Source organism: Pseudomonas sp. NPDC089408 (assembly GCF_044749445.1).
Taxonomy (GTDB): domain Bacteria; phylum Pseudomonadota; class Gammaproteobacteria; order Pseudomonadales; family Pseudomonadaceae; genus Aquipseudomonas.
Window position 1 is genome coordinate 169600 of the sequence record NZ_JBIVHY010000006.1, and the last position, 115343, is coordinate 284942.

General features: G+C 62.3%; 92 protein-coding genes and 3 pseudogenes (2 of these 95 only partly in view). 51 read left to right on the plus strand and 44 right to left on the minus strand.

The annotated features are described in order from the left end of the window. Window positions 1-629, plus strand: the 3' portion of a protein-coding gene (hisF, locus tag ACIP02_RS12410) for an imidazole glycerol phosphate synthase subunit HisF (protein ID WP_346643162.1). The gene continues 142 nt to the left of window position 1, outside the view; the window shows 629 of its 771 coding nt (coding positions 143-771); its start codon lies off the left edge, out of view; it ends in the stop codon at window positions 627-629. A 137-nt stretch (window positions 630-766) separates the two neighbouring features. Here hisF and choV read toward each other — a convergent pair whose 3' ends face one another. The 3 genes from choV to ACIP02_RS12425 all read right to left on the minus strand — a co-directional run bounded on the left by choV (window position 767) and on the right by ACIP02_RS12425 (window position 3819). Continuing rightward, window positions 767-1945, minus strand: a complete 1179-nt coding sequence (gene choV / locus ACIP02_RS12415; protein WP_400616823.1) for a choline ABC transporter ATP-binding protein — start codon at window positions 1943-1945, stop codon at window positions 767-769. Then, complete coding sequence (gene choW / locus ACIP02_RS12420; protein WP_400617106.1) at window positions 1942-2790, minus strand: choline ABC transporter permease subunit; 849 nt, start codon at window positions 2788-2790, stop codon at window positions 1942-1944. Before choW ends, choV begins: the two co-directional genes overlap by 4 nt. Window positions 2791-2871: 81 nt before the next feature. Further along, window positions 2872-3819, minus strand: coding sequence for a choline ABC transporter substrate-binding protein (locus ACIP02_RS12425; protein ID WP_201202156.1), 948 nt, complete (start codon window positions 3817-3819; stop codon window positions 2872-2874). A 462-nt stretch (window positions 3820-4281) separates the two neighbouring features. Here ACIP02_RS12425 and ACIP02_RS12430 point away from each other — a divergent pair, with 462 nt between their 5' ends. Both ACIP02_RS12430 and ACIP02_RS12435 read left to right on the plus strand, forming a co-directional pair. Further along, complete coding sequence (locus tag ACIP02_RS12430) at window positions 4282-5658, plus strand: L-serine ammonia-lyase (RefSeq protein ID WP_400616827.1); 1377 nt, start codon at window positions 4282-4284, stop codon at window positions 5656-5658. Between the two features lie 528 nt (window positions 5659-6186). Then, window positions 6187-7293, plus strand: coding sequence for a GlxA family transcriptional regulator (locus ACIP02_RS12435; protein ID WP_085625951.1), 1107 nt, complete (start codon window positions 6187-6189; stop codon window positions 7291-7293). Window positions 7294-7413: 120 nt separating this feature from the next. On the opposite strand, the gene ACIP02_RS12440 is transcribed toward ACIP02_RS12435, so the two are convergent. Beyond that, window positions 7414-7671: a hypothetical protein gene (locus ACIP02_RS12440; protein ID WP_021782639.1), complete on the minus strand. Its 258-nt coding sequence runs from the start codon at window positions 7669-7671 to the stop codon at window positions 7414-7416. Window positions 7672-8027: 356 nt separating this feature from the next. Between ACIP02_RS12440 and ACIP02_RS12445 the strand changes: the two genes are divergently transcribed. Further along, a complete protein-coding gene (locus ACIP02_RS12445; RefSeq protein ID WP_400616830.1) occupies window positions 8028-9638 on the plus strand; it encodes a zinc-dependent metalloprotease family protein in 1611 nt (536 codons plus the stop codon). 59 nt (window positions 9639-9697) lie between these two features. Here the strand turns inward: ACIP02_RS12445 and ACIP02_RS12450 are convergent, their stop codons facing one another. From ACIP02_RS12450 to choX, 4 genes are all read right to left on the minus strand, one after another. After that, window positions 9698-10162, minus strand: a complete 465-nt coding sequence (locus ACIP02_RS12450; protein ID WP_400616833.1) for a thioesterase family protein — start codon at window positions 10160-10162, stop codon at window positions 9698-9700. Between the two features lie 10 nt (window positions 10163-10172). After that, entirely contained in the window at window positions 10173-11138 is a 966-nt protein-coding gene (locus tag ACIP02_RS12455) for an L-carnitine dehydrogenase (protein WP_400616835.1), read from the minus strand. Between the two features lie 186 nt (window positions 11139-11324). Further along, the gene (locus tag ACIP02_RS12460) at window positions 11325-12209 is read right to left on the minus strand and encodes a 3-keto-5-aminohexanoate cleavage protein (protein ID WP_060499148.1); all 885 of its coding nucleotides are present in this window, start codon (window positions 12207-12209) and stop codon (window positions 11325-11327) included. 199 nt (window positions 12210-12408) lie between these two features. After that, window positions 12409-13353 (minus strand): choline ABC transporter substrate-binding protein, encoded by a 945-nt coding sequence (gene choX / locus ACIP02_RS12465; protein ID WP_400616837.1) that lies wholly within the window; start codon window positions 13351-13353, stop codon window positions 12409-12411. A gap of 146 nt (window positions 13354-13499) precedes the next feature. Here choX and ACIP02_RS12470 point away from each other — a divergent pair, with 146 nt between their 5' ends. Then, window positions 13500-14444 carry a GlxA family transcriptional regulator gene (locus ACIP02_RS12470; RefSeq protein ID WP_400616840.1) on the plus strand — a complete coding sequence of 315 codons (945 nt, stop codon included), beginning with the start codon at window positions 13500-13502 and terminating at the stop codon, window positions 14442-14444. Window positions 14445-14561: 117 nt separating this feature from the next. Here ACIP02_RS12470 and ACIP02_RS12475 read toward each other — a convergent pair whose 3' ends face one another. After that, window positions 14562-14963, minus strand: a complete 402-nt coding sequence (locus tag ACIP02_RS12475; RefSeq protein WP_400616842.1) for a lysozyme inhibitor LprI family protein — start codon at window positions 14961-14963, stop codon at window positions 14562-14564. A gap of 285 nt (window positions 14964-15248) precedes the next feature. Here ACIP02_RS12475 and ACIP02_RS12480 point away from each other — a divergent pair, with 285 nt between their 5' ends. The 7 genes from ACIP02_RS12480 to ACIP02_RS12510 all read left to right on the plus strand — a co-directional run bounded on the left by ACIP02_RS12480 (window position 15249) and on the right by ACIP02_RS12510 (window position 24777). Beyond that, window positions 15249-16226 (plus strand): dipeptidase, encoded by a 978-nt coding sequence (locus tag ACIP02_RS12480; protein WP_033703163.1) that lies wholly within the window; start codon window positions 15249-15251, stop codon window positions 16224-16226. Window positions 16227-16303: 77 nt separating this feature from the next. Continuing rightward, window positions 16304-16834 (plus strand): DUF5943 domain-containing protein, encoded by a 531-nt coding sequence (locus ACIP02_RS12485; RefSeq protein WP_201202126.1) that lies wholly within the window; start codon window positions 16304-16306, stop codon window positions 16832-16834. Between the two features lie 15 nt (window positions 16835-16849). Then, on the plus strand, window positions 16850-18910 hold the full coding sequence (dgcA, locus tag ACIP02_RS12490) for a dimethylglycine demethylation protein DgcA (protein ID WP_400616845.1): 2061 nt from the start codon (window positions 16850-16852) through the stop codon (window positions 18908-18910). A 206-nt stretch (window positions 18911-19116) separates the two neighbouring features. Then, window positions 19117-21069 (plus strand): dimethylglycine demethylation protein DgcB, encoded by a 1953-nt coding sequence (gene dgcB / locus ACIP02_RS12495; RefSeq protein WP_400616848.1) that lies wholly within the window; start codon window positions 19117-19119, stop codon window positions 21067-21069. Further along, window positions 21069-22301 carry an electron transfer flavoprotein subunit alpha/FixB family protein gene (locus ACIP02_RS12500; protein ID WP_400616850.1) on the plus strand — a complete coding sequence of 411 codons (1233 nt, stop codon included), beginning with the start codon at window positions 21069-21071 and terminating at the stop codon, window positions 22299-22301. The genes dgcB and ACIP02_RS12500 overlap by 1 nt, the downstream gene beginning before the upstream one ends. Before the next feature lie 10 nt (window positions 22302-22311). Further along, window positions 22312-23082, plus strand: coding sequence for an electron transfer flavoprotein subunit beta (locus tag ACIP02_RS12505; RefSeq protein WP_400616852.1), 771 nt, complete (start codon window positions 22312-22314; stop codon window positions 23080-23082). Window positions 23083-23940: 858 nt separating this feature from the next. Further along, entirely contained in the window at window positions 23941-24777 is an 837-nt protein-coding gene (locus tag ACIP02_RS12510) for an RHS repeat-associated core domain-containing protein (RefSeq protein WP_400616854.1), read from the plus strand. A gap of 81 nt (window positions 24778-24858) precedes the next feature. Here the strand turns inward: ACIP02_RS12510 and gbcA are convergent, their stop codons facing one another. Further along, window positions 24859-26151, minus strand: a complete 1293-nt coding sequence (gbcA, locus tag ACIP02_RS12515; RefSeq protein WP_400616856.1) for a glycine-betaine demethylase subunit GbcA — start codon at window positions 26149-26151, stop codon at window positions 24859-24861. Window positions 26152-26446: 295 nt separating this feature from the next. On the opposite strand from gbcA, the gene gbcB reads away from it, so the two are divergent. Together gbcB and ACIP02_RS12525 are read left to right on the plus strand one after the other, a co-directional pair. Then, complete coding sequence (gene gbcB, locus ACIP02_RS12520; protein ID WP_400616858.1) at window positions 26447-27547, plus strand: glycine-betaine demethylase subunit GbcB; 1101 nt, start codon at window positions 26447-26449, stop codon at window positions 27545-27547. A 214-nt stretch (window positions 27548-27761) separates the two neighbouring features. Beyond that, the gene (locus tag ACIP02_RS12525; protein WP_400616860.1) at window positions 27762-28403 is read left to right on the plus strand and encodes an RHS repeat-associated core domain-containing protein; all 642 of its coding nucleotides are present in this window, start codon (window positions 27762-27764) and stop codon (window positions 28401-28403) included. A 19-nt stretch (window positions 28404-28422) separates the two neighbouring features. Here the strand turns inward: ACIP02_RS12525 and ACIP02_RS12530 are convergent, their stop codons facing one another. Beyond that, window positions 28423-30048 carry a methyl-accepting chemotaxis protein gene (locus tag ACIP02_RS12530; protein ID WP_400616862.1) on the minus strand — a complete coding sequence of 542 codons (1626 nt, stop codon included), beginning with the start codon at window positions 30046-30048 and terminating at the stop codon, window positions 28423-28425. Between the two features lie 278 nt (window positions 30049-30326). Here ACIP02_RS12530 and ACIP02_RS12535 point away from each other — a divergent pair, with 278 nt between their 5' ends. The 4 genes and pseudogenes from ACIP02_RS12535 (at window position 30327) to ACIP02_RS12550 (ending at window position 32974) form a co-directional block, all read left to right on the plus strand. Then, window positions 30327-30557 (plus strand): hypothetical protein, encoded by a 231-nt coding sequence (locus tag ACIP02_RS12535; protein WP_012270115.1) that lies wholly within the window; start codon window positions 30327-30329, stop codon window positions 30555-30557. Then, on the plus strand, window positions 30554-30856 hold the full coding sequence (locus ACIP02_RS12540; RefSeq protein ID WP_400616866.1) for a cell division protein ZapA: 303 nt from the start codon (window positions 30554-30556) through the stop codon (window positions 30854-30856). Before ACIP02_RS12535 ends, ACIP02_RS12540 begins: the two co-directional genes overlap by 4 nt. A gap of 225 nt (window positions 30857-31081) precedes the next feature. Beyond that, window positions 31082-32110, plus strand: a pseudogene (locus ACIP02_RS12545) (cache domain-containing protein); the annotation flags it as partial. Window positions 32111-32245: 135 nt separating this feature from the next. Beyond that, window positions 32246-32974 carry a methyl-accepting chemotaxis protein gene (locus ACIP02_RS12550; RefSeq protein WP_400617108.1) on the plus strand — a complete coding sequence of 243 codons (729 nt, stop codon included), beginning with the start codon at window positions 32246-32248 and terminating at the stop codon, window positions 32972-32974. Window positions 32975-33112: 138 nt separating this feature from the next. Here ACIP02_RS12550 and ACIP02_RS12555 read toward each other — a convergent pair whose 3' ends face one another. Then, window positions 33113-34153 carry a low specificity L-threonine aldolase gene (locus ACIP02_RS12555; protein WP_400616869.1) on the minus strand — a complete coding sequence of 347 codons (1041 nt, stop codon included), beginning with the start codon at window positions 34151-34153 and terminating at the stop codon, window positions 33113-33115. Window positions 34154-34484: 331 nt separating this feature from the next. On the opposite strand from ACIP02_RS12555, the gene ACIP02_RS12560 reads away from it, so the two are divergent. The 7 genes from ACIP02_RS12560 (at window position 34485) to fdhA (ending at window position 43571) form a co-directional block, all read left to right on the plus strand. Continuing rightward, entirely contained in the window at window positions 34485-35738 is a 1254-nt protein-coding gene (locus ACIP02_RS12560; protein ID WP_016484535.1) for a serine hydroxymethyltransferase, read from the plus strand. 15 nt (window positions 35739-35753) lie between these two features. Further along, on the plus strand, window positions 35754-37004 hold the full coding sequence (locus tag ACIP02_RS12565; protein ID WP_016484536.1) for a sarcosine oxidase subunit beta family protein: 1251 nt from the start codon (window positions 35754-35756) through the stop codon (window positions 37002-37004). A gap of 14 nt (window positions 37005-37018) precedes the next feature. Further along, window positions 37019-37354: a sarcosine oxidase subunit delta gene (locus tag ACIP02_RS12570; protein ID WP_400616873.1), complete on the plus strand. Its 336-nt coding sequence runs from the start codon at window positions 37019-37021 to the stop codon at window positions 37352-37354. Then, the gene (locus ACIP02_RS12575) at window positions 37351-40365 is read left to right on the plus strand and encodes a sarcosine oxidase subunit alpha (protein ID WP_400616875.1); all 3015 of its coding nucleotides are present in this window, start codon (window positions 37351-37353) and stop codon (window positions 40363-40365) included. The genes ACIP02_RS12570 and ACIP02_RS12575 overlap by 4 nt, the downstream gene beginning before the upstream one ends. 197 nt (window positions 40366-40562) lie before the next feature. Next, window positions 40563-41195 carry a sarcosine oxidase subunit gamma gene (locus ACIP02_RS12580; protein ID WP_400616877.1) on the plus strand — a complete coding sequence of 211 codons (633 nt, stop codon included), beginning with the start codon at window positions 40563-40565 and terminating at the stop codon, window positions 41193-41195. Between the two features lie 12 nt (window positions 41196-41207). Continuing rightward, the gene (gene purU / locus ACIP02_RS12585) at window positions 41208-42065 is read left to right on the plus strand and encodes a formyltetrahydrofolate deformylase (protein ID WP_019096474.1); all 858 of its coding nucleotides are present in this window, start codon (window positions 41208-41210) and stop codon (window positions 42063-42065) included. Between the two features lie 306 nt (window positions 42066-42371). After that, a complete protein-coding gene (fdhA, locus tag ACIP02_RS12590) occupies window positions 42372-43571 on the plus strand; it encodes a formaldehyde dehydrogenase, glutathione-independent (protein ID WP_023532721.1) in 1200 nt (399 codons plus the stop codon). Window positions 43572-43869: 298 nt separating this feature from the next. Here fdhA and ACIP02_RS12595 read toward each other — a convergent pair whose 3' ends face one another. From ACIP02_RS12595 to ACIP02_RS12605, 3 genes are all read right to left on the minus strand, one after another. Continuing rightward, window positions 43870-44139 carry a DUF3077 domain-containing protein gene (locus ACIP02_RS12595; RefSeq protein WP_400616880.1) on the minus strand — a complete coding sequence of 90 codons (270 nt, stop codon included), beginning with the start codon at window positions 44137-44139 and terminating at the stop codon, window positions 43870-43872. Between the two features lie 156 nt (window positions 44140-44295). Then, window positions 44296-44463, minus strand: a complete 168-nt coding sequence (locus ACIP02_RS12600) for a hypothetical protein (RefSeq protein ID WP_400616882.1) — start codon at window positions 44461-44463, stop codon at window positions 44296-44298. A gap of 318 nt (window positions 44464-44781) precedes the next feature. Beyond that, entirely contained in the window at window positions 44782-45750 is a 969-nt protein-coding gene (locus ACIP02_RS12605) for an RHS repeat-associated core domain-containing protein (RefSeq protein WP_400616884.1), read from the minus strand. 163 nt (window positions 45751-45913) lie between these two features. On the opposite strand from ACIP02_RS12605, the gene ACIP02_RS12610 reads away from it, so the two are divergent. After that, window positions 45914-46495 carry a DUF2780 domain-containing protein gene (locus tag ACIP02_RS12610; protein WP_400616886.1) on the plus strand — a complete coding sequence of 194 codons (582 nt, stop codon included), beginning with the start codon at window positions 45914-45916 and terminating at the stop codon, window positions 46493-46495. Window positions 46496-46728: 233 nt separating this feature from the next. Here the strand turns inward: ACIP02_RS12610 and ACIP02_RS12615 are convergent, their stop codons facing one another. Both ACIP02_RS12615 and ACIP02_RS12620 read right to left on the minus strand, forming a co-directional pair. Next, on the minus strand, window positions 46729-48078 hold the full coding sequence (locus ACIP02_RS12615; RefSeq protein ID WP_400616889.1) for an APC family permease: 1350 nt from the start codon (window positions 48076-48078) through the stop codon (window positions 46729-46731). A 236-nt stretch (window positions 48079-48314) separates the two neighbouring features. Next, entirely contained in the window at window positions 48315-49202 is an 888-nt protein-coding gene (locus ACIP02_RS12620) for an acyltransferase (protein WP_400616891.1), read from the minus strand. A 182-nt stretch (window positions 49203-49384) separates the two neighbouring features. Between ACIP02_RS12620 and ACIP02_RS12625 the strand changes: the two genes are divergently transcribed. The 4 genes and pseudogenes from ACIP02_RS12625 (at window position 49385) to creD (ending at window position 53649) form a co-directional block, all read left to right on the plus strand. Continuing rightward, window positions 49385-49885, plus strand: a complete 501-nt coding sequence (locus ACIP02_RS12625) for an ATP-dependent zinc protease (protein WP_400616893.1) — start codon at window positions 49385-49387, stop codon at window positions 49883-49885. 113 nt (window positions 49886-49998) lie between these two features. Next, window positions 49999-50679: a two-component system response regulator CreB gene (creB, locus tag ACIP02_RS12630; protein WP_400616895.1), complete on the plus strand. Its 681-nt coding sequence runs from the start codon at window positions 49999-50001 to the stop codon at window positions 50677-50679. Next, window positions 50679-52112, plus strand: a complete 1434-nt coding sequence (gene creC / locus ACIP02_RS12635) for a two-component system sensor histidine kinase CreC (protein WP_400616897.1) — start codon at window positions 50679-50681, stop codon at window positions 52110-52112. The genes creB and creC overlap by 1 nt, the downstream gene beginning before the upstream one ends. A gap of 207 nt (window positions 52113-52319) precedes the next feature. Beyond that, window positions 52320-53649: pseudogene (creD, locus tag ACIP02_RS12640) on the plus strand (cell envelope integrity protein CreD). 180 nt (window positions 53650-53829) lie between these two features. Here the strand turns inward: creD and ACIP02_RS12645 are convergent. The 5 genes from ACIP02_RS12645 to aceE all read right to left on the minus strand — a co-directional run bounded on the left by ACIP02_RS12645 (window position 53830) and on the right by aceE (window position 62582). Beyond that, window positions 53830-54453 (minus strand): glutathione S-transferase, encoded by a 624-nt coding sequence (locus ACIP02_RS12645; RefSeq protein ID WP_400616899.1) that lies wholly within the window; start codon window positions 54451-54453, stop codon window positions 53830-53832. A 3-nt stretch (window positions 54454-54456) separates the two neighbouring features. Then, on the minus strand, window positions 54457-55125 hold the full coding sequence (gene msrA, locus ACIP02_RS12650) for a peptide-methionine (S)-S-oxide reductase MsrA (protein WP_400616901.1): 669 nt from the start codon (window positions 55123-55125) through the stop codon (window positions 54457-54459). Between the two features lie 106 nt (window positions 55126-55231). Further along, a complete protein-coding gene (locus ACIP02_RS12655; protein ID WP_400616903.1) occupies window positions 55232-57922 on the minus strand; it encodes a putative bifunctional diguanylate cyclase/phosphodiesterase in 2691 nt (896 codons plus the stop codon). A 360-nt stretch (window positions 57923-58282) separates the two neighbouring features. Further along, the gene (gene aceF, locus ACIP02_RS12660; protein WP_400616905.1) at window positions 58283-59923 is read right to left on the minus strand and encodes a dihydrolipoyllysine-residue acetyltransferase; all 1641 of its coding nucleotides are present in this window, start codon (window positions 59921-59923) and stop codon (window positions 58283-58285) included. Window positions 59924-59936: 13 nt separating this feature from the next. After that, complete coding sequence (aceE, locus tag ACIP02_RS12665; protein WP_152957944.1) at window positions 59937-62582, minus strand: pyruvate dehydrogenase (acetyl-transferring), homodimeric type; 2646 nt, start codon at window positions 62580-62582, stop codon at window positions 59937-59939. A gap of 383 nt (window positions 62583-62965) precedes the next feature. Here aceE and glnE point away from each other — a divergent pair, with 383 nt between their 5' ends. From glnE to ACIP02_RS12705, 8 genes are all read left to right on the plus strand, one after another. After that, window positions 62966-65899: a bifunctional [glutamate--ammonia ligase]-adenylyl-L-tyrosine phosphorylase/[glutamate--ammonia-ligase] adenylyltransferase gene (gene glnE / locus ACIP02_RS12670; protein ID WP_400616907.1), complete on the plus strand. Its 2934-nt coding sequence runs from the start codon at window positions 62966-62968 to the stop codon at window positions 65897-65899. Between the two features lie 223 nt (window positions 65900-66122). After that, window positions 66123-67172, plus strand: a complete 1050-nt coding sequence (gene waaF, locus ACIP02_RS12675) for a lipopolysaccharide heptosyltransferase II (protein ID WP_400616909.1) — start codon at window positions 66123-66125, stop codon at window positions 67170-67172. Next, entirely contained in the window at window positions 67173-68231 is a 1059-nt protein-coding gene (gene waaC, locus ACIP02_RS12680; protein WP_400616911.1) for a lipopolysaccharide heptosyltransferase I, read from the plus strand. It begins immediately after the preceding gene. Then, window positions 68231-69355 (plus strand): glycosyltransferase family 4 protein, encoded by a 1125-nt coding sequence (locus ACIP02_RS12685; protein ID WP_400616913.1) that lies wholly within the window; start codon window positions 68231-68233, stop codon window positions 69353-69355. The genes waaC and ACIP02_RS12685 overlap by 1 nt, the downstream gene beginning before the upstream one ends. Then, window positions 69352-70158: a lipopolysaccharide core heptose(I) kinase RfaP gene (rfaP, locus tag ACIP02_RS12690; protein ID WP_400616915.1), complete on the plus strand. Its 807-nt coding sequence runs from the start codon at window positions 69352-69354 to the stop codon at window positions 70156-70158. Before ACIP02_RS12685 ends, rfaP begins: the two co-directional genes overlap by 4 nt. Further along, window positions 70158-70892, plus strand: coding sequence for a lipopolysaccharide kinase InaA family protein (locus tag ACIP02_RS12695; protein WP_400616917.1), 735 nt, complete (start codon window positions 70158-70160; stop codon window positions 70890-70892). The genes rfaP and ACIP02_RS12695 overlap by 1 nt, the downstream gene beginning before the upstream one ends. Continuing rightward, window positions 70889-71641, plus strand: coding sequence for a lipopolysaccharide kinase InaA family protein (locus ACIP02_RS12700; protein ID WP_400616919.1), 753 nt, complete (start codon window positions 70889-70891; stop codon window positions 71639-71641). The genes ACIP02_RS12695 and ACIP02_RS12700 overlap by 4 nt, the downstream gene beginning before the upstream one ends. After that, entirely contained in the window at window positions 71641-73083 is a 1443-nt protein-coding gene (locus ACIP02_RS12705; RefSeq protein ID WP_400616921.1) for a lipopolysaccharide kinase InaA family protein, read from the plus strand. Before ACIP02_RS12700 ends, ACIP02_RS12705 begins: the two co-directional genes overlap by 1 nt. Here ACIP02_RS12705 and ACIP02_RS12710 read toward each other — a convergent pair. The 8 genes from ACIP02_RS12710 to ACIP02_RS12745 form a co-directional block, all read right to left on the minus strand. Further along, window positions 73044-76070 carry a dermonecrotic toxin domain-containing protein gene (locus ACIP02_RS12710; RefSeq protein WP_400616923.1) on the minus strand — a complete coding sequence of 1009 codons (3027 nt, stop codon included), beginning with the start codon at window positions 76068-76070 and terminating at the stop codon, window positions 73044-73046. The two genes, ACIP02_RS12705 and ACIP02_RS12710, sit on opposite strands and share 40 nt — an antisense overlap. Before the next feature lie 69 nt (window positions 76071-76139). Further along, entirely contained in the window at window positions 76140-76316 is a 177-nt protein-coding gene (locus ACIP02_RS12715; RefSeq protein ID WP_400616926.1) for a hypothetical protein, read from the minus strand. Then, window positions 76313-77425: a PepSY-associated TM helix domain-containing protein gene (locus tag ACIP02_RS12720; RefSeq protein ID WP_400616928.1), complete on the minus strand. Its 1113-nt coding sequence runs from the start codon at window positions 77423-77425 to the stop codon at window positions 76313-76315. Before ACIP02_RS12720 ends, ACIP02_RS12715 begins: the two co-directional genes overlap by 4 nt. Window positions 77426-77578: 153 nt before the next feature. Next, entirely contained in the window at window positions 77579-79984 is a 2406-nt protein-coding gene (locus ACIP02_RS12725; RefSeq protein ID WP_400616930.1) for a TonB-dependent siderophore receptor, read from the minus strand. A gap of 202 nt (window positions 79985-80186) precedes the next feature. After that, on the minus strand, window positions 80187-81143 hold the full coding sequence (locus ACIP02_RS12730) for a FecR domain-containing protein (RefSeq protein WP_400616932.1): 957 nt from the start codon (window positions 81141-81143) through the stop codon (window positions 80187-80189). Further along, window positions 81140-81658: an RNA polymerase sigma factor gene (locus ACIP02_RS12735; protein WP_400616934.1), complete on the minus strand. Its 519-nt coding sequence runs from the start codon at window positions 81656-81658 to the stop codon at window positions 81140-81142. The genes ACIP02_RS12730 and ACIP02_RS12735 overlap by 4 nt, the downstream gene beginning before the upstream one ends. 134 nt (window positions 81659-81792) lie before the next feature. Continuing rightward, window positions 81793-82503: a PolC-type DNA polymerase III gene (locus ACIP02_RS12740; protein ID WP_400616936.1), complete on the minus strand. Its 711-nt coding sequence runs from the start codon at window positions 82501-82503 to the stop codon at window positions 81793-81795. Continuing rightward, window positions 82500-84437 (minus strand): putative nucleotidyltransferase substrate binding domain-containing protein, encoded by a 1938-nt coding sequence (locus tag ACIP02_RS12745; protein WP_400616939.1) that lies wholly within the window; start codon window positions 84435-84437, stop codon window positions 82500-82502. Before ACIP02_RS12745 ends, ACIP02_RS12740 begins: the two co-directional genes overlap by 4 nt. A gap of 116 nt (window positions 84438-84553) precedes the next feature. On the opposite strand from ACIP02_RS12745, the pseudogene ACIP02_RS12750 reads away from it, so the two are divergent. Continuing rightward, window positions 84554-85094, plus strand: a pseudogene (locus ACIP02_RS12750) (response regulator). Between the two features lie 129 nt (window positions 85095-85223). Here the strand turns inward: ACIP02_RS12750 and ACIP02_RS12755 are convergent. Further along, complete coding sequence (locus ACIP02_RS12755) at window positions 85224-87401, minus strand: malate synthase G (protein ID WP_201203950.1); 2178 nt, start codon at window positions 87399-87401, stop codon at window positions 85224-85226. A gap of 449 nt (window positions 87402-87850) precedes the next feature. On the opposite strand from ACIP02_RS12755, the gene ACIP02_RS12760 reads away from it, so the two are divergent. Next, a complete protein-coding gene (locus ACIP02_RS12760) occupies window positions 87851-88369 on the plus strand; it encodes a glycine cleavage system protein R (RefSeq protein ID WP_400616941.1) in 519 nt (172 codons plus the stop codon). A gap of 350 nt (window positions 88370-88719) precedes the next feature. Here the strand turns inward: ACIP02_RS12760 and rarD are convergent, their stop codons facing one another. The 5 genes from rarD to ACIP02_RS12785 form a co-directional block, all read right to left on the minus strand. Continuing rightward, window positions 88720-89607, minus strand: a complete 888-nt coding sequence (gene rarD / locus ACIP02_RS12765; RefSeq protein WP_400616943.1) for an EamA family transporter RarD — start codon at window positions 89605-89607, stop codon at window positions 88720-88722. A 170-nt stretch (window positions 89608-89777) separates the two neighbouring features. After that, a complete protein-coding gene (locus ACIP02_RS12770) occupies window positions 89778-92267 on the minus strand; it encodes a hypothetical protein (protein WP_400616945.1) in 2490 nt (829 codons plus the stop codon). A 334-nt stretch (window positions 92268-92601) separates the two neighbouring features. Continuing rightward, a complete protein-coding gene (locus tag ACIP02_RS12775; protein ID WP_400616947.1) occupies window positions 92602-93576 on the minus strand; it encodes a serine/threonine protein kinase in 975 nt (324 codons plus the stop codon). 163 nt (window positions 93577-93739) lie between these two features. Beyond that, on the minus strand, window positions 93740-94504 hold the full coding sequence (locus ACIP02_RS12780; protein ID WP_400616949.1) for a TOBE domain-containing protein: 765 nt from the start codon (window positions 94502-94504) through the stop codon (window positions 93740-93742). Window positions 94505-94674: 170 nt separating this feature from the next. Continuing rightward, a complete protein-coding gene (locus ACIP02_RS12785) occupies window positions 94675-95406 on the minus strand; it encodes a ComF family protein (RefSeq protein ID WP_400616952.1) in 732 nt (243 codons plus the stop codon). Window positions 95407-95496: 90 nt separating this feature from the next. Here ACIP02_RS12785 and bioB point away from each other — a divergent pair, with 90 nt between their 5' ends. The 9 genes from bioB (at window position 95497) to ACIP02_RS12830 (ending at window position 106031) form a co-directional block, all read left to right on the plus strand. Continuing rightward, on the plus strand, window positions 95497-96555 hold the full coding sequence (gene bioB / locus ACIP02_RS12790; RefSeq protein WP_016497669.1) for a biotin synthase BioB: 1059 nt from the start codon (window positions 95497-95499) through the stop codon (window positions 96553-96555). Between the two features lies 1 nt (window position 96556). Beyond that, entirely contained in the window at window positions 96557-97729 is a 1173-nt protein-coding gene (gene bioF / locus ACIP02_RS12795; protein ID WP_400616955.1) for an 8-amino-7-oxononanoate synthase, read from the plus strand. Continuing rightward, the gene (locus tag ACIP02_RS12800; RefSeq protein WP_400616957.1) at window positions 97722-98453 is read left to right on the plus strand and encodes an alpha/beta fold hydrolase; all 732 of its coding nucleotides are present in this window, start codon (window positions 97722-97724) and stop codon (window positions 98451-98453) included. Before bioF ends, ACIP02_RS12800 begins: the two co-directional genes overlap by 8 nt. Beyond that, complete coding sequence (gene bioC, locus ACIP02_RS12805; RefSeq protein ID WP_400616960.1) at window positions 98446-99264, plus strand: malonyl-ACP O-methyltransferase BioC; 819 nt, start codon at window positions 98446-98448, stop codon at window positions 99262-99264. The genes ACIP02_RS12800 and bioC overlap by 8 nt, the downstream gene beginning before the upstream one ends. Window positions 99265-99274: 10 nt before the next feature. Further along, a complete protein-coding gene (gene bioD, locus ACIP02_RS12810; protein WP_400616963.1) occupies window positions 99275-99955 on the plus strand; it encodes a dethiobiotin synthase in 681 nt (226 codons plus the stop codon). A gap of 210 nt (window positions 99956-100165) precedes the next feature. Then, a complete protein-coding gene (locus ACIP02_RS12815; RefSeq protein ID WP_400616965.1) occupies window positions 100166-100462 on the plus strand; it encodes a pyrroloquinoline quinone biosynthesis protein PqqE in 297 nt (98 codons plus the stop codon). Window positions 100463-100748: 286 nt separating this feature from the next. Further along, window positions 100749-102554, plus strand: coding sequence for a phenylacyl-CoA dehydrogenase (locus ACIP02_RS12820; RefSeq protein WP_400616968.1), 1806 nt, complete (start codon window positions 100749-100751; stop codon window positions 102552-102554). A 290-nt stretch (window positions 102555-102844) separates the two neighbouring features. Further along, window positions 102845-104128: a diguanylate cyclase gene (locus ACIP02_RS12825; protein WP_400616971.1), complete on the plus strand. Its 1284-nt coding sequence runs from the start codon at window positions 102845-102847 to the stop codon at window positions 104126-104128. Window positions 104129-104252: 124 nt separating this feature from the next. Further along, complete coding sequence (locus ACIP02_RS12830) at window positions 104253-106031, plus strand: acyl-CoA dehydrogenase C-terminal domain-containing protein (protein ID WP_400616974.1); 1779 nt, start codon at window positions 104253-104255, stop codon at window positions 106029-106031. Window positions 106032-106393: 362 nt separating this feature from the next. Here ACIP02_RS12830 and ACIP02_RS12835 read toward each other — a convergent pair whose 3' ends face one another. Continuing rightward, window positions 106394-107317 carry a LysR family transcriptional regulator gene (locus ACIP02_RS12835; protein WP_201206354.1) on the minus strand — a complete coding sequence of 308 codons (924 nt, stop codon included), beginning with the start codon at window positions 107315-107317 and terminating at the stop codon, window positions 106394-106396. A gap of 211 nt (window positions 107318-107528) precedes the next feature. Here ACIP02_RS12835 and ACIP02_RS12840 point away from each other — a divergent pair, with 211 nt between their 5' ends. Both ACIP02_RS12840 and ACIP02_RS12845 read left to right on the plus strand, forming a co-directional pair. Next, window positions 107529-108809: an aspartate aminotransferase family protein gene (locus tag ACIP02_RS12840; protein ID WP_400616977.1), complete on the plus strand. Its 1281-nt coding sequence runs from the start codon at window positions 107529-107531 to the stop codon at window positions 108807-108809. 148 nt (window positions 108810-108957) lie between these two features. After that, the gene (locus tag ACIP02_RS12845; protein ID WP_009681539.1) at window positions 108958-109116 is read left to right on the plus strand and encodes a YqaE/Pmp3 family membrane protein; all 159 of its coding nucleotides are present in this window, start codon (window positions 108958-108960) and stop codon (window positions 109114-109116) included. A 115-nt stretch (window positions 109117-109231) separates the two neighbouring features. Here the strand turns inward: ACIP02_RS12845 and ACIP02_RS12850 are convergent, their stop codons facing one another. The 7 genes from ACIP02_RS12850 to pqqF all read right to left on the minus strand — a co-directional run. Next, window positions 109232-111055 carry a prolyl oligopeptidase family serine peptidase gene (locus ACIP02_RS12850; RefSeq protein WP_400616982.1) on the minus strand — a complete coding sequence of 608 codons (1824 nt, stop codon included), beginning with the start codon at window positions 111053-111055 and terminating at the stop codon, window positions 109232-109234. Next, on the minus strand, window positions 111021-112181 hold the full coding sequence (gene pqqE / locus ACIP02_RS12855) for a pyrroloquinoline quinone biosynthesis protein PqqE (RefSeq protein WP_400616985.1): 1161 nt from the start codon (window positions 112179-112181) through the stop codon (window positions 111021-111023). Before pqqE ends, ACIP02_RS12850 begins: the two co-directional genes overlap by 35 nt. Then, window positions 112153-112428 carry a pyrroloquinoline quinone biosynthesis peptide chaperone PqqD gene (pqqD, locus tag ACIP02_RS12860; protein WP_400616988.1) on the minus strand — a complete coding sequence of 92 codons (276 nt, stop codon included), beginning with the start codon at window positions 112426-112428 and terminating at the stop codon, window positions 112153-112155. The genes pqqE and pqqD overlap by 29 nt, the downstream gene beginning before the upstream one ends. After that, entirely contained in the window at window positions 112425-113180 is a 756-nt protein-coding gene (gene pqqC, locus ACIP02_RS12865) for a pyrroloquinoline-quinone synthase PqqC (protein WP_201206345.1), read from the minus strand. The genes pqqD and pqqC overlap by 4 nt, the downstream gene beginning before the upstream one ends. A 142-nt stretch (window positions 113181-113322) precedes the next feature. Then, window positions 113323-114234, minus strand: a complete 912-nt coding sequence (pqqB, locus tag ACIP02_RS12870; RefSeq protein ID WP_400616992.1) for a pyrroloquinoline quinone biosynthesis protein PqqB — start codon at window positions 114232-114234, stop codon at window positions 113323-113325. Window positions 114235-114317: 83 nt separating this feature from the next. Further along, window positions 114318-114389, minus strand: a complete 72-nt coding sequence (gene pqqA, locus ACIP02_RS12875; RefSeq protein ID WP_003243383.1) for a pyrroloquinoline quinone precursor peptide PqqA — start codon at window positions 114387-114389, stop codon at window positions 114318-114320. A gap of 158 nt (window positions 114390-114547) precedes the next feature. Then, window positions 114548-115343 carry the final stretch of a pyrroloquinoline quinone biosynthesis protein PqqF gene (pqqF, locus tag ACIP02_RS12880; RefSeq protein ID WP_400616995.1) on the minus strand. Its footprint extends 1505 nt past the window's final position, so only the last 796 of its 2301 coding nucleotides appear in the window; its start codon lies beyond the right edge, outside the window; the stop codon is at window positions 114548-114550.

The window sequence follows — 115343 nt, forward strand, 5'->3', positions numbered from 1 at the left end:
TCACCTTCCTCGACATCACCGCCAGCGTCGATGGCCGCGACACCACCCTGCATACCGTCGAGCGCATGGCCAGCCAGGTGTTCATCCCGCTGACCGTGGGCGGTGGTGTGCGCACCGTGCAGGACATCCGCAACCTGCTCAATGCCGGTGCCGACAAGGTCTCGATCAACACGGCGGCGGTGTTCAACCCGGAGTTCGTGGGTGAGGCGGCGGACCGTTTCGGTTCGCAGTGCATCGTTGTTGCCATCGACGCCAAGAAGGTGTCTGGCCCGGGTGAAGAACCGCGCTGGGAAATTTTCACCCACGGTGGGCGCAAGCCGACCGGGCTGGATGCCGTGCAGTGGGCGAAGAAGATGGAAGGCCTGGGGGCTGGCGAGATCCTGCTGACCAGCATGGACCAGGACGGCATGAAGAACGGCTTCGACCTGGGGGTTACCCGCGCCATCAGTGATGCGCTGGGGATTCCGGTGATTGCCTCGGGGGGTGTGGGTAACCTGCAGCACCTGGCTGACGGCATTCTGGAAGGGCATGCCAGCGCGGTGCTGGCGGCCAGTATTTTCCACTTTGGCGAGTACACGGTGCCGGAGGCCAAGGCTTACATGGCTTCGCGCGGGATTGTTGTTCGCTGAAATATTGATTGGGGCTGCTTTGCAGCCCTTCGCGGGTAAACCCGCTCCTACAGGGATACGCGTTTACCAGGTGGTTACGCGTTCCCCTGTAGGAGCGGCCTTGTGTCGCGATGGGCCGCAACGCGGCCCCAATTCCATCACCCGTGGTTCTTGCCAAGCAACGCGTGATACAGCTCGGTATCCCCCAGAATCCCGACCATTTTGTCGTTCTCCTGCAGCACCAGCTTGTTGCCGGTCTGGTAACGAATCTGCAGCGCCTCACGCATGCCGATATCCGCATGCACCAGCGTAGGCCTGCGCCCCAGCCCTTCCACCGATTGCCCCGGCACCCAGTTCTGCATCTCCAGCCCGTTCTGCCCCTGGCGTGCGCGCTTGATCGAGTTGCCTTCGCCAAGGTCCAGCCACGAATCGCCGCCCGGGTCCAGGCACACCGAACCATTGACCCGCTTGCAGTTGTCCAGGCTTCGCATCAGGCTGCGGCCGCACAGCACGTTCAGTGGATTGGTGTGGGCGACGAAGGTACGAACGTATTCGTCGGCCGGGTTCAGCACGATTTCTTCCGGCTTGCTGTACTGGATGATCCGCCCGTCCTTCATGATCGCGATGCGGCTACCCAGCTTCAACGCCTCGTCCAGGTCGTGGCTGACGAACACGATGGTCTTGCTCAGCTTGGCTTGCAGGCCCAGCAGTTCATCCTGCAAGCCCTGGCGGATCAGCGGGTCGAGGGCCGAGAACGGTTCGTCCATCAGCAGGATGTCGGCATCCATCGCCAGCGCCCGGGCCAGGCCCACGCGCTGCTGCATGCCGCCCGACAGCTCGTCCGGTTTCTTGTTGCGCCACTGGGTCAGGCCCACCAGCTCAAGTTTTTCGTCGACCAGCTTGCGCCGTTCCTTTTCCGGGCGGCCCTGCATTTCAAGGCCAAAGCTGATGTTCTCGCGCACCGTCAGCCAGGGCATCAGGGCGAACTTCTGGAACACCATGGCAATGCGCTTGGTGCGCATCATCTTCAGCTCGGCCGGGGTGCAGTGGGCAATGTCGATGTGCTTGCCTTCGTGCTCGACAAACAGCTTGCCGCGGCTGACGGTGTTGAGGCCGTTGATGCAGCGCAGCAGGCTCGACTTGCCCGACCCGGACAAGCCCATCAGCACGCAGATCTCGCCCTTCTGGATGTCCAGGTTGGCTTTTTCGACGCCGACCACCAGGCCGGTCTGCTTGAGGATCTGCTCGCGGGTCTGGCCCTTGTCCAGCAGCGCCAGTGCCTCGCGCGGTTTGTTGGAGAAGATGACGTCGACGTCTTCGAAACGAATGATGCTCATGCTTCACCCCTTACCGGCAGCTCCGGTTGCTTGCAGATACGGTCGAGCATGATTGCCAGCAGCACGATCGCCAGGCCCGCTTCGAAGCCCAGGGAAATATCGGCGGTATTCAGTGCGTTGACCACAGGTTTGCCCAGGCCGTCAGCGCCGACCAGGGCGGCAATCACCACCATCGACAACGACAGCATGATGCACTGGGTGACGCCAGCGGCGATGCTGGGCATCGCGTGCGGCAGTTCGATACGGGTCAGCAGCTGGCGCCGCGAGCAGCCAAACGCCTTGCCGGCGTCCAGCAGCTCTTGCGGCACGTCGCAGATACCCAGGTAGGTAAGGCGAATCGGCGCGGCAATGGCGAATACCACGGTCGAGATCAGCCCCGGCACCACGCCCAGGCCGAACAGGGTCAGGGTAGGGATCAGGTAGACGAAGGTGGGTACCGTCTGCATCAGGTCGAGTACCGGACGCATGGCGGTGTAGAACATCGGCTTGTGCGCGGCGACGATGCCCAGCGGCACGCCGATGGCCACGCAGACCACGGTGGCGAAGGTCACCTGGGCGAGGGTTTCCATGGTTTCTTGCCAGTACCCCAGGTTGAGGATCAGCAGGAACGACAGGGCGACGAAGGCGGTCAGCGCCCACTTGCGCTGGATGAAATGCGCCAGGGCGGCGAACAGGGCGATGAGTACGAATGGGTTGAAGAACGTCAGGGCGCTGGTGACGCCGTGGATCATGAACTCCAGGCCTTGCGCGATGGCGTCGAAGTACTCAGCGCCGTTCTGGGTCAGCCATTCGACGAACGACGCGATGTACTGGCCCAAGGGTATTTTCTGATCGATAAGCATGATAGCGAGCTTCCACCTGCATAGATTGAAATCAACCCGGGGCAGGCACGGTCCTGCCCCGAGGTAGCGCTATTGCGTATTTCGTTATTGCGTGAGCTTGGCCTTGGCCGCCTCCAGGCCGGGTTTGCCATCCACGGTGGTAACGCCAGCCAGCCAGGCGTCCAGCTTGCCTGGGTTGTCCTTGAGCCATTTCTTGGCAGCGGCCTCTGGTTTCATCTTGTCGTCCAGGACATAGCCCATCATGGTGCTTTCATCCTTGAGCTCGAACGACAGGTTCTTCAACAGCTGGCCAACGTTGCTGCACTCCTGCACATAGCCCTTGCGGGTGTTGGTCAACACGGTCGCCTTGCCGAAGTCGGGGCCGAAGAAATCGTCCCCGCCGGTCAGGTACTGCATCTTGAAGCGGGTGTTCATCGGGTGCGGTTCCCAACCGAGGAACACCAGCGCTTCACCACGCTTCTGTGCACGGTCGACCTGCGACAGCATGCCGGCTTCGCTGGACTGGACGATCTTGAAACCGGCGTCCTTCAGGCCGAAGGCGTTCTTGTCGATCATGCTCTGGATGGTGCGGTTGCCATCGTTGCCGGGCTCGATGCCGTAGATCTTGCCGTCCAGTTCCTTTTTGAACTTGGGGATGTCGCTGAAATCCTTCAGGCCCTTGTCATACAGCGCCTGGGGCACGGCCAGGGTGTACTTGGCGTTTTCCAGGTTGGCGCGCACGGTCTCCACCGTGCCTGCGTCGCGGTACTGCTTGATGTCGTTCTCCATGGTCGGCATCCAGTTGCCGAGAAACACGTCCAGGTCCTTGCCGGTGGCCAGCGACTTGTAGGTCACCGGTACCGAGATCATGGTGGTGTGGGTCTTGTAACCCAGGGCTTCGAGCACAACGCTGGTGGTCGCCGTGGTGACCGTGATGTCGGTCCAGCCGACATCCGAGAAGCGTACCGTCTGGCATTGCTCGGGTTCGGCGGCCTGGGCCAGTAGCGGCGCAGACAACAACGCAGCCAACAACAGCGAGGGTGAACCTTTCATGGATGGACTCCTGTGATTTTGTCTTCGGGTTCGCGTGGGTCGCCGGGCGTTCTGAGGGTCCGGTCGACCAGGCCTGCAGAGGGCAGGTTGCGTGGCCGTGCTTTACGAGTCGCTTTCGATAATCCTCCAGCGCCGGGCAATCGCCTACTGGTGGGGTCGTATCCAGTACGGAACGGGTCGTATCCAGTACGGGCGATGTCGCTTATGGATTTTTCCACCCCCTCGGCCGCATTTTTGCGTCACCAGGCCGCTGTAAAACGGCGTGGCGGGCGCGCTCCCTGCGTAGCTCCCTGAGCAAAATAGTGCGGCGCTGCTGGACAAAATGGCGTCGGTTGCAGACGGCGAGGGGGCCGGTAAAAGCCCGATGATGCAGGCAATTCAAGGCGGCCCTGCTTGAGCCTAGCAGTTACCCCGCCGTGCGCATGACGCGCACAGACAAGCCCAGCAAGAGGTGAATCGACAATGGCCATCAGCGTGTTCGACCTGTTCAAGATCGGTGTCGGGCCTTCCAGCTCCCACACCGTCGGCCCCATGCGGGCTGGCGCCCTGTTCGTCCAGGGGCTGCGTGAGCGCGGCGAGCTGGAGCAGGTAAGGCGGATCGAGGTGCGCCTGTATGGCTCGCTGTCGGCCACCGGTATCGGTCACGGCACCGACAACGCCACCATCATGGGCCTGATGGGCGACTGGCCGGACGCCATCGACCCGACCCAGATCGTGCCGCGCATCGCCGACCTGCGCGAAACCAATACCCTGAAGCTGGACGGGCGTCTGCCCATTGAGTTCGTCTGGGCCCGCGACATGCTGTTGCTGGACGAGAACCTGCCGTACCACCCTAACGCCATGACCCTGATTGCCGAAGGCGAGCAGGGCGAGTTGCACCGCGACACCTACTACTCGGTGGGTGGCGGTTTCGTGGTCGATGCCGCACAGGCCGCCAGTGGCGTACTGGACGCCGACCAGACGGTGTTGCCGTATGACTTCAACAGCGCCGCCGAACTGCTGCAGCTGTGCAAGCAAAACGACCTCAGCGTGTCGCAATTGATGATGGCCAACGAGAAGGTCTGGCGCAGCGAGGCAGAGATTCACGCCGGCCTGCGCAAGCTCTGGGAGGCCATGCAGGACTGCGTCAACAACGGCCTGAAATACGAGGGCACGTTGCCCGGTGGGCTGAACGTGCGCCGCCGCGCCGCCAAGCTGCACCGCAGCCTGCAGGAAATCGGCAAGCCCAACGTGATTGGCTCGACCATGAGCGCCATGGAGTGGGTCAACCTGTTCGCCCTGGCGGTCAACGAAGAAAACGCCGCTGGCGGGCGCATGGTCACCGCGCCTACCAATGGCGCGGCGGGCATCATCCCGGCAGTGCTGCACTACTACATGCGGTTCAGCGATGCGGTGGACGAGTCGAGCGTGACCGACTTCTTCCTGGGCGCTGCGGCGGTTGGCATTCTGTGCAAAAAGAACGCGTCCATTTCCGGTGCTGAAGTGGGCTGCCAGGGTGAGGTCGGTTCGGCCTGTGCCATGGCCGCTGCCGGCCTTGCGCAAGTGCTGGGGGCAACGCCGCCGCAGCTGGAGAATGCGGCGGAAATTGCCCTGGAGCACAACCTTGGCCTGACCTGCGACCCGGTTGGCGGGTTGGTGCAGGTACCGTGCATCGAGCGCAACGCGATTGCCGCGGTCAAGGCCATCAACGCGGTGCAGATGGCCCTGCGTGGTGATGGCGAGCACTTTATTTCCCTCGACCAGGTGATCCGTACCATGCGTGACACCGGCGCCGACATGCACGACAAGTACAAAGAGACCTCGCGCGGTGGTCTGGCGGTCAGCGCCATTGAATGCTGATAGGCCTACATAAGCCCTGCGCGGATTTGTAGGAGCGGCCTTGTGTCGCGATCGGGCCGCAAAGCGGCCCCAGCATTTTTTGCATGACAGCAGAAATCCTGGGGCCGCTTCGCGGCCCGATCGCGACACAAGGCCGCTCCTACATGGACCCAGCCCCACTTCCATGCTCCTTTATGGTGCAACGCGACGCATACCGATCGTCGGGTGTCGTTATCAGTGTTGGCGTTGTCGGTGACACTCAAGAGTGTCGTTTCTGGGCAACTTACACTGCGCGTGTCACCAAATTGCTCAGCAGTTACACGCACGGCGCCTAGTACGCCGTTTTGCGAAACCTGGCCAACCCGATCAAAGCACCTGATTTGCCAAACAAAGGCGTCGTTTTCAGGTTTTTTTGGATAGCCGTTCAATTTCAGGCACGGCGTTTGCGTTGAGATTGGCCACCAAGCCCCGGCACACGAAATCGGGGTAATAACAAGAAATCAGTGCCCGCCTGAGGCACACCCTGCATTTGTGTGAGGAGAAATCGCGATGACGTCGTACACCTCCGGGAATCCAACCCAGAACCGCACAGCACCCCAGTCCATCGGGTTTCTTCTTCTGGACAATTTCACCCTTATTTCCCTGGCTTCGGCCGTCGAGCCGCTGCGCATGGCCAACCAGCTGTCCGGCCGCGAGCTGTACCGCTGGCACACGCTGACCGTCGATGGCGGCCAGGTGTGGGCCAGCGATGGCTTGCAGATCACCCCCGACGCGGCGATGCACAGCGCGCCACCGATCGACACCGTGATCGTCTGCGGTGGCGTTGGCATCCAGCGCACCGTTACCCGCGAACATGTTACCTGGCTGCAGGCCCAGGCCCGTCAGTCGCGCCGCCTGGGTGCCGTGTGCACCGGCAGCTGGGCGCTGGCTTGTGCCGGCTTGCTCGATGGGTTTGATTGCAGCGTGCACTGGGAATGCCTGGCGGCCATGCAGGAAGCCTACCCGCGGGTAAATATGAGCACCCGCCTGTTCACCCTCGACCGCAACCGCTTCACCAGCTCCGGTGGCACGGCGCCGTTGGACATGATGCTGCACCTGATCAGCCGCGACCATGGCCGCGAACTGTCGGCGGCGATCTCCGAGATGTTCGTCTACGAACGTATCCGCAACGAACAAGACCACCAGCGCGTGCCGCTCAAGCACATGCTCGGCACCAACCAGCCGAAGCTGCAGGAAATCGTCGCGCTGATGGAGGCCAACCTCGAAGAGCCAATCGACCTCGACGAACTGGCGGTGTACGTGTCGGTGTCGCGACGCCAGCTCGAGCGCCTGTTCCAGAAGTACCTGCATTGCTCGCCGTCGCGCTACTACCTGAAGCTGCGCCTGATCCGTGCGCGGCAGCTGCTGAAGCAGACGCCGATGTCGATCATCGAAGTGGCCTCGGTGTGCGGTTTTGTGTCGACCCCGCACTTCTCCAAGTGCTACCGCGAGTACTTCGGCATTCCGCCGCGTGACGAGCGCGTGGGTTCCAACACTGCGCAGCAGGTGGCGATGATGCCGATCCCGCAGGCCATGACTCTGTCGCCGCACAGCGGGCCGATGGCGGCCCTGAGCCAGGCGCGCAACGAGTCGACCTTTGCCAGCGTAAGGCTCTGAAACAGCGCTGGCCTCATCGCGGGTAAACCCGCTTCCACAGGTATCGCACCGCTTTTGAGACCGGTGCAGTACCTGTGGGAGCGGGTTTACCCGCGAAGAGGCCAGTACAGGAAAAATGAATCAGGCGCGCTTGTTGAACTGCGCCAACGCTGGCAGCAACTGCTTGTCGATCGCCTGGCGCACCGCCGGCAGAATCGTCGCGCTACCGGTATACATCTGCTCCACCATACCCTTCAGCGCCCGCGCATTAGGCTCGTTCAGCCCACGCACCACCGCTTCGCAAGCCTGCTCGGCGCTGGCCCCGGCGGGAATGTCGAACCCGCGCGCGCGCAGGTGGCCTGCCAGATCGTCCTGGTCAATCAAATCCGCATGCATCATGGCTGTTGTCCCTTTGATCGCTAAGAGAGTGCTGCTTTGATTTACGACCGATTCTGTGACGCCCGCGACATACCCGCAACAACAGAATGCCGGCATGGCTGCTTTGGCTAAGAACAGGTCGTTTCCGGCTAAATCCACCTGCCGCGAAGTGCGCACACTCAAGCCATCTACCGCAACGGAGGGTTTGGTCACCCTCGTTCGTGCACAGTGGATGTTGCTCGCTCTTGGCCCCGGATGCTCACGGCTTTCCGGGGTTTTTTTCTGCGTCAAGATCAGCCTACCTAGCATTTCTGCCAGTTGAAGCTGTGCTTCCGCTGCTTTTAACTGAGATCGACTTTCCACAATGGAATGCGATCATGAAAGCAGCAGCTTTGAAGTGTTTAACGACAGTCTTACCGGTGCTTTTTGTCTCAGCGTGTAGTGTTTCGTCTACACTACCCCCGCTTGCGCAAGCGCAATCTACGACGCTTTTTGAACTCGGCGCGATACAAGAGCGAACGTCGTTGAAGGCACTCAAACAGGCACCTGGGGTCTCCCCTCTACTGGCTACTATGCTAGACGATCCGGCGACGCAGAGCATTCAGGAAGTGGATGTCAGGGCCTCGACGGTTTCGGCCGACGCTAAGTCGTTGGTTGTTCAGTTGGGCGAACACAAGACCATCCAGTATCAGATGAGAAATGCTGATTCACCTGCTCCGGGAATGATCGGTTGGGTGGGCGATGTTGCGACGGACCGCAGACAGCGTTTCAATAGTTCATCAGAAATGGATTTTGACCCGTTCAACTGGGTTTCCCTTGTACGCGAGGGCGACAAAGTGGTGGGCGACCTACACGTGGATGGCCAGCTCTATCGCTTGGATTACATCGGCAATGGACGACACGTGCTCATCAAGGTTGATGAATCGAAGCTGCCGCCGGAGGCCGAGCCTTTGGCGGGGCTTGATTCAGGAAAGAGAGACCCTACCCTAGGCAAGCGGCCCCAATCGGCGCACAGTATCATCCGGGTATTGCTGGTATCTTCCATACAGACCAGGGCAAGAAATCCTAACTACCGGATGGGTTTAGCGCAGGCACTGCAAGATGCCAACCTCTATATGCGCAATAGTCGTGTGGCAATTACCTATGAGCTGGCGGGTTTCTATGACGCTGATTATGACGAAACCGGCAGAACTTACAAACAGCAATTAGATGATATGCGCCTGGCGAAACCATTTGGCGTTGACCTTCTCAAGGTTCGGGAAGCATTGCGTGCAGATTTGGTGTCCCTGTACTCTTCCGGTAGCGAGTACTGCGGCTTGGCATGGATTAATGCTTCTAAAATTCAAGGGCATTCGGTGATTTCATGTTTAGGCGCGCTGGCTCATGAAATGGGGCACAATTTAGGTGGTAAGCATAATTGGCATGAGGGGGATGCCGTCGGAAATCCACCTTATGCTTATGGCTATCGATATATTTCGGGAAGCCCGAGATTTAGCACGCAGATGTCGTACAGCTGTAGTCCCGCTTGTCCACAGATACCCTATCACTCAAATCCGGATGTCACCTATCAAAATATTCCTGTTGGGACTGCAGAACACCACAACGTTGCGCGCCGTTTCAATGAGCGCAGGGAGACGGTTGAAAACTTCTATCCACCAGCTCTGAACATGAAGCTGATAGGCAGTATCAAGTATTGTGAGCTGGCCCACGGCTTAGGAAGTAAAACCAATATTGCAACTGAGTGTAATTACTTTGCGAACAAGAAAGTGGTGACTATTCAGATCTTCAATGTTCCAGAGGGTACGCGCCTTCTATTCACTGAAGGCGATAATAAATGGCGAAGCTATCTAGCTAAAGCATTCATACCTGAACTACTGGTCACGCCGCTTCTAGGGCGCCCAGGTGACTATCCGAACATGGACATAGAAGAAGGCAGCGAGCCCATGACTGGTATGCTCACAACAATTTCGAGCTCTACGGCCCGCTAGCAATGTCTGAATGGCTTGCGCACAACTTGAAATTCATCAGGTCGTGCGCAAGTCCATACTCATCCCAAGCGTCGTATGCCGTGGCCAAGCTTCTCAGGTAGAGTCGCGGCTCTCTGCTTCATCTCATCAAGCAACTGGATGCTGCGCTCACTGAACGGCGCCGATTTCGGCCCCGCCAGGTCCACATGCAGCAGCATCTGCTCACTGGCCGCCAACACCTGGTCGAACCCCGCGCGGTGCAGGCTGTGGTAGACATGCAGGCGCTTGCGGTCGAAGCCGATGATCTGCGTCTGCACCCACACCTCGGTGCCCAGCTTCACTTCATGCAGGTAGTTGATGTGTGCCTCCAGGGTGAACAGCGAATGGCCACTCTGCCCACGGCTATCGGCATCCAGGCCTATCTGCTCCATCAGCGCATCGGTGGCGTAGCTGAAGATCAGCAGGTAGAAGGCATCGCGCAAATGCCCGTTGTAGTCGACCCAGTCCTCCTGGACCGGGGTGCGGTAGGTGATCAGTGCGGGCATCGCGTGCTCCTCAGTCGCCGAAAGCCATACCGTGGCTGGCCTTGCTGGTTTTCACTGCTTCCAGCACTGCAAGCAGGGTGTCATCTCGATAGCGCTCCAGTGCGGCGATGCTGCGATCACCCAGTTGCTCGGAAGTCCCTTCGACCACATCGTCGATCAGCTTGTCGGTCAGCGCTGGTGCCGGCAGGTGCGTCCACGGCAGCTGCAGCGCCGGGCCGAACTGGGCCATGAAATGGCGCATGCCAGCATCGCCACCGGCCAGGGTGTAGGTCAGGAACGTGCCCATGAACGACCAGCGCAGGCCGGCGCCAAAGCGGATCGCATCGTCGATCTCGCCGGTGCTGGCCACGCCGTCGTTGACCAGGTGCAGGGCCTCGCGCCACAGCGCTTCTAGCAGGCGGTCGGCGATGAAGCCGGGGACCTCCTTGCGCACATGCAGCGGGCGCATGCCTAAAGCTGTATAGATGATCTTGGCGGCTTCGATGGCCTCGGGGGCAGTGCGGTTGCCGCCGACGATCTCTACCAATGGCAGCAGGTAGACCGGGTTGAACGGGTGGCCGACCACGCAGCGCTCAGGGTGCGTGGATGACTCGTAGAATTCGCTGGGCAGCAGCCCCGAAGTGCTGGATCCGATTATTGCATTGGGCTTGGCGGCAGCACTGATCTTGGCGTGCAGGTCGAGCTTCAGGTCCAACCGCTCTGGCGCGCTTTCCTGGATGAAATCGGCGTCGCGTACGCATTCGTCGATGGTGGCCACGAATGTCAGCCGGTCTTGTGCTGCGCCAGGTGCCAGCCCTTGCTTCTCCAGGGCCGGCCAGGCGTTGGCGATACGTTTGCGCAGGGCTTGTTCGGCGCCGGGTGCCGGATCCCAGGCGACCACGTCCAGGCCATGGGCCAGGGCGCGGGCAACCCAGCCGCTGCCGATCACGCCGCTACCGAGGGCGGCGAAAGTCTTGATCTCGGTGATGAAAGGCATAGCGAGTCCTCAGGATGAACAGAATTATTGGGACGAGCGCCAATCCTTGTGGGAGCGGCGGTGCGGCGGTCCGACTTGTCCCGTGAAGCAAGCGGCGCGGTGGTGCATGGCACCGGCTGTGCCGGTGTTCGCGGGGCAAGCCCGCTCCCACAAGGATCTGTGGCGCAGCTGCAATTGTTGAAAGGTTCAGCGGCGTTTGAGGTTCATCTTTTCCCGGCCTTCAGCCGGGGTCAGTACACGGGCGCCCAAGCGCGAAATGATCTCCACTGCGCGCTCGACCAACTGACCGTTGCTGGCCAGCACGCCACGGTCCAGGTACAGGTTGTCTTCCAGGCCCACCCGCACATTGCCGCCCAGCAGCACCGCCTGTGCTGCCATCGGCATCTGCATGCGACCGATGCCGAAGCCGGCCCAGGTGACGTTTGCCGGCAGGTTGTCGACCATCGCCTTCATGGTGGTGGTGTCGGCGGGCGCGCCCCACGGGATGCCCAGGCACAGCTGGAACAGCGGGTCGTCGAGCAGGCCTTCCTTCATCATCTGCTTGGCGAACCAAAGGTGGCCGGTGTCGAAGATTTCCAGCTCGGCTTTCACCCCCAGCTCGGTGATGCGCTTGGCACCTGCGCGCAATTGCGCAGGGGTGGAGACGTAGATCGAGTTGCCGTCGCCGAAGTTGAGCGTGCCGCAGTCCAGGGTGCAGATCTCCGGCAGCAGTGCTTCGACGTGGGCCAGGCGCTCTAGCGGGCCGATCAGGTCGGTGCCCGGGCCGAACTCCAGCGGCGTTTCACCCGGTCCGATTTCCAGATCGCCGCCCATGCCGGCGGTGAGGTTGACGATGATGTCCACGTCGGCTTCGCGGATGCGCTCCATGACTTCGCGGTACAACGCCACGTCGCGGCTGAAGCGGCCGGTTTGCGGGTCGCGGACGTGGCAATGGACCACGGTGGCGCCGGCCTTGGCGGCTTCTACGGCGGCTTCGGCGATCTGCTTTGGGGTAACCGGGACCAGGTGGCTTTTCGAGGCGGTGTCGCCGGCGCCGGTGAGGGCGCAGGTGATGATGACGTCGTGGTTCATGGCGGGTTCCTTGTTTAGAGTTTGGCGCTGTTTTTTGTAGGAGCGGCCTTGCGTCGCGAAAGGGCTGCGCAGCAGCCCCAGGATGTATGCGGCGCTGCTGAAACCCGGGGGCCGCTTTGCGGCCCTTTCGCGACACAAGGCCGCTCCTACACCGACCGGGTAAACCTGTCAGTGGGCGTATGCGGGCAAAGGAGCCGGCTCAGTTGGCAGTGAGCTTGAGGTTGTCCGCAGCCGGCTTGCCATCGAAGGTAGTCACACCCTCCAGCCAGCGGGCCTTGTCCTCGGGGTGGTCTTTGAGCCACTGGCGGGCCGACTCCAGCGCGTCCTTGTGGTCGAGCAGCGGCTGCATCATGCGGCTCTCGTCCTCGGCGCTGAAGTTCAGGTTGGCCAGCAGGTGGTGGGCGTTGGGGCAGCGTTCGGCGTAGTCCGGGGCGGTCACTGTCCACACCGTGGCACGGCCTTCGTCCGGGCCCAGGGCATCCTGGCTGTCGCCCAGGTAGGCCATGTCGATGTTCACGTTCATTGGGTGGGGCGCCCAACCGAAGAACACCACGGCCTCCTTGCGCCGCACCGCGCGGTCGACCGCGGCGAGCATGCCGGCCTCGCTGGACTCGACCAGCTGGAACTTGCCCAGGCCGAACTGGTTCTTGGCGATCATCGCCTTGATCTGGGTGTTGGCGCCGGAGCCCGGCTCGATGCCGTAGATTTTCCCGCCCAGCTCTTTTTCGAACTTGTGGATGTCGCCAAAAGTCTTCAGGCCCTTGTCAGCCAGGTACTTCGGCACTGCCAGGGTGGCGCGGGCATCTTCCAGGCTGGGCTTGTCGAGCACCTTGACCTGTTTGGCGTCGACGAACGGGGTGATGGTCTGGGTCATGATCGGGTTCCAATAACCCAGGAACATGTCCAGGCGTTTGTCGCGGATGCCGGCGAAGATGATCTGCTGCGAAGCGCTGGTCTGTTTGGTCTGGTAACCCAGGCCGTCGAGCAGCACCTGGGCCATGGCGCTGGTGGCGATGACGTCGGTCCAGTTGACCACGCCCAGGCGGACGTTCTTGCAGGCCGCGGGCTCGGCGGCAAAAAGCGGGGAAGTGGCGAGGCTGCTCAGGGCAAGGGTCAACAGGCTGCGGCGGATCAAGCTGTGCATGGTGGCTCTCCATCGGCAGTGCATATTGTTATGGGTTTCGATCTCTCTGGACCGTGTGAACACGCTACGCTGCTGGCAGGGTGAAAAATCGCACCCTGGCGACCAACACTTGCACGGAGGCGACCACCTTTGCCGTGGAGCATGCAATGCCGCAAATCATTCATTTCCTGTTGTTGCCCGGCTTCTCGGCCATGGGCTTCATCAGCGCCCTGGAGCCGCTGCGGGTAGCCAACCGCTTCAAAGGGCCGTCGTACCGCTGGCAGGTGCTGAGCCTGGATGGCGGCGCGGTAGAGGCCAGCAACGGCATGTCGGTGAACGCCGATGCAGCGCTGGCGGGGGGCGAGCCGGGTGGCATCCTGCTGATTGTGGCCGGCTTTGAGCCGCTGGCCTGCTATGGGCCGGCGCTGCAACAGGCGCTACGCCGGCTGGACCATGACGGGGTGATTCTGGGCGGTATCGACACCGGCGCAGTGGTGCTGGCCGAGGCCGGCCTGCTCGATGGCCATCGCGCCACCGTGCACTGGGAGGCGCTGGAAGCGTTCAAGGAGAACTACCCGAGCCTGCAGGCGACCCAGGAACTGTTCGAGATCGACCGGCGGCGCATTACCTGCGCGGGCGGCACGGCGTCAATCGACCTGATGCTCGACCTGATTGCCCAGGCCCACGGCAGTGAACTGGCGGTGCAGGTGTCGGAGCAGTTCGTGCTCGGGCGTATCCGCCAGCGACAGGACCACCAGCGCATGCAGATCGCCAGCCGTTACGGCATCAGCAACAAGAAGTTGGTGAAGGTGATTGGCGAAATGGAGCGCAACACCGAGCAGCCGCTCAATACCCAGGTACTGGCCGAAGCGGTGCAGGTGACCCGGCGGCAGCTGGAGCGGCTGTTTCGTGTGCACCTGGACGACACGCCCAGTGGCTTCTATTTGCGACTGCGGCTGGATAAAGCCAGGCAGTTGTTGCGCCAGACCGACATGAGTGTGCTGGAGGTGGGGGTGGCATGCGGGTTCGAGTCGGCTTCGTACTTTACCCGCTGTTATCGGGCGCGGTACCAGCGTTGCCCGCGGGAGGACCGCTTGGCCAGGGCCGTATGATTTCCGCCTGTTCTGGCCTCTTCGCGGGTAAACCCGCTCCTACAAGGAAATCACCGCTTGTGGGTCATGTGCATTACGTGTAGGAGCGGGTTTACCCGCGAAGAGGCCAGCACAGGTTTACTGCTGACCAATGGACTGCAAATACTCCGAGCGGTCATCACTACGCTGCGCCACACAGGTGTCCCAAGCCGCCTGGAACGCCTTGCTGCCGGGCTTCTCGGCATAGGTCTCAACCTTGCAATCCGCATCGCGCAACTGCGCCCACAGCTTCTCGGCCGCCTCCATGCGCCCGACCAGCGCAGTAGCCTGGCTGCCTTCATCGGCATACTGGTCGCGAATGCGCTGGATCAGGTCGTCATACGCCGCTTTCAGCTCGCGCTCGGCGGTTTGCTTGTTGAACGCCGCACAGGCGAACGTCTGCTGATCGGTCTCGACGTTGTCGCACGGGGTGCTTTCTTCCTCGCCGGCCTGGGCGCCCGATACGACAGCCAGCAGTAACAGCCATGCCAATGATTTCATCCCTTTTCTCCTCAACAGGCTGACGAATCGCTGGGATTCTCGCTCAGACGAAGGCGCGGCGGTAGCTACCTGTCCAAATGTTCATGAAGTGCCCGCAAACGGCGTTATCGAGACTGTCTCTCATCGCCAGACAGCGCAGCAGAGGGGCTGTTGTCGCGCATTGACGCTTTCGGCAAACCCCCTGTCGTTTTTGCATCGGGGCGTCGCAAGGCACAGGCATATGCTGGCCCCAAAGCGCCGGCAGAAGATTCGGCGCGGCCCAAATCAACAAAAGGGGACAGCCTGATGAGCCCAGCCGAACTTCACGCCGACAGCATCGTCATCGATGGCTTGATCATTGCCAAGTGGAACCGCGAGCTGTTCGAAGACATGCGCAAAGGCGGGCTGACTGCGGCCAACTGCACGGTGTCGGTCTGGGAAGGCTTCAAGGCGACCGTCGACCAGATTGCCGCCAGCCAGAAGCTGATCCGCGACAACGGCGACCTGGTGATGCCGGTGCGCACCACCGCCGACATCCGCAAGGCCAAGGAACTGGGCAAGACCGGCATCCTCTTCGGCTTCCAGAACGCCCATGCGTTCGAAGACCAGATCGCCTACGTCGACGTGTTCAAGCAGCTGGGCGTGGGCATCGTGCAGATGTGCTACAACACCCAGAACCTGGTGGGCACCGGTTGCTACGAGCGTGACGGTGGTCTGTCGGGCTTTGGCCGCGAGATCGTGGCGGAAATGAACCGCGTCGGCATCATGTGCGACCTGTCCCACGTCGGCTCCAAGACTTCCGAAGAAGTCATCCTCGAATCGAAAAAGCCGGTGTGCTACTCGCACTGCCTACCCTCGGGCCTGAAAGAGCACCCGCGCAACAAGTCGGACGAAGAGCTGAAATTCATCGCCGACCACGGCGGTTTCGTCGGCGTGACCATGTTTGCGCCGTTCCTGGCCAAGGGCATCGATTCGACCATCGACGACTACGCCGAAGCCATCGAATACACCATGAACATCGTCGGTGAAGACGCCATCGGTATCGGTACCGACTTCACCCAGGGCCACGGCCAGGACTTCTTCGAGTACCTGACCCACGACAAGGGTTATGCCCGCCGCCTGACCAACTTCGGGAAGATCATCAACCCACTGGGCATCCGCACCGTGGGCGAATTCCCCAACCTCACCGAAACCTTGCTCAAGCGCGGCCACTCCGAGCGCGTGGTGCGCAAGATCATGGGTGAGAACTGGGTGAACGTCCTCAAGGACGTCTGGGGCGAGTAAGCCGCTCTCCAAAGCCTGAAGCCCCTGCCAGCAACGCCGGGGCATCCCAAAAAAAAATTTTATGGAGTTGAGTTTCCATGGCCAAGATCGCCCCGCAATTGCCAATCGAAGTCGATACCGAAACCGGCGTATGGACCAGCGACGCGCTGCCGATGCTGTATGTGCCGCGCCATTTCTTCGTCAACAACCACATCGGCATCGAGGAAGTGCTGGGCGCTGACGCCTACGCCGAGATTCTCTACAAGGCCGGCTACAAGTCCGCCTGGCACTGGTGTGAAAAAGAAGCCGAGTGCCATGGCCTGGAAGGTGTGGCGGTGTTCGAGCACTACATGAAGCGCCTGAGCCAGCGTGGCTGGGGCCTGTTCGAAATCCAGGACATCGACCTGGACAAGGGCACCTGCAGCGTCAAGCTCAAGCACTCTGCGTTCGTGTACGTCTATGGCAAGTGCGGCCGCAAGGTCGACTACATGTTCACCGGCTGGTTCGCCGGCGCCATGGACCAGATTCTCGCCGCCCGCGGCAGCAAGATCCGCACCGTGGCCGAACAGGTCTACGGCGGGTCGGAAGAAGGCCACGAAGATGGCCTGTTCGTTACAAAGCCGTTGTAAGCCGGAGATAGCGTCATGGCATTCGAAGCAATGTTCCAGCCGATCCAGATCGGCAAACTGACCATCCGCAACCGTGTGCTCAGCACCGCGCACGCCGAGGTCTACGCCACTGACGGCGGCATGACGACCGACCGCTACGTGAAGTACTACGAAGAAAAGGCCAAGGGCGGCATCGGCCTGGCGATCTGCGGCGGCTCGTCGGTGGTGGCCATCGACAGCCCGCAGGAGTGGTGGGCGTCGGTCAACCTGTCGACCGACCGCATCATCCCGCACTTCCAGAACCTGGCCGACGCCATGCACAAGCATGGCGCCAAGATCATGATCCAGATTACCCACATGGGCCGTCGCTCGCGCTGGGACGGCTTCAACTGGCCGACCCTGATGTCGCCGTCGGGTATCCGCGAACCGGTGCACCGCGCCACCTGCAAGACCATCGAGGTAGAAGAGATCTGGCGGGTGATCGGCAACTACGCGCAGGCTGCGCGGCGTGCCAAAGAGGGCGGCCTGGACGGGGTGGAACTGTCGGCAGTGCACCAGCACATGATCGACCAGTTCTGGAGCCCACGGGTGAACAAGCGTACCGACGAATGGGGCGGCAGCTTCGAAGGCCGCATGAAGTTCGGCCTGGAAGTATTGAAAGCCGTGCGGGCCGAAGTCGGGGACGACTTCTGCGTGGGCATGCGTATCTGCGGTGACGAGTTCCACCCCGATGGCCTCAGCCACGAGGACATGAAGCAGATCGCCGCCTACTACGATGCCACCGGCATGCTCGACTTCCTCGGCGTGGTCGGCTCGGGTTGCGACACCCACAACACCCTGGCCAACGTCATCCCCAACATGAGCTACCCGCCGGAGCCATTCCTGCACCTGGCGGCCGGCATCAAGGAAGTGGTCAAGGTCCCGGTGCTGCACGCGCAGAACATCAAAGACCCGAACCAGGCCACGCGCATTCTGGAAGGCGGCTACGTGGACATGGTCGGCATGACCCGTGCGCACATGGCCGACCCGCACCTGATCGCCAAGATCAAGATGGGCCAGATCGACCAGATCAAGCAGTGCGTCGGTGCCAACTACTGCATCGACCGCCAGTACCAGGGCCTGGATGTGCTGTGCATCCAGAACGCCGCGACCTCCCGTGAATACATGGGCGTGCCGCACATCATCGAAAAGACCACGGGCGTCAAACGCAAGGTGGTAGTGGTAGGCGCCGGCCCCGCCGGCATGGAAGCGGCGCGCGTGGCTGCGGAACGCGGCCACGACGTGACCCTGTTCGAGAAGAAGGACCAGATTGGTGGGCAGATCACCATCGCCGCCAAGGCGCCGCAGCGCGACCAGATTGCCGGTATCACCCGTTGGTACCAGCTGGAGCTGGCGCGCCTGAAGGTCGACCTGCGCCTGGGCACTGCCGCTGACGTGGCAACCATCCAGGACCTGCGCCCGGACGTGATCGTGCTGGCGGTGGGTGGCCATTCGTTCCTTGAGCAGAACGAGCACTGGGGCGCCGCCGAAGGGCTGGTGGTCAGCAGCTGGGACGTGCTCGACGGCAAGGTTGCGCCGGGCAAGAACGTACTGGTGTACGACACCATCTGCGAATTCACCGGCATGTCGGTGGCTGACTTCATCGCCGACAAGGGCAGCCAGGTCGAGATCGTCACCGACGACATCAAGCCGGGCGTGGCCATGGGCGGTACCACCTTCCCTACCTACTACCGCAGCATGTACCCGAAAGAAGTGATCATGACCGGCGACATGATGCTGGAAAAGGTCTACCGCGAAGGCGACAAGCTGGTGGCGGTGCTGGAGAACGAATACACCGGCGCCAAGGAAGAGCGCGTGGTCGACCAGGTGGTGGTGGAGAACGGCGTGCGCCCTGACGAGCAGCTGTACTACGCGCTGAAGGAAGGTTCGCGCAACAAAGGCCAGATCGACGTGGAGGCGCTGTTCGCCATCAAGCCACAGCCGATCCTCAGCCAGCCGGGCGAAGGCTACCTGCTGTACCGCATTGGCGACTGCGTGGCCCAGCGCAACGTGCATGCGGCGATCTACGACGCCTTGCGCCTGTGCAAGGACTTCTGATCGCACCGCCTCTCTAGGGGCGGGACTGGCCCCCCTGTAGGAGCGGCCTTGTGTCGCGAAAGGGCTGCGAAGCGGCCCCAGCAATTCATCAGCGCTGAGAATGCTGGGGCCGCTTCGCGACCCTTTCGCGACACAAGGCCGCTCCTACAGGGGTCCGCGCCGCCCTTGAGAGTGGCGCAAGAATCCAGCTGTTGTGGGAGCCTCCCATGTTGAACACCCTTTTACCCATCCTGCTGTTCGCTGCGCTTGGCCTGGCAGTGCTCGGCGCCCTGCGCCGGGTGCGCATGTGGCGTCGCGGCCGGGCCGCCAAGGTCAACCTGATCGGCGGCCTGCTGGCCATGCCGCGCCGTTACCTGGTAGACCTGCACCATGTGGTCGAGCGTGACAAGTACATGTCCAAGACCCACGTGGCCACGGCGGGCGGCTTCGTGCTGTCGGCTGCCCTGGCAATTTTGGTGCACGGCTTCGGCCTGCAGAGCAAGATTCTTGGCTACGCGCTGCTGGTGGCCACGGTGATCATGTTTACCGGCGCCATCTTCGTCTTCAAGCGCCGCCTCAACCCGCCTGCGCGCCTGTCCAAGGGCCCGTGGATGCGCCTGCCGAAGAGCCTGCTGGCATTTGCCGTGAGCTTCTTCATCGCCACCTTGCCGGTCGCCGGCATCCTGCCGGCCAATACCGGCGGCTGGGTGATGGTCGCGGTGCTTGGCCTCGGCGTGCTGTGGGGCGTGTCGGAGCTGTTCTTTGGCATGACCTGGGGCGGCCCGATGAAACACGCCTTTGCCGGTGCCTTGCACCTGGCCTGGCACCGCCGCGCCGAGCGCTTCGGCGGCGGCCGCTCCACCGGCCTAAAGCCGCTGGACCTGGAAGACCCGAACGCGCCGCTGGGCGTGGAAAAACCGGTCGACTTCACCTGGAACCAGCTGCTCGGTTTCGACGCCTGCGTGCAGTGCGGTAAATGTGAAGCGATGTGCCCGGCGTTTGCCGCCGGCCAGCCACTGAACCCGAAAAAACTCATCCAGGACATGGTCATCGGCCTGGCCGGTGGCACCGACGCCCAGTTCGCCGGCAGCCCGTACCCTGGCAAGCCGATCGGCGAGCACGGCGGTAGCCCACACCAGCCGATCGTCAATGGCCTGGTCGACGCCGAGACGCTGTGGTCGTGCACCACCTGCCGTGCCTGCGTCGAGGAGTGCCCAATGATGATCGAGCACGTCGATGCCATCGTCGACATGCGCCGCCACCTCACCCTGGAAAAGGGCGCGACCCCGAACAAGGGCGCCGAGGTGCTGGACAACCTGATCGCCACCGACAACCCGGGCGGCTTTGCCCCTGGCGGGCGCATGAACTGGGCCGCCGACCTCAACCTGCAACTGCTGTCGGAGGTGAAAACCACCGAGGTGCTGTTCTGGGTGGGCGACGGTGCCTTCGACATGCGCAACCAGCGTACCTTGCGCTCGTTCGTCAAAGTGCTCAAGGCTTCGGGCGTTGACTTTGCCGTGCTCGGCCTGGAAGAACGCGACAGCGGCGACGTGGCGCGCAGGCTGGGTGATGAAGCGACCTTCCAGCAACTGGCCAAGCGCAATATCCAGACCCTGGCCAAGTACAAGTTCCAGCGCATCGTCACCTGCGACCCGCACAGCTTCCATGTGCTGAAGAACGAATACGGCGCATTGGGTGGCGACTACCAGGTGCAGCACCACAGCACCTACATCGCCGAGTTGATTGCGGCCAAGAAGTTGAACCTGGGCCAGCACAAGGGCGGCAGCGTCACCTACCACGACCCGTGCTACCTGGGCCGTTACAACGGCGAGTACGAAGCCCCGCGTGAAGTGCTCAAGGCACTGGGTATCGAAGTACGCGAGATGCAGCGTTCGGGCTTCCGTTCCCGTTGCTGCGGCGGAGGTGGGGGTGCGCCGATCACCGACATCCCGGGCAAACAGCGTATCCCCGACATGCGCATGGACGACATTCGCGAGACCGAGGCCGAGCTGGTGGCCGTGGGTTGCCCACAGTGCACCGCCATGCTCGAAGGTGTGGTCGAACCGCGCCCACAGATCAAGGACCTGGCCGAGCTGGTGGCTGACGTGCTGATCGAAGAGGACACGCCTGCCGTCCCAAAGCCGCAAACGGCTAAACGTGAACCTGCGGAGGTGCACTGATGAGCGACATTATCCGCCGCGACCCACGCGCCGAGTGGATCGCCCGCAACCGCCTGCACCCGCTGCATGCGGCCATGCAGACGCAACAGACCAACTGGATGGGGCCCAACGGCCTCATCCGCAAGAACCCCCATGCGATTGCCGCAGGCTTTATCGGCCCCGCCGGCATCAAGCGCATCGACCGCAGCGGCGCCCAGCAGGGCACCGGTGTCGGCGGGCGGCGCACGGCGGTGGCCGAGGTCAAGCTGCCGCTGCACCAGGTACCGGCACCTGCGTTCTACATTGCCGTGGTACCGGACATGGTCGGCGGCCGCCTGAGCAGCCACGACCGCGACTTGCTCGGCCTGGCCCACAGCCTGGCAGGCAGCGACGGTGCGGTGCTGGCGGTAGTGTTTGGCGAACACAAGGAAAGCAACTTTTCCACAGCCGGTGTCGACCGCCTGCTGGTCATCGAAGGCGAGGCCTTCGAAGGTTATGCACCGGAGCAACTGGTGCAGGGCTTGCGCGCTGTGGATAACCAATTCACCCCGCGCCACTGGCTGCTGCCCGACAGCCGCACCGGTGGCGGCGAACTGGGCCGGCGCCTGGGCGCAGCACTGGGCGAGCGCCCGGCGACGCGGGTGTGGCAGGTCAAGGATGGCCAGTGCATCGGCCGCGCCGGTGCCGGCCAGCAAGACCTGCAACGCGCCGTGCCACGCTTGATCCTGGCGGCGGCCGAGTGCGCCGAGCCGGTCAATGAAACCCGTCATGAAGCGCTGCCGGTGGAGTTGTCCACAAGCGTGGCGCGCAGCCTGACGCGTATCGAAGACCTTGGCTCGGTGGCGGTCGACCCGGCCACCATCGCCATGGCCGAGGCCGAATTCATTGTCTCGGGCGGTAACGGGGTCAAGGACTGGGATCTTTACCACCAGGCCACTGCGGCCCTCGGCGCCACCGAAGGCGCCTCGCGGGTAGCGGTGGACGATGGCTTCATGCCGCGTAACCGCCAGGTCGGTGCCACCGGGACCTGGGTCACTGCACGGGTCTACGTGGCTGTGGGTATCTCGGGGGCGATCCAGCACCTGCAGGGCATTGGCGCCTGCGACAAGGTGGTGGCGATCAACATGGACCCGGGCTGCGACATGATCAAACGGGCTGACCTGTCGGTGATTGGCGACAGTTCGGCGATTCTCAAGGCACTGATCGAGGCTGTGGACAACTACCGCAGCGGCGGCCAGCGCGACGCGGCATAAGGGCACGAGCATGAGTACGAAAGTGATCAGCCTGGTTTCCATCGGTGCCCACCCAAGCTCCGGCCGCGCCCGCCGCGCCGAGCAGGATGCCCGCGCGGTGGAGCTGGGTTTGCAGCTGGCTGGGGATAACTTGCAGGTGGTGCATGCCGGCGACCCGGGTGAAGAAGCGCTGCGTGCCTACCTGGGCATGGGCCTGGACCACCTGGACGTGCTGGAGCAGCCGGCCGGTGCCGATGTGCTGGGCGTGCTTGGGGATTACCTGCGCGATGCCGGGGCGCAACTGGTACTGACTGGCAGCCAGGCCGAGACCGGTGAGGGGTCGGGCATGTTGCCGTTCCTGCTGGCGGAAAAGCTTGGCTGGCCGTTGATTGTCGGATTGGCCGAAGTGGAGTCGATCGAAAACGGCACGGCGCAGGTGCTGCAGGCTTTGCCGCGTGGCCAGCGGCGTCGGCTGAAGGTGCGCCTGCCATTGCTGGCGACTGTGGATAACGCAGCGCCCAAGCCACGACAAAGCGCCTTCGGGCCAGCGCGCCGCGGGGTATTGGCGGCACGTAACGTGGCGATTGTCGATGACGAGCTGCTGGCCGAGGCCGAGCTGCAACCGGCGCGACCGCGGCCCAAACGCTTGAAGGTGATCAAGGCCAAGAGCGGTGCTGACCGGATGAAGGCCGCAACGGCCAAGGCCAGCGGCGGTGGCGGCAAGGTACTGAAGGACGTTTCCCCACAGGAAGGCGCCGAGGCCATCCTCAAGCTGCTGGTGGAAGAGGGCGTGCTGCGCTAAGGGCTCAAGCGATCCCGTGTAGGAGCGGCCTTGTGTCGCGATGGGCTGCAAAGCAGCCCCGGCAATCTTGAGTTGTGCTCGAGATCCTGGGCCTGCTGCGAAGCCCATCGCGACACAAGGCCGCTCCTACAGAGAGCAACTATTGCCGAACTACATTGAACGCCCAATAGCCCAGTAACTTGTTCACAGGCTCGACAACACGCGTTCCCCCGTCGCCAAACCCTTACTCACCACCGCATAGCTGTGCATAAGTCATTCCTGGTAATGGCCGTAGGGTGGCCTTTACCCAATCCCAACGGCAAACCTCACGAAACTGGCAGAAATATCAGGTGCACCAAGTTTTGCCCACGGAATCTGTTCGCCAAGGTGTGGATAATGTGTTGGCGCATGGCTGCAGCCCTTATAGGTCGTGCTCTTCAAGATATTGATCAAAAAACGATCAGGCATTCTCCCAGCTTTCGCCTGCTTGCGCGTCAGCGTCCTCCTGATTTTGCCCACAATCGCTGTTAGCCGGTCTGTGGATAATCTGTTCGGTAGCGTCTGTAAGCCCCGGTATTTAAGGCTTTGATAGAATTGTTCAAAAAATGATCAAGCCCAGATGAATTCCTCCATAATCACGTTAATCAGGACCTTAAGGCGCTTATCCACAGCTCGATTGCAGAGAAATCATCGGTTGCCCACAAACTCTGTTGGTGTCTCTGTGGACAAGATGTATGAACATCGCTGTAGCCCAAGAGGTATGGGGCCTTGACTGGATTGGTTGAATAGTGACCAGTTGGCGGCCTGTTATTTTTGTCAGTACGCAAACGCAACGTCCCTCATTACCCTGTCCACACGCTCCGTGAATTGTGGATAACCATGACGACATTCCTGCTAAGTATCGACCGCCAGCACTCTGTATTGGGTAGAGGGTGTCACGAGGCGCGCGCTTTTTCGCCGTACGGTGCCTTGAGCACCGCTCCAATACCAGGACTGGCTTTCTGCGGTCAGCATCCGGATCCACTGACAGGCTGTTATCCGCTGGGTAATGGTCGCCGCTTCTACAGCCCGAGCCTGAGGCGGTTCATTGGCCCTGACTCGCTAAGCCCGTTCGGCAAGGGAGGTATCCATGCATACGCCTATTGTGGTGGCGATCCCGTGAATCGCCATGACCCGAGCGGTGCGTTCTGGGGCGTCGTGCTCAGAATCGTTGGCGTGGCGTCCAGCGGTGCTACGTTGTTCGGCTCGTTGGCACGTACTGCCAGGAATGTTGTGGGGCGCAGGGCAGCTTTCCGGGCCACGAGTACCCATGCAGGAGTGGGCGTGCACGTGCCCTCCGTGCGCCATCAGGAGCTGCCTCATGCATCCAGAGTCTCCAATCAGCATTTTTTCATAACCGGGAGCGCTGGGGTGGCTGGGCAGTTGGTTGCTGCAACCTCTGGTGTGACGCCTGCCTTCCAGACAGCAACGGATGTATTGGGCGTTTTGAATTCAGTCACCAACCTGAGCGGGGGTTCGATAGGTAACTTTGCTGCAGCACGTGAGGTGGGGAGTTACTTGTGGGCAAACCCACGTGAAATTCCCGTGGTCGCCCTGGAGACTTTCATGGATGTGACGATGGTGGACGAGATGCTCGCTAACGTTGGCCGGGGGTTTACAGCAGTAGCGGAAAGGATAAGGTCAGCGCGCCCGACACCGCACAGCGTCACCGTGTAGCGTCAGGCCCTGATGTCCAAACGTCGGCCGACGCGCTCCAACTCGCAGGCAAGTGGAGCGCGGCAGGCTAACGCTAAATACTCACTGCGCCTTCACTTCTTTCAGGTAAGGAGCAGGCTCTGCGCCCAGATTGGCCAATACGCGGTCGCTGTACCAGTCAATGAAGTTCACCACGCCAAACTCGTAAGTCTTCGAGTAGGGCCCAGGCTGGTACGCCGTGGAGTTGATGCCACGCTGGTTTTCTTCCGCCAGACGGCGGTCCTGGTCGTTGGTGGCGTCCCACACCTTGCGCATGCGCTCTGGGTCGTAATCCACGCCTTCCACGGCATCCTTGTGCACCAGCCATTTGGTGGTAACCATGGTTTCCTGCGCGCTGATCGGCCACACGGTGAACACGATCATGTGGTCGCCCATGCAGTGGTTCCACGAGTGCGGCAGGTGCAGGATGCGCATCGAGCCCAGGTCCGGGTTCTTGATGCGGCCCATCAGCTTCTGGCAGGCCTGCTTGCCGTCCATGGTCATCGACACCGTGCCCTTGAGCAGCGGCATGCGCACGATGCGGTTACGCAGGCCGTGGCTTTTGTGCAGGTAAGGGATCTTCTCGGCTTCCCAGGCGGCAGCAGAGCTGGCCACGTGGTCCTTGAATTCCTGGCTGGCACGCGGGTCGTTGGTGTCGTCCCATTCCAGCAGGGTTTGCAGCAGTTCCGGGTGCGAACCGGAGCAGTGGTAGCACTCGCGGTTGTTTTCCAGCACCAGTTTCCAGTTGGCCTTTTCCATCAAGGTGGTGTGCACCGCCACCTTGGTGTTCTCCATGTCGTACGGTTCCATGTAGTGCTCAAGGGTGGCCAGGAACTCGTCGATGGCGGGCGGGTTTTCCGCCAGGCTGATGAAAATGTAACCACCGGCAACCTTCACGTGCACCGGCTTGAGGCCGTACTCCTTCATGTCGAAGTCGGCGCCCATTTCGGTGCCGGCGAACAGCAGGCGGCCGTCCAGTTCATAGGTCCACTGGTGGTAGTGGCAGACCAGCTTGGCCACCTTGCCTTTGTCGCTGACGCACAGGCGCGAACCGCGGTGGCGGCAGACGTTATGGAAGGCATGCACTTTACCTTCGGCGCCACGCACCACCAGGATCGGGTTCTTGCCGATCTGCAAAGTGATGTAGTTGCCTTTCGCCGGAATTTCGCAAGTCATGCCGGCGATCAACCATTCTTTCTGGAAGATCTCCTGCATGTCGATCTGGAACAGACGCTCGTCGGTGTAGAAAGGCTGGGGCAGCGAGTAGGTGCGCTCGCGGGTCTGCAGCATCTCGGCGGTAGCCTTGCGTGCAGGTTCCAGTGGATCGCCCAGGCTCAGGGTTGCGGTGACGTCCATCGTGTATTCCTCGGGGCCGTGTGCGGCCGGCAAAAGGTGGCTAATCGTTGTTGTGGTGCCGCAAGGCTGCGTGTCAGAAAGCAGCTAGTTGTTTTGCCGTGGAGTGTGCGTCCGAAGGCGCCGTGAACCGTATCCATGGACGACATGGCCGATTTGAATAACGACGCGCCAGCCCTTGTCGTGCGGGGCTGGTCGCGATAAGCACGCCGATGTCGCTGGCAGGAATGTACGTCGCCCTCAGCTTGCGCATTATCCAAGCCATAAAAAGGGCCATAGTCGGCCGCTGGAGATGAACATGTCCGATACCTTCCTCAATCCGGTCACTACCCAGACCTGGGCCAACGGCCGCCACATCGTGCGCTGCGTCAAGGTCATCCAGGAGACCTGGGACGTGCGCACCTTCTGCTTCATGGCCGACCAGCCGATCATGTTCTTCTTCAAACCAGGGCAGTTCGTTACCCTGGAGCTGGAGATCGAAGGCAAGCCGGTGATGCGCTCCTACACCATCTCCAGTTCGCCGTCGGTGCCGTACAGCTTCTCGATCACCGTCAAGCGCGTGCCGGGCGGCCTGGTGTCGAACTTCCTGCACGACACCATGCACGAAGGCGCCGAGTTGCCGGTGCACGGCCCGGTGGGGCTGTTCAATGCCATCGACTTCCCGGCTGGCAAGACGCTGTACCTGTCAGGCGGCGTCGGCATTACCCCGGTGATGTCGATGGCGCGCTGGTTCTACGACACCAACGCCAATGTCGACATGGTCTTCGTGCACAGCGCCCGTTCGCCGAAGGACATCATCTACCACCGCGAGCTGGAACAGATGGCTTCGCGCATCCCCAACTTCAGCCTGCACATCATTTGCGAGAAGCATGGCCTGGGCGAACCGTGGGCGGGTTACCGCGGTTACCTGAACCAGCGGCTGATGGAGCTGATTGCGCCGGACTACATGGAGCGCACGGTGTTCTGCTGCGGCCCGACGCCGTACATGACCGCGGTCAAGCGCATGCTTGAGGCGGTCGGCTTCGACATGAAGAACTACCACGAGGAGTCGTTCGGGGCCACACCGCCAGAGGCCAAGGCCGACGCGGTGGAGCACGCCGAGCAGGCCGCCGATGCGCCGGAGCTGGATGTTTCCGATCTCAATCTGGTGGAGTTCATTGGCAGCGAAAAGAGCATCCGCATCGCCCCGGGCGAGACCGTGCATGCGGCGGCTGCCAAGGTGGGCCTGATGATCCCGAAAGCCTGTGGCATGGGTATTTGCGGCACGTGCAAGGTGCTGAAGCTGGGCGGCGAAGTGGAGATGGAGCACAACGGCGGCATTACCGAAGAGGACGAAGCCGAGGGCTACATCCTGTCGTGCTGCAGCGTGCCGAAAGGGGATGTGCGGATCGATTACTGATCCGAAATTGCAGGGGGCTGCTGCGCAGCCCATCGCGACACAAGGCCGCTCCTACAGGGGAACGCGTACCCATGGGTAAACGCATATCCCTGTAGGAGCGGCCTTGTGTCGCGATGGGCCGCAAAGCGGACCCGGCTATAAGAACTAGTAAATCTATCAGTTCCAGAGTATCCGGCGATGAAGTAGCTTTACTTCAGAAACTCTGGAGGCTTGTATGATTCAACCCATTTCAGCTTCTGTGAGCCTATGCCGTTCAGTACAGTACGACCCTTACGGTATTCAGCCTGGTCGATCTGCCTCATTACTCGCATTCAATGGAGAGTTCCAGGATCGTCTAACTGGCAGTTATCTGCTCGGCAACGGTAGAAGATCCTACAGTCCAGCTTTGAGGCGTTTCTTGTCAGCGGATCCCCAGAGCCCGTTTTCCAAGGGCGGTATCAATGCTTATTCCTACTGCCTGGGCGATCCGGTCAACAGGCAAGATCCAAGTGGCGCGTTCAGCATATTCTCGGTACTTAAACGAGCTATATGGTTAGGCTCAAGGCTCAAAGCTGTCTGGTCGGAACCTGACAAGCTAAAGGTTTTGGCTGAAGCCGCGAAATGGACGGCCGGTGTCGGAGGCGTCATGGCTTCTTATGGAATACCTGGTGGAAAACAATTGGTTGCAGCCGCAAGCGTTGTAAAGGTAGGGCTAAAAGGATTTTCGGTTGGTAAATCCCTGAAGAAGCAGGTTCAACATCGCGCTGCACCCTTCTTGATGGATCTAGCTGATGCTGAGTTTTCGCCTTTCGTTGGTCCTATCGCCAGCGAGCATTCAAGATCTTCGGAAAGCAGTAAACTGATCAGGGCCGCATAGCGGCCCCCTATTTTTCAGGTCAGGTACGGAAGCGCGCCACCAACCCATTCAAATCAACTGCAAGGCGAGACAGTTCGGCACTCGCCGCACTGGTCTGATGCGCCCCGGTAGCACTCTGCACCGACAAATCGTTGATATTCACCAGGTTGCGGTCCACCTCCCGCGCCACCTGCGCCTGCTCTTCCGCCGCGCTGGCGATCACCAGGTTGCGCTCGTTGATCTGCGCCACCGCCCCGGCAATGGTATCCAGCGCCATCCCCGCACCCCGTGCGATGTTCAGCGTCGATTCGGCACGCTCGGTGCTGGTGCGCATCGACTCCACGGCCTCTTCGGTACCGCCCTGAATGCTGCCGATCATGCGCTCGATCTCGCTGGTCGACTGCTGGGTACGGTGGGCCAACGCGCGTACTTCATCGGCCACCACGGCAAAACCACGGCCCGCTTCACCGGCGCGTGCCGCTTCGATTGCTGCGTTCAGTGCCAGCAGGTTGGTCTGGTCAGCCAGGCCACGGATTACATCCAGCACCTTGCCGATATCACGCGACTGCTCGGCCAGGTGAGTAATCAGCTTGGCGGTAGCCTGCACATCACCGCTCATGCGCTCGATGGCACCAACGGTCTCCATCACCAGGTCACGGCCGTCGCCGGTCGAGCGGCTGGCTTCACTGGACGCTTCGGACGTGCTCACGGCATTGCGTGCCACTTCTTCCACGGCGCTGGTCATTTCCGTCACGGCGGTGGCGGCCTGTTCGATTTCGTTGTTCTGCTGTTGCAGGCCACGGGCGCTTTCGTCGGTAACGGCATTCAACTCTTCCGCCGCTGAGGCCAACTGGGTGGCAGAGCCGGCAATCTGTTGCAAGGTGTCGCGCAGCTTGTCCTGCATACGCGCCATGGCGCGCAACAGGCGGGCAGCTTCATCGGTGCCTTCGGCGCGGATGATGTGAGTCAGGTCACCGTCAGCGACCTGCTCGGCGCTTTTGAGCGCGTCCTCGATCGGCTTGACGATGCTGCGGGTCAGCAGGAACGCGCAGAGGAAGGTCAGCACGGTAGCCGCGATCAGCAGGCCGATCACCAGGGCGAAGGCGGCGGCGTACTGGTTGGCGGCTTTTTCGTTGGTGGCGCGGGTCTGGTCGGTGTTGATGCGTACCAGGGTTTCCATGACCTTGTTGACTTGCTCGGAGTTGGCCAGCAGGTCGCGGTTGAGCAGGTCGCGCAGTTCATCGATGCGGTCGGCCTGGCTCAGGCTGCGCATGCGCGATTCCAGCTGGCGGTACTGGTTGAGTAACTGGCCGTACTGGTCGAACGCGGCCTGCTCGTCGGCGGCGCCGATCATCGGCAGGTAGGCCTGGCGGGCGCGGTCGATCTGGGCGTTGCGCTGGTCCAGCAGGTTCAGGGTGTCGCGCTGGGTTTCCGCTTCGCGGTTAAGCAGCAGGCGGTAGGAGAGGGTGCGCATGCGCAGGTTCAGCGCGGTGAGTTCGTCGAGGATCTTGATACTGGGCACGCTGACCTGCTCGATGACCACGCCGGCCTGGCGGATGTTGCCCATCTGTATGAGCGAAAAGATGCCGAGGCCGAGCATCAGCAGGCCGATCAGCGCGAAGCCCAGTAGGGCCCGCGGGGCGATATTCATGTTGCGTAAAGACATGGAGGAAGGGATCCAGGCAAGGAAAGAAAGCGTGCGCAAAGTGCGACGAAATGGGACTTGCCGGGCTATCGGTCGTGACTGATCAGTCTTGAGCGCAAACGGTGAGAATTGTGAGGTAGCTATCCTTTTCCTGACCGGCGGTTGACCCAGGTCGGAACAAGGTGGCGGTTACCCTGTCAATCTGCGGGTTCGACACTTCGTGAATCCGATATTTAATGGCGATAGGGCGCAGTTTTCTTTATCGTGTGCGCCCCTCGCAACAACCTGAGATAGACCCCATGCTGGAAGCTTCCCTGAATCAAATCGAGCAACTGGTCAGCGACCTGATGCAAAAAAACGCTCAACTTACCGAACAGAACACCGCCCTCGGTCAGGAACTGGCCCAGGCCAAAGAAGAGAACGAAACCCTGCAGCTGTCGCTGATGGAGCAGGAAGAGAAGAACGGCGCTACCGCAGCACGCATCCAGGCCCTGGTTGAGCGTGCCAGCGCGGGCGTTGTCGGCGCATGAGACTGCCAGAGCAGCCGATCAATGTCGTGTCGATTCTCGGCATCGACTATTCGATCAAGGCGCCCGAAGGCCAGGAAGAAACCTTGGCCCAGGCGGTACGCATGCTCAACACTGCCCTGAACGAAACCAAGCGTCAGTACCCGACCCTGATCGGTGACAAACTGCTGGTGCTGGCTGCCCTCAACCTTTGCTCAAGGCAGGTTGAACTGCAGAAAGAACACCAGCAGACGCTGGCGCGCACCCAGGCGCAGATCGACGCTACCGTGGATGCCATCGTTCGGACCATTGCCGAGCAATAAGACTTGCACCACCCTTTGTGGGAGCGGGTTTACCCGCGAATGCGTCAGTACCTTCGACATCGCATTCGCGGGTAAACCCGCTCCCACAGGGTGCAACTGATTGCTTTACATCACTGGATTAACTGGATACGCAAGTGTATACACTTCTCGCAAAACAATAATGTTGCGGGGGAGTAGGGCATGGGTATCTGGCGCAAGAGCATCCAGTGGCAAATGATCATCAGCATGGGTGCGGCCTTGCTGGCGAGCATCCTGGTTGTGGTCATCATCTTCACCGTGGCGCTCAATCGCCTCACCGAGCGCTATCTGGTCGACACCGCCCTGCCAGCCAGCATCGAAGCCATCCGCAACGACATCGAGCGCATGCTTGGCCAGCCCATAACGGCTGCTGCCGACATTGCCGGCAACACCTTGCTGCGCGACTGGCTAGCCGCGGGTGAAGACCCTGCCCAAGCCCCACAATTTCTTGAATACCTGACCGCCGCCAAGCAGCGTAACCACGCCTTTACTGCGCTGTTCGCAGCGACCGAGACCGGCCATTACTACAATGAAAACGGCTTGGACCGCACCCTTAGCCGCAGCAACCCCAAGGACAACTGGTTCTACGGCTACGTCGACAGCGGCGCCGAGCGCCTGATCAATATCGACATCGACGGTGCTACCGGTGAGCTGGCGCTGTTCATCGACTACCGCGTCGAGAAGGAAGGCAAGCTGGTCGGTGTGGCCGGCATGGGGCTGCGCATGACCGAGCTGTCCAGCCTGATCCACGACTTCAGCTTCGGCGAGCACGGCAAGGTGTTCCTGGTGCGTAACGATGGCCTGATCCAGGTGCACCCGGATTCGGCCTTCAGCGGCAAGCGCCAGCTCGGCGAACAGCTCGGTGCGGCTGCAGCCAAGGCCGTGATGAGCGGTGGCGAAGGCTTGCGTAACGGCCGTTTCAGCCGTGATGGCGAAACCTACCTGGCGCTTGGCCTGCCGTTGCGCGACCTCAACTGGACCTTGGTGGCCGAGGTGCCAGAGGCGGAAATATACGCGCAGATGCGCCAGACCGTGGGGCTGACCAGCCTGATTGGTGGCGCCGTGGCTTTGCTGTCTTTGCTGCTGGTGGTGCTGCTGGCGCGTGGCCTGGTGCGGCCGATCCGCCGCGTTACCGCTGCATTGGTGCAGATTGGCAGCGGTGCTGGCGACCTCAGCCATCGCCTGGATGATTCGCGCCAGGATGAACTGGGCGACCTGGCCCGTGGTTTCAACCGCTTCCTCGACAGCCAGCGCCGACTGATTGGCGAGGTACTGCAAACCTCCGAGCGGCTGCACCTGGCCGTGGAGCAGGTGACCCAGGTGGTGGACAACACCGCTGAGCGCTCCGGGCGCCAGCAGGAGATGACCGAAATGGTCGCCACCGCCGTGCACGAGATGGGCCTGACCGTGCAGGACATTGCTCGCAATGCCGGCGATGCAGCGCAGGCTTCGCAGTTGGCGCGGGATGAGGCGCTGCAGGCGCGCGAGGTGGTGCAACGGTCGATTCGGGGTATCGAGGGTATGTCGGGCGATATCGGCAAGGCCGCTGATGCGGTTAGCCAGTTGGCAGATGAAGTCGCCTCGATCGATGAAGTATTGGCGGTAATCCGTAGTATTTCCGAACAGACCAACCTATTGGCGCTGAACGCTGCCATCGAGGCTGCGCGCGCGGGCGAGATGGGCCGTGGGTTTGCTGTGGTGGCCGATGAAGTGCGGACCTTGGCCCGACGCACGCAGATGTCCACTGATGAAGTGCAGCAGATGATCCAGCGCCTGAAGCAAGGTGCGGGTTCGGCGGTGAGTTCGATGCAGGCGGGGCAGCAGGCGACCGGCAGTGGCGTGGAGTCGAGCCAGCGCACCGGGGCGTCTTTGGGGGCGATTACAGACCAGGTGGAACACATCAGCGACATGAACCATCAGGTGGCCACGGCGACCGAAGAGCAGTCGGCGGTGACGGAGGAGATCAATCGTACGGTGCAGGGGATTTCCGATCTGGCGCGGGAGACGGCGGCCGAGGTGCAAGGGTGCCGGGAAGAGTGCCAGGCGTTGCGTGGCTTCGCCGATGATCTGGCGCGGCAGATGGGTGGGTTCAAGCTCTAGATTGCCGGGGCCGCTTTGCGGCCCTTTCGCGACGCAAGGCCGCTCCTACAAGGGACCGCATTCCCATGCCGGCACCGCGGTCCCTTGTAGGAGCGGCCTTGCGTCGCGAAAGGAGGGCAAAGCCCTCCCAGCAATCTGTCAGGCAGTGATGATGCTGCGAATATCCGCCGCCAACTCACGCACCCGCTCTTCCTCAGTATCCCACGAGCACATGAACCGCGCCCCACCACTGCCAATAAAGGTATAGAAGCGCCAGCCCTTACTACGCAGCGCTTCAATGGCCTGCTCAGGCATCTGCAGGAACACCCCGTTGGCTTCCACCGGGAACATCAGCTGTACCTCTGGCAAATCACTCACCAACGACGCCAGCAACTGCGCGCAATGGTTGGCGTGGTTGCCGTGGCGCAACCAGGCGCCGTCTTCCAGCAGCCCGACCCAGGGCGCCGACAGGAAGCGCATCTTCGACGCCAGTTGCCCGGCCTGCTTGCAGCGGTAGTCGAAGTCTTCAGCCAGCTGCCGGTTGAAGAACAGGATCGCCTCACCCACCGCCATACCGTTCTTGGTGCCGCCAAAGCACAGTACATCGACACCGGCCTTCCAGGTCAGCTCGGCCGGGCTGCACCCGAGGAATGCGCAGGCGTTGGTAAAGCGCGCGCCGTCCATGTGCAGGTTCAGGCCCAGCTCTTTGCAGGTGGCGCTGATCGCCTTGAGCTCGTCGGGGCGGTATACGGTGCCCACTTCGGTGGCCTGGGTGAGGGTCACTACCCGTGGCTTGGGGTAGTGGATGTCCTGGCGCTTGAGCGCCACTTCGCGGATCGACTCGGGCGTCAGCTTGCCGTTGACGCTGGGCGCGGTCAGCAGCTTGGAGCCATTGGAGAAGAACTCAGGCGCGCCGCATTCGTCGGTTTCGACGTGGGCGGTCTCGGAGCAGATCACGCTGTGGTAACTCTGGCACAGCGAGGCCAGGGCCAGGGAGTTGGCGGCGGTGCCGTTGAAGGCGAAGAACACCTCGCAGTCGGTTTCGAACAGGTTGCGGAAATACTCCGAGGCACGCTCGGTCCACTGGTCGTCGCCGTAGGCGCGGTCGTGGCCATGGTTGGCCTTTTCCATCGCCGCCCAGGCTTCGGGGCAGATACCGGAATAGTTGTCGCTGGCGAATTGTTGGCTCTTGTCTGTCATGACACTACTGTCCTGTGAACGACGCAGAACAGCACTCTAAACCATCGATTCGGCGGTTGCCTATACAACCGCTGCATAAGCTGGTTTCAGGGTTGTCTGGGCCGGCCTCTTCGCGGGTGAACCCGCTCCTACAATGGACCTGCGCACGCCGAGCAGTGTAGGAGCGGGTTCACCCGCGAAAGGGCCTGAACAAGCGACATTAAAACGAATGTCGTAAACGCGCCATTGCAAGGCGTGCGCAGGCATCTGACCCGCCCCGCCCAGTCATAACATCGCCACAAAGGGCCACAGTGCCCCACGACAAAAAACGATCGCTGCCGGGAGATACACGATGTTCAGCAAGCAAGACCAAATCCAGGGTTACGACGATGCACTGCTGGCGGCGATGAATGCCGAAGAACAGCGCCAGGAAGACCACATCGAGCTGATCGCCTCGGAAAACTACACCTCCAAGCGCGTGATGCAGGCCCAAGGCAGCGGCCTGACCAACAAATACGCTGAAGGCTACCCAGGCAAGCGCTACTACGGCGGCTGCGAGCACGTCGACAAGGTAGAAGCCCTGGCCATCGAACGTGCCAAGCAGCTGTTCGGTGCCGACTACGCCAACGTCCAGCCGCACTCCGGTTCGTCGGCCAACGGCGCTGTCTACCTGGCCCTGCTGCAGGCCGGTGACACCATTCTCGGCATGAGCCTGGCCCACGGCGGCCACCTCACCCACGGCGCCAAGGTGTCGTCCTCGGGCAAGCTGTACAACGCTGTGCAGTACGGCATCAACACCGACACCGGCCTGATCGACTATGACGAAGTCGAGCGCCTTGCAGTCGAGCACAAGCCGAAAATGATCGTTGCCGGCTTCTCGGCCTACTCCAAGACCCTCGACTTCCCACGCTTCCGCGCCATCGCCGACAAGGTCGGTGCGCTGCTGTTCGTCGACATGGCCCACGTTGCCGGCCTGGTTGCCGCTGGCCTGTACCCTAACCCGATCCCGTTCGCCGACGTGGTCACCACCACCACCCACAAGACCCTGCGCGGTCCACGTGGTGGCCTGATCCTGGCCAAGTCCAACGAAGAGATCGAGAAAAAGCTCAACGCTGCGGTATTCCCGGGTGCCCAGGGCGGCCCGCTGATGCATGTAATCGCCGCCAAGGCCGTGTGCTTCAAGGAAGCGCTGGAGCCTGGCTTCAAGGCTTACCAGCAACAAGTGATCGAAAACGCCCAGGCCATGGCCCAGGTGTTCATCGACCGCGGCTACGACGTGGTTTCCGGTGGTACCGACAACCACCTGTTCCTGGTCAGCCTGATCCGCCAGGGCCTGACCGGCAAAGATGCCGACGCCGCCCTGGGCCGCGCGCACATTACCGTCAACAAGAACGCTGTGCCGAACGACCCGCAGTCGCCGTTCGTCACCTCGGGCCTGCGCATCGGCACCCCGGCCGTTACCACCCGTGGCTTCAAGGTTGCGCAATGCGTAGCCCTGGCCGGCTGGATCTGCGACATCCTCGACAACCTCGGTGACGCAGACGTCGAAGCCGATGTGGCGAAGAACGTCGCGGCCCTGTGCGCTGATTTCCCTGTTTACCGCTGAGTGGAGTAAACGACCATGCAACGCTACTCGGGCTTCGGCCTTTTCAAGCACTCCCTCAGCCACCACGAAAACTGGCAGCGCATGTGGCGCACGCCGACCCCTAAAAAGGTCTACGACGTGGTCATCGTCGGCGGTGGCGGCCATGGCCTGGCCACGGCCTACTATTTGGCCAAAGAGCACGGCATCACCAACGTCGCGGTCATCGAGAAGGGTTACCTGGGCGGCGGCAACACCGCCCGTAACACTACTATCGTGCGTTCCAACTACCTGTGGGACGAGTCGGCGCAGCTGTACGAACACGCTATGAAACTGTGGGAAGGGCTGTCCCAGGACATCAACTACAACGTGATGTTCTCCCAGCGCGGTGTGTACAACCTGTGCCACACCCTGCAGGACATCCGTGACTCCGAGCGTCGCGTCTCCGCCAACCGCCTCAATGGCGTCGATGGCGAGTTGCTGAACACCGCCCAGGTCGCGGCCGAAATCCCGTACCTGGACTGCTCGAAGAACACCCGTTACCCGATCCTCGGCGCGACCGTTCAGCGCCGTGGTGGCGTGGCCCGTCACGACGCCGTGGCCTGGGGCTATGCCCGTGCCGCCGACGCCTTGGGCGTGGACCTGATCCAGCAGACCGAAGTGATCGGTTTCCGCAAGGAAAACGGTGCGGTCATCGGGGTGGAAACCAACAAAGGCTTCATCGGCGCCAAGCGCGTCGGCGTGGTCACCGCCGGTAACTCCGGGCACATGGCCAAACTGGCCGGCTTCCGCCTGCCGCTGGAATCGCACCCGCTGCAAGCCCTGGTATCCGAGCCGATCAAGCCGATTATCGACAGCGTGATCATGTCCAACGCCGTACACGGCTACATCAGCCAGTCCGACAAGGGCGACCTGGTGATCGGTGCCGGTATCGACGGCTGGGTCGGCTACGGCCAGCGCGGTTCGTACCCGGTGATCGAGCACACCCTGCAAGCCATCGTCGAGATGTTCCCCAACCTCTCGCGCGTACGCATGAACCGCCAATGGGGCGGCATTGTGGACACCTCGCCGGACGCTTGCCCAATCATCACCAAGACCCCGGTCAAGAACATGTTCTTCAACTGCGGTTGGGGTACTGGCGGCTTCAAGGCAACCCCGGGTTCGGGCAACGTCTTCGCCGCGAGCCTGGCCAAGGGCGAAATGCACCCACTGGCCGCGCCGTTCTCCATGGACCGTTTCTACAACGGCGCACTGATCGACGAACACGGCGCCGCCGCCGTCGCCCACTAACCGGAGACACCGTCATGTTGCATATTTTCTGTCCCCACTGCGGCGAGCTGCGCTCCGAAGAAGAGTTCCACGCCTCTGGCCAGGCGCACATCGCCCGCCCGCTGGACCCTGCCGCTTGCTCCGACGAGGAGTGGGGTACCTACATGTTCTACCGTGACAACCCGCGCGGCATTCACCATGAACTGTGGGACCACGTAGCCGGTTGCCGCCAGTACTTCAACGTCACCCGCAACACCGTGACCTACGAGATTCTGGAAACCTACAAGATTGGCCAGAAGCCGCAAGTGACCGCTGATGGCAAAGCTGCGACCGCAGCGTCCGCCGTCAAAGGCCAAGGGGAAAAAGTATGAGCCAGACCTATCGCCTCGCCAGCGGCGGCCGCATCGACCGCAGCAAGGTCCTGAACTTCACCTTCAACGGCAAGACCTACCAGGGTTATGCCGGTGACAGCCTGGCCGCCGCGTTGCTGGCCAACGGCGTCGACATCGTAGGCCGCAGCTTCAAGTACTCGCGCCCACGCGGCATCATCGCCGCCGGTACCGAAGAGCCGAACGCCATCCTGCAGATCGGCTCCAGCGAAGCCACCCAGATCCCCAACGTGCGTGCCACCCAGCAGGCGCTGTACGCCGGTCTTGTAGCCACCAGCACCAACGGCTGGCCGAACGTCAATAACGACGTCATGGGCATCCTTGGCAAGGTGGGCGGCAGCATGATGCCGCCGGGCTTCTACTACAAAACCTTCATGTACCCGAAATCGTTCTGGATGACTTACGAGAAGTACATCCGCAAGGCAGCCGGCCTGGGCCGCGCGCCGCTGCAGAACGACCCGGACAGCTACGACTACATGAACCAGCACTGCGACGTGCTGATTGTCGGTGCCGGCCCTGCTGGCCTGGCTGCGGCGCTGGCCGCTGCGCGCAGCGGTGCCCGCGTGATCCTGGCTGACGAGCAGGAAGAGTTCGGCGGCAGCCTGCTCGACAGCCGCGAGACCCTTGACGGCAAGCCTGCCGCCGATTGGGTCAGCGCTGCGGTCAAAGAGCTGGAAGGCCTGCCGGAGGTGACCCTGCTGCCACGCGCCACGGTCAACGGCTACCACGACCATAACTTCCTGACCATTCACGAGCGCCTTACCGACCACCTCGGCGACCGCGCCCCGATCGGCCAGGTTCGCCACCGCGTGCACCGCGTTCGCGCCAAGCGTGTAGTGCTGGCTGCCGGCGCCCACGAGCGCCCGCTGGTGTACGGCAACAACGACGTGCCGGGCAACATGCTGGCCGGTGCCGTTTCTACCTACGTGCGCCGCTACGGCGTGGCCCCAGGCCGCAAGCTGGTGCTGTCGACCAACAACGACCACGCCTACCGGGCCGCGCTGGACTGGCATGACGCCGGCCTGCAAGTGGTCGCCATCGCCGACGCCCGCCACAACCCACGTGGCTCGCTGGTTGAAGAAGCGCGTGCCAAAGGCATCCGCATCCTCACCTCCAGCGCCGTGGTCGAGGCCAAAGGCAGCAAGCACGTCACCGGCGCCCGCGTGGCGGCCATCGATGTGCAGGCACACAAGGTCACCAGCCCTGGCGAAACCCTCGAGTGCGACCTGATCGCCACTTCGGGCGGCTACAGCCCGATCGTTCACCTGGCCTCGCACCTGGGCGGTCGCCCGGTATGGCGTGACGACATCCTCGGCTTCGTGCCGGGCGATGCACCGCAAAAACGTGAGTGCGTCGGTGGCATCAACGGCGTTTACGCCCTGGGCGATGTGATTGCCGATGGCTTCGAAGGCGGCGTTCGTGCAGCCACCGAAGCCGGCTTCAAGGCTACCGTCGGCACCCTACCGAAAACCGTTGCGCGCAAGGAAGAGGCCACCGTGGCACTGTTCCAGGTGCCGCACGACAAGGGCACCAAAGGGCCTAAGCAGTTCGTCGACCAGCAGAACGACGTGACCGCTGCCGGTATCGAACTGGCCACCCGTGAAGGCTTCGAGTCGGTCGAGCACGTAAAACGCTACACCGCGCTGGGCTTCGGTACCGACCAGGGCAAACTGGGCAACATCAACGGCCTGGCCATCGCCGCCCGTTCGATCGGCATCACCATCCCGGAAATGGGCACCACCATGTTCCGCCCCAACTACACACCGGTTACCTTCGGTGCAGTAGCGGGCCGCCACTGTGGTCACCTGTTCGAGCCGGTACGCTTCACCGCCCTGCATGCCTGGCACGTGAAGAACGGCGCCGAGTTCGAAGACGTCGGCCAGTGGAAGCGCCCGTGGTACTTCCCGAAAGCCGGTGAAGACATCCATGCTGCCGTGGCCCGTGAATGCAAGGCCGTGCGTGACAGCGTGGGCCTGCTGGACGCCTCGACCCTGGGCAAGATCGACATCCAGGGCCCGGACGCGCGCGAGTTCCTCAACCGCATCTACACCAACGCCTGGACCAAGCTCGACGTGGGCAAAGCCCGCTACGGCCTGATGTGTAAAGAAGACGGCATGGTCTTCGACGACGGCGTAACCGCCTGCGTCGGCGACAACCACTTCATCATGACCACCACCACTGGCGGCGCTGCGCGCGTGTTGCAGTGGATGGAGCTGTACCACCAGACCGAATGGCCGGAACTGAAGGTGTACTTCACCTCGGTCACCGACCACTGGGCCACCATGACCTTGTCTGGCCCCAACAGCCGCAAGCTGCTCAGCGAGCTGACCGACATCGACATGGACAAGGAAGCCTTCCCGTTCATGACCTGGAAGGAAGGCAACGTTGGCGGCGTACCGGCCCGCGTGTTCCGCATCTCGTTCACCGGCGAGCTGTCGTATGAAGTCAACGTGCAGGCCAACTACGCCATGGGCGTGCTGGAACAGATCATCGAGGCCGGCAAGAAGTACAACCTGACACCGTACGGCACCGAGACCATGCACGTATTGCGTGCCGAAAAGGGCTTCATCATCGTTGGCCAGGATACCGATGGCTCGATGACCGCAGACGACCTCAACATGAGCTGGTGTGTGGGCCGCAACAAGCCGTTCTCGTGGATTGGCCTGCGTGGCATGAACCGCGAAGACGTGGTGCGCGAAAACCGCAAGCAGCTGGTAGGCCTGAAGCCGGTCGACCCGACCAAATGGCTGCCGGAAGGCGCCCAACTGGTATTCGACCCGAAACAGCCGATCCCGATGGACATGGTTGGCCACGTGACCTCCAGCTACGCATCCAACTCCCTGGGCTACTCGTTCGCCATGGGCGTGGTCAAAGGTGGCCTCAAGCGCATGGGCGAGCGTGTGTACTCGCCACAGGCGGATGGCAGCGTGATCGAGGCGGAAATCGTGTCTTCGGTGTTCTTCGATCCGAAGGGTGAGCGGCAGAACGTTTGAGGCTTCACCGGTAGCACTGATTGGAATGCGGTCCTTGTAGGAGCGGGTTCACCCGCGAAGAGGGCGGTGGCCCCACCATCGCATTCGCGGCGGTTCGACGCCTCGATAAACCCGCTCCTACAATGGATCTCTACAACCAGTGCCAACAGGTTCTACCTCAGGTCTTCGCGATCAACAGAATTCAAGGCAGGTAAGAAATGAGCGCTATCAACGTCTTCCAGCAAAACCCCGGCGCCGAGGCCAAGGCCCAGTCGCCACTGCACCACGCCGACCTGGCCAGCCTGGTTGGCAAAGGCCGCAAGAACGCAGGCGTAACCCTGCGTGAACGCAAGTTCCTCGGCCATCTGACCCTACGTGGCGACGGCCACAACCCGGACTTCGCCGCCGGCGTGCACAAGGCCCTGGGCCTGGAGCTGCCGGTAGCCCTGACCGTGGTCGCCAACAACGACATGTCGCTGCAATGGGTCGGCCCTGACGAGTGGCTGCTGATCGTACCCGGCGGCCAGGAACTGGCGGTCGAGCAAAAGCTGCGCGCAGCCCTTGAGGGCCAGCACATCCAGGTGGTCAACGTCAGCGGCGGGCAAAGCCTGCTGGAACTGCGCGGCCCGAACGTGCGCGAAGTGCTGATGAAATCCACCAGCTATGATGTTCACCCGAACAACTTCCCGGTGGGCAAGGCTGTGGGTACCGTGTTCGCCAAGTCGCAACTGGTGATCCGCCGCACCGCCGAAGACACCTGGGAACTGGTGATTCGCCGCAGCTTCTCCGACTACTGGTGGCTGTGGCTGCAGGACGCTTCGGCCGAGTACGGCCTGAGCATTGAGGCTTAAGGAGAGCAGAACATGAGTCGGGCACCGGATACCTGGATTCTCACCGCCGACTGCCCGAGCATGCTCGGCACCGTCGACGTGGTGACGCGTTACCTCTTCGAGCAGCGCTGCTACGTGACGGAGCACCACTCCTTCGATGACCGGCAGTCGGGGCGCTTCTTCATTCGCGTGGAGTTCCGCCAGCCGGACGATTTCGACGAAGCCGGCTTCCGGGCCGGCCTTGCCGAGCGCAGCGAAGCGTTCGGCATGACGTTTGAGCTGACTGCACCCAATCATCGCCCCAAGGTGGTGATCATGGTGTCCAAGGCCGACCATTGCCTGAACGACCTGCTGTATCGCCAGCGCATTGGCCAGCTGGGCATGGACGTGGTCGCGGTGGTGTCCAACCACCCAGACCTCGAGCCGCTGGCGCAGTGGCACAAGATCCCTTACTACCACTTTGCCCTCGACCCCAAGGACAAGCCCGGGCAAGAGCGCAAGGTGCTGCAGGTGATCGAGGAAACCGGAGCCGAGCTGGTGATTCTTGCGCGCTACATGCAAGTGCTGTCGCCCGAGCTGTGCCGGCGCCTGGATGGCTGGGCGATCAACATCCACCACTCGTTGTTGCCAGGGTTCAAGGGCGCCAAGCCTTATCACCAGGCGTACAACAAGGGCGTGAAGATGGTTGGCGCCACGGCGCACTACATCAACAACGACCTTGATGAAGGGCCGATCATTGCCCAGGGTGTCGAAGTGGTGGACCACAGCCATTACCCGGAAGACTTGATTGCCAAGGGGCGTGATATCGAATGCCTGACCCTGGCGCGGGCTGTGGGGTATCACATTGAGCGGCGGGTGTTCCTTAACGCCAACCGGACTGTAGTTCTGTAATAGCCTGTACCGGCCTCTTCGCGGCTAAAGCCGCTCCTACAGGTACCGATGCTCTCGAAACCTGCATCAAACCTTGTAGGAGCGGCTTTAGCCGCGAAGAGGCCAGCACAGGCCACCACTTTGCTTGCTGCCACCATATCCTCCAACGACACCCCTGCCGCTAAAAGGCATCTCCCTGTCGCTCCCAGTCAGTGCATCCCGCCCCATCCGGCCCACAATTCCCCTCATTCCAGAAACACATGCCGCCCACGGATGGCGGCGCGTTCAACCACCGCTGCATAAATAAAAATCAAGCGAGGTAAGAGCATGTCTGGCAATCGTGGAGTGGTATATCTCGGCGCCGGCAAGGTCGAGGTGCAGAAGATCGACTACCCGAAAATGCAGGACCCACGCGGCAAGAAGATCGAGCACGGCGTAATCCTGAAGGTGGTCTCCACCAACATCTGCGGCTCCGACCAGCACATGGTTCGCGGCCGCACCACTGCCCAGGTCGGCCTGGTCCTGGGCCACGAAATCACCGGTGAAATCGTCGAGAAGGGCAGCGACGTCGAGCGCATGCAGATCGGCGACCTGGTGTCGGTACCGTTCAACGTTGCCTGCGGCCGTTGCCGCTCCTGCAAAGAAATGCACACCGGCGTCTGCCTCACCGTCAACCCGGCCCGCGCCGGCGGTGCCTACGGCTACGTCGACATGGGCGACTGGACCGGCGGCCAGGCCGAATACGTGCTGGTGCCGTACGCCGACTTCAACCTGTTGAAACTGCCAGAGCGCGACAAGGCCATGGAGAAGATCCGTGACCTGACTTGCCTGTCCGACATCCTGCCAACCGGCTACCACGGCGCCGTCACTGCCGGCGTTGGCCCAGGCAGCACCGTTTACGTGGCCGGTGCCGGCCCGGTCGGCCTGGCTGCCGCTGCCTCGGCCCGCCTGCTGGGCGCTGCTTGCGTGATCGTGGGTGACCTCAACCCAGCTCGCCTGGCCCACGCCAAGTCGCAGGGCTTTGAAGTGGTCGACCTGTCCAAGGACACCCCGCTGCATGAGCAGATCGTCGACATCCTCGGCGAGCCAGAAGTGGACTGCGCCGTCGACGCCGTAGGCTTCGAGGCCCGTGGCCATGGCCACGAAGGTGCCAAGCATGAAGCCCCGGCCACCGTGCTGAACTCGCTGATGCAGGTGACCCGTGTTGCCGGCCAGATCGGTATCCCCGGCCTGTACGTGACCGAAGACCCGGGCGCGGTAGATGCCGCCGCCAAGATCGGCGCGCTGAGCATCCGCTTTGGCCTCGGCTGGGCCAAGTCGCACAGCTTCCACACCGGCCAGACCCCGACCATGAAGTACAACCGCCAGCTGATGCAGGCGATCATGTGGGATCGCATCAACATTGCCGAAGTGGTGGGCGTGCAGGTGATCAACCTGGATCAGGCGCCGGAAGGGTATGGCGAGTTTGATGCAGGTGTGCCGAAGAAGTTTGTGATTGACCCGCATAAGATGTGGGGTGCGGCGTAACCGTCGTCGTTTGACAAGAGCCCCTCGCATTGAGGGGCTTTTTCATAGCCGTTTCACAGATTTCAAAGCTGCGCAGGTCCCCTGTAGGAGCGGCCTTGCGTCGCGAAAGGGCTGCAAAGCGGCCCCACGATTTCAGCGTCGATGCAGATACGGCCGGGGCTGCTTCGCAGCCCTTTCGCGACACGAGGCCGCTCCTACAAAGCCCCGCGCTGGCCAGACATTACGCCCAGCGGAAGGTGGGCGCAAATCCTGTAGGAGCGGGCTTGCCTGCGAATAGGCCAGCCCAGCCAGCCAAAAATCAGCGCATCATCCCCAACTCCGCATCATCCATCAGCGCCTTGGCCAACGCGCTCAGATAATGCGAAGCCCAAAGCAACTGCGGCTTGTTGTCCATCAACCCGTCAATGGTCATGTCCCGCACATACCCCATAAGCTCCGAAGCCTGGTCACGGGCATCCTGGCAAGGGATACCAGGGGCAATGCAGAACAGCGGGTGAGTCTTGTTCTCCCCCTGATAAAATATGGTCTTGCCGACGGTGGTGTTGGGTTCTCTTTCGTCTGTTGTCATTGTTCTATCCCCTTGAAATTGGCTGTGCCTGTTCGGCCCTCTTCGCGGGTAAACCCGCTCCCTCAGGTACAGCGCCGGACCTGAAGGCTGAGCAACCTTTGTAGGAGCGGGCTTGCCCGCGAAGAGGCCCGATCAGGCAACACATCAAAATGCCTGTTAATGCAGGATCCGGGCTTCAGCCGGTATATGCACCTGCACCAATGCCGCTTCAAGCAGCACCTCAATTGCCTGCTGTGCCACAGTCTGGGCATACTCCGTGGGCTGGAGGACGGTGTCTTCAAGGGGATGGGAATTGCGAGGTGGATCAAAAACAGTTTTCAGCATGGTGTAACCCTCTGTCGGTTGCGCCGACACCCTCTGCTGTCAAACAAATGGGTGGCAGCTGTACGCGGGTTGACAGACCGGTCGACAGAGTAAACCCGGCGCACACAAGGTGCCCCGCGCACAGCCACCATTGAGGTGAGCCATCACGTATCTGTCGGTTTCGGCCTGTCAAAGCCGGTCGCTGATGTGCAGCGACCGCCCGAGACTAGACCGCATCCCGAATCATCGCAATGGCTAAAGCAGTTTGTGAGTATGTTTCAGAAACGTCCTACTAGGAAGAGATAATTCCCTGTGTACGCTGATGGGGAATCTGATGGGTTAAGTATTGTAACCGTATCGGTCTCTATTGTTGTTGCCGTACCAATACGACCTTGTAACTCCTGGGTGACGGTCGGATCGAATATTTGTATTTCGTGAAGATGCCGATCTTGCCCATTCTATTTCAAGTTTCGCGAGTTCGTGCTTGTTGTGACTTATCAGTTCGGTGGATATTTCCAGAAACTTGATCGGATCATTATTTATCTTGGTAGTGGAAATTTCATGTTTCTCAGCGTATAACCTATCTTTTGGTGAGAGTTCTGGTTCCCCGGGTAAAGGGTTTGTATCGATTTTTTGCTTGTTGCGAAATAGCTCGTTGTAGTCAATGCGTCCGTCTGTTTTATAGGGGGATTCTAATTTTATTTTGCCGCGGGCGTTATTGTATTTATCGGCTTGATTATTATAATTCGTGATCCTGCCTATCTTTTTTTCTTTTCGCCCCGCGAAGAGATTTTTAAATGGTTTTAATGAGAGGTGCCCAGATGGGTCGATTTTGTTAATCGGGTCGCCGGCGCAATAAGCATAGGCATTTAACCCTCCAGCTTGAAAGGGGCTTAGTGTGTCCTGGCTTGTAAAACGCATTAATGCCGGGTTGAAGATTCGATAGCCATTTCCCAGCGCGTACCCTTGAAGCATCAGGTCGAGGCGCTGACCGTTGTAGGCAATTAGTGCTTTTAGATCACTGTCATTGGTGTAGCCGTAGGGGGAGTACTCTATCCAATCTTGATCCATGCAGAGTACGGAATTGGCTTGGTCTACTGGCATCATTCTGGCCGGCTTAGCTTGCTCGAGTTGCGCCAGTTTAATGCCCTGTCCCGCTACTATGTGGCAAATACCTTTTTTTGAAATCGAGGTTGCCAAGTGATCATCCCGATAAAAAAACGCAGCCCCTTCTTCCGCTACCTGTGCTTGCTCCCGGGTAGAGAAAGCTGTGGAGGGTACTGTCTCGTTGCCTGCATGTGCCTTCATGTTTTAGTCACTCCAGAGTCGATTAGAGATTTTCAATCTGCGCTCAATTCATAGGCGATGACAACTGGCAGATTTATCAGGTAAAAGCAGTTTGGAACAAACCCCAAAATCACCAGTCAAACCCTCGTTTCCTAAGCCATCGCGGCCAACGAGGTCCCTCCCGATGAAAGCATTCACCCTGGCAACCCTGATGACCCTGGCCGCAAGCCCGGTGTTCGCCTTCAACCTCAGCGATGCCGCCAACGCCGTGTCGGCCATGCAGAACCAGAAACAGCAAGGCCAGGTGCAGGCGCCCGAGGCGCAGGCCAATCTACTCAACACCTTGGGCAGCCAATTGAACATCACCCCCGAACAGGCCGTGGGCGGGGCGGGGGCGATGTTGGGGTTGGCGCGTAACAACCTCAGTACTGATGACTATGGCCAGCTGACCAAGGCCGTGCCGGGGCTGGACCTGTTGGCGGGCGCCAATGCGCTGGGTGGGTTGAGCGGGTTGGGTGATTTGCTGGGCAAGAACAGCGAGAACCCGTCAGCGTTGAGCAATGCACTGGGCAACAATGTGGAAAACCGCAGCGACCTGGACAACGCGTTCAAGGCGTTGGGCATGGATACCGGGATGATCGGGCAGTTTGCGCCGTTGTTGCTGCAGTACCTGGGGCAGCAGGGGATTGCCGGGGCGTTGTTGCAGAATTTGGGGAGTTTGTGGACTACGCCGGTGCCGGCGCCATTGGCTCAGCCTTCGGTCTGAAGGTTTTGTAGGGGCAGTGCTGGCCCTATCGTTGGCAAGCTAGCTTGTGTGTCTTCAAGGTTGGCGCTGTACCTGTAGGAGCGGCCTTGCCGGGGCGCCGGACCGGTCGGAAAGGGCCGAAAGCGGCCCCAGGATTTCAGCGTCATTGCAGAGATTGCTGGGGCCGCTTTGCGGCCCTTTCGCGACACAAGGCCGCTCCTACAAGGGACCGCGCAGGTGCCGGGATAATTGGGTCAGGCAGCTTCGGTGAAGTCCACCAGGCGCACCGGGCGGCGGAAGCCGGCGGTCAGCACCGCCAGGTAGGCCAACCCCAATGCGAACCAGCAAAGGCCAATCACCAGCGTCAGCGCCGACAGGCTGGTCCACAGCCACAGCGTCAGGCCCAATCCCACCAGCGGCACCACGCCATAGCCCAGCAACCCCTTCAGGTTACGCTGGGTGCCATCGTCCATCAGGTGGGTTTTCACCACCGCCAGATTCACCGCCGAAAACGCCACCAGCGCGCCAAAGCTGATCAGCGAGGCGAGGGTGGACAGGTCGATCACCAGCGCCAGCAGCGAGAACGCCGACACCAGCAAAATGGCGAACACCGGCGTACCAAAGCGCGGCGACAAGTAACCGAAGCTACGGCGTGGCAGCACGTTGTCACGGCCCATGGTGAACAGGATGCGCGACACCGCCGCCTGCGAGGCCAGCGCCGAACCCAGGCTGCCGGCGACATAAGCGGCAGTGAAGAAGTTGGCCAGGAACTGCCCGCCGGCCTTAAACATCACCTCGTTGGCCGCCGCATCGGCATTGGCGAAGCTGCTGCCTGGCAAAACCAGTTGGCTGACATATGCGAGCACGGTGAACAGCACGCCGGCAAACAGCGTGGTAAGGATGATCGCCCGTGGCACATCACGGCGGGCGTCACGGCATTCTTCGGCCAGGGTCGAGACGGCATCGAAGCCGAGGAACGACAGGCACAGCACCGCCGCGCCAGCCATGATCGGGCCGAAGCCAGGTTGCGAGCCGTCACCCAGCAGCGGCGACAGCAGGTCCAGCGGCTGGCCGGCCAGCGACTGGCAGGACAGCGCGACGAACACCACGATGAACACGATCTGCGCACCGACGATCAGGTTGCTGGTCTTGGCCACCGAGTGGATACCGACCACGTTCAGCACCGTCACCAGCACGATCGAGGCCAGCGCGATGGACCAGGCCGGGATGGCCGGGAAGGCGATGTTGAGGAACAGGCCGATCAGCAGGTAGTTGATCATCGGCAGGAACAGGTAGTCCAGCAGCAGCGACCAGCCGGCCAGGAAGCCGACGTTGGGGCCGAAGGCGATGTTGGTGTAGGAGTACGCCGAGCCCGCGACCGGGAAGCGTTTGACCATGAAGCTGTAGGAAGCCGCTGTGAACAGCATGGCCACCAGGGTGATCATGTAGGCGCCGGCGGTGCGGCCGCCGGTGAGTTCGGTGACGATGCCGTAGGTGGTGAAGATGGTCAGCGGGACCATGTACACCAGGCCGAAGAACACCAGGGCGGGCAGGCCGAGGACACGGCGAAGCTGGGCGGGGGCGGAGCTGGGTGGGTTGGCCATCGTTCGATCCAGAGCGTTTTTGTAGTTGTGCTTTGGTCGATTTTTATCCACTTAGGTGGGGGATGACAAAAAAGTAATCCTTATGCTGATTATTAGCCTGGGTTTTAATCGGGTTTTGGTGATGCCTGTTCCGGCCTATTCGCGGGTGAACCCGCTCCTACAAAGATCCCACAAACCGTGAGTATCGTGTAGGAGCGGGTTTACCCGCGAAGAGGCCGGATCAGGCGGTAAAGATCTCAGCTCATTTCCGCCCGCAGCAGCTGGATCCGCTGGTCCTTCTGCACCCACAACTGATTCACCCAGGCCTGCACAGTCTGACGAAACTCGGGATCATTCTCGTAATCCCCCGCCCACAGCGCCGGGTCCAGCTCGCGCACCTGAATGTCGATAATCACCCGGCTGATGCTGCCGTTTAGCAAATCCCAGAACCCCGGCGCCTTGTTGCCGGGGTACACGATGGTCACGTCGAGCAAAGCATCCAGCTGCTCACCCAGCGCCGCCAGCACGAACGCCACACCGCCAGCCTTGGGCTTGAGCAGGTAACGATAAGGCGACTGTTGTTCCTGGCGCTTGGCCTCGGTAAACCGCGTGCCTTCCAGGTAGTTCACCACAGTCACCGGCTGGCGCTTGAACAGTTCACACGCAGCCTTGGTGATTTCCAGGTCTTTACCCTTGAGCTCCGGGTGCTTTTCCAGAAACGCCTTGCTGTAGCGCTTCATGAACGGGTAATCCAGCCCCCACCAGGCCAGACCCAGCAACGGTACCCAGATCAGTTCCTTCTTCAGGAAGAACTTGAAGAACGGCGTGCGGCGGTTGAGGCTTTCGATCAAAGCGGGAATGTCGACCCAGGTCTGGTGGTTGCTCACCGCCAGGTAGGAAGTGTCCTTGCGCAGGTTCTCGACGCCGCGGATGTCCCACTTCGTAGGAATGCACAAGGCGAAGATGGCCTTGTCGATCTCCGACCAGGTTTCGGCCACCCACATCACCGCCCACGAGGCATAATCACGCCCACGGCCCGGCAGCACCAGCTTGAGCAGGGCGAAGACCAGCAGCGGGCAAATCAACACCACGGTATTGAGCAGCAGCAGGGTGGTAGTGAGAATGCCGGTCAGCAGGCGACGCATAAAGAGACTCTTGTTGTGGGAGATAAACGGTTGGCAATGATAAGCAGCGATGCGGCCTACGCCAAATGCCCAATGCCCGGCGGCGCAGACAAATGTTTCACAATTTGTTGGGTAACCTTGTGACAGCGAACCTATCCTGCCAGTGCAGTCTAAGCACTGACCCTTCTCAAGGAAGCCTGCTAGTGAAATCTCTGTTTGCCCTGTTGTCGCTGTTGGCGCTGCCGGTAATGGCCGCCGAACCCACGATCTACGGCCGGTACGAGAACATCGCCCTGCCCGAGCTGGGCGAAACCCTGAAAGCCAAGATGGACACCGGTGCCTTTACCGCGTCGCTGTCGGCCAAGGACATCGAACTGTTCACCCGCGATGGCGACGAGTGGGTGCGCTTCCGCCTGGCGACCAAGGACTCGGACGGCAAGGTGTACGAGCACAAGGTCTCGCGCATCAGCAAGATCAAGGGCCGTGCCGATGAAGAAGATGAAGGCGACGCGCCAGAAATCTCCAAGCGCCCGGTGGTTGACCTGGAATTGTGCCTGGGTGACGTGAAGCGCACCGTGGAGGTGAACCTGGTGGACCGCAGCAGCTTCAACTACCCGCTGCTGGTAGGCTCCAAGGCGTTGCGCGAGTTCAAGGCGGCGGTCAACCCGGCGAAGAAGTTTACGGCTGGCAAGCCTGGCTGCTAAGCAGCAGCTACAAGCCTTTAGCTGCAAGCTGCAAGCTGCAAGCAAGAACAGATCAGTGTAAGTTCAAACGGTCCGTTTTTACTTGAAGCTTGCAACTTGAGGCTTGTAGCTCGATGCCCCATATCCTCATCGTCGAAGACGAAGCCGCCATTGCCGACACCCTGGTCTACGCCCTGCAGGCCGACGGCCATAGTACCGAATGGGTAACCCTAGGCAGCGCCGCCCTCGACCAGCAGCGCCTGCGCCCGGCCGACCTGATCATCCTCGACATCGGCCTGCCCGATATCAGCGGCTTCGAAACCTGCCGCCAGTTGCGCCGCTTTACTGAAGTACCGGTAATGTTCCTCAGCGCCCGTGACGGCGAAATCGACCGGGTTGTTGGCCTGGAAATCGGCGCCGACGACTACGTGGTCAAACCCTTCAGCCCACGAGAAGTGGCCGCGCGTGTGCGGGCCATTCTCAAGCGCATGGCGCCAAGGGCAGAACCCGTTGCCGAAACCGCGCTGTTCCAGCTCGACACACTGCGCATGCAGATCACCTACCGCAGCCAGGCGCTGACGCTGACCCGCCACGAATTCCGCTTGCTGCAATGCCTGCTGGAGCAACCGCAGCGAGTGTTCAGCCGCGAACAACTGCTCGACGCCCTGGGCGTGGCCTCGGACGTGGGCTACGAGCGCACCATCGACACCCACATCAAGAGCCTGCGCGCCAAGTTGCGCCAGGTGGCCAGCGACGCCGAGCCGATCCAGACCCACCGCGGCCTCGGCTACAGCTACAGCCCGGACCATGCCTGATGCGCCTGGGCATCCGGATATTCCTGGTGTACTTCCTGTTCGTCGGGCTGGCGGGGTACTTTCTGCTCAACACGGTGCGCGAACAGATCCGCCCGGTGGTGCGCCAGTCCTCTGAGGAAACCCTGGTAGACACCGCCAACTTGCTGGCCGAGATCCTGCGCGATGACGTCAAGGCTGGCACCCTGAAGCAGGGGCGCTTGCCGGAAGTACTCAAGGCCTACGGCTCGCGCAGCCCCGGTGCGCAGATCTGGGGGCTGGCCAAGAACCAGGTCAGCCACCGCATCTATGTCACCGACGTCAAGGGTATCGTGCTGCTGGACTCCAGTGGCGAGGCCCAGGGTAAAGACTACTCGAGGTGGAATGACGTATACCTGACCTTGCGCGGCCAGTACGGTGCGCGCTCCACCCGCAGCGACCCCAACGACGAGAGTACTTCGGTCATGCATGTGGGGGCGCCGATCATCGACGAGGGCAAGATCATCGGCGTGGTCACCGTGGCCAAACCCAACAGCTCGCTACAGCCGTACATCGACCATTCCGAGCAAGGTTTGCTTACCCTGGGGCTGGGGTTGATTGGCCTGGGCTTGCTGGTGGGGGCGGCACTTTCGTGGTGGCTGGCGCGCTCGCTGCGCAGGTTGGCGGCCTATGCCCAGGCGGTCAGCGAAGGTGAACGGGCGGAGTTACCGCATTACAAGGGGGGTGAACTGGCGAACCTGGCCAAGGCTGTGGAACGCATGCGCACGCAGCTGGAGGGCAAGGCCTATGTCGAACGCTACGTGCATACCTTGACCCACGAACTGAAGAGCCCGCTGGCAGCCATTCGGGGTGCTTCCGAGTTATTGCAGGACGACATGCCAGCCGAACAGCGCGTGCGCTTTGCCAGCAACATCGAGCGGGAAAGCGACCGCTTGCAGCAGATGATCGAGCGCTTGCTCAACCTGGCCCGGGTCGAGCAGATGCAAGCGTTGGAAGATGAACAGCAGGTGGCGCTGGCGGCGTTGGTGGACGAGTTGCTGCTGGCCCATGCGCCGCGTATTGAAAGCGCCAATCTGCAGGTGCGTCAGCGAGTGCCCGCCGGTATGCGCTTGCTGTGTGATCCGTTCCTGATGCGTCAGGCGCTGGCCAACTTGCTCGACAACGCGCTGGACTTTACCCCGCAGGGTGGCGCGCTGCTGTTCGACCTGGAGCGCGATGGCGAGCGGGTGGCGTTGAGCTTGTTCAACCAGGGGCAGGCGATACCGGCGTATGCCATTGGCCGGGTGAGCGAGCGGTTCTACTCGTTGCCCCGGCCGGGGAGCGGGCGCAAGAGTACCGGGCTGGGGCTGAATTTTGTGGCTGAGGTGATGCAGCTGCATGGTGGGGCGTTGTCGGTGGATAACGTTGATGGCGGGGTGCGGGTGAGGTTGTGGCTGCCTGCCCGGCGTATTAGCTGAGATAGCCGGGGCTGCTGCGCAGCCCATCGCGACACAAGGCCGCTCCTACAGGGACCGCGAAAGGCTCAAGTCATACGGTCCCCTGTAGGAGCGGCCTTGCGTCGCGATGGACCGCAAAGCGGTCCCAAATACACACAATCCCCACACAGTCTCCCCAAAGCCTCCACGCAAGGCGCAGACACTGCGCCCACTGCCACAGGAGGCCCCATGAACAAGACCCTCGGTTTCAAACTCGGCATGATCGCCGTGCTGATGCTTCTGCTGCTCATCCCGCTACTGTTGATCAACGGCCTGATCGACGAACGCCAGGCGCTGCGCGACAGCGTGCTGCAGGACATCGCCCAGAGCGCCAGCTTCGAGCAGCAACTCAGCGGCCCGCTGCTGGTAGTGCCCTACCGCAAATACCAGCGCCGCTGGATCGAAAAGGGCGGCGAGCGGACTCAGGAAACCAGCACCATCGCCGGCCACCTGTACTTCCTGCCGGAAACCTTCGACGCCGACCTTGGCGTGGACACCGAACTGCGCGCCCGTGGTATCTACCAGGCCCGGCTGTTCCACGCCAAAGGCCGTATCAGCGGCCGTTTCAAGCTGCCGGAGCGCTGGGGCATCGACAGGGACTTCGACGATTACCGCTTCGACAAGCCGTTTCTGGTAGTGGGTATCAGCGATATCCGCGGTATCGAGAATGGCCTGGAGCTGAACCTGGACGAACAGAAGGTGCCGTTCGAAGCGGGCACCCAGCTCGACTGGATGCGTGGCGGCGTGCACGCCAGCCTGCCCGGACTCGATGGCCAGCAGGCGCGGGAGTTCAGCTACGGCTTCGACCTGGCGCTGCAAGGCACCGGCCAATTGCACGTGGTGCCGGTGGGCCGCACCAGCAGTGTGGACATGCGCGCCAACTGGCCGCACCCGAGCTTCGTCGGTAGCTACCTGCCCAGCCGTCGCGACATTGATGCGCAAGGTTTCAGCGCCCATTGGCAGACCTCGTTCTTTGCCACCAACCTCGAAGACGCTTTGCGTCAGTGTGCCAATGCCGGGCAGTGCGCTGATTTCGGCGAGCGCAGCTTCGGTGTCAGCTTCGTCGACCCGGTGGACCAGTACCTGAAGAGCGAGCGGGCGATCAAATATGCCTTGCTGTTCATTGCCCTGACCTTTGCCGGCTTCTTCCTGTTCGAGGTGCTGAAGAACCTGAGTGTGCACCCGGTGCAGTACATTCTGGTGGGGGGTGGCGTTGGCGTTCTTCTACCTGTTGCTGCTGTCGTTGTCCGAGCACATCGGTTTTGGCCTGGCGTATGGCTTGTCGGCGTCGGCGTGTGTGTTGTTGGTCGGTTTCTACCTGAGCCATGTGCTGCGCAGTGTGGGCCGTGGGGTGGGCTTTGCGGCGGGGTTGGCGGCGTTGTATGCGTTGCTCTACGGGCTGCTGAGTGCCGAGGACTATGCGCTGCTGATGGGCTCGTTGCTGTGCTTTGGCTTGCTGGGGGTGTTCATGGTGCTGACCCGGCGGCTGGACTGGGCGCGGGTGGGGAGGGCGGCATGAGGGAGGATAAAGAGATTGGGCGCTGGTTGGCACTGAGGATTGGGCAATTGTTTCCTGTGATACCGCGGTGAGGCATTCGCGGCGGTTCGACGCCTCGGTGAACCCGCTCCCACAGGTACTGCACAGCTTTCGAACGCTGTGATGTCCCTGTAGGAGCGGGTTTACCCGCGAAGAGGCCCTTCAGGCCACCGGAGTGGTAGCCACCATCGACGGCCGCTGGGCCACCTCGGCATACCACGCCGCCAGCCCAGGTTGGCGCTCACGCCAGCCAAATTCCGGCTGACGCAAATCCAGATACCCCAGCGCACAGGCCACGCCAATCGCCGCCAGGTCAAACCCGGACAGCAACTCAGGCAAATGATCCTGCTCCAGGTTGGCCAGGCTACGGCGAATCTTGTCGCCCTGCGCATGCAACCAGCCATCCCAGCGCTTGTCCTCTGGCCGCAGGAAGCTCTCATAGCGGCTCGACACCGCCGCATCCATGATCGCATCCGCCTGGGACACCAGGGTCATGCGCCGCCAGCGCGCCGAACCCTCGCGTGGCAGCAGCGGCAGGCCGACATGCTGCAAATCGAGGTACTCGCAGATCACCCGGCTGTCATGCAGCACGGTGCCGTCGTTCAGGCGCAGGGCCGGGATCTTGCCGATCGGGTTGTCCTGGTTCAGTTGCGGGTCGCCGCTGACTGGGCTGATATTCACCGCCTGCAACTGCACCCGGCCCAGTTGCCCGGTCTCGTGCAATACCACCATGACCTTGCGCACGAACGGCGACAACGGCGAGTGGAACAGGGTCATCGTGCTCATGGGTCAGTTACCTTGCAGGCTCGGTGGCAGGCACACACCGGTACCGCCGATACCGCAGTAGCCGTCCGGGTTCTTGGCCAGGTACTGCTGGTGGTAGGCCTCGGCGAAGTACACGGTCGGTGCCTGGTCGATTTCGGTGGTGATTTCGCCGAAGCCGGACTTTTGCAGTTCAGCCTGGTACTCGGCTTTGCTGGCCTGCGCCTCTTTCAGCTGTTCCGGGCTGGTGCAGTAGATGGCCGAGCGGTACTGGGTGCCGATGTCGTTGCCCTGGCGCATGCCCTGGGTCGGGTTGTGCAGTTCCCAGAACATCGCCAGCAGCTCGCGGTAGCTGACCTTGTCCTTGTCGAACACCACCAGTACCACTTCGGTATGGCCGGTCAGGCCCGAGCAGACTTCCTCGTAGGTGGGGTGGGGGGTGAAGCCGCCGGCGTAGCCGACCACCGTGCTGACCACGCCTTCACGCTGCCAGAAGCGGCGCTCGGCGCCCCAGAAGCAACCCAGGCCGAAGATGGCGAAGTCGATGGCGCCTTCGAAGAACGGGCCGAGCAGTGGCGTGTCTTTGAAGACATAATGGAACTCGGGCAGGCTCATTGGCGTTTCGCGGCCAGGCAGGGCCTGTTCCGCGGTTGGCAGGACATTTTTGTTCACCAGGATTTCCGAACGCAGGACCATGGCCGTTCCTCTGTGGTTATTCAGTTGGGTAGGTGTTGGGGCCTTCGCGGGCATGCCCGCGAAAGGGCCCTAATGGCCTCTATAGTGCCCGAGGATTAAGCAGCTGTCAGGCCACCGGCCCACGCGGATAGCGCTTCAACCGCTCAGCCAGTTCGCGCCCGGGGATCGGCCGGTCAAACAGATACCCCTGGCCCACATCACAACGATGCCGACGCAGGAACGCCAACTGCTCCGGCGTCTCGATCCCTTCGGCCACCACCTTCAATTTCAGGTTATGCGCCATGGCCACCACCGCCGAGGTGATTTCCATGTCGTCCTGGTTATCCGGGATTTCATTGATGAAGCTGCGGTCGATCTTGAGGATGTCGATCGGAAACTTCTTCAGGTAGCTCAGCGACGAATAACCGGTGCCGAAGTCGTCCATGGCCAGGGTCAGGCCCAGGGCCTTCAACTCGTCCAGCTGGCGGTGGGTGTCCTCGCTGGCCTCAAGCAGCAGGCCTTCGGTCAGCTCCAGCTCCAGCAAGTGCGGGGGCAGGCCTTCTTCCTTGAGGATCGTGCTGATCGAGGCTACCAGGTCCGGGTCGGAGAACTGCTTGGGCGACAGATTGATGGCTACGTGCAGGTTGCCCAGGCCGGCTTTGCGCAGTTCCAGGCTCATGCGGCAGGACTGGCGCACCACCCATTTGCCAATGGGGATGATCAGGCCGGTTTCTTCGGCCACGCTGATGAACTGGTCCGGGCGGATCATGCCGCGCTCGGGGTGGTTCCAGCGCAACAGCGCCTCCAGGCCAAGCAGGCGGCCACTGCGCAGGCACAGCTTGGGCTGGTAGAACACTTCCAGCTCGTTCTGGGTCAGCGCGCGGCGCAGGTTGTTCTCGACGAACAGCTTGTAGCTGGCCTCGGCATTGAGCACTTCGGTAAACACCTGCACCTGGTGCTTGCCGTTGGCCTTGGCCTTGTGAAGCGCCAGGCCGGCGTTTTTCATCAAGCTGGCCGGATCGGTACCGTGCAGTGGCGCGTAGGCCAGGCCCACCGAGGCAGTGACGTTGATCAGCTGGTTGTCGACGAACATCGGCTTGTCGAGCGTGCGCAGCAGCTGCATGGCAACACTCTGGCCGTCTTCCAGGCTGGTGTCATCAAGCAGCACGGCGAATTCGTTACTGGCAAAGCGCGCCAGGATGCCGCCGGTGTGCAGGCTGTTGCGCAGGCGCCGGGCCAGGCTGATCAGCAGTTTGTCGCCGGTCTGGTGGCCGAGGCTGTCGTTGATGCGCTTGAAGTTGTCGATGTCTACCAGCAGCAGGCACATCGAGTTTTCGCCGTCGCGGGCAAAGCGCTCGTCGAGGCTGCGGATGAACGCCGGGCGGTTGCCCAGGTTGGTCAGGTTGTCGGTGTAGGCCAGCCGCTCAATGCGTTGCTGGGCCAGCTTGGTCTGGGTGACGTCTTCGTAGATGCCGATGTAGTGGGTCAGCTCACGGTTGTCGCCGTACACCTTGGATATCGACAGCTGGCCCCAGTACGGCTCGAGGTTTTTGCGCCGGCTTTTGAATTCGCCCTGCCAACTGTTGCCCATGGCCAGGCTCGAGGGCGAGTCGAACAGCAGCTCGCTGAGGTTTTCCAGCGCTGGCAGCTCGCCGAGGTGGCGGCCCTGTACTTCATCGGTGCTGTACTGGGTGATGGCGGTAAAGCTGGGGTTGACGTACTCCACCCGGCCATCGCGGTTTACCAGCAGAAAGGCGCTGGCGCTTTGCTCGACCGCACGCTGGAACAGGTGCAAGGCATTGGCTGCGGCGCGCCGGTTGTGGTTGGTGATGACCTGGGCGAACTGGTCGGCCAGCTCGCCGGCGAAGGCAATTTCGTCCGACTGCCAGGCGCGTGGCTGGCCGGTCTGTTCCAGGCACAGCACGCCGACGACCTGGCCATCGACGCGGATGCTGGCGTCGAGCATGGCTTTGTTTTCCGGGCGCATGCTTTGTGCCAGGGCGCGGGTGCGCGGATCGTGGCCGGCGTTGTGGGCATCGATGGCACGGCTGGCGTGCAGCGCGTCGAGGTAGTCGGGGAAGCGGCTGGCATCGATGGCTTCGGGCTGGCGGTGCTCCTGGGCGTCGCGGTACCAGGCAATGATCGGCTCCAGGCGCTGGTCTTCCAGGTGCCAGATGCTGGCGCAGTCGACCTTGTAGATTTCGCAGGCGCTCTGGGTGATCAGTTGGGCGGCTTCCGGCAGCGAGTTTTCGGCGCTGTAGCGTTGGCGGGCCAGGCGCAGGATCAGGTCCTGCTGGCCTCGCACCCGCTCCAGGTGCTCGAGTTGTTCTTGCTGGGCGCGCTGGTTCAGTTGCAGGGCCAGCTGCAGGCGGTTGTTTCGTGACTCCAGGTCGCTGGCATCGCTGTCGCCAGCGTCCTCCTGCTGGTCGTCGAGCGTGCTCAGGTAGCCGCGCAACAGCTGGCGATTGTGTTGCTTGTAGGCTTCCCCGGCTTCCAGCAGGCGCAGCGAGGTGCTGGGGGTATGCAGGGTATAGCGCACCCGGTAGTAGCCGCGCTGGGCCAGTTGCTGCTGGATCTCGTCATGCAGGCGGTAGCGTGCCTCGGGCTCCATCAGGCTGGCGTAGGGCGCGTCGACCATGGCGCACAAGTCGCCGGCTTGCAGGCCGAAGTGGCGCTCGCAGGCCGGGTCGAGGTAAAGCATGGCCCAGGTGGCTTCGTTGAGCCTTTCGAAACGCAGCATGCCGAGCCGCGAGGGCACGGGTAACTGCGTGACGACCTCGGCCGCCACACGGCTGGCGGCATCGGGTTGGCTTTTCATCGAAGACTCGCTTGAAGAGGGAACGCAGCTTGGGACAGCGGCGTATCTGGCAAGGTTGCATCATGTCCCGAGGGCTGGCAAGCGGCCATGCGTGATGCTGTGTATGGGTTATCGGCGGTTTGGTCGGAATCTGTAGTTTGGCTGGAGATTTTGGGGCCGCGTTGCGGCCCATCGCGACACAAGGCCGCTCCTACAAGGAACCGCGGTCTCTTGTAGGAGCGGCCTTGTGTCGCGAAAGGAGGGCAAAGCCCTCCCAGCTTTCTCAAGGCAAAAAAAAGCCCCGCCAATCGACGGGGTTGAGGTACGAGCGTGGCAGCTCGAAAAGGGTACTGCCCCTGCACGCAGGGGCAGTGTGCAGCTTTACAGCAGCATGGTGCGGATATCGCCCAGCACATCGCCAAGGCGCTTGGTGAAGCGCGCGGCGGCAGCGCCGTTGATCACACGGTGATCGTAGGACAGCGACAGCGGCAGCATCAGCTTAGGCTGGAAAGCCTTGCCATCCCAGACCGGCTGCATGGTCGCCTTGGAGACGCCCAAAATGGCCACTTCCGGCGCGTTGACGATCGGCGTGAAGCCGGTGCCGCCAATGTGGCCGAGGCTGGAGATGGTGAAGCAAGCGCCTTGCATCTCGTCTGCCGACAGCTTCTTGGTGCGGGCTTTTTCAGCCAGCGCCGCAGCTTCGGCAGCCAGTTGCAGCAGGCTCTTCTGGTCGACGTTCTTGATCACAGGGACCAGCAGGCCGTCCGGGGTGTCCACGGCGAAGCCGATGTTCACGTACTTCTTGCGGATGATGGCCTTGCCGCTTGGCGCCAGCGAGCTGTTGAAGTCCGGCATTTCCTTGAGCAGGAAGGCGCTGGCCTTGAGCAGCAGTGGCAGTACGGTCAGCTTGACGCCGGCTTTTTCGGCCACGGCTTTCTGCGCAACGCGGAAGGCTTCCAGCTCGGTGATGTCGGCGGAGTCGAACTGGGTCACGTGCGGCACGTTCAGCCAGCTGCGGTGCAGGTTGGCAGCACCGACCTGCATCAGGCGGGTCAGGGCTACTTCTTCCACTTCACCGAACTTGCTGAAGTCCACGGCAGGGATCGGCGGAATGCCGGCGCCGCCGGTTGCGCCAGCGGCTGCTGGTGCTTCCTTGGCTTTCTGCATCATCGCCTTGACGTAAACCTGCACGTCTTCTTTCAAAATGCGACCGTGCGGGCCGGTGGCGGCAACAGCGCCCAGCTCGACACCGAACTCACGGGCCAGCTGGCGAACTGCCGGGCCGGCGTGAACCTTGGCGTTGTTGCCGGCAGCCGGTGCGGTAGCAGCCGGTGCAGGGGCAGCAGCTGGAGCAGCGGCAGGTGCGGCAGCCGGAGCCGCCTCAGCCTTGGCCGGTGCAGCCGCAGCGGCAGGAGCCGGGGCAGCAGCAGGCGCTGCGCCAGCAACCTTGAGCCTGAAGATCAGGTCGCCAGTGCCGACTTCGTCTTCCAGCTTGCACAGGACTTCTTCGACCACGCCGGCAGCCGGCGACGGGATTTCCATGGAGGCCTTGTCGGACTCCAGGGTAATCAACGACTGGTCGGCTTCGACGGTGTCGCCGACCTTGACCAGCACTTCGATGATTTTGGCCTTGCCCGACGAGCCGATGTCCGGCACGTGGATGTCCTGCACGCTGGCGGCAGCCGGGGCTGCGGCCGGAGCAGGGGCAGGGGCAGCTTCAGCGGCTGGCGCTGGAGCAGCAGCCGGGGCAGCGGCGGCGGCCGGAGCCTCAGGGGCCGCAGCAGCGGCGCCCTCGGCTTCCAGCACCAGCAGCTCGTCGCCTTCTTTCAGGCGGTCGCCCAGCTTGACCTTCAGTTCCTTGATGACGCCGGCCTTGGGGGCCGGGATCTCCATGGAGGCCTTGTCGGACTCCAGGGTCAGCAGGCTCTGGTCAGCCTCGATACGGTCACCGACCTTGACGAACAGCTCGATGATTTCACCTTCACCGCTGCCGATGTCAGGTACGCGAATGAGTTCGCTCACTTAAAAATACTCCTCAGCAGTCCAGTGGGTTGCGCTTGTCCGGGTCGATACCGAACTTGACGATAGCGTCTGCAACAACCTTGGGTTCGATCTCGCCACGGTCAGCCAGGGCTTCCAGGGCAGCCAGCACCACGAAGTGGCGGTCGACTTCGAAGAAGTGACGCAGCTTCTTGCGGCTGTCGCTGCGACCGTAACCGTCGGTACCCAGGACCTTGAACTCTTTGCTCGGTACCCACTGGCGAATCTGCTCGGCGAACAGCTTCATGTAGTCGGTAGAGGCAATGACCGGGCCCTTGCGGCCGTTCAGGCACTGCTCGACGTAAGTCTGCTGTGGCTTCTGGCCAGGCTTCAGGCGGTTGGCGCGTTCTACGGCCAGGCCGTCGCGGCGCAGTTCGTTGAAGCTGGTGACGCTCCACACGTCGGCACCGACGTTGAACTCTTCACGCAGGATCTTCGCTGCTTCGCGGACTTCGCGCAGGATGGTGCCGGAGCCCATCAGCTGTACGTGGTGCGCGGCTTCGCGGGTGTCTTCCTCGAGCAGGTACATGCCCTTGATGATGCCTTCCTCGACACCGGCCGGCATGGCTGGCTGCTGGTAGGATTCGTTCATCACGGTGATGTAGTAGAAGATGTCCTGTTGCTCTTCGGTCATCTTCTTCATGCCGTCCTGGATGATCACCGCCAGCTCGTAGCCGTAGGTTGGATCGTAGGTGCGGCAGTTCGGGATGGTGCCCGCCATCATGTGGCTGTGACCGTCTTCGTGCTGCAGGCCTTCACCGTTCAGGGTGGTGCGGCCGGCGGTACCGCCGATCAGGAAGCCACGGGTGCGGCTGTCGCCAGCGGCCCAGGCCAGGTCGCCAATGCGCTGGAAGCCGAACATCGAGTAGAAGATGTAGAACGGCAGCATCGGCTGGTTGTGGCAGCTGTACGAGGTACCGGCAGCGATGAACGACGACATGGCGCCGGCTTCGTTGATGCCTTCCTCGAGGATCTGGCCCTTCTTGTCTTCGCGGTAGAACATCACCTGGTCTTTATCGACTGGCTCGTAGAGCTGGCCGACCGACGAGTAGATGCCCAGCTGGCGGAACATGCCTTCCATACCGAAGGTACGGGCTTCGTCCGGGATGATCGGGACGATGCGCTGGCCGATGTCCTTGTCCTTGACCAGCTGCGCCAGAATACGCACGAAGGCCATGGTGGTGGAGATTTCGCGGTCGCCCGAGCCATCCAGGATCGCTTTCAGCGTTTCCAGTGGCGGGGTCGGCACGCTGAAGCTCTTGGCACGGCGCTGAGGCACGAAACCGCCCAGGGCAGCACGGCGCTCGGCCAGGTACTTGGCTTCGGCAGAACCTTCTTCCGGCTTGAAGAACGGCAGGTTCTCAAGGTCGGCATCCTTGACCGGGATGTCGAAGCGGTCACGGAAGTGACGCAGGCTGTCGACGTCGACCTTCTTGGTGTTGTGCGCGGTGTTCTTGGCTTCGCCGGCACCGGTACCGTAACCCTTGATGGTCTTGGCCAGGATGACGGTTGGCTGTTCTTTGTGGTTCACAGCCTGGTGGTATGCCGCGTAGACCTTGTACGGGTCGTGGCCGCCACGGTTGAGCTTCCAGATCTCGTCGTCGGACAGGTCTTCGACCATGGCCTTGAGCTCTGGGGTGTTGAAGAAGTTTTCACGAACGTACGCGCCGTCTTTGGCTTTGTAGTTCTGGTACTCGCCGTCGATGACTTCGTCCATGCGGCGTTGCAGGGCACCGTTGGTGTCCTTGGCCAGCAGTGGGTCCCAGAAGCGGCCCCAGACGACTTTGTTGACGTTCCAGCCACCGCCACGGAACACGCCTTCGAGTTCCTGGATGATTTTGCCGTTGCCGCGAACCGGGCCGTCGAGGCGCTGCAGGTTGCAGTTGATGACGAAAATCAGGTTGTCCAGCTTCTCGCGGCCGGCCAGGGCGATTGCGCCCAGGGATTCCGGCTCGTCGCACTCGCCGTCGCCCATGAAGCACCAGACCTTCTGCTTGCCGGCCGGGATGAAGCCGCGCGCTTCCAGGTACTTCATGAAGCGGGCCTGGTAAATGGCCTGGATCGGGCCCAGACCCATCGATACGGTCGGGAACTGCCAGAAATCAGGCATCAGCCATGGGTGCGGGTACGAAGACAGGCCGTTGCCGTCCACTTCCTGACGGAAGTTGTTCATCTGGTCTTCGTTGATGCGGCCTTCCATGAAGGCACGGGCGTAGACGCCTGGCGAAGCGTGGCCCTGGAAGAAAATCAGGTCGCCGCCGTGTTCTTCGGTCGGGGCCTGGAAGAAGTAGTTGAAGCCGATGTCGTACAGGGTGGCACTGGAGGCGAAGCTGGAGATGTGTCCGCCCAGGTCCGAGTCTTTCAGGTTGGTGCGCATGACCATGGCCAGGGCGTTCCAACGCACCATCGAGCGAATGCGGCGTTCCATGAACAGGTCGCCAGGCATGCGTGCTTCGTGGGTGACAGGGATGGTGTTGCGGTATGGCGTGGTGATCGCATACGGCAGCTGGGAGCCACTGCGGGTGGCCAGCTCGCCCATACGGGTCATCAGGTAATGAGCGCGGTCTTCGCCTTCTTTGTCGAGGACCGACTCCAGGGCATCCAGCCATTCCTGGGTTTCGATTGGATCGAGGTCTTGCATGGCTTGCTCCAGGGCGGAAAGGCAACCAGAATCGATTGCCTGAGATTGCGACTGGCCTTATGGGCAGACGTCGTGAATTCTTGGATTACCGGGGTGTCTTCCGGCGAGTTGTAGTTTTACTACATTTGCTTGCGCATTTCATGCTTTTACACGACATGAGTAGTAGTAAAACTACAACTATGCGACGTTTGGTCGCACCTTTGCTTGTGAGGAAAAACGTTCATGTTGGTTGGCATTGTGTTGCGAACGGGTGGTTCTTGATGTTTGTTGCCAATATTCCGTTTTTTTCAGCTATTTCCAACTTTTGTACGACAGTCCAACCGTGGTCCGGCTTTCCCTTGGCCGCTTTTTCCCCTCTATTTCACGCCGATCAAGGATAGACCATGCGCCTACCTTTGCCTTCCGATCTGCCCGTCACCCTGCAGCCACTGGTCGTTCGCAACCAGCAATTCATCAGCGATGCCGTGGCTGCCCACCCCGAACTCGACCTGAACGCCTGGAGCCCAATTCATCGGCAACAGTTCGATCAGGTTGCCGCCGCCAGCGACTTCGTTCTGGGTGTGGCCCAGCGCGACCCGGCCATGCTGTTTGCCCTGCTGGCCGGCGGCGAGCTGGAGCGGCGGTACGCCCCGGGTGAACTGCGCGGGCAAATTGCCGAGGCGGCCCAGGCGGCGCAAAGCGAAGACGAACTGGCGCGCAACCTGCGCCGCGCACGCAACCGGCAACAGGTGCGCATCATCTGGCGCGACATCACTCGCCAGGCTGAACTGGGCGAAACCTGTCGTGACCTGTCCGACCTTGCCGATGCGGCCATCGACGAAGCCTACCAGTGGCTGTACCCGCGCCACTGCCAGCAGTTCGGTACGCCCATCGGTAACCGCAGCGGCCAGCCGCAGCACATGGTGGTGCTGGGCATGGGCAAGCTGGGCGCGGTGGAGCTGAACCTGTCGTCGGACATCGACCTGATCTTCGGCTTCCCCGAGGGCGGTGAAACCGAAGGGGTGAAGCGTTCGCTGGACAACCAGGAGTTCTTCACCCGCCTGGGCCAGCGGTTGATCAAGGCGCTGGACCCGGTAACCGTTGACGGCTTCGTGTTCCGCGTCGACATGCGCTTGCGCCCGTACGGCTCGGCCGGCGCGCTGGTGCTCAGCTTCAATGCCCTGGAGCAGTATTACCAGGACCAGGGCCGCGACTGGGAACGCTACGCAATGATCAAGGCGCGGGTAGTGGCCGGCGACCAGGCGGCCGGTGCGCAATTGCAGGAGATGCTGCGCCCGTTCGTGTACCGCCGTTACCTGGACTTTTCCGCGATCGAAGCGCTGCGCACCATGAAGCAGCTGATCCAGCAGGAAGTGCGCCGCAAGGGCATGGCCGACAACATCAAGCTGGGTGCCGGTGGCATCCGCGAGGTCGAGTTCATTGCCCAGGCCTTCCAGCTGATCCACGGTGGGCGCGACCTCAGCCTGCAGCAACGGCCACTGCTCAAGGTGCTGGCGACCCTGGAGGGCCAAGGCTACCTGCCGCCGGCGGTGGTGGCCGAGTTGCGTGAGGGCTATGAGTTCCTGCGTTACACCGAGCACGCCATCCAGGCCATCGCCGACCGCCAGACGCAGATGCTGCCCGAGGGCGAAACCGATCAGGCACGGGTGGCCTACATCCTTGGCTTTGCCGACTGGCAGCGCTTTCACGACCAGTTGATGTACTGGCGTGGCCGGATCGACTGGCACTTCCGCCAGGTAATCGCCGACCCGGATGATGAAGACGGTGAAGGTGAACTGGTAGTGGGCGGTGAATGGTCGCCGCTGTGGGAGCAGGCCCAGGACGAGGAGGCCGCCGGCCGCCAGCTGGAGGAGGCCGGCTTCAAGGAACCCGTCGAAGCCCTGCGGCGCCTGGCTGCACTGCGCTCCAGCCCGCAACTGCGCTCGATGCAGCGCCTCGGTCGTGAACGCCTGGATGCCTTTATCCCGCGGTTGCTGGCGCAGGCGGTGGAGCATGACAACCCCGACCTGGTGCTCGAACGTGTGTTGCCGCTGGTCGAGGCGGTGGCGCGGCGTTCGGCTTACCTGGTGCTGCTGACCGAAAACCCCGGTGCGTTGCGCCGCCTGCTCACGCTGTGCGCCGCCAGCCCATGGATTGCCGAGCAGATGGCCCGCTACCCGCTGCTGCTCGACGAACTGCTCAATGAGGGGCGCCTGTTCAGCCCGCCACTGGCGCCAGAGCTGGCCAGCGAGCTGCGCGAGCGCCTGACGCGCATTCCGGAGGACGACCTGGAGCAGCAGATGGAGGCGCTGCGCCACTTCAAGCTGGCCCATAGCTTGCGCGTGGCTGCCTCGGAAATCAGCGGCAACCTGCCGTTGATGAAAGTCAGCGACTACCTGACCTGGCTGGCCGAAGCCATCCTCGACCAGGTACTGGCGCTGGCCTGGCGCCAGACCGTGGCCCGCCACGGTCAGCCCAAGCGTAGCGACGGCAGCCTGTGCGACCCGGGTTTCATCATTATTGGTTACGGCAAGGTGGGCGGCCTGGAACTGGGCCACGGTTCGGACCTGGACCTGGTGTTCATCCACGACGGCGACCCGCAGGCCGAGACTGACGGTGCTAAACCGATCGACAGCGCGCAGTTCTTCACCCGCCTGGGCCAGCGCATCATTCACCTGCTGACCACGCAAACCAACTCGGGCCAGCTGTACGACGTGGACATGCGCCTGCGTCCGTCTGGCGCTTCGGGCCTTTTGGTCAGTTCGCTGGGTGCGTTCGAGCGCTACCAGCAGAACGAAGCCTGGACCTGGGAGCATCAGGCCTTGGTACGGGCCCGGGTGCTGGTGGGCTGCAAGCAGGTGGGCACGGCGTTCGAAGGGGTACGCGCCAAAGTGCTGGGCCAGGCCCGCGACCTTGAAAAGCTGCGCAGCGAAGTGAGTGAAATGCGCGCCAAGATGCGCGACAACCTCGGCACCAAGGCCACCGCTGCAGGGACTGCCGCCAATGCCTTCGAGGCCGGTGTGCCGTTCGATATCAAGCAGGATGCCGGCGGTATCGTCGATATCGAATTTATGGTGCAATACGCCGCTTTGGCCTGGTCCCACGACCACCCGGCCATACTCCGATGGACCGATAACATCCGCATTCTGGAAGAGCTGGAGCAGGCAGGTTTGATGCCGGCCAGTGACGCGGTGCTGTTACGTGAGGTGTACAAGGCGTTCCGCTCGGCCTCGCACCGCCAGGCTTTGCAGAAGCAGGCCGGGGTGATCGATGCGGCGCAGTTTGCCGATGAACGCCGCGAAGTGCGGCGGATCTGGGGTGAGTTGGGCCTGACTTGAGAATTTGAGGCCGCTTTGCGGCCCATCGCGACGCAAGGCCGCTCCTACAGGAGATCGCATTCCCTTGTAGGAGCGGCCTTGCGTCGCGATGGGCTGCAAAGCAGCCCCAAAGGTCCATGTCCCCACACCGGTGGTACACTGTCCGCCACATAGCCTGAATATAAAGAGGGGAGGCCAGGCTGTACCGCAGCCTGTAGCCTCCCCGAGCGTTTCTGGACTAAGCATGAGAATACTGATCATTGGCCCCAGCTGGGTCGGCGACATGGTGATGGCGCAGACCTTGTTCCAGTGCCTGAAACAGCAGCACCCCGACTGCGTGATCGACGTGCTGGCCCCCGAGTGGAGCCGGCCGATCCTCGAACGCATGCCTGAAGTGCGCCAGGCCTTGAGCTTCCCGCTCGGCCACGGTGCATTGGAACTGGCTACGCGGCGCCGCATCGGCAAGTCCCTGGCTGGCCAGTACGACCAGGCCATCCTGCTGCCCAACTCGCTGAAGTCGGCCCTGGTGCCGTTCTTCGCCGGCATCCCCAAACGTACCGGCTGGCGCGGCGAAATGCGCTTTGGCCTGCTCAACGACGTGCGCAAGCTGGACAAGGCCCGCTACCCGCTGATGATCGAGCGCTTCATGGCGCTGGCCTACGCGCCCGGTGCCGAGTTGCCGCAGCCGTACCCGCGCCCCAGCCTGCAGATCGAAGCACCAAGCCGCGAAGCCGCCCTGGCCAAGTTCGGCCTGGAACTGGACCGCCCGGTGCTGGCGCTGTGCCCCGGTGCCGAGTTCGGCGAAGCCAAGCGCTGGCCGGCCGAGCACTATGCTGCCGTGGCCGATGCAATGATCCGCCAGGGCTGGCAGGTGTGGCTGTTCGGCTCGAAGAACGACCACCCGGTCGGCGAGCAGATCCGCGACCGGCTGATTCCGGGGTTCCGTGAAGAATCGTCCAACCTGGCCGGCGAAACCTCGCTGGCCGAGGCCATCGACCTGATGTCCTGCGCGAATGCCGTGGTGTCCAACGACTCCGGGTTGATGCACGTGGCGGCCGCGCTGAACCGGCCGCTGGTGGCGGTGTACGGCTCGACCTCGCCTGGCTTCACCCCGCCGCTGGCCGAGCAGGTGGAGGTGGTGCGCACCGGTATCGAGTGCAGCCCATGCTTTGACCGTACCTGCCGCTTCGGCCACTACAACTGCCTGCGCCTGCTGGAACCGGGCAAAGTCATCGCCGCCCTGCACAGCCTGAGCGGGCCGGACCTGATCGATACCGTGGCCGAGGTCGACTAAGTGCGGGTACTGATCATCAAGACTTCGTCGCTGGGGGATGTGATTCACACCCTGCCGGCGCTTACCGATGCCGCCCATGCCATCCCGGGCATCCGTTTCGACTGGGTGGTGGAAGAAGGCTTTGCCGAAATCCCCAGCTGGCACCCGGCGGTCGACCAGGTTATCCCGGTGGCTATCCGCCGCTGGCGCAAGAACCTCTGGCAAACCCTCAAGAGCGGCGAGTGGCGGGCGTTCAAGAAGCGTGTGCGCGAGCGCAAGTACGACTTGGTGATCGACGCCCAGGGCCTGGTCAAGTCGGCTTGGCTGACCCGCTACGTGAAGGCCCCGGTCGCTGGCCTGGACCGCTACTCGGCCCGCGAAGGCTGGGCCAGCCGTTTCTATGACCGGCCGCTGTCGGTGGCCACCGGGCAACACGCGGTAGAGCGGGTGCGCCAGCTGTTCGCCATGGCTCTGGCTTATGACCTGCCGGAAGGCATCGGCAACTACGGCCTGGACCTCGACCGCCTGCAACTGCCGCCGGCTGCGCCTTATGTGGTGTTCCTGCATGGCACCACCTGGGCCACCAAGCACTGGCCTGAGGCCTACTGGCGTGAGCTGGCCGAGCGCATGGGCCGGCGCAAGCTGGAAGTGCGCCTGCCGTGGGGCAACCCGGCCGAGAAGGCACGGGCCGAGCGCATTGCCCAGGGCTTGAACAACTGCCAGGTGCTCCCCAAATTGAACCTTGTCGGCGTCGCACGTGTGCTGGCGGCGGCAAAAGCCTGCGTGGCGGTCGATACCGGCCTTGGCCACCTGGCGGCGGCACTCGATGTGCCGACCATTTCGCTGTTTGGCCCGACAAACCCGGGCCTGACTGGCGCCTACGGACGGACCCAGATTCACCAGGCCAGTGACTGGCCTTGCGCTCCCTGCCTGCAGAAAAAGTGCACCTATAAACCGAGCGCCGATGACCTGGCCCGGTTTGATCTGAAACGCGAGTGGCCGCTGTGCTTCACTCGCCTGAATCCCGAGCATGTGGCGAGCCGCTTGAGCGCGTTGCTGCTGGCTGAGGATGTCCGTTGATGCAACTGGCTTTCGTACTTTACAAATATTTCCCTTTTGGCGGGCTGCAGCGCGACTTCATGCGCATTGCCCTGGAATGCCAGAAGCGGGGCCACCAGATCCGTGTCTACACGCTGATCTGGGAGGGTGATATTCCGCCGGGCTTCGAAGTGCTGGTGGCGCCGGTGAAGGCGATCTTCAACCACCGTCGCAACGAGAAGCTCAGTGCCTGGATGGCCGCCGACCTGGCCAAGCGCCCGGTCGACCGCCTGATCGGCTTCAACAAGATGCCGGGGCTGGACGTGTACTACGCCGCCGACGGCTGCTTCGAAGACAAGGCGCAAACCCTGCGTGGTGGCCTTTACCGCCGCTGGGGCCGCTACCGGCACTTTGCCGAGTACGAGCGTGCGGTGTTCGCCAAGGACGCACATACCGAAGTGCTGATGATTTCCGAAGTGCAGCAGCCGCTGTTCATCAAGCATTACGGCACCCCGCCAGAGCGCTTCCACCTGCTGCCACCGGGTATTTCCCAGGACCGCCGCGCGCCGGCCAACGCCGCCGAAATCCGCGCCGAGTTCCGCAAGGAATTCAACCTGGGCGATGACGACCTGCTGCTGGTGCAGATTGGCTCGGGCTTCAAGACCAAGGGTGTGGACCGCAGCCTCAAGGCCTTGGCCGCGCTGCCTTCGGCCCTGCGCAAGCGCACCAGACTGATGGTGATCGGCCAGGACGACCCCAAGGTGTTCCAGCTGCAAAGCGCCGCCCTGGGCCTGGGCGATCAGGTGCAGTTCCTCAAGGGGCGCAGCGATATCCCGCGCTTCCTGCTGGGCCCCGACCTGTTGATTCACCCGGCCTATAACGAGAACACCGGTACGGTGCTGCTCGAAGCGCTGGTGGCCGGCTTGCCGGTGCTGGTGTCCAGGGTGTGCGGCTACGCGCATTACATTGCCGAGGCCGACAGTGGCCTGGTGCTGGACGAGCCGTTCGAGCAGGAGCAGCTCAACGGCTACCTCCAGCGCATGCTCGAAGACCCGCAGGCCCGCGCCAGCTGGTCGCGCAACGGCCTGGCATTTGCTGAAACCGCTGATCTGTACAGCATGCCGCAGCATGCTGCCGACGTGATCCTGGGGCAGAAAACCGCATGAAGCTGATACTGGGCGAACCCTTCAAACGCCTGTGGGCCGGGCGTGACGCCTTCGACGCCGTAGAGGCGCTGCAAGGCGAGGTCTATCGCGAGCTGGAAGGGCGCCGCACGCTGCGCACCGAGGTGGCTGGCGAGGGCTTTTTCGTCAAGATCCACCGCGGCATCGGCTGGGGCGAGATCTTCAAGAACCTGTTCACCGCCAAGCTGCCGGTGCTCGGCGCCGGCCAGGAATGGCAGGCCATCCAGCGCCTGCACGATGTGGGCGTGCCGACCATGACCGCAGTCGCCTACGGCGAGCGCGGCAGCAACCCGGCCACGCAGCACTCGTTCATCATTACCGAGGAACTGGCGCCGACCATCAGCCTGGAAGACTTCAGCATCGACTGGGTCAAACAGCCGCCCGAGCCGCGCCTGAAGCGTGCGCTGATCGCCGAAGTGGCGAAGATGACCGGCGGCATGCACCGCGCCGGGGTCAACCACCGCGACTGCTACATCTGCCACTTCCTGCTGCACACCGACCGCCCTGTGACGGCGGATGACTTCAAGCTGTCGGTGATCGACCTGCACCGCGCGCAAACCCGGGCGACAATCAGCCGTCGCTGGCGCGACAAGGACCTGGCCGCGCTGTACTTCTCGGCGCTGGACATCGGCCTGACCCAGCGCGACAAGCTGCGTTTCCTGCGCGGTTACTTCCAGCGCCCGCTGCGGCAAATCCTCAAGGACGAAGCCGCGCTGCTCGCCTGGCTGGAGCGCAAGGCGCAGAAACTCTACGACCGCAAGCAACGCTATGGGGATGCACTCTGATGGCGAGTTGGACACTGGCGCTGGGTTATGAACACCTGGCGGCGGACTTCGGCAGCCTCGATGCAGTCTTTGCCGTTCAAGGCGAACGCCTGACCCGCGACCCGCTGAGCGAGGTGGTGCGCATCGAGCGTGACGGGGTCAACTACTACGTCAAACGCTATACCGGCGCCGGCAAGCACATGCGCCGCTACCTGGGCCGGCCACGCATCAAGGCCGAATGGCAGAACCTCAAGCAGTTCGCCAAGTGGGGCATTCCCACCGCCGAAGTGGTGGCCTGGGGCCTGGAGCGCAATGGCCTGGCTTTTGGCCGCGGGGCGATGATCACCCGCGAGTTGCCCAACACCGAAGACTTGTCGGCACTGGCCGAGCGTAACGATGCGCGCTTGGGCGACCGCGCCTGGGTCGACCATATCAGCCGGCAGCTGGCTCACCATACCCGGGTGATGCACGAACACCGCTTTGCCCATAACGACCTGAAATGGCGCAACCTGCTGGTCGATGACCAGGGCACGCTATTCTTCATCGACTGCCCCACCGGCGACTTCTGGCGCGGCTTCATGTGGCGGCACCGGATGATCAAGGACCTGGCGTGCCTGGACAAAGTGGCCAAATACCACCTGTCGGCCACCCAGCGCCTGCGCTTCTACCTGCAATACCGTGGCCGCGACCGGCTGAATGTGCGCGACAAGAAGCGCATTCGCCAGGTACTGGGCTTTTTCGAGGGAAGGGAATGACCGATTACCTGGCCAGCGCAGACCTCGCGCTGCTCAAACGCCATGGCCTGGACGACTTCGAGGCGCTGTGGGCGCTGCAACTGGACGCCGTGGACGAGCCCAACACCGGCCGGGGCGGCTGGAGTAGCGTGTTCCGCCTGGAACTCGAAGGCAAGGGCTACTACCTCAAGCGCCAGAGCGACTACCTGACCCGCACCCTGCACCGGCCGTTCGGCGAGCCGACCTTCGCCCGCGAATTCCGCAATATCAGCCGTTACCAGAAGCTGCACATTCCGGCCTTGCAGGCGGTGTTCTATGGTGAGCGCAAGCAGGGCGGCAAACACCGGGCCATCCTGATGACTCGCGCTCTGGACGAGTGGGCCGACCTCGACAGCCTGCTGGCGCAGTGGTCGCAGCTGGGTGACGCCGAACGCACAGGCATCCTGCAGGGCTGTGGCCGGCTGGCGCGCACCCTGCACAGCGCCGGCCAGGTGCATGGCTGCTTCTACCCCAAGCACATCTTCCTGCGCCAGCGCCGCGAAGGGTGGGATGCGCAATTGATCGACCTGGAAAAGACCCGGCCGCTGCTGTTCGGCATGCGTGACCGGCTCAAGGACCTGGAGCCGCTGCTGCGCCGCGCCCAGGCCTGGAGCGAGCAGGATGTGCGTACCCTGCTGGCCACATACCTGGCGCAGCCAGCCGATGGCTCGCTGGTCAATACCTGGCTGCAACGCCTGACGCAACGCCGTCGTGAAAAAGAGGCCCGCTGATGCGTTTGTCTGAACTGAAGAATGCCGGGCGCAGCCCGTCGTTGCCGCTGAGCATTACCTTGGCCGATGCCGCTGGCAGCGCCGACCTGCAACTGCTCAGCCTGCTGCGTGTGTTGCCGGGCCAGCGCTATGTTGGCGCCGGCGTTTGGCGCGGTACCCCGGTGCTGGCCAAACTGCTGGTCGGTGGTAACGCTGCCCGGCATTTCCAGCGTGAACTGCAGGGCGTGAAGCTGTTGGCCGAGCAGGGCCTGACCACGCCCAAGCTGCTGGCCGACGGCCTCAAGGAAGGCGAGGGCGGCTGGCTGCTGTTCGAGTTCCTCGACGGCGCCGAAAGCCTGGCCGATGCCTGGGCCGCGGTGGAAAACCTGCCGGTGCTGGCCGACGAGCAGCACCTGGTACTGGGCGAGGCACTGACTGCAGTGGCGCACATGCATGCCCAGGGCCTGTGGCAGGAAGACCTGCACCTGGACAACCTGCTGCGCCATGGCGGCAAGCTGTACCTGATCGACGGCGCCGGCATCAAGGCCGAAACCCCGGGCCAGCAGCTGTCGCGGCAGCGCGTCCTGGAAAACCTAGGCGTATTCTTCGCCCAGTTGCCCAAGCGCCTGGAGCCGTTCATCGAAGAATTGCTGGTGCATTACCTGTTGGCCAATGCCGAGCACGCGCTACCGCTGGAAGCCCTGCAGAAGCAGGTCGACAAGGTGCGCAGCTGGCGGCAGAAGGACTACCTGGAGAAGGCCGGCCGCGAATGCAGCCTGTTCAGTGTCGAGCGTAGCCTGTCCGGCTTGCGGGCGATCCGTCGCAAAGAGGTGGACGCCATGCTGCCTGTGCTGGAACAGGCGGATGCACTGATCGACAAGGGACATTTATACAAGACCGGTGGTGCCGCCAGCGTGGCGCGTATCGAGGTCAACGGCCGCAAGCTGGTACTCAAACGCTACAACATCAAGAACACCGCTCACTGGTTCAAGCGCTTCTGGCGCCCGAGCCGGGCCTGGCATTCGTGGATTGAAGGGCACCGCCTGGAATTTCTCGACATCGCGACTCCACGCCCGCTGGCGGTGCTGGAGCAGCGGGTGATGGGCCTGCGCAGCCGCGCCTACCTGGTCACCGAGTATGTCGATGGCCCGGACCTGACCGCATGCTTCGCGCCCTTCGTGGAGAACGGCGATGCCCCCGAAGAACAGGTCGATGCCTTGGTGCATGTCATGCAACAGCTGATTCGCGAGCGTATCAGCCATGGGGACTTCAAGGGCCACAACCTGTTCTGGGACAACGGCCGGTGGTCGCTGATCGACCTCGACGCCATGTGCCAGCACGCCACCCAGCTGAGCTTTGCCCCGGCCTACGCCCGGGACCGCGCGCGCCTGTTGCGCAACTGGCCAAGTGGCAGTGCTTTGTATCAGCGCCTGGACAGGCTGCTGCCCAGGCTGGGCGAGTAATCCGCCGGCAACGCCAGCCAGTCGCTGCCGCGGCCGGTCTGGCGCAGGCGGATGCGCCATTCACCGTCTTGTCGGCGCAGCACGGCCCAGGCCGCCGCAGCGCCGGCGATGGCGTCTGGAATGATCAAGTGGTAATGGCTGGCCAGCAGGTGGCGCCGCACAGGCAGTTGCTGAGCCTGCAATTGCAGGTACAGGGTGGCGTTGTCCTGGAACAGGTCGGCTTCGTCTGCGACGGCATCGCCAGCCAGTGGGGAGACCGGTCGACATGCATCCAGCAGGTGCCGCACATCGGGTAACCCGTCGTACCACAACACCGGTGAGTCCACCACCCAGCTACCGTCGTCTCGGCGCTTCACCGGCAGTTTCAGATAGGCATAAGGCTGGTCTGGATCAGTGGCGCGCCAGCGTGTGCCGTCGAAACTGACATCGTAAAAGCGGTTTTGATTGTCGCGCACGAAGTAGCGCGACAGCCCTGGGCTGACTGATGAGCGTTCATAAACCGCCTCGCCGTGGGCGGCGTCGATGCGGTAGCGCAGCCTGGCGACGTCTGGCGCAGCCTCATAGTGTGCCGGCAAAGGAACCGGTGGTGGCTTCGGCAGCCCGCGCATGACCCTGCGCATCAGGCCGGACCCGGCCATCTCGTTCAGACCGGAGGTGGCGTGGCCCAACGCGGCAATGGCGTGGTGCAGTGCCGACGCGTGATCATCCTCATCAAAGGCTTCAAACCCGTCCCACAGCGAAATGCCCATGCGGCCGAACGCCAAGGCAATCTGCCCTGGCAGCGGTAGCACCAGGGTCACCATGTCCAGCAGCAGCCGCAGCACATTGACCGAAAACTCTCCGAGTAGCTCATGGTTGTCGCGTGTCACCTTGTCTGTGTGGGCCATGAGGCTGTGAACTTCGGCACGATATACCGCTTCATACAGGTTGCCCTCGATTGTCTGCAGCTTGATATGGCTACCCAGGCGGCCCTTGAGCAGCAGAGCTGTCAGCGATGCTTCGGCTAACAGCGGCAAGCGCTGGATGATGTAGGCGCGTAGGCGTTCATCGCTGCGCACCGCGCGGATCAGCGCCCTGGCATTTTCGTACTCCCGCCAGTAGCGGCGATCGGGTGCATCCGGGCAGTAGGCGACGATGCGCCTGGAATGCGCGGGAGAAACGAGCAGCAGTACGCCTTCCACGGTGTGGGACTGTACCAGTATCTGCTTGACGATGACCGGCTGCCCGTTGTGGGGCGTACGCGACTGGCTGTCAGGGCCATGGATGACCGTGCTGGCCCAGCTGTAGCCTTGCTCGTGCGGCTTTGCCAGAAAATGGCCAGCATAGCGCGCCTTCACCGCTTCGGCGTTCATGCGCGTGCGGTTGAGTTGGGCATGCGCTGCCTGGCGCCAGCGGCCCTCCGGCGATTCCAGTAGTTGCGTGCGCAAATAAGCCTGGTAGCCACTGCCGGCGTTCAGCCTGCGCACGATTTCCTTGACCCGAAGGGGCGTGAGTGCTGGCAGCGGGCTGTTGTCGCTAAGGTGAACGCGGGCGGTCAGCCAGTAATCGACGTCGAACCAGGCGATGTTGAGCAGCGCCAGGTCTTCGAGCCGATAGGTATGCCGTACCAGCTCGATGCTGTCACCCACCTGGGGTCGGCTGACAATCGGGATGTAGCTGGCCGTGCCGCCGGTGGGAAGCGGGTTGACGATAGGGCCGGTCTGCCGAGCCAGGGTGACACTGATGCGAATGTCTGCTGGGTCGGTATCCAGGCCAGGGTCGCGCTGCAGGAATTCGCGCAGTCTCTCCCTCACCCATGCTTGCAAGGAATGCCGTTGGTTGAATTGTTCCAGGGTGAGAATGCCTGGTGCGCTGGCGGCCTGGACGGCGGCCACCTGCTCCTGCAGGGCTTGCATGATGTGCGCTACCCCTTGCCTGGGTGTCGAGCGTAGCCAGTTGGGCAGGTGTTTTTCCAGAAGCAGGCCGTAGCGGGTAGCCAGCAGGCCGCGGCTGTTGACCGCCTGACGCATGTCCAGCGCGCGGGTCAGCGCTGCGTCCAGCTGGGTGATGTGGCGTTGCTTGCCTGTTTTCCAAGCCAAATGCCAGGCCTGCGAAAGACGTTTGCCCTGGGTGTCGCGGATACTTGCGACCTGCGCCTCGACCACGTCGTCAACGTACCAGTCATAACGCAAACGTTCGGCCTGGCGCGCACGCAGCTGATCAGCTGGCTCGACCAGCCATTTGACCAGGTGCTCGCCCTGCGCCGGGTCCTCCAGGCGCTCGCACAGTTCGGTGTGCATCTGTGCCAGGCTGTCGAAAGGCTCAAGCCCGTGGGCGTGGCTACACAGCAGCACCCGGCCGACCGCTTCGTGGTGTTCCAGCGCTCGCCCCTCGGGGCCGGTTTCAGTGAGCACCATGTACCCCGGCAGGTGGCGTCGCCAGTGGGGCGAGGCGGTGCTCAACAGCAGGCGGTAGACCTGAGGGCGCTCGGCCAGGGGCAGATGTCGGCGCTGCCACGGGCTGGGTAATTCCATGCAGGTGTGCAGCAGCCTGCCATGCTCGGCCGACAGGGTTTGATCGGCGCGGCGCAGGCGGACCTGGGCAGCCAGTTGGTCACGGTACCAGACCTCCAGGCGAACCTGGCGGCTTAAGCCCCTGGCGTCCCGTTCCTGCCAATAGCTGGCCAGGCGTGCGTGGTAACCCTGGCGCAGGGTTTGGCAAAAGCCTGCTATGTGCTCGTTGAACCGCTCTGGGAGATTGAGCAGGGGGGCATCTGCGTGCGCTGGCCGGGTGCCGGCCGGGACCCGAAAGTTACCCCCATCGAGCAGATGGGCACCGACCAGGTCGAGCAGGTTGTGGTTACCAAAGTTCAACCCCCTGGCTGTAAGCGTCAGGCCTGGAAACAGCTGGGCAAGGGTCCGGTCGAGCTGGTTTTCGATGCTGCCCACCGGCGGCAGCAACGCATCCAGTTGTTCGTCGAGTAATGTGAAGCGGGTAAGGTTGGCCATGGCCTTCTCCTGTTGCTGGAAGAAGGATGCTGCGCTGGCACACGCGGTGGTTTGTGTTAGTGGACTACCTCAGCGCCGGAGCAGGCCGCGAATCGACAGCCAGGCGGGTAGGCCCAAGCCCAGCCACGACAGTGCGTCCCAGGCGCCGTCGCCGAGCAGGGCGGTGCACAGGCCCGCCAGGCCCAGCAGTGCGATCAGCATAGGCCAGGCAAAGATGCGCGCGGTGGATCGTGACCGGTGGCTCATGCGCGGGCTTCCTTGCGTTTGCCGTGCTTGCCTAGCCACAGATAGAGCCCGCTGCTTAGCACGACAAGGGTCAGCACATCGAGCACCGCCCATAGAATCTGCATGGGCCGACCGCCGTAGTCGCCGAAGTGCAGCGGTTGCGACAGGCCCATGGCGTCCATGTACCAAGGGCGTTCGCCCACGGCGGTCACCTGCAGGGTACGGGCATCGATCAGCACTGGCGTGAACAAGTGCGAGCTCAGGTGCGTGGCGCCGTTCATGAACACCGCGTAGTGGTGCTCGCTGGAGAAGCGCGTGCCGGGGAAGGCGATGAAGTCCGGGCGCATGCCGGGGGCAGCCTGTTCGGCAATTGCCAGCAGGCGCGTGGCGGGTGCGCGCTCGGTGAGCGGCGGGGCATCGCGGTAGGGGGCAACCATGGCGGCCAGGCTGTCGTTGCGCCAGGCCGCGATGACCAGGTCGGACAGAGCGCTGATCACGCCAGTCACGCCTACCGTGAGTGCCCAGGCCAGGGTCACCACGCCGATCAGGTTGTGCAGGTCGAGCCAGCGCAGGCGGCGTGATTTCTCGTGGCGCACGGTGCCGAACTCCAGGCGGCGCATGAACGGTGCATAGAGCACGGTGCCGGAGACGATCGCGACGATGAACAGCACGCCCATGAACGCCAGCAGCAGTTTGCCGGGCAGGCCGGCAAACATGTCCACATGCAGGCGCAGCATCAGCATCATGAAGCCGCCGTTGGCCGCCGGCATGGCCACCGCCTCGCCGGTGCGCGCGTCGAGCATGAAGGTGTGCGACAGGTTGGGGTCGGTACCGGCGGTGGCCGCGGTAATGGCGACCACGCCGTTGGGTTCGTCTTCGTCGTAGCCGAAGTACTGCATGACCTCGCCGGGGCGGTGCTGCTCGGCTTTGAGCACCAGCTGCTGCAGGTCGAGGTGCGGGGTGCCTGCCGGCATTTCACGCAGTTCGGGCGCGTCACCGAGCAGGTGTTCGAGTTCGTGGTGGAAGATCAGCGGCAGGCCGGTGACTGCCAGCAACAGCAGGAACAGGGTGCAGACCAGGCTGCTCCAGGTGTGGATCACGGACCAGCGGCGGATGGTGGGGCTTTTCATCACGGTACCGATTTTCTTGTCTGTCAGCAGCCCTGCTTTCTGCTTGGGCTGTGTGGGAGCGGGCTTGCCCCGCGAAGGGGGCAGCGCGGTGTATGGCACCGGCTACGCCGGTGTTCGCGGGGCAAGCCCGCTCCCACAACGGCCCCCGCTCACTCAGAACTTGTAATTGACACTGGCTACCACATTGCGTTCGTCGCCGTAGTAGCACCAGTAACCGTCGCAGTTCGACAGATACTCTTTGTTAAACAGGTTCTTTGCTTCCACCGCTACGGTCAGGCCTTTCATGCTGTTGTCCAGGCGGCCCATGTCGTAATGCACTGAGGCATCGTATACCGTGTATGAACCCACATGACCCAGCTCGGTGTTGGCGGTATTGCCGTAGGTATCCCCCACATAGCGCACACCGCCGCCTATGCCAAAACCGTCCAGCGGGCCGCTATTCCAGGTGTAGTCGGCCCACAAGGTTGCCTGGTTGCGCGGGATTAGCGCCATGCGATTACCTTTGTCATCACCCTTGAGAATTTCGGTGTCGGTATAGGTGTACGAAGCGATTGCCTTAAGGTTCTCGGTGAAGTGGGTGGACGCTTCCAGTTCCAGGCCGCGAACTTGCAATTCGCCGACCTGACGGGTGATGCTGCCTTCGGTGACGCTGACGTTCTGCTGTTTCAGGTCATACACTGCCGCAGTTAGCAGTGTGTCTGTCCCGACGGGCTGATACTTCACACCCACTTCGTACTGACGGCCTTCAGTAGGCTCAAACGATTGCGTGGAGTTGACGTTTGCTCCACTGGCTGGCTGGAACGACTCGGTATACGAGAAGTACGGCGTGATGCCGTTGTCGAATACGTAACTCAGGCCGACGTTGCCGCTGAAGGCTTTATCGCGCTGGGTATTGGTTGCGTCGTTACTGTTGTGGAACACCGTGCCAGTGTGAATCCAGTCTTCACGCCCACCCAGGGTCAGGCGCCAATTATCGAGCGCCATCTGGTCCTGGATATAGGCACCCGTCTGGTGTGTTTTTTGTTGGAAGTCCTGCATGGCGAAGTAAGTAACGTTCGACAGTTCGGCGCCATACACCGGGCGGTTGACGTTGATCGGTGGCACGCCCATACCATACAGCCACTGATAGTTTGTATTCGAACGCTGGTGATCCAGACCCAGCAGCAATGTGTGGCTGATGTCACCGGTTTGGAAGTCGGCCTGGAAGTTGTTGTCGACGGCGAACTGGCTGATGTCTTCATTGACAATGCCCGACTCGCGATTGACGTTGCCATCGGCATCAATGCTGTTGAACGTCGCAACCTGCACCGCCTGGAACGACAAATCGCTCTTCGTGTAACGCAGGTTCTGACGGAACTGCCAAGTATCGTTCAGACGTTGTTCGAAGGCATAGCCCAACGCGTAATAGGTACGGTCATAGAAGTCCCAGTCCGGTTCGCCCAGGTTCTTGTGATGGGAAATCTTGCCCGTAGGGCCGTCCAATTTGGTGCCTTGCAGCGGCAGGAACTGGCCGGTGATACCGGTATCGTCCCGGGTGTACTGCGAGATGAAGGTCAACTTGGTATCGTCGTCGATGTTCCAAGTCAGGCTGGGTGCGATGTTGTATCGCTTGTCTGGAATGTGATCGATGGGTGAATTGCTGTCACGCACCACGCCACTTACGCGGTAAAGGAACTTGCCTTCGTCGTCGATCTTGCCGGTGCTGTCGAAGTTAATCTGCTTGTGTTCATTGCTACCCACCTGAGCTTCGACCTGGTGTGCACTTTCAAGCTGTGGGCGGCGGCTGACCATGTCGAGCATGCCGCCCGGTGGCGTCTGGCCATATACCGACGACGCAGGGCCGCGGAGTACGGTAATGCGTTCGAGGTTCCACGGCTCGACCTTGGGGTTGGCGAACGATCCCTTGGGTAGCGGCAGACCATCAAGGAACTGGGTTGGGTCGAAACCGCGCACCCGCAGCCAGTCGGCACGGGAGTCCGAACCGTAGCCGCTGCTTTGCACGCCCGCCGTGTAACGCAGGGCATCATTCAGGTTGAGTACTTGGCGATCATCCAGTTGTTGACGGGTTATCACGGTCATCGAACGTGGTGTTTCGACGATTGGTGTGTCGGTTTTGGTGCCAGCAGCAGTGCGCGTGGCCACGTAACCGCTTGAGGCGCCCCAGGCGCTTTCATAGTTGGAATTGGCATTGATCGCTGTCTCCGGCAGCGCCAGTGTCCCCTCCGGCGTCGCCACCAGGCTGTAGCTGCCGACGCTGCTTTGTTGCAACTGCAAACCCGTGCCGCGCAGGGCGGCTTGCAGGGCGTCGAGGCCGTCGTACTGGCCGTTCACCGGCGCCGAGGTGCGGCCGCTGACCAGTGCCGGGTCGATGGCCAGGGCAATGCCGGCTTGGCTGGCGATCTGGTTCAGGGTCGTGGCCAGGGGGGCGCTTGGCAGGTTGTAGGCGCGCGGAGCGGACTGCTCGGCGGCGACCAGGACAGGGCTGATCAGCGGTGTGGCCACGGCGATGGCCAGGGCCATCAGGCTGGGGCGCAGGATACGATCAACGGCACGGGACATGCGGCGGTTCCTCGACGGGTAAGTACTTGCTGCATCCTTGCCGAGCGAGATTTGAAAAGTGACAGGGCGAATCTGAAAAATGTTGAGAATTATTTGAGCTGGGGTTTTGCCTGTGCCGGCCTATTCGCGGGTAAACCCGCTCCTACAACGGATAGAGATCCTTGTAGGAGCGGGTTTTACCCGCGAATAGGCCTGGACAGGACTACTTGGGAATGACCTTCACCCACCACTGGGTATGCCGCTCGATCTTCACCGGCAAGGCCGGCACCAGCGACGCCAGCGCCAGGTCGGTGTCGGTCAGCGGGAAGCTGCCAGTCACGCGCAGGTTGGCGACCTTTTCGTCTACCCCGAGGTAGCCGCTGCGGTACTTGCCCAGCGCGGCCAGCAGGTCGCCCAGGCGCACGTCGTCCACCACCAGCATGCCGCGGGTCCAGGCATCGGCACCGGCCGGTACGGTACCGACCCGGCCCAGGCCGTTGGCGCTCATCAGCACCTGCTGGCCTTCGCGCAGCACCTGTTCGTCGCCACTGTTGTGCGGCATGGCGGCAACCGAGGCTTGCAGCACTTCCAGGCGCGTGCCGTGTGCTTCACGGCGTACCAGGAAGCGCGTGCCCAACGGCCGCAGGCGGCCATCGTCGGTGCGCACCAGCAGCGGGCGTGGGTCTTGGTGGCCGGTTTCGACCGAGATTTCGCCCTGGTGCAGCACAATCACCCGCTGCTCGCCGGCGTAGTCGATGTCCACGGCGGTGTGGGTGTTCAGGCTCAGCAGGGTGCCGTCTTCCAGGCGCAGGGTGCGCAGTTCACCGGTAGCGGTGCGCTGGTCGGCCAGCCAGTAGCTGGGCGCCAGCGACGGTGCGCCGACCCAGGCCAGCAGCGAACCGAGCAGGAACATGCCGGCCAGGCCTCCACCGACCTTGCCGATGCGCCGACGCAGGCTGACCCGTGATTGCAGCAGGGCCTGGCGTGCCGGGCCGGCAGCTGCGCTGACGCGTTGGTCCATGGCGCCGAGCTGGCGCCAGGCGCGCGCGTGCTCCTCGCTGGCGGCATGCCAGCGCATGAATTCACCGCGCTCATCGGGCGTGCCGCTGGCGTCGTCGAGGCTGAGTTTCCAGGCGATGGCGGCTTCCAGTACCTGTGATGAAACCGGTGCGTTGCTCACGTCGGCTCCCCGTACAGCGCCACATAGCACTGGCGCATGCCTTGGGCGAGGTACTGGCGCACGCGCGATACCGAAACGCCCAGGCGCTCGGCGATTTCGGCGTGGCCCATGCCGTCCAGGCGGTTGTGCAGGAATGCCGCGCGGGCTTTGCTCGACAGCTTGCCGAGCAGGCGGTCGATGGCCTTGAGGTCTTCGAGGATCAGGTGTTGCACTTCTGGCGAGGGGTGTTCGGCTTCCGGGATCAGTGCCAATTCCGCCAGGTAGGCCTGCTCCAGCGCGGCGCGGCGAAAGTGGTCGAACATCAACCCTTTGGCCACGGCGGCGAGGAATGCGCGGGGTTCGCGGGGCGTGTCCAGCTGCTCGCGGCCAAGCAGGCGCACGAACGTGTCCTGGCTCAGGTCTTCGGCACGTTGCCGGCAGGCCATGCTGCGTTGCAGCCAGGCGAGCAGCCAGCCGCGGTGGTCGCGGTACAGCGTACCGACCAGATCGGCGTGTGGGCTGTGTGCTGAAGACAAGCAGCGTCCCCCCGGAACGTGTGCATTAACTAACGATAATTATTCGCGATTGTTGCAGAGGGAGGGGGGTGGGTGCAATGGACGCTTATCGGATTGCCATCATGGTTGGTGTATGGCTTGGGTCATGCAGCGCCCTACAACCCGTGACTCTGCACCTTGCGCCGCCGCCACCCGCGCAGCCGCTGCTCCAGCTGCAACGGGCTGTCCAGCTGCTGACGCCGGGCCTGGCTGAACAGGATCAGCGCCAGCTCGGCAGTTACCTGGGCATCGGCACTGGCATGGTGGCGCTCTTCCACCTGCAGGCCGAAGCGCGTCACCCAGTCATCCAGGCCGGCCTCACGCAACACGGTGTCGGGGTTGAGCATCGGCGCCAGCTCGGCCACATCCAGGAACGGCGACTGCAAGCGGTAACCCAGGCTCTCCTTCAGCGCCCGCGCCAGCATGCGCTGGTCGAAGGGGGCGTGAAACGCCAGCACCGGGCTTTCGCCAATGAAATCAAGTAAATCCAGCAACGCGTCGGCCGGGTCGCAACCGGCAGCCAGTGCGCTCGGCCCCAGCCCGTGAATCAGCACGCTGGCGTTGGTTTTCAGCAATGGCCGGCACAGGGTGCGCTCGAACTGTTGGGCAAAGTCGATGGCACCATCCTCAATGGCGACCGCGCCGATCGACAATACCTGGTCGCGGTTGGGGTTGAGCCCGCTGGTTTCCAGGTCCAGTACCACCCAGCGCTGCTCGCGCAAGCTGCATACACCCAGTGGCGCGGGCTTTGGCTGGCGTGCCAGGCGCTGGCGCGTCGCGTGGTCCAGCGCGGGCGTGTTGGGCCGCAGCCAGGCGAACAGGCTCATAGCTGGTACCGCAAGGCCAGGCTGCTTTGCAGGCGCTGGGCCTGGCGCAGCGACTCGCGCAGGATGCGCCGGTCGAGGTGGTTGAGGCTATCCGGGTCGAGCCGGTTGGAGTACGGCAGGTTGTCGCGGGTCTGGCGTTGGTGCTGCTGCATGCGGGTTTGCTGGATGAAGTGGTAGGCCTCCTCATAGGCCGCGCCGTCCAGCGGCTCTATCACGCCCTTGGCCACCAGCTGGCGCAGGCGTTCCAGGGTATTGCAGGCCCCGACACCATTGGCCAGGGCCAACAGACGGGCACCGTCGACGAAGGGGGTCAGGCCCTGGACCTTGAGGTCGAGGGTGGCGGCCTTGTCGTTGCCCTGGCGAGTCAGCACGAACTCGCGCAGGCGGCCCACCGGTGGGCGCTGGCGTAGGGCGTTGTCGGCCATCATGCGCTGGAAGATGCGGTTGTCGGCTACCTGCTGCAGCAGCCCTTGGCGCAGCTGTTCGCAACCTTGCTCGTCGCCCCAGACTACCCGCAGGTCAAAGTAGATACTCGAACCCAGCAGGTTTTCGGGGCTGGCTTCGCGAACAAAACCGGCAAAGCGCCGCGCCCATTCGCTGCGCGACAGGCAAAGCTCAGGGTTGCCGGCCATGACATTGCCCATGCACAGGGTGAAACCGCATTGGGCCAGGCACTGGTTGATGTACTGTGCCAGTGGCAACAGGCGGGCGCGGATGGCGTCGGCCTCGGTTTGGTCCACGGCTTCGAAAAGGATGCCGTTGTCCTGGTCGGTGTGCAGAGTCTGCTCGCGGCGCCCTTCGCTGCCAAAGCACAGCCAGCTGAACGGCACGCCCGGGTCGCCGCGTTCGGCCAGGGCCAGTTCGACCACGCGGCACACGGTGTGGTCGTTGAGCAGGGTGATAATTTGGGTAATCTGTGTAGACGACGCGCCGTGGGCGAGCATGCGCTCGACCAGTTGACTGATTTCGCCACGCAGCGAAACCAGGGTATCCAGGCGTGGCGCATGGCGAATGGTGCGCGCCAGGTGCACCAGGTCGACCCGCTGCAGGGAAAACAGGTCGCGCTCGGAAACCACCCCGCACAGGCGGCGGTTTTCCACCAGGCACACGTGGGCGATATGCCGCTCGGTCATGGCCATGGCGGCATCGAAGGCACTCGCCTGTGGGCTGAGGTAGAACGGCTTGGCGGTCATGTGCCGCTCGATCGGTGCGTGCAGGTCGGCATCTTCGGCAGCCACCACCTGGCGCAGGTCGCGCAGTGTGAAAATGCCGATGGGGTAACGCTGTGGGTCGATCACCACAATGCTACCCACCTGCTGCTCGTGCATCAGCCGCACGGCTTCGCGCAGCGGCGTATCGGCGCTGCACACCACCGGGTGACGCATGGCCAGCTCACCCAGCGGCGTGTTCAGCGAGTATTGGGTGCCAAGGGTTTCCACCGCGCGCTGGCGTACCTGCTGGTTAACCTGGTCAAGCAGGCTGCTGACCCCGCGCAAGGCAAAATCCCGAAACACTTCAGACATCGAGAACACGCGGATGAAGGCCGCCTTGTTCAATTGCAGGCAGAAGGTGTCTTCCCCGGCCAGGTGCTCGGTACGGGTAGCCCGCTCGCCCAGCAGTGCGGCCAGCGGGAAGCATTCGCCGCTGGTGATTTCGAAGGTGGTCTCGACCCCAGGCTTGAGCAGGTGCTGGCGCTCGCCAACCACCCGGCCCTGCTTGACGATATAGAAGTGCTCGACCGGGCCGTCGGCAGGCTTGACGATGCTTTCGCCGCAGGCATAGAAGCGCAGCTGGCATTGCTCGACCAGAAAGGCCAAGTGGCTGTGCTCCATCTGGTTGAACGGTGGAAAACGCTGCAAGAACTGCAGCGTGCCCTGGATGTTCTGCAGCACTGCCGTCCTGCCCGCCTGGCTGTAGGCGTCCTTTTTGCTCATGAAACTGACCGTATCGCTATGCCGAACTATATATATCTATATATAGGTGCCGGCCATGTTGTTCTCTGCCTCCATGGTCGGCTTGCGGCGGGGTGGTGCCCATTGGACGTAAGTCTATGAGCGCCCCTGTCAAATACCCGACGAAAGGCAAAACGGGTTACGCAAGTTCTGCGGTCCTACAGCTGAAGCGGAATTTTTTTTGACGAGATGAGCATGCCTGAGCACCGCGACATTTTAAGCGACGCCGAGCGCGAGGCATTGGCTTTGGTGAGTGCGCCTGTGGCGCCCAGTCCAGTGGTGCTGGTTGTCGATGACAACCCGGTGAACAGTGAAGCGCTCAAGCTGTACCTAAAGAGCAGGGGCATCGAGAGCATGACTGCTGACGGGGCCCAGGAGGCGATGCTCAAGCTGTATTACGAACCGCGCATTGCGCTGATGATTACCGACCTGCGCATGCAGCCCAACGATGGCTTGGAGTTGATCCGGCAGATTCGCGAGTCGGAGCGGGCGGCGTTGTCGATCATCGTGGTGTCGGGCGACACCGATGTGAAAGAGGCGGTGGACGTGATGCACCTGGGGGTGGTGGACTTTCTGCTCAAGCCGGTGGATCTGGACAAGCTGCTGGAGCTGGTGAAGAAAGAGTTGAAGATCGAGTAGTGCAGGAGTGGGGCTGCTTTGCAGCCCGATCGCGACACAAGGCCGCTCCTACAGGAGAATGCGTACCCTTGTAGGAGCGGCCTTGTGTCGCGATCGGGCCGCAAAGCGGCCCCCGGTCGCAGGTGTTACTTACAACCCGTTACGCGCCTTGAACTCGCGACGACGGCGGTGCAATACCGGCTCGGTATAACCGTTTGGCTGCTTGCCACCCTCAACCACCAGCTCCACAGCCGCCTGGAACGCGACGTTGTCGTCAAAGTTCGGCGCCATCGGGCGGTACAAGGCATCACCGGCGTTCTGCTGGTCCACCACCACCGCCATGCGCTTGAGGCTTTCCAGCACCTGCTCCTGGCTGACCACGCCGTGGCGCAGCCAGTTGGCCAGCAGCTGGGCCGAAATACGCAGGGTGGCCCGGTCTTCCATCAGGCCGACGTTGTTGATGTCCGGCACTTTCGAGCAACCCACGCCCTGATCGATCCAGCGCACCACATAGCCCAGGATGCCCTGGGCGTTGTTGTCCAGCTCGTTGCGGATCTCTTCGGCCGACCAGTTGGTGTCGGCAGCCAGCGGGATGGCCAGGATGTCGTCGACCGAAGCCGGGGTACGCGAGGCCAGTTCACGCTGACGCGCCTGAACGTCCACCTTGTGGTAGTGCAGGGCGTGCAGGGTGGCAGCCGTTGGCGACGGCACCCAGGCGGTGTTGGCACCGGCCAGCGGGTGGGCGATTTTCTGCTCGAGCATGGCGGCCATCAGGTCCGGCATGGCCCACATGCCCTTGCCGATCTGCGCACGGCCTTGCAGGCCGGTGGCCAGGCCGACGTCGACGTTGTTGTTCTCGTAGGCGCCGATCCACTTCTCGTTCTTCATGGCACCCTTGCGCACGACGGCGCCGGCTTCCATCGAGGTGTGGATTTCATCGCCAGTGCGGTCGAGGAAGCCGGTGTTGATGAACGCTACGCGCTCGGCGGCGGCCTTGATGCACGACTTGAGGTTCACCGTGGTACGGCGCTCCTCGTCCATGATGCCGACCTTGACGGTGTTACGCGGCATGCCCAGCAGGTCTTCGACCTGGCTAAAGATTTCGGCGGCAAAAGCCACCTCTTCAGGGCCGTGCATCTTCGGCTTGACGATGTACACGCTGCCGCTGCGGGTGTTCTTGCGGCTGGTGTTGCCGTTGAGGTTGTGCAGGGCGATCAGGTTGGTGAACAGGCCGTCCTGGATGCCTTCAGGGATTTCGTTGCCCTGGGCGTCGAGCACTGCTGGGTTGGTCATCAGGTGGCCAACGTTGCGCACGAACAGCAGCGAACGGCCATGCAGGGTCACGCTGCCGCCGTTGGGCGCGGCGTACTCGCGGTCCGGGTTCATGGTGCGGGTGAAGGTCTTGCCACCTTTGCTCACGCTTTCGGCCAGGTCGCCTTTCATCAGGCCCAGCCAGTTGCGGTAGACGATGACCTTGTCGTCGGCGTCGACGGCGGCAACCGAGTCTTCGCAGTCCATGATGGTGGTCAGTGCCGATTCCATCAGGATGTCTTTGACGCCGGCGGCGTCGGTGCTGCCGACCGGGGTGCTGGCGTCGACCTGGATTTCGAAGTGCAGGCCATTGTGTTTCAGCAGCACGGCAGTCGGTGCCGCCGCGTCGCCGTGGAAGCCGATCAGCTGGGCGTCGTCACGCAGGCCGCTGTTGCTGCCGCCTTTCAGGGCAACCACCAGCTTGCCGCCTTCGATGCGGTAGGCGGTAGAGTCGACGTGCGAGCCGGCTGCCAGTGGCGCGGCTTCGTCAAGGAAGGCGCGGGCGAAGGCGATGACCTTGTCGCCACGCAGCTTGTTGTAACCCTGGCCTTTTTCGGCGCCGCCTTCATCACTGATGGCATCGGTGCCATACAGGGCGTCATACAGCGAACCCCAGCGGGCGTTGGCGGCGTTCAGGGCGAAACGGGCGTTCATCACCGGAACAACCAGCTGTGGGCCGGCCATGTGGGCGATTTCTTCGTCCACGTTCTGGGTGGTGGCCTGGAAATCGTCAGCTTGTGGCAGCAGGTAGCCGATTTCCTGGAGGAATGCTTTGTAGGCTACGGCGTCGTGGGCCTGGCCTTTGCGTGCCTGGTGGTAGGCGTCGATCTTGGCTTGCAGCTCGTCGCGCTTGGCGAGCAGGGCTTTGTTCTTTGGAGCGAGGTCATTGATGATCTTCTCTGCACCCGCCCAGAACTGCTCGGCGACGATGCCGGTCCCGGGGATGGCTTCGTTGTTCACGAAGTCGTACAGGACCTTGGCGACCTGAAGGCCACCGACTTGAACGTATCCAGTCATTGCTTGCCTCACTCTGCTCAGCTATTTCGCTCTTCTGTATTAAGCCTGTAGCGCTTCTCTAAACACGGCACCAGTGCGTGCTCCCGGGTTGTGCCGGGCGCGGCTGGGTGCGGCCTGCCAGACAGGCTGGCGGGCAGTGTGCGTATTTTCACAGGCGCCTTGGCAGACATCCAAACGACGTTTTGTAGTCCGCGCCACGGGATACTACATGAAGCAGTAGGCGGGGCAAAATCAGACTAAAAGCGCCGTTATGCGACCCGTTGGTCGCGTATGGTCACGCTGGGAGTAGGTATGTTCGCAAAAAACAGGTGGATTGTTCCAGATAAATCTTGAAACAGTACACGATTGGTTGTGCTGAGTGCTCTGCGGCAGGTTGCCGCGCCTTGCCTATACTGAGTCGATCCCCCCGATTTTCTGCCGCCCGCGCGGTCCGACACGAGGAAGGGCTTGTGGATCATCTTGTACTGACTGTGATTGCCCCTGACAAGGCCGGCCAGGTCGAACGCATTGCCCAGTGCGTCGCCGACCACAGTGGCAACTGGCTGGAAAGCCGCATGTCGCGCATGGCCGGGCAGTTTGCCGGGATTCTGCGGGTGGCGGTGCCGGCTGAAAATTACGATGAACTGGTGGCGTCGCTGCAGGGGCTGGCCCGCTATGACATTCGTGTGCTGATTGCCGAAAGCGGCATCGAGCCGTCGTGCACCTGGAAACCGATTGCCATGGAGTTGGTGGGCAATGACCGGGCGGGGATCGTACGGGACATTACCCGCTTGCTGGCTGAGCTGGGGGTGAACGTGGAGCGGTTTTCCACAGAGGTGCGGCCGGCGCCGATGAGCAGTGAGCCGTTGTTTCATGCGGATGCATTGTTGGCGTTGCCGTTGACCTTGCCGTTAGATGAGCTGCAGCAGAAATTGGAAAGCCTTGCCGATGACTTGATGGTGGAGTTGGAGTTGCGGGCGGAGGATTGATCCGGGATTGTCGGGGCCGCTCTGCGGCCCATCGCGACGCAAGGCCGCTCCTACAGGGGAATGTGTAGCCTCTGGGTAAGCGCGTACCCATGTAGGAGCGGCCTTGCGTCGCGATGGGGCGCGAAGCGGCCCCCTGCGGTTATCCCGATATCACGGGGAAGGCCCTGTGGATAACCTGGGGGCTCACCTCTCCAGCCCAGGCAATCCGCCTACTGCAGAGCTTTGCTCAAAAAACACCCAAACATCAGCACCTTGTGCACAAAGCACGGGGACGAGGGTGTGGATAACCTCTGGAGATGTCTCTGCAGCCCACAAACTACATGGCCTGCAGAGTTTTGATCGTTTTTTGATCAGCTACGCTTGCGCAAATTCCACCAGGCATCGACGCTGTAAATCGCCAAGCCTGCCCAGATGAACATGAACGCCACCAGGTTGCTCGACGACAAGTGCTCATCGAACAACAGCACCGCCTGCAGCAGCACCAGGGTCGGCGCCAGGTATTGCAGGAAGCCCAGCGTGGTATACGGCAAATGCCGCGCCGCCGCGTTGAAGCACACCAGCGGTACCAGCGTCACCGGCCCTGCAGCCATCAGCCACAGCGCTTCGCTGCTGGTGTAGAACGCGCCCTGGGCACTCATCGCCGCCGGGTGCAGCAGCAGCCAGCCGAGGGCCAGCGGCACCAGCATCCAGGTTTCCACCACAAGCCCCGGCAGTGCCGCCACCGGCGCCTGCTTGCGGATCAGCCCATAAAAGCCAAAGCTCAGCGCCAGCACCAGCGACACCCACGGCAGGCTACCCACCTGCCACACCTGCTGGGCCACGCCCACGGCGGCCATGCCAACTGCCAGCCATTGCAGGCGGCGCAGGCGCTCGCCAAGCAGCAGCATGCCCAGCAGCACGTTGATCAACGGGTTGATGTAATAGCCCAGGCTGGCCTCGAGCATGCGGCCGTTGTTCACCGACCACACGTAGGTCAGCCAGTTACCGGCGATCAGCGCACCGCTCAGGGCCAGAATGGCCAGCCGGCGCGGGTTGTCGCGCAGCTCGCGCCACCAGCCAGGGTGTTTCCACACCAGCAGCAGAAGCGAGCCGAACAGTGCCGACCAGAGCACCCGGTGGACGATGATTTCCACCGCCGGGACGCTCTGGATGGCCTTGAAGTAAATGGGGAACAGGCCCCAGATGATGTAGGCGCTCAGGCCCAGGATGTACCCGCGACGCGGGTTGGCGGCGTGCATGCAGAATCCTTGCTTAGGTAGCTAAATAAAGCGTCGGGCTATTTCAGCACAGGTTGGCGAGCTATGCAGTGACTATGCAGTGCAATAATCAGGGCCAAGCCCTGATTATCGGTGTGGAGGGATGAAAGAACCGGCAATGATCGCTGCTTCGATCACTGCCGGCTGCTGTGCTACTGATTGGCAATTGCCTTGGCTTCATCAGGCGCATGCAGCGCCAGGAACTGCTTCACGTCGATGAAGGGCAGTGGCAAGATCATGCTGGCGTATGCAGGGATGAATGAGTTCTCGTCCATTGCTACGATGACCGCGTACTCTTCTGTCTTGTTCGGATTCGGCGTGTAAATGCCCTTCTCGATCGTGCCATTGCCGACACGTACATGCCAGGACGTTTGCTCCTCGGGTACTTGTAACTCTTGGCCGCCTTTATTTCTTACCCAGAATTCGAATTTCACGCCCTTGTCATGCGCCTTCGCGACTAGCCAATATGCCCCTTCGATTTCAATGGGTAGCAGTATGTCGACAACTTTTTGGCTATTGCCGCTGCTGACAACCACTTTGCTATGACGCATCACCTGGTCGACAACGGGCATGCTCTCATTCCATTTCGGAACTTGTAGGGGGTCCGGGGCATAGTAACGGTTGTTTGCCTGAGCCAGCGGGTCGTTTTTCGGGCGGGCCCTGAAGCTGCCAAGACCTTCGACTTTCCATGTAATAGCGTTTCCATTCATCTCGCCTGCAATGATGTCGGTGTAAGCATTGAGGTTCACGGTGGCGATGGATGGGTAAATACTGACACTGGTGCGTAGCACACTTACCAAAGCATGAGAAACCTCAGTGCCTTTTTGGGCGGTAACGATGACCTTGAGGTGAGTACCTTTGAATTCGTCAGCGGCGGGCGCAGTGTAAGCCCCGGTAGTCGGGTTGATCGTTCCTGGCGGGTTGTCACCTTCATAGTCAGGCAGGTGGCGCACGCTCCAGGTTACATCTGTGGCGGGGTCGGTCCTGAAGGGTATGTTCCCACCGGCCAGAATGCTGGTTTCGCCTTTGTCGATAGGCTTGTTGTCCCCCCTGACAAGGGTGAATTTATTTCGATCAGGCGCCAGGGCACCTATGGCAGCCACATCATTGGGCCAATGTGCGGAATCAAGGGTGATCTGTGAATTTCGGAACAGCAGTGATGACAGGATGAAGGTATCTATTTCCGGACTTATTTCTCCGAAGGATTCGTTCACGTCAAACAGAAATTCCTGGAAGTTTTGCTTTAAGCTGTCTTCTATGAATTCCCTTATGTGCTGGTTTTTATCGTCCAAGGCTTCGTCTAGCTTGTCAGTCACATGCCAGTTGAATGTTTCACTTCCGCCGTCTCTGGTAATTATTATTTTATGGTCCTTTACGGAGACCTTGAATCTATGTTCGAAGCGCCATGTGGTAATCAGTCTGCCCGGCGATACACCAGGGTTTGCATCCCAGCCCCAGGTCCCCTCGGCGTATGTGTCGGTGGTTCCATTCCAGTCAATAACCAGTCTTTCTTTGTCATATTTTATTCTGAGTTTTTCTTTGGTGTTTTCTTTGGTAGGTGCGACATATTCAAAAGCCTTTGCATAAAACCTGAAGTAGTCGTGACCGATTCTTCCATACTTCATCTCGGGGATTTCGAATTTGCCGGTGGCTATGTATTCGATGTCCTGCGAGTTGTTGGCATGTATTGCTTTCCAGTCAAGCTGACGAACCGATGAGGCGCTTGACTTTAACTGTGGAACTATCAGGTTCGCTACAACGAAGTTTGAGTTGAGTAGCACGCTCGCACTGAAGCCTTCCGGCAAAAGATATGGAAGCTTTCTGTTCTCGTCTGGAGGGACGGCATCGTCACTGTCGAAGCCTTCTAGCTCGACAAATAGTACAACTGCGCCATCACCAAAATTTTCCGTGTTTCGAAGCGTCGAACCCAGTGCGCCATGGGTGCGGATTGAAAACTTGTGTGGCTTCAAGGCAGAGCTTTCCGTAGCGGCAATCCGCCCCAACGTGTACTCAATCTTGGCCCTACCTCCTGGATCGATAGACATGCCCTCGAAATATTGCTTGAAATGTTGGCCGAGCTTGTCGATTTCAAACTGCGTAACGCCGCCATAGAACTCGTAGTTCTTGCCCGCAGTAAACTGAAAGTAGACCCTGCCCTCATCTGAAATTTCCCCGTATGTGTTTTGCAGTTCAATGTCAAATACAAGCGACGGACCATTGACAGGCGTTGCCTCCGCCAACCGGGTCACGCGCCTGCGCGTACTGCCTGTTGCTTGGCTTAGTTGAAGTTGCTTACCCCGCACGGTTCGCATCATCAGTGCGGCTTTGGAGCCACTCAGGTCTGCATTTTCAAACGACAGCCTGGGCTCGTCCAGGCAAAAATCGTTAAGCTGGTGATAGGATACGCCGGGTTCCAAATCTACTTCGCTGTTCATCGGGTCCAGAAAAAGCCCGCCCGAATAACGTTCGATGAACTCCTGCTTCAGCACGTGGTTCGCTGTTTTTCTATCGAAGGCGACGATTATGGGATAGCCGAAGTTCTTGCGAGCCTTGCCCAATTCCTCTAATAGCTTTTCGAGAGACTGTTCAGTCGAGTTGTTCGTGGGTGAATTACATTGGTCCGGTCCAATAATATCAGTCATATACCCGCCTGCCGTGTCGTGTTGGTACGTGGTGAGATGTTCAACTCGTTGACGTTCGTCGTCGCGCGCGTTGATGTTGATGCGCGAAGTCAATCTGTTTCTATGAACAAGTCTGCTCGGAAGTCAGAAGCCGTCCAGCAATACCAAAGTCTGTTTGATTAGTTATGGGCATTCCCATGCTGACCTGAGCGTTTTTTACACCCAGCCTTCGGCCTTGCCTACTGGCAAAAATACTAGGTACAACGGGTAAGCAAGTTGCAGAGCAAGGTGCCGGCATGTCGCCTGCCGGCTGGCGCGTTACGGAGTGTCAGCCGCGTTTTTTCTGATACAAGGCCTAGAATAGCTTCAGCGGTGGTTCATCCAGTGCCGCCATTTGCTCGCGCAGGGCGAGAATCTGGTCGCCCCAGTAGCGTGGCTGGCCGAACCAGGAGAAGCTGCGCGGGAATGCCGGGTCGTCCCAGCGCCGTGCCAGCCAGGCGCTGTAGTGCAGCTGGCGCAAGGTGCGCAGCGGTTCGATCAGGGCCAGTTCGCGAGGGTCGAAGTCGTGGAACTCGTTGTAGCCGTCGATCAGTTCGGCAAGTTGCCCCAAGCGTTCTTCGCGGCTGCCGGCCAGCATCATCCACAGGTCTTGCACGGCCGGGCCCATGCGGCAGTCGTCGAGGTCGACCACGTGGTACACCTCGTCGCGGTGCATCAGGTTGCCGGGGTGCAGGTCGCCATGCAGGCGAATGAGCTGGTGCGGGGTGCGCGCGTAGATGTCCTCGACGCGTTTGAGCAGGTCGCGGGCCACGGACTCGAACGCCGGTAGCAGCTCGCGCGGGACAAAACCGCCCTCCAGCAAGGTGTTCAGTGAGGCATGGCCGAAGTTGTCCACAGCCAGCGCTTCGCGGTGCGCGAACGGTTTGCTGGCGCCCACGGCATGCAGCCGGCCTAGCAGTTGGCCGAGGCGGTACAGTTGGTCGAGGTTGCCCGGCTCCGGGGCGTGGCCGCCACGGCGTGGGAACAGGGTGAAACGGAAGCCCTGGTGTTCGAACAGGGTGCGGCCGTCGTGCTGCATGGGCGCCACCACCGGTACTTCGCAGTCGGCCAGTTCGGCGGTGAAGCTGTGCTCTTCGAGGATCGCCGCATCGCTCCAGCGGCCTGGGCGGTAGAACTTGGCGATCAGTGGCTGCGCATCTTCGATGCCCACCTGGTAGACGCGGTTCTCATAGCTGTTCAGTGCCAGCACCCGGGCGTCGCTGAGAAAGCCTAGGCTTTCCACGGCGTCCAGGACCAGGTCGGGGGTGAGGGTGTCGAAGGGGTGGGACATGGGGGCTCCGGGGGTAAGCGGCATGGGGCCCATGGTACAGCGTTATACCTGTGCTGGCCTCTTCGCGGGCAAGCCCGCTCCCACAGGTTCCGTGCAGGGTTCAAGGCCCGCGCCATCCTTGTTGGAGTGGGCAAGCCCGCGAACCGCGCACAGCGCGGCCAGGCTACGCAGGAACCCCGATCAACACATAAGAGGGATGAAACTGCACCCGCACCGCGCTGCCATCCACCACCTGCTGCCCGACCAGCCAATCAGCCTCTGCAATGGCACACAATGTCTGCCCATTACCCAACGCCAGTCTGACTTCACTGGCCCCATCAGCATCTGTCAGCACTTCCTCAACCGTCGCCTGCAGGCAATTGCTCCCGGCCTCAGCCTCTTCCCTTTCCGTCAGCAACCGTACCCACCCTGCCTTCAGCAGCGCTACGACCATCGTCCCCAGCGTCAGCTCCAGCCGCGCGGTGCTGTCGTGCGTGATCAGCGCGTCAATCTCTAGCCCGCTACCCAGTGCCAGACTGACCCGGTCATATCGGCCCTCACGGCGCAAACCGCTGACCTGGCCCTGCAGCTGGTTGCGCGCGCTGGTGCGCAGCATCAGGCGCCCGAGCAGGTCGAGGTCGCTGGACTCTTCAGCGGCCTCGAGGATTTGCGCCTGCAACGCCTTTAACCTTTGATACAGGCGCAGCACCCGCTCGCCCTCCGCCGACAAGCGCGCACCGCCACCGCCGCGGCCACCCGTGCTGCGCTCGACCAAGGGCTGGCTGGCCAGGTTGTTTAGCTCGTCAATGGCGTCCCAAGCGGCCTTGTAGCTGATGCCTGCGGCCTTGGCAGCACGGGTGATCGAGCCTTGTTCGGCGATGTGCTGCAGCAGCGCGATGCGCTGTGGGCGGCGGGCGATGTGCTGGGTGAGGAGGGTGGGTAGGGGCATGGGCATTTGGTCGTTGTGGGGCCTGAAGGTGGATAGTGTGTAGGAGCGGCCTTGTGTCGCGAAAGGGGCGCGAAGCGGCCCCAGGTTTTCTGCCCGGGCAGAGATCGCTGGGGCTGCTGCGCAGCCCGATCGCGACACAAGGCCGCTCCTACACAGAGCGATGCGCATGCTCATACATACCCCGGCTTGGGCGTACGCGCCAGGCAATACACATCGACTCTTTGCGCCCCGGCCTTGCGCAGCGCCTGGGCGATAGCCTGCGCCGTAGCACCGGTGGTAAGCACATCATCGACAATGGCGACATGTTTACCCTTCACGCCACCCGTGACCGCAAACGCCTGGCGCAAATTGCGTCGCCTTGCCTTGGCGTCCAGTCGTTGCTGCGCGGGTGTTTCCCGCGTGCGCAGCAGCAACCGCTCGTCGCAAGGTATCCCCACCTGCGCTGACAACCAGCGCCCAAGCATCCCCGCCTGATTGAACCCCCGCTCGCGCAGTCGACGCCTGGCCAGGGGCACAGGCAACAGCAGGTCGGGGCGGGGCAGCCCCTCGGCAAACCGGTGCAGCACCCCGTGCCCAAGCAGCTCGGCCATCAGCCGCCCCATTGGCCAGTGTCGGTTGTGCTTGAAGCGGCTGATCAGCGTGTCCACCGGGAAGCCGAAATGCCACAGCGCAATGACCTGCTCAAAGGCCGGTAAGCGCCGGCAACACTGAGCGCAGGTAAGGCCAGCCATGGGTAGGGACAGCGCGCAATGTTGGCAGTGATCGCCCAGCCAGGGCAGTTCCTGCTCGCAGGCCATGCACAACGGGTAGTGCTGCCCGGCAGGGTCATCACACAATAAGCATGACTGATTAATAATTGAGCACTTGTAAACCAGTGCTTTCCAGTAAGGTTGACAGTTCATAGGGCCTTCCATGACTATGCGAGCTATCCGTGATGCGCTGGCGGGCTTTCCTGTCCCGGCGCCTGCTTCAGCCTAAACAAGGAAACGCCGATGAGCGCCAGCACAACTGCAACAACACGTCACGACTGGTCCCTGGCCGAGGTCAAGGCGCTGTTCCAGCAACCATTCAATGACTTGCTGTTCCAGGCGCAAACCGTGCACCGCGCGCATTTCGACCCGAACCGCGTACAGGTTTCCACCCTGTTGTCGATCAAGACCGGCGCCTGCCCGGAAGATTGCAAATATTGTCCGCAGTCCGGCCACTACAACACCGGGCTGGAAAAACAGAAGCTGATGGAAGTGCAGAAGGTGCTGGAAGAGGCTGCCCGCGCCAAAGCCATCGGCTCCACCCGCTTCTGCATGGGCGCGGCGTGGAAGCACCCGTCGGCCAAAGACATGCCCTACGTGCTGGAGATGGTCAAAGGCGTCAAAGCCATGGGCCTGGAAACCTGCATGACCCTCGGCAAGCTCGACCAGGAGCAAACTGCGGCCCTGGCCCAGGCCGGCCTGGACTACTACAACCACAACCTCGACACCTCGCCCGAGTTCTACGGCAGCATCATCACCACCCGTACCTACAGCGAGCGCCTGCAGACCTTGGCCTACGTACGCGATGCCGGGATGAAGATCTGCTCCGGTGGCATCCTTGGCATGGGCGAGTCGCTGGACGACCGCGCCGGGCTGCTGATCCAGCTGGCCAACCTGCCCGAGCACCCGGAGTCGGTGCCGATCAACATGCTGGTCAAGGTTGCCGGTACGCCCCTGGCCGAGGAAGAAGACGTCGACCCGTTCGATTTCATCCGCATGCTGGCTGTGGCTCGCCTGTTGATGCCCAAGTCGCACGTGCGCCTGTCCGCCGGCCGCGAGCAGATGAACGAACAGATGCAGGCATTGGCCTTCATGGCTGGCGCCAACTCGATCTTCTACGGCGAAAAACTGCTGACCACTGCCAACCCGCAGGCCGACAAGGACATGCAGCTGTTCGCGCGCCTGGGCATCAAGCCCGAAGCGCGTGAAGAGCACGCCGACGAAGTGCACCAGGCCGCCATCGAGCAGGCGCTGGTCGAGCAGCGCAGCAGCGAGATGTTCTACAACGCCGCGTCGGCCTGAGATGGCCTTTGACCTCGCGGCGCGCCTGGCCGAACGGCGTGCCGCAGACCTGTATCGGCAGCGGCCACTGCTGGAAAGCCCGCAGGGCCCGGAAGTGGTCGTAGATGGCCAGCGTTTGCTGGCGTTCTGCAGTAATGACTACCTGGGCCTGGCCAATCACCCCGAAGTGATCACTGCCTGGCAGGCCGGCGCCGAACGCTGGGGTGTCGGTGGCGGCGCCTCGCACCTGGTGATTGGCCACAGCACGCCGCACCACCAGGTGGAAGAGGCGTTGGCCGAACTCACCGGGCGCCCGCGTGCGCTGTTGTTCTCCACCGGCTACATGGCCAACCTGGGCGCAATCACTGCGCTGTTGGGGCAGGGCGACACGGTGCTGCAAGACCGCCTGAACCACGCCTCGCTGCTGGATGGCGGGCTGCTTAGCGGCGCCCGTTTCAACCGTTACCTGCACAACGACCCGGCCAGCCTGGCCAGCCGCTTGGACAAGGCGGTCGGCAACACCCTGGTGGTGACTGACGGTGTGTTCAGCATGGACGGCGACCTCGCCGACCTGCCGGCGCTGGCCGAGGTTGCCCGGGCCCGTGGCGCTTGGCTGATGGTCGACGATGCGCATGGCCTGGGTACCCTCGGTGCCCAGGGTGGCGGCATTGTCGAGCACTTCGGCCTGGGCATGAATGACGTGCCGGTGCTGATCGGCACGTTGGGCAAGGCCTGCGGTACTTCCGGTGCCTTTGTTGCCGGCAGCGAGGAACTGATCGAGGCGCTGGTGCAGTTCGCCCGCCCCTACATCTACACCACCAGCCAGCCACCGGCACTGGCCTGCGCCACGCTGAAGAGCCTGGAGCTGCTGCGCCGCGAAAGCTGGCGCCGCGAGCATCTGGCCGCGTTGATTCGGCAGTTCCGTGAAGGCGCGCAGCAGATCGGCCTGGAACTGATGGACAGCCCCACACCGATCCAGCCGATCGTGATTGGCGACAGTGCGCAGGCCCTGCGCCTCTCGCGCATGTTGCGCGAGCGCGGCTTGCTGGTCACCGCCATCCGCCCGCCGACCGTGCCGGCGGGCAGTGCCCGTCTGCGGGTGACGCTGAGCGCCGCACACAGCCAGGCGCAGGTGCAGCTATTGTTGAATGCATTGGCCGAGTGTTATCCACAGTTGGAGAACGCCGATGCGTAATCGTCTTGTACTGCTGCCCGGCTGGGGCCTGGGCACTGCCTCACTGCAACCGCTGGCCGCCAGCCTGCGTGCCCAGGATGCCCGCCTGCAGGTAGAGCTGATGCCCCTGCCGGAATTGCCCCACAGCGATGTTGAGGCCTGGCTTGAACACCTCGACCGCAAAGTGCCGGGTGATGTCTGGCTAGGCGGCTGGTCGTTGGGCGGCATGCTCGCCAGCGCCCTGGCACACAAGCGTGGCGACCACTGCTGCGGCTTGCTGACCCTGGCCAGCAACCCCCGTTTCGTTGCCCGCGCGGACTGGCCGCATGGCATGGCCGAAGACACCTTCAGCACCTTCCTCGATGGCTGTCGCAGCCATACCCAGGTCACCCTCAAGCGCTTTCGCAGCCTGTGCAGCGATGGTGCCTTGCAACCGCGTACTTTGCTGCGCCAGCTGGCTGTCGGGGTACCAGACACCGATCCGCTGTACCTGGCCACGGGCCTTGAGGTGCTGGCCCAGCTCGACATCCGTGCAGCACTGCAGGCTTACGACGGCCCGCAACTGCACCTGTTCGCCGGCAGCGATGCGCTGGTGCCGGCAGAGGCGGCAAAGGCGCTGAGCGAGTTGCTGCCTGATGTTGAAGTAGGCCTGGTCGAAGACAGTTCCCACGCGTTCCTGCTGGAGTACCCGCAGGAGCTGGCGGCGGGCATCAAGAGTTTCCTGCATGAGAGTGGCGATGACTGACCTTTCCCGTCCGACCCTGCCCGGCGCACTGCCTGACAAACGCCAGGTCGCGGCTTCGTTCTCCCGCGCTGCAGCCAGCTACGACAGCGTGGCCGCGTTTCAGCGCGCCGTGGGTTTGAGCCTGTTGGGGCAACTGCCGGCAGGCTTGCAGCCATCGCGCTGGCTGGACCTGGGCAGCGGTACCGGCCATTTCAGCCGCATCCTGGCCGAACGTTTCGCCCAGTCCAGCGGTGTGGCGGTGGATATCGCCGAAGGCATGCTGCGCCATGCCCGCAATGAACAAAGCGGGGCGCACTACTACGTGGCCGGCGACGCCGAGCGTTTGCCATTGCGCGATGCCAGCGTCGACCTGGTGTTTACCAGCCTGGCCGTGCAATGGTGCGACTCGTTCGCCAGTGTGCTGGCCGAGGCAGTGCGGGTTCTGCGCCCGGGCGGCGTGCTGGCCTTCAGCAGCCTGTGCGTGGGTACCCTCGACGAACTGCGTGCCAGCTGGCAGGCGGTCGATGGCCTGGTGCATGTAAACCGCTTCCGCCGTTTCGAGGACTACCAGCGGCTGTGTGCCAGCAGCGGCTTAGAACAGCTTGAGTTGCAACGCTGCCCGCATGTTTTGCATTACCAGGATGTTCGCAGCCTGACCCACGAACTGAAGGCGTTGGGCGCGCACAATCTCAACCCGGGGCGGCCTTCCGGCCTTACCGGCCGGGCGCGTATGCAGGGTTTGTTGCAGGCCTATGAAGCATTTCGCCAGCCTGCAGGGCTGCCGGCCACCTATCAGGTGGTCTATGGTGTGTTGCGCAAGCCACAGGCGTAAGGGGAGCGAGATGAGCCAGGCCTATTTCATTGCCGGTACCGATACCGATGTCGGCAAGACCACCATCGCCGCCGGGCTGTTGCATGCGGCGCGCTTGCAGGGCATGAGCACACTGGGCGCAAAGCCGGTGGCCTCTGGCTGCACGATGACGGCTAAAGGATTGCGCAACAGCGATGCCCAGGCGCTGATCGATGAAAGCACGATCAAGCTGCCGTATGAGCAGGTCAACCCGTTTGCCTTCGAGCCTGCGATTGCGCCGCATGTGGCGGCGCGTGAGGCGGGGGTGACGCTGGGCGTGCCGGCGTTGCTGGCGGCGATGCGCACTGTGCTGCAACAGAATGCCGATTTCAGCTTGGTTGAAGGCGCTGGTGGTTGGCGGGTGCCGTTGTCAGGGCTGGAGAACCTGTCAGACCTGGCCGTGGCGTTGCAGTTGCCGGTGATTCTGGTGGTGGGCGTGCGGCTGGGGTGTATCAGCCATGCCTTGCTCAGTGCCGAGGCGATCGAGCGCGATGGCCTGCAGTTGGCGGGGTGGGTGGCGAACATCATCGAGCCGCGTACTTCACGGCTGGAAGAAAACCTGGCCAGCCTGGCCGAGCGCCTGCCGGCGCCTTGCCTGGGGCGGGTGCCCAAACTGAAGCAGGCAAGTGCCGATATGGTGGCTGAGCATTTGCAGCTGGATTTGCTGGATTAGGTTTTTGCAGGCCTGGCCTCTTCGCGGGTAAACCCGCTCCTACAAGGGAATGCAAACCGTTGTAGGAGCGGGTTTACCCGCGAAAGGCCGGCCCAGGAATACTCAGTGCCTATCAACTGGCACCAGGCCATTAGCGATTTAAACGGGCCTTTTCACTGATCGCCTGCTTTAATTGGGCGTGTTCCTATCCAGCGTCAATGGAGTCCTGACATGGAAATCACCGGTAGCTCCGCCTACTACGCGGGCCTGAGTGCTATCCAGGCCGGCCAGCACCGCGTCGATCAGGCAGCCGGCCAGATCGCCAACACCATCGCCGAACGCACCGCCACCAGCCAGTCCAGCGATTTTCAGGCCGAACGCCTGCGCGCGGTCGACCGCAGCCAGCAAATGGACCTCGCCACCAGCATCGTGCAACAGGCGGTGGGCAAGACCGAGGTCGAGCTTGGCGCAAAAGTCGTCAAGGCATCCGACGAAATGCTCGGCCGGATCATCGATACCTACGCCTGATACGGCGGCTCTCCCGAACCTACCGCAATCCCTGTGGGAGCGGGTTCACCCGCGAATGCGTCCGCCCAGAAACCTCTATTTTCTGGGCGGGCCTATTCGCGGGTGAACCCGCTCCCACAGGGGATCTTGCCAAGCCTTGGCTGATTTGCCATTTTCCGTGGCGCAAATGACACCATGATCCCTCCTTGACATAAGCCGGAGCTAAACGTAAGTTTCAAACAACTGTTTGATCGACGGCGCGCCCTGCGCGGGTCACCCCACAGAACTCACCTAGAGGTTCATCGCAATGCCTGATTACAAAGCCCCCTTGCGTGATATCCGCTTCGTTCGCGACGAGCTGCTCGGTTACGAGGCGCACTATCAGAGCCTGCCGGGTTGCCAGGACGCAACGCCCGACATGGTCGACGCGATCCTTGAAGAAGGCGCAAAGTTCTGTGAGCAGGTGCTGTCGCCGCTGAACCGTGTGGGTGACCAGGAAGGCTGCACCTGGAGCGAATCGGGTGTGAAAACCCCAACCGGCTTCAAGGCGGCATACGAGCAGTTCGTCGAAGGCGGCTGGCCAAGCCTGGCGCACGACATCGAGCACGGCGGCCAAGGCCTGCCGGAATCTCTGGGCCTGGCCCTGAGCGAAATGGTCGGTGGTTCGAACTGGTCGTGGGGCATGTACCCAGGCCTGTCGCATGGCGCGATGAACACCATTTCTGCGCACGGTACTGCCGAGCAGCAGCACACCTACCTGACCAAGCTGGTGTCCGGCGAATGGACCGGCACCATGTGCCTGACCGAGCCACACTGCGGTACCGACCTGGGCATGCTGCGCACCAAGGCCGAGCCACAGGCCGACGGCAGCTACAAAGTGTCGGGCACCAAGATCTTCATCTCGGCCGGTGAACATGACATGGCCGACAACATCGTCCATATCGTCCTGGCCCGCCTGCCGGATGCACCGGCCGGCACCAAGGGTATCTCGTTGTTCATCGTGCCGAAATTCCTGCCCAACGCCGAAGGCGGCGTAGGCGAGCGCAACGGCGTGAGCTGCGGCTCGATCGAACACAAGATGGGCATCCACGGCAACGCCACCTGCGTGATGAACTTCGACGCCGCTACCGGCTACCTGATCGGCCCGGCCAACAAAGGCCTGAACTGCATGTTCACCTTCATGAACACTGCTCGCCTGGGTACCGCGTTGCAAGGCCTGGCCCACGCCGAAGTGGCATTCCAGGGTGGCCTGAAGTACGCCCGTGAGCGCCTGCAGATGCGCTCCCTGACTGGCCCGAAAGCGCCGGACAAGGCTGCCGATCCAATCATCGTCCACCCGGACGTGCGTCGCATGCTGCTGACCATGAAGGCCTTCGCTGAAGGCAACCGTGCAATGGTGTACTTCACCGCCAAGCAGGTAGACATCGTCAAGTACAGCCAGGACGAAGAAGAGCGCAAGAAGGCCGACGCCCTGCTGGCGTTCCTGACCCCGATTGCCAAGGCATTCATGACCGAAGTCGGTTTCGAGGCTGCCAACCACGGCGTGCAGATCTACGGCGGCCACGGCTTCATCGCCGAGTGGGGCATGGAGCAGAACGTGCGCGACAGCCGTATTTCGATGCTGTACGAAGGCACCACTGGTATCCAGGCCCTCGACCTGCTCGGCCGCAAGGTGCTGATGACCCAAGGCGAAGCACTGAAGGGCTTCACCAAGATCGTGCACAAGTTCTGCCAGGCGCAGGAAGGTAACGAAACGCTCAAGGAGTTCGTCGAGCCACTGGCCGCGATCAACAAGGAGTGGGGCGAGCTGACCATGAAAGTGGGCATGGCTGCCATGAAGGACCGTGAAGAAGTGGGTGCCGCCTCGGTCGATTACCTGATGTATTCCGGCTACGCCTGCCTGGCCTACTTCTGGGCCGACATCGCCCGCCTGGCTGCCGAGAAACTGGCTGCCGGCACCAGCGAAGAGGCGTTCTACACCGCCAAGCTGCAGACGGCGCGCTTCTACTTCCAGCGTATCCTGCCGCGTACCCGTACCCATGTGGCGACCATGCTGTCGGGTGCCAACAACCTGATGGCGATGGACGAAGAGCATTTCGGCCTGTCTTACTGATCCTACCGCTGTAGCCAAGACCCGCCTGCCCTCACCGGCAGGCGGGTTTTTTATTTTTCAGGCTCAGCGCGGTCCCTTTGTAGGAGCGGCCTTGTGTCGCGATCGGGCCGCGCAGCGGCCCCGGCGGTAGTAGTGGCGAAGCTGAAATCTGGGGCCGCTTCGCAGCCCGATCGCGACACAAGGCCGCTCCTACAAAGGATCGCGTCTGAACTGATATTCAACTGTTCATGTGCGCTGCCGATGAAGTAAGGGCACAATGCCACTATTGATCTGCCGGGTTGGAGATACCCTTGTTTCGTCTTAACGCTGTACGCGCAAGCCACTTCCTGCCTTCGCTGTTCTTGTTGCTGGCAGGGCTCGCCGCAGCTTATGTAAGAGACCTTAGTGTCTTCTTCACATCGCTGTTCAATGTCCTGCCTACCTTGGTTCTGCTGCTTGGCGGCGCCTACTGCGCGGTCTACCGCCGCCAGCGTGAGCTGTTCCTGATGCTCACGGTGTACATCGCCTACTACTTGCTCGATACCCAGACCGATTTCTACCGCGACCATGGCCGCGTGCGTGAGGACGCGGCGGTGATCTTCCACCTGGTGTGCCTGCTGCTGCCTGCGTTGTTCGGCCTGTATGGCGCCTGGCAGGAGCGTACCCACCTGCTGCAGGACCTGGTCGCCCGCGGCGCTGTGCTGTTCGCCATGGCCAGCGTGGCCATAGCCCTGGAGCAAAGCTACCCCGAAGCGCTGCTGACCTGGCTGGCGGAGATTCGCTGGCCGGCCTTGCATGGCCAGTGGATGAGCCTGATCCAGATGGTGTACCCGCTGTTCCTCGTGGTGTTTATCCTGCTGGTGGTGCAATACCTGTGTGCCCCGCGGCCGTTGCACGCAGCGCAGCTGATCGGCCTGCTGGGGATTTTCTGGATGCTGCCGCAGACCTTCATCTTGCCGTTCACCCTGAACATCATGTGCAGCCAGGTGATGCTGATGATTGCCGCAGCCGTGGCGCACGAGGCTTACCAGATGGCCTTCCGTGACGAACTGACCGGCTTGCCGGGGCGTCGTGCGTTGAACGAGCGCATGCAGCGCCTGGGGCGCAACTATGTGATCGCCATGACCGACGTCGACCACTTCAAGAAATTCAACGACACCCACGGCCATGACGTTGGCGACCAGGTGCTGCGCCTGGTCGCCAGCCGCTTGTCCAAGGTCACCGGTGGTGGCCGCGCCTACCGTTATGGTGGCGAGGAGTTTGCGCTGGTGTTTGCCGGCAAGACTGCCGAAGAGTGCGTGCCGCACGTGGAGGCCGTGCGTGAGGTGATCGCCAACTACGTGATGCACCTGCGCGATCAGCCCAACCGCCCGCAGGACGATACCGCCGGGCGGCAACGCCGCGCGGGCAGCAGCGGCGGCACAGTGTCGGTCACCATCAGTATTGGTGTGGCCGAGCGCCAGGTCGATCATCGCAACCCCGAAGCGGTGCTGAAATCCGCCGACCAGGCGCTGTACAGCGCCAAAGGTGCAGGGCGCAATTGTGTCATGGTGCATGGGCAACAATCGCAACGCGGTGCTGTTCGCATGGCGTGACCGACGAAGACTATACGGTCAAGTGATGACCCTATGTCTCGTAAAAGTTGTTCGGTTACACTGCAAGCAACCCCAGTGTCGCGGTTCCCCGAGACCGCCCCGACCCGACTAGCGAGAGGTTGTCATGGCTGACTATAAAGCGCCCCTGCGCGACATGCGCTTCGTACTGAATGAAGTCTTCAACGTGGCCGAGCAGTGGGCGCAGTTGCCCGCGCTGGCCGAAGTTGTCGACGCCGACACGGCCATGGCTGTGCTGGAGGAAGCCGGCAAGGTTACCGCCAAGACCATCGCACCGCTCAGCCGCGCGGCCGATGAAGAAGGCTGCCACTGGGACAATGGCGCGGTACGCACGCCGGCCGGTTTCATCGAGGCCTACAATACCTACGCCGAAGGCGGCTGGGTAGGCGTGGGCGGCGACCCGCTGTTCGGCGGCATGGGCATGCCCAAGGCCATCTCGGCCCAGGTCGAGGAAATGGTCAACGCCTCCAGCCTGGCTTTCGGCCTGTACCCGATGCTGACCGCCGGCGCCTGCCTGTCGATAAACGCCCACGCCAGCGAAGCGCTGAAGCAAAAGTACCTGCCGAACATGTACGCCGGCGTGTGGGCCGGCTCCATGTGCCTGACCGAGCCGCACGCCGGCACCGACCTGGGCATTATCCGCACCAAGGCCGAGCCACAGGCCGACGGCAGCTATAAGGTCAGCGGAACCAAGATTTTCATCACTGGCGGCGAGCACGACCTGACTGAAAACATCATCCACCTGGTGCTGGCCAAGCTGCCGGATGCACCGGCTGGGCCTAAAGGCATTTCGCTGTTCCTGGTGCCGAAGTTCCTAGTGAACGACGAAGGCAGCCTGGGCGCGCGCAACCCGGCTACCTGCGGTTCTATCGAGCACAAGATGGGCATCCAGGCTTCGGCCACGTGCGTGATGAACTTCGACGAGGCCGTCGGCTACATTGTCGGTGAGCCGAACAAGGGCCTGGCGGCCATGTTTACCATGATGAACTACGAGCGCCTGGGGGTTGGCATCCAAGGCTTGGCTTCGGCCGAGCGCTCGTACCAGAACGCGGTGGAATACGCCCGCGACCGCCTGCAGAGCCGTGCCCCGACCGGCCCGCAAGCCAAGGACAAGGCTGCCGACCCGATCATCGTCCACCCGGACGTGCGCCGCATGCTGTTGACCATGAAGGCCCTCATCGAAGGTGGCCGCGCCTTCTCTACCTACGTTGCCATGCAGCTGGACAGTGCCAAGTACAGCGAAGACGCCAGCGTGCGCAAACGCAGCGAAGAACTGGTGGCGCTGCTGACACCGGTGGCCAAGGCCTTCCTCACTGACCTGGGCCTGGAGTGCACCGTGCATGGCCAGCAGGTGTTCGGCGGGCATGGTTACATCCGTGAGTGGGGCCAGGAGCAACTGGTGCGTGATGTGCGCATCACCCAGATCTACGAAGGCACCAACGGTATCCAGGCCCTCGACCTGATGGGGCGCAAGGTGGTGGCCAGCGGCGGGGCCTACTACAAGCTGTTCTCTGACGAGATACGCCAGTTTGTTGCCAGCGCGGGCAGCGAGCTGAATGCGTTTGCCAGGCCGCTGGGCGCTGCGCTCGACCAGCTCGACGGGCTGACCGAGTGGGTGCTGCAACAGGCCAAGGGTAACCCGAATGAAATTGGCGCGGCCTCGGTCGAGTACCTGCATGCCTTTGGTTATGTCGCCTATGGCTACATGTGGGCGCTGATGGCGCGCGCGGCGCAGGCGGGCGAGGGGGATGCGGCGTTCTATTCCGGCAAGCTGGGCACGGCGCGGTTCTACTTTGCGCGGTTGCTGCCACGGGTGGATTCGCTGGTGGCTTCGGTGAAGGCGGGGAGTGAGTCACTGTACCTGCTGGAGGCTGAGCAGTTCTGAGGATTTATGGTGACTGCTTTGCAGCCCATCGCGACGCAAGGCCGCTCCTACACAGGGACAGCGCAAGCCGTAAGGGTGATGCGGTCCCCTGTAGGAGCGGCCTTGTATCGCGATGGGCCGCAAAGCGGCCCCAATTCCCGGTGTAAGCTTTTTCCTACACGACGTGGTGACTTTTCACCACTGTTCTCAGATTGGATCCACGGTTAATCTTTATCACATGGACGTTGCGCAGGAAGCGCAAAGGACAGACTAAGGACGGCGACGAAGGACCACCTGCCAGGACGGCGGGGCGATACGGATGTCACAGGGAAACAGTCTGGAAAACCCCGCTTCGGCGGGGTTTTCTTTGTGCGCGTGTTTTTTCAGCCCAGCACATCCAGCGGCGATGCCCCCAGCAGGCGGGCGTCTGTTTCTTCCTCCAGCAGCGTGCGCAGCAGCTCCACCGAGGCCTGCTGGCGCTGTGCATCGCGGAACACCAGGCCAACCTTCAGCGGCACCCGTGGCTCGCTTAGCGGCTTCCACAGCAGCCCTTGGTCATCCTCTGCCGCTTCCTTGGCCCGGCCCGGCAAAATGGTCGCCAGCGCCGTGTGCGCCAGGCTGTCGAGAATCCCCGCCATGTTGTTCATTTCTGCCTGTACCTGCGGCCGCCGCCCTTGGCTGGCCAGTTGCGCCTGCCAGATCTGGCGTATCTGAAACTCCTCGCCCAGCATCAGCATGGGCAATTCAGCGGCCTGGCGGATGGACACCTTCTTGAAATCCTTCAGCGGGTGGGTATCGGGGATCACCAGTTGCAGTTCGTCCTCGTACAGGAGCAGGCCATGCAGCCCTGGCTGACGCGGCGGCAGGTAGCTGATGCCGATGTCCAGACTGCCGTTGAGCAAGCGCCGTTCGATCTCCAACCCCGACAACTCGTATATCTGAACCACAAGGTGCGGCTGTGCCTTGCGCAGCCGTTCCAGCAACTGCGGCACCAGGCTCGGCCGCACGGTCTGCAACACCCCGATGGCCAAGGTGCGCAGTGACTGGCCCTTGAAGTTGCGCATGGCCTCGTGGGCACGCTGCAGGCCGTCAAGCAACGGCAACGCATGGTTGTACAGGGTGTGCGCCGCCAGAGTAGGCAAAAGGCGCTTGTTGCTGCGTTCGAACAGGCTCAGGTCGAGGCTGTGTTCCAGCTGGCGAATCTGCTGGGAAAGCGCCGGCTGGGACAGCGACAGGCGCTCGGCGGCGCGGCCGACGTGGCCTTCTTCGTACACCGCGACGAAATAACGCAGTTGGCGGAAATCCATAAGTAACACTTATCGAAAATGCTGGAAAAACGAAATGGTCGTAAACCTTCGTGAAGCCTAGTCTATCGCCGTATTCCAATGGGTTACAGCGATCAATCGGCCGATTGTTACCCCGGATGAAAAACACTTTTGATAGGCAAGGCAAAATATCGAGCGGCGGCACCAAGACCGCCCCGTGCCCGCCCCTTACCGTGCATTGGCTGGAGCCCTGATGAACCTGTTCAACCTGCGCCGCTCGGCCCCTGCTGCGGCCGCCGAGCCTAAGCGGGCGCCAATGATGGTGCCGCCAGCCGCCGAGCTGTCGCGTGATTGCCTGATGCCAAGCGCCGAACGCGCGGCGCAGGTCTTCGTGCGTGGTCAGGGTTCGTGGTTGTGGGACAGCGAAGGGCATGCCTACCTGGACTTCACCCAGGGTGGTGCAGTCAACAGCCTGGGCCATAGCCCCAGCGTGCTGGTAAAGGCACTGGGTAACCAGGCCCAGGCGCTGATCAACCCGGGCGCGGGCTTCCATAGCCGCGGCCTGCTGGCCCTGGTCAACCGCCTGTGCCAGAGCACTGGCAGCGACCAGGCCTACCTGCTCAACAGCGGTGCCGAGGCCTGCGAGGGGGCCATCAAGTTGGCGCGTAAATGGGGCCAGCTGCACCGCAACGGCGCCTATCACATCATCACCGCCAGCCAGGCCTGCCACGGCCGCAGCCTGGGTGCGCTGTCGGCGTCCGACCCGCTACCATGCAACCGCTGCGAACCCGGCCTGCCGGGCTTCAGCAAGGTGCCGTTCAATGACCTGGCGGCGCTGCACGCCGAGGTGGACTCGCGCACGGTGGCGATCATGCTCGAACCGATCCAGGGCGAGGCCGGGGTAATCCCGGCTACCCAGGAATACCTCAAGGGTGTGGAAACGCTCTGCCGCGAACTGGGCATATTGCTGATCCTCGACGAGGTGCAGACCGGTATTGGCCGTTGCGGTGCGCTGCTGGCCGAAGAGACCTATGGCGTGCGTGCCGACATCATCACCCTGGGCAAGGGCCTGGGCGGCGGCGTGCCCCTGGCCGCCTTGTTGGCCCGCGGGACGGCGTGCTGCGCCGAACCTGGCGAGCTGGAAGGGAGCCACCACGGCAACGCGCTAATGTGTGCTGCGGGCCTGGCCGTACTGGATACCGTGCAGGAGCCTGGGTTCTTCGCCCAGGTGCAAGACCACGGCCGCCACCTGCGCGAAGGCCTCAGCCGCTTGGCCGGGCGCTATGGCCAGGGGGAAGTACGCGGGCAAGGCCTGCTATGGGCGCTGCAACTGAAGGAAAACCTGGCCCGCGAGCTGGTGGCGGCGGCCCTGCATGAAGGCCTGCTGCTGAACGCGCCGCAAGCGGATGTGGTGCGCTTCTCGCCGGCACTGACCGTGAGCAAGGGCAACATCGACGAAATGCTGCTGCGCCTGGCGCGCGCCTTTGCCCGCCTGCATGCCCAGCAGCAGGCCCGCCGCGAAGTGCCGGCTTAAGTGGCACGTTAAAGAATTCTACGAACCGTCTGGCGTTCCTGCGCATCGCCCCTGGCCTGTTTCATTCGGCCCGGGGCGTTTTTTTTGGGCTGTGGAACCTCTGCGGTGGGCGGCGAGTCTTTGATTTAACCCTTCAGGAGACATACGCATGGACTTTATCCGCATCATCATCGCCATCATCCTGCCGCCGCTGGGGGTGTTCCTGCAGGTAGGGTTTGGCGGGGCGTTCTGGCTGAATATCTTGCTGACCTTGCTGGGGTACATTCCGGGGATCGTGCATGCGGTGTATATCATCGCCAAGCGTTGAGTTTTTTGGGGCTGCTTTGCAGCCCATCGCGACGCAAGGCCGCTCCTACAGGCGTTCGCGTTCCCTTGTAGGAGCGGCCTTGCGTCGCGATGGGGCGCAAAGCGGCCCCAAAATCTCAGCCCTCCAACACCCGGCAATAAAACTTCCACTCTTCTTCCAGCGCATGCGCCAGATGCTCCGCCTTGCGGAACCCATGCCGCTCCCCCGCATAGAAGTGCCCTTCAGCCTCGATCCCGTTAGCCTTTAACGCCGCCAGCATCGTCCGCGTCTGCTCCGGCACCACTACCGCATCCAGTTCGCCCTGGAAGAAGATCACCGGCACCTTGATCTGCCCTGCATGCAGCAGCGGCGTGCGTTGTCGATAACGCTCGGCATCCTGCTGCGGGTCACCAATCAGCCAGTCCAGATAATCGCCTTCAAACTTGTGCGTGGCGCGCCCCAGCGCAACCGGGTCGCTGACCCCGTACAGGCTGGCACCGGCGCGGAATACGTCATGGAAAGCCAAGGCACACAGGGTGGTGTAGCCCCCCGCGCTGCCACCGCGAATGAACGCCTTGCGCAGGTCGACCAGGCCCTGCGCCGCCAGGTATTCAACGGCTGCGCAGGCATCGGCCACGTCGCTCTCACCCCAATGCAGGTGCAGGGCATGGCGGTAGACCCGGCCATAGCCGGTGCTGCCCCGGTAGTTCAGGTCGGCCACGGAAAAGCCGCGCTGGGTCCAGTACTGGATGCGCGGGTCGAACACGGGGTAACAGGCCGAGGTCGGCCCACCGTGGATGAAAACCACCAGCGGTGCAGCGGCTTTGGTGTGTGCTGCCGGGTAGAAGAACCCATGGGCCTGCTCGCCGTCACGGCCATAGCGGATCGACTGCGGCAGGCTGACCTGCCCGGCAGGCAACACTTCGGCACCACCGGCCAGTACACGCACCTCGTGGTTGCTGCGGTCGATGGCAATCACCGTCGGTGGGCTGATGGGCGAGGCGGCGATGGTGTACAGGTGGTCGTCATCCATGGCCAGGTTGCGAAAGCGCGTATAGGCACTGGCGAAACGCTCCATGCGGCCATCGCTGCCACGCAGCCCAAGCTGGCCGAAGCCGTCCACGAACCAGCTGGCCAAGTAGCTTTGCGGCCCCAGCGGCAACCAGGTGCTGGTGCCCAGTTGCCAAGGCGCAGCGGCGTGGTCCGCGGTCGCGGCGGGCAACGCTCGCCAGTGGCCATCGACTTCGCCCCAGGGCTGCCAGAAGCCGTTGCGATCAGACAGGCAATACAGCCGGCCCTCAGCGTCGAAGCGCGGTTGCTGCAGCGACTCGTCAGCACCCGCCACACACTGCGCTGGCCCCCAGTTGTCACTGGCATCGCACGTGCGGTGCATCAACCGGGTGACGGTCCAGGGCTGTGCCGGGCGGTCCCACTCAATCCAGGCCAGGCGCTTGCCATCGGCACTCACCGTCGGCGACGCGTAGAAGTCAGCGCCCTCAGCGATGACTTCGCGGTTGCCCTCGCGCAAGGCGACCAGGCGGTGTTCGACCTGCTCGGCATGGTGTTCTTCGACGGCCAGCACCTGGCCGTCATGCCATTGCACATCGCCGTAGCGGCAGCTGGCATCGTGGGTCAGTGCACGCGGCAGTGCGTCGTTCAGCGGCTGGGTGTAGACCTGCTGGTCCTTTTCGTTGACGAACACCAGGCCGTCTGCGCCCAGGCAGAAGCTGCCACCGCCATACTCGTAGACCCGGCTGCGCACGCTGAAGCCATCTGCAGTCAGGCAGCGGGCCTGGTAGTGCAGCCAGTGCCAGATGCGGCAAGCGCCATCGGCCGGGCGAAATTCAAGCCAGAACAGCCCGTCGGCACTGACCTTGAGTTCGGCAAAGTCGGTGCCGGCAGCAACGGCCTGGGCCGCGCTGAATTCAGCCGCGGGCGATGACACGGGAGTTTCGTTCATTGCGGAAGGTCATCTGTTCAATGGCGAGCTGGGCGCTTTGCGCCTCCTCGCGGGCCTTGAGGATGATGCCGTGTTCGGCCGACTTGGCGCACACCGGGTCGGCGTTGCTGGCATCGCCGGTCAACATGAAGGCCTGGCAGCGACAGCCACCGAAGTCCTTTTCCTTCTCGTCGCAGGAGCGGCACGGTTCGCGCATCCATTCATAACCACGGAAGCGGTTGAAGCCAAACGACTCATACCAGATGTGGTGCAGGTTGTGATCGCGCACATTGGGGAACTGTACCGGTAGCTGGCGCGCACCATGGCAGGGCAGTGCGGTGCCGTCCGGGGTGATGGTGAGGAACAGGTTGCCCCAGCCATTCATGCAGGCCTTGGGGCGCTCTTCGTAATAGTCGGGGGTGACGAAGATCAGCTTGCAGGGGTTGCCCTCGGCCTTGAGCTTGTCGCGGTACTCGTTGGTGATCCGTTCGGCGCGCTCCAACTGCGCGCGCGTGGGCAACAGGCCCAGGCGGTTGAGGTGCGCCCAGCCATAGAACTGGCAGGTGGCAAGCTCGACGAAGTCCGCCTCCAGGGCAATGCACAGCTCGATGATGCGGTCGGTCTTGTCGATGTTGTGCCGGTGGGTAACGAAGTTGAGCACCATCGGGTAACCGTGGGCTTTCACTGCGCGGGCCATTTCCAGCTTTTGTGCAAAGGCCTTTTTCGAACCGGCCAGCAGGTTGTTTACCTGCTCGTCGCTGGCCTGGAAGCTGATCTGGATATGGTCCAGGCCGGCCTTCTTGAAGTCGGCGATGCGCGCTTCGGTCAGGCCGATGCCCGAGGTGATCAGGTTGGTGTAGTAACCCAGGCGGCGGGCCTCGCCGATCAGCTCGGCCAAGTCCTGGCGCACCAGCGGCTCCCCGCCGGAAAAGCCGATTTGCGCGGCACCCATCTCCCGCGCTTCTGCCATTACCTTGAACCACTGTTCGGTGCTCAACTCCTGGCCCTGGGCAGCGAAGTCCAGCGGGTTGGAGCAATACGGGCACTGCAGCGGGCAGCGGTAGGTCAGCTCGGCCAGCAGCCACAGCGGCAGGCCGACCTCGGGCGTGGGCGGCAGCTCAGGCGAGGACGATCCAGTGTTCGGCACGGGCCACCTCCATGAACTGCTCGATGTCCTCGGCGACTTGCGGGACGCCGGGGAATTGCTGTTCGAGTTCGCTGATGATTGCGGCCACGTCACGCTGGCCGTCGATCAGGCCGCCGATCAGGCTGGCGCTGTCGTTGAGCTTGATCATGCCTTCGGGGTACAGCAACACATGGCCCTTCTGCGCCGGCTCGTACTGGAAGCGGTAGCCGGGGCGCCAGCTTGGCACCTGGTTACGGTCGAAACTCATAGGGTGATCCCCTTGTGCCATACCCGGTCCTGGGTGACGGAGTGATAAGGCGGGCGGTTCAGCTCGTAGGCCATGCTCATGGCGTCGAGCATGCTCCAGAGGATATCCAGCTTGAACTGCAGTATCTCCAGCATACGCTCCTGCCCTTCACGGGTGGTGTAGTGCTGCAGGGTAATTGCCAGGCCGTGTTCCACGTCACGCCGGGCCTGGCCCAGGCGGGTGCGGAAGTACTCGTAGCCGGCCGGGTCGATCCACGGGTAGTGCTGCGGCCAGCTGTCCAGGCGCGACTGGTGGATTTGCGGGGCGAACAGCTCGGTCAGCGAACTGCTGGCGGCTTCCTGCCAGCTGGCGCGGCGGGCGAAGTTGACGTAGGCGTCCACGGCAAAGCGCACGCCGGGCAGTACCAGTTCTTGCGAGCGTAGTTGGTCGGGGTCCAGGCCCACGGCCTGGCCCAGGCGCAGCCAGGCTTCGATACCGCCGTCTTCGCCGGGGGCGCCGTCGTGGTCGAGCAGGCGCTGTATCCACTCGCGGCGTACTTCGCGATCGGGGCAGTTGGCCAGGATCGCGGCATCCTTCATCGGGATGTTGACCTGGTAGTAGAAACGGTTGGCCACCCAGCCCTGGATCTGCTCGCGGCTGGCGCGACCCTGGTACATCGCCACATGGTACGGGTGATGGATGTGGTAGTAGGCGCCCTTGGCGCGCAGGGCCTGCTCGAATTCGGCAGGGGACATTGGCAGTGCGTCGCTCATTCGGCTGGCTCCTGTAAACGATTCTCTGGCCTGACACCTACCCTGTGGGAGCGGGTTTACCCGCGAATGCTTTGTTAAAGCCAATGACGCATTCGCGGGTAAACCCGCTCCTACAGGGGGCTGTGTGCGGTTGCGACTTGTATTACAACTCGATACTCATGCCATCAAAGGCCACTTCCACCCCGCGGCGCAGCACTTCGGCACGCTCGGGCGAGTCTTCGTCGAGGATCGGGTTGGTGTTGTTGATGTGGATAAGCACCTTGCGCTGGTGCGGGAAGCCGTCGAGCACTTCCAACATGCCGCCAGGGCCGTTCTGCGCCAGGTGGCCCATTTCGCGGCCGGTGCGGGTGCCGACGCCACGGCGCTGCATTTCGTCGTCCTCCCACAGGGTGCCGTCGACCAGCAGGCAGTCGGCGCCGTGCATCATCGCCAGCAGCTTTTCATCGACCTGGCCCAGGCCCGGGGCGTAGAACAGCTTGCCGCCGGTGCGGGTGTCCTCGACCAACAGGCCCAGATTATCGCCTGGGTGCGGGTCGAAGCGGTGCGGCGAGTAGGGCGGGGCGGCACTGCGCAGCGGGAACGGGGTGAACGTAAGATTGGGGCAGGCGTCGATCACGAAGCTGCCTTCCAGCTCGATGCGGTTCCACTGCAGGCCACCGTTCCAGTGGCTGAGCATGTTGAACAGCGGGAAGCCGGTGGTCAGGTCCTGGTGGACCATGTCGGTGCACCACACCCGGTGCGGGCAGCCTTCGCGCAGGCTGAGCAGGCCGGTGGTGTGGTCGATCTGGCTGTCGAGCAGAATGATGGCGTTGATGCCGGTGTCGCGCAGGGCCCGGGCTGGCTGCATGGGCGCAAAGGCCTGCAGTTGGGCGCGGATGTCGGGCGAGGCGTTGCACAGCACCCAGTGCACGCCGTCATCGGACAGGGCGATGGACGACTGGGTACGCGCCGTGGCCCGCAGGGTGCCGTCACGCAGGCCCTTGCAGTTGACGCAGTTGCAGTTCCACTGCGGGAAGCCGCCACCGGCGGCGGAGCCGAGAACCTGAATGTACATGGCCACTCTCTTTGCTGTGCGCAATCGGTATCTGAAAAACGAAAACGCCCCGGCGGGCCGAGGCGTGGAACCGTAAGCCGGGCTTAGCGGTTAGCGAAGTACATGGTGACTTCGAAGCCGATACGCAGATCAGTGTATGCAGGTTTGGTCCACATGGGATTACTCCTTCCGGATGGGTTTGGGGTTGCTCAGCTACTACTTGGGTACCGCCATGCGCAGGAGGTTCCCGGAACTGGGATTGCGCTATCTTACAAGAAAATTTTGTACCGAAAGGTTAATTATTCGAAAAGCGCCGTTGCAGTTGGCGTAACAATCATGAGCTTGTTCCCTGCCAGGAATTGTCTGGCGCGGCAGCGTTGGCCAGGCATAGCCAGGTGGAACCCTTGTCGAGCAGCTTGCCCAGCAACTCGTCCAGATCCGTCTGCTGCGTTTTCAGGATAGACCTGCGCAAGGCATCCAGCCGGCCGGGTTGTGTAGCCAAGTGTGTCTGCCACGCCCATTCGGCGACGTCGGCATTGGCCATGGCGGCCTCGTCGAATTGTTCAGCCAAGGCCTGGCGAGCGGCCGGGTCGAGGGTGACGCCCAGCTCTAGCAGAGTGCGCAAGTGATCAAGAACGTACAGCTGGCTGGTGTGCGGGGATTGCACGCCGAACAGCAGCCCGCCCACGCCCTCGACCTGACGAAAGGCGCTGAACACGGCGTAGCCCAGTTGTAGCTCGACCCGCAGCCGCTGGTAAACCGGCCCTTGCAGCAACTGGGCGAGCAGGCGCCCGGTGGCTTCGTTGGCCGCTGGTAGTGGGCAGAACAGCAGCAGGGCGTGTTCACTGCCCGGCGCTTCTGCGTGTTGCCAGCGCCGGCTCGCCCAGGTGGGCGCAGGGTTTGGCCGCGCGGCTTGTCCGGGGCAGTGCTGTAAAACATTGCCCAATGCGCCCAGCGCAGCGTTGTCGAAGCCTGCGGCCAGGCCATGCCAGCTTGCCTGTTGCCACAGGTTGTCGAGTTGACGCTGTTCCAGCGTGCAGGCCGGTACTGCTGCGGGCTGGCTACCCTGTAGCGCGTCTGGCAGTAGCTTGAGCAAGGCGCGGATGGGGATCAGGGCCGCGGGCTGTGTC

Excerpts from the sequence above, each read along its gene's own strand:
- choV (WP_400616823.1), bottom strand. The coding sequence starts at position 1,945 with ATGAGCATCATTCGTTTCGAAGACGTCGACGTCATCTTCTCCAACAAA.
- ACIP02_RS12425 (WP_201202156.1), bottom strand. The coding sequence starts at position 3,819 with ATGAAAGGTTCACCCTCGCTGTTGTTGGCTGCGTTGTTGTCTGCGCCG.
- ACIP02_RS12430 (WP_400616827.1), top strand. The coding sequence starts at position 4,282 with ATGGCCATCAGCGTGTTCGACCTGTTCAAGATCGGTGTCGGGCCTTCC.
- ACIP02_RS12435 (WP_085625951.1), top strand. The coding sequence starts at position 6,187 with ATGACGTCGTACACCTCCGGGAATCCAACCCAGAACCGCACAGCACCC.
- ACIP02_RS12440 (WP_021782639.1), bottom strand. The coding sequence starts at position 7,671 with ATGATGCATGCGGATTTGATTGACCAGGACGATCTGGCAGGCCACCTG.
- ACIP02_RS12445 (WP_400616830.1), top strand. The coding sequence starts at position 8,028 with ATGAAAGCAGCAGCTTTGAAGTGTTTAACGACAGTCTTACCGGTGCTT.
- ACIP02_RS12450 (WP_400616833.1), bottom strand. The coding sequence starts at position 10,162 with ATGCCCGCACTGATCACCTACCGCACCCCGGTCCAGGAGGACTGGGTC.
- ACIP02_RS12455 (WP_400616835.1), bottom strand. The coding sequence starts at position 11,138 with ATGCCTTTCATCACCGAGATCAAGACTTTCGCCGCCCTCGGTAGCGGC.
- ACIP02_RS12460 (WP_060499148.1), bottom strand. The coding sequence starts at position 12,209 with ATGAACCACGACGTCATCATCACCTGCGCCCTCACCGGCGCCGGCGAC.
- choX (WP_400616837.1), bottom strand. The coding sequence starts at position 13,353 with ATGCACAGCTTGATCCGCCGCAGCCTGTTGACCCTTGCCCTGAGCAGC.
- ACIP02_RS12470 (WP_400616840.1), top strand. The coding sequence starts at position 13,500 with ATGCCGCAAATCATTCATTTCCTGTTGTTGCCCGGCTTCTCGGCCATG.
- ACIP02_RS12475 (WP_400616842.1), bottom strand. The coding sequence starts at position 14,963 with ATGAAATCATTGGCATGGCTGTTACTGCTGGCTGTCGTATCGGGCGCC.
- ACIP02_RS12480 (WP_033703163.1), top strand. The coding sequence starts at position 15,249 with ATGAGCCCAGCCGAACTTCACGCCGACAGCATCGTCATCGATGGCTTG.
- ACIP02_RS12485 (WP_201202126.1), top strand. The coding sequence starts at position 16,304 with ATGGCCAAGATCGCCCCGCAATTGCCAATCGAAGTCGATACCGAAACC.
- dgcA (WP_400616845.1), top strand. The coding sequence starts at position 16,850 with ATGGCATTCGAAGCAATGTTCCAGCCGATCCAGATCGGCAAACTGACC.
- dgcB (WP_400616848.1), top strand. The coding sequence starts at position 19,117 with ATGTTGAACACCCTTTTACCCATCCTGCTGTTCGCTGCGCTTGGCCTG.
- ACIP02_RS12500 (WP_400616850.1), top strand. The coding sequence starts at position 21,069 with ATGAGCGACATTATCCGCCGCGACCCACGCGCCGAGTGGATCGCCCGC.
- ACIP02_RS12505 (WP_400616852.1), top strand. The coding sequence starts at position 22,312 with ATGAGTACGAAAGTGATCAGCCTGGTTTCCATCGGTGCCCACCCAAGC.
- ACIP02_RS12510 (WP_400616854.1), top strand. The coding sequence starts at position 23,941 with ATGACGACATTCCTGCTAAGTATCGACCGCCAGCACTCTGTATTGGGT.
- gbcA (WP_400616856.1), bottom strand. The coding sequence starts at position 26,151 with ATGGACGTCACCGCAACCCTGAGCCTGGGCGATCCACTGGAACCTGCA.
- gbcB (WP_400616858.1), top strand. The coding sequence starts at position 26,447 with ATGTCCGATACCTTCCTCAATCCGGTCACTACCCAGACCTGGGCCAAC.
- ACIP02_RS12525 (WP_400616860.1), top strand. The coding sequence starts at position 27,762 with ATGATTCAACCCATTTCAGCTTCTGTGAGCCTATGCCGTTCAGTACAG.
- ACIP02_RS12530 (WP_400616862.1), bottom strand. The coding sequence starts at position 30,048 with ATGTCTTTACGCAACATGAATATCGCCCCGCGGGCCCTACTGGGCTTC.
- ACIP02_RS12535 (WP_012270115.1), top strand. The coding sequence starts at position 30,327 with ATGCTGGAAGCTTCCCTGAATCAAATCGAGCAACTGGTCAGCGACCTG.
- ACIP02_RS12540 (WP_400616866.1), top strand. The coding sequence starts at position 30,554 with ATGAGACTGCCAGAGCAGCCGATCAATGTCGTGTCGATTCTCGGCATC.
- ACIP02_RS12550 (WP_400617108.1), top strand. The coding sequence starts at position 32,246 with ATGGTCGCCACCGCCGTGCACGAGATGGGCCTGACCGTGCAGGACATT.
- ACIP02_RS12555 (WP_400616869.1), bottom strand. The coding sequence starts at position 34,153 with ATGACAGACAAGAGCCAACAATTCGCCAGCGACAACTATTCCGGTATC.
- ACIP02_RS12560 (WP_016484535.1), top strand. The coding sequence starts at position 34,485 with ATGTTCAGCAAGCAAGACCAAATCCAGGGTTACGACGATGCACTGCTG.
- ACIP02_RS12565 (WP_016484536.1), top strand. The coding sequence starts at position 35,754 with ATGCAACGCTACTCGGGCTTCGGCCTTTTCAAGCACTCCCTCAGCCAC.
- ACIP02_RS12570 (WP_400616873.1), top strand. The coding sequence starts at position 37,019 with ATGTTGCATATTTTCTGTCCCCACTGCGGCGAGCTGCGCTCCGAAGAA.
- ACIP02_RS12575 (WP_400616875.1), top strand. The coding sequence starts at position 37,351 with ATGAGCCAGACCTATCGCCTCGCCAGCGGCGGCCGCATCGACCGCAGC.
- ACIP02_RS12580 (WP_400616877.1), top strand. The coding sequence starts at position 40,563 with ATGAGCGCTATCAACGTCTTCCAGCAAAACCCCGGCGCCGAGGCCAAG.
- purU (WP_019096474.1), top strand. The coding sequence starts at position 41,208 with ATGAGTCGGGCACCGGATACCTGGATTCTCACCGCCGACTGCCCGAGC.
- fdhA (WP_023532721.1), top strand. The coding sequence starts at position 42,372 with ATGTCTGGCAATCGTGGAGTGGTATATCTCGGCGCCGGCAAGGTCGAG.
- ACIP02_RS12595 (WP_400616880.1), bottom strand. The coding sequence starts at position 44,139 with ATGACAACAGACGAAAGAGAACCCAACACCACCGTCGGCAAGACCATA.
- ACIP02_RS12600 (WP_400616882.1), bottom strand. The coding sequence starts at position 44,463 with ATGCTGAAAACTGTTTTTGATCCACCTCGCAATTCCCATCCCCTTGAA.
- ACIP02_RS12605 (WP_400616884.1), bottom strand. The coding sequence starts at position 45,750 with ATGAAGGCACATGCAGGCAACGAGACAGTACCCTCCACAGCTTTCTCT.
- ACIP02_RS12610 (WP_400616886.1), top strand. The coding sequence starts at position 45,914 with ATGAAAGCATTCACCCTGGCAACCCTGATGACCCTGGCCGCAAGCCCG.
- ACIP02_RS12615 (WP_400616889.1), bottom strand. The coding sequence starts at position 48,078 with ATGGCCAACCCACCCAGCTCCGCCCCCGCCCAGCTTCGCCGTGTCCTC.
- ACIP02_RS12620 (WP_400616891.1), bottom strand. The coding sequence starts at position 49,202 with ATGCGTCGCCTGCTGACCGGCATTCTCACTACCACCCTGCTGCTGCTC.
- creB (WP_400616895.1), top strand. The coding sequence starts at position 49,999 with ATGCCCCATATCCTCATCGTCGAAGACGAAGCCGCCATTGCCGACACC.
- creC (WP_400616897.1), top strand. The coding sequence starts at position 50,679 with ATGCGCCTGGGCATCCGGATATTCCTGGTGTACTTCCTGTTCGTCGGG.
- ACIP02_RS12645 (WP_400616899.1), bottom strand. The coding sequence starts at position 54,453 with ATGAGCACGATGACCCTGTTCCACTCGCCGTTGTCGCCGTTCGTGCGC.
- msrA (WP_400616901.1), bottom strand. The coding sequence starts at position 55,125 with ATGGTCCTGCGTTCGGAAATCCTGGTGAACAAAAATGTCCTGCCAACC.
- ACIP02_RS12655 (WP_400616903.1), bottom strand. The coding sequence starts at position 57,922 with ATGAAAAGCCAACCCGATGCCGCCAGCCGTGTGGCGGCCGAGGTCGTC.
- aceE (WP_152957944.1), bottom strand. The coding sequence starts at position 62,582 with ATGCAAGACCTCGATCCAATCGAAACCCAGGAATGGCTGGATGCCCTG.
- glnE (WP_400616907.1), top strand. The coding sequence starts at position 62,966 with ATGCGCCTACCTTTGCCTTCCGATCTGCCCGTCACCCTGCAGCCACTG.
- waaF (WP_400616909.1), top strand. The coding sequence starts at position 66,123 with ATGAGAATACTGATCATTGGCCCCAGCTGGGTCGGCGACATGGTGATG.
- ACIP02_RS12685 (WP_400616913.1), top strand. The coding sequence starts at position 68,231 with ATGCAACTGGCTTTCGTACTTTACAAATATTTCCCTTTTGGCGGGCTG.
- rfaP (WP_400616915.1), top strand. The coding sequence starts at position 69,352 with ATGAAGCTGATACTGGGCGAACCCTTCAAACGCCTGTGGGCCGGGCGT.
- ACIP02_RS12695 (WP_400616917.1), top strand. The coding sequence starts at position 70,158 with ATGGCGAGTTGGACACTGGCGCTGGGTTATGAACACCTGGCGGCGGAC.
- ACIP02_RS12700 (WP_400616919.1), top strand. The coding sequence starts at position 70,889 with ATGACCGATTACCTGGCCAGCGCAGACCTCGCGCTGCTCAAACGCCAT.
- ACIP02_RS12705 (WP_400616921.1), top strand. The coding sequence starts at position 71,641 with ATGCGTTTGTCTGAACTGAAGAATGCCGGGCGCAGCCCGTCGTTGCCG.
- ACIP02_RS12710 (WP_400616923.1), bottom strand. The coding sequence starts at position 76,070 with ATGGCCAACCTTACCCGCTTCACATTACTCGACGAACAACTGGATGCG.
- ACIP02_RS12715 (WP_400616926.1), bottom strand. The coding sequence starts at position 76,316 with ATGAGCCACCGGTCACGATCCACCGCGCGCATCTTTGCCTGGCCTATG.
- ACIP02_RS12720 (WP_400616928.1), bottom strand. The coding sequence starts at position 77,425 with ATGAAAAGCCCCACCATCCGCCGCTGGTCCGTGATCCACACCTGGAGC.
- ACIP02_RS12725 (WP_400616930.1), bottom strand. The coding sequence starts at position 79,984 with ATGTCCCGTGCCGTTGATCGTATCCTGCGCCCCAGCCTGATGGCCCTG.
- ACIP02_RS12740 (WP_400616936.1), bottom strand. The coding sequence starts at position 82,503 with ATGAGCCTGTTCGCCTGGCTGCGGCCCAACACGCCCGCGCTGGACCAC.
- ACIP02_RS12745 (WP_400616939.1), bottom strand. The coding sequence starts at position 84,437 with ATGAGCAAAAAGGACGCCTACAGCCAGGCGGGCAGGACGGCAGTGCTG.
- ACIP02_RS12755 (WP_201203950.1), bottom strand. The coding sequence starts at position 87,401 with ATGACTGGATACGTTCAAGTCGGTGGCCTTCAGGTCGCCAAGGTCCTG.
- rarD (WP_400616943.1), bottom strand. The coding sequence starts at position 89,607 with ATGCACGCCGCCAACCCGCGTCGCGGGTACATCCTGGGCCTGAGCGCC.
- ACIP02_RS12770 (WP_400616945.1), bottom strand. The coding sequence starts at position 92,267 with ATGACTGATATTATTGGACCGGACCAATGTAATTCACCCACGAACAAC.
- ACIP02_RS12775 (WP_400616947.1), bottom strand. The coding sequence starts at position 93,576 with ATGTCCCACCCCTTCGACACCCTCACCCCCGACCTGGTCCTGGACGCC.
- ACIP02_RS12780 (WP_400616949.1), bottom strand. The coding sequence starts at position 94,504 with ATGCCCCTACCCACCCTCCTCACCCAGCACATCGCCCGCCGCCCACAG.
- ACIP02_RS12785 (WP_400616952.1), bottom strand. The coding sequence starts at position 95,406 with ATGAACTGTCAACCTTACTGGAAAGCACTGGTTTACAAGTGCTCAATT.
- bioB (WP_016497669.1), top strand. The coding sequence starts at position 95,497 with ATGAGCGCCAGCACAACTGCAACAACACGTCACGACTGGTCCCTGGCC.
- bioF (WP_400616955.1), top strand. The coding sequence starts at position 96,557 with ATGGCCTTTGACCTCGCGGCGCGCCTGGCCGAACGGCGTGCCGCAGAC.
- ACIP02_RS12800 (WP_400616957.1), top strand. The coding sequence starts at position 97,722 with ATGCGTAATCGTCTTGTACTGCTGCCCGGCTGGGGCCTGGGCACTGCC.
- bioC (WP_400616960.1), top strand. The coding sequence starts at position 98,446 with ATGACTGACCTTTCCCGTCCGACCCTGCCCGGCGCACTGCCTGACAAA.
- bioD (WP_400616963.1), top strand. The coding sequence starts at position 99,275 with ATGAGCCAGGCCTATTTCATTGCCGGTACCGATACCGATGTCGGCAAG.
- ACIP02_RS12815 (WP_400616965.1), top strand. The coding sequence starts at position 100,166 with ATGGAAATCACCGGTAGCTCCGCCTACTACGCGGGCCTGAGTGCTATC.
- ACIP02_RS12820 (WP_400616968.1), top strand. The coding sequence starts at position 100,749 with ATGCCTGATTACAAAGCCCCCTTGCGTGATATCCGCTTCGTTCGCGAC.
- ACIP02_RS12830 (WP_400616974.1), top strand. The coding sequence starts at position 104,253 with ATGGCTGACTATAAAGCGCCCCTGCGCGACATGCGCTTCGTACTGAAT.
- ACIP02_RS12835 (WP_201206354.1), bottom strand. The coding sequence starts at position 107,317 with ATGGATTTCCGCCAACTGCGTTATTTCGTCGCGGTGTACGAAGAAGGC.
- ACIP02_RS12840 (WP_400616977.1), top strand. The coding sequence starts at position 107,529 with ATGAACCTGTTCAACCTGCGCCGCTCGGCCCCTGCTGCGGCCGCCGAG.
- ACIP02_RS12845 (WP_009681539.1), top strand. The coding sequence starts at position 108,958 with ATGGACTTTATCCGCATCATCATCGCCATCATCCTGCCGCCGCTGGGG.
- ACIP02_RS12850 (WP_400616982.1), bottom strand. The coding sequence starts at position 111,055 with ATGAACGAAACTCCCGTGTCATCGCCCGCGGCTGAATTCAGCGCGGCC.
- pqqD (WP_400616988.1), bottom strand. The coding sequence starts at position 112,428 with ATGAGTTTCGACCGTAACCAGGTGCCAAGCTGGCGCCCCGGCTACCGC.
- pqqC (WP_201206345.1), bottom strand. The coding sequence starts at position 113,180 with ATGAGCGACGCACTGCCAATGTCCCCTGCCGAATTCGAGCAGGCCCTG.
- pqqB (WP_400616992.1), bottom strand. The coding sequence starts at position 114,234 with ATGTACATTCAGGTTCTCGGCTCCGCCGCCGGTGGCGGCTTCCCGCAG.